Below are 114,689 nucleotides of genomic sequence, written 5' to 3'. Positions count from 1 at the left end.
ACCACGGCCGCCCAGCGAGAAGTCCTTGGTCTCCACGCCGGTCAGGTCGGCCTTGTTGGTCTGGTAGCCAATGAGCGCCTGGCCGCCGAAGGGGCCGCTTTGCCAGTTGATGGAGTCGGCGATGCGCGTGGAGCGCCGGCCGGGCCGGCTGCCGTCGATGGCCTCGAACTCCCCGTCGATGCGGGCATGGCCCCGCGAGGTCTGCAGGTACAGGGTATTGCTGATGCTGGGCAGCAGGAATTCCTTTTGCGTGTGCATCAGCGAGACGCCCGAGCCCGAGCCGCCATTGGCCTGGCCCTTGCCGCCCACGGCCGTCAGCAGCACGCGCAGCTTGCCGCCGGGGTTGGTGTTGATTTCCGACAGGTCGGCGTTGATGCGGTGCGCCTTGACGTTGTTGGGCAGGTTGCCGTCGAACTTGTCGCCGGTGAACACGCCCACACCCAGCTTCATGCCGCCGATCGGCACGTCGGTCACGCCGGCGCCGATGTTGTCGCCGTAGTTGAGCAGGAAGTAGTCGACGATGTGCACGTCCTGGATCCGCAGGCGGCGCTGGCCGGCCCAGAACTTGGCCTCGGGCGAGAACGAGAAGCCGCTCATTTCCACGTAGGCCTGCTCGGTGCTGATGTCGCCGCTGCCCCACTTGGCGGGCATGTAGTTCACCTTCCACTTGATGCCGTTGGTCTCGAAGCCGCGCGCGAAGTTGACTTCGATGCCGTTGTCGCCCTCGTTGCCCAGGCGGAACTTCTGCAGCTCGCCGCCGAGCGACAGGTTGCCCTTGACGCCGTCGGAGTGGTTGAACACGGGGCCACCCCGCGAGTAACCGTTCATCTCGAAGCCGGCAACTTCCAGTGCCATGGCTCCATTCATCGCGCATGCGGCGGCCAAAGCCACCGCCGTGAGGCGGTTTCTTTTCATCATGTTGATTCCCTCAGTGGTGGTGGTTTATTTGGTCTTCGCGGCGGTCGCGATCTTCTTCATGGCGTCGGCGACGCTCACCTTGTCGTCATTCCAGAACTGGCTGACCACGTCCTTGATGGCGCCTTCCGTGGCGGGCGCGATCGCCATGCCATGGGCCACGCTGGGCAGCAGGCTGCCGCTCTTGGCGGTGTCGGCGAAGTCCTTGGCCGAGGCCTTGGCGCAGTCGTCGAACTTGTCCATCTTCTGGCCGGCGCGCACCGGGATGGAACCCTTGTTCAGGTTGAACACCTCCTGGAATTCGGGGCTCATGATGGAACTGGCCAGGTCGCTCTGCGCCTTCTGGGCGGCGGCATCCTTGAGCTTGAACAGGATGAACGAGTCCACGTTGAAGGTGAACGACGTGGTCGTGCCCGGCGCCGCGGCGCACAGGAAGTCCTTGCCCGGCGCCTTGTTGGCCGCCAGGAACTCGCCCTTGGCCCAGTCACCCATGAGCTGGAAGCCCGCCTTGCCCTGGATCAGCATGGCCGTGGCCAGGTTCCAGTCGCGGCCGGGTGCGCCGGGGTCGGTGTACGACTTGATGCGGCGGAAGGTTTCCAGCGACTTCTTCATGGTGTCGCTGTTGATGGCCTTGTCATCAAGCTTCACCAGGGCGTCCTGGTAGAACTTGGGGCCGCCGACGCCCAGCACCACCGATTCGAAGGTGGTGAAATCCTGCCAGTTCTGGCCCCCGTGGGCCACGGGCACCAGGCCCGCGGCCTTGAGCTTGTCGGCGGCGGCGAAGAACTCGTCCCAGGTCTTGGGCATGGCGGCCACGCCGGCCTTCTTCAGGGCCTCGGAGCTGCCCCACATCCAGTTGACGCGGTGCACGTTGACGGGGGCCGCCACGTAGGCGCCCTTGTATTTCATGACATCGGCGACCACCTTGGGCAGCAGCTCGTCCCACTTCTCGGCCTTGGCCAGGGCGTCCATGTTGGCCAGCACGCCTTCGGAGGCCCACTCCTGGATGGCCGGGCCCTTGGTCTGCGCTGCCGAAGGCGGGTTGCCCGAGATCACGCGGCTCTTGAGCACGGTCATGGCGCTGTCGCCGCCGCCGCCGGCCACGGCGAAATCACGCCAGGTGTGGCCCTTGGCCTGCATGATCTTCTTGAGCTCGGCCACCGACTTGGCCTCGCCGCCCGAAGTCCAGTAGTGCAGGACCTCGACCTCCCCCGCGCTGGCGGACATCGCTGCCGCCAGGCCCACCGCCACTGCGGCGATCTTTGTCATCTTCCACATACCCTTGTCTCCTCGATGTTTGAATCCGTTTGGTGCGCAGCAGACCGGTGCCGTTCAGCGCAGTCGGTACTTTAATTACAATAATTAATGAACATATCAGGACTTTCCCGGGGTGTGCTTTCTCCGCCAGGGCTCCACCCTGTTACCGGATTACGTGCGGCGCGCAGGCCCACCCCCGCGCCACCCCGGGCAGGCGGACCGGCGCGGCCGCGCAGGCCGCTTTGTTATGCTCAATCCCATGGCCACGATACTGATAGTCGAAGATGATGCCCTGTTGCTGGACGCGCTGACCGGGCAACTGCAGCAGCTGGAGTTCGGCGTCTGCACGGCGTCGAGCGTGGCCGAGGCCACCGCCCTTTTGCAGGCGCAGGCGGTGGACGGCATCATCCTGGACCTGGGCCTGCCGGGCGCCGACGGCATGGAGCTGCTGACCTGGGCGCGCACCCACATCGCCGGCCTGCCGGTGCTGATTCTCACCGCGCGCGACGGCGTGGAGGACCGCGTGCTGGGCCTCAACGCCGGGGCCGATGACTACATCACAAAACCCTTCAACATGCAGGAGCTGCAGGCCCGCCTGCAGGCCATGCTGCGCCGCGCGCGGCAACCGGCGTTCACCCAGGCGAGCAGCGCCGGGGGCCCCGGCACCACCATCGGCCCCCTGGCGCTGGACCACGCCAGCCACAGCGCGGCCCTCGACGGCGAGCCGCTGGACCTCACCCAGCGCGAATGGGAGCTGCTGGAGCTGCTCGTGAACCGCTGCGGCGAGGTGGTCACGCGCGACGACGTGCTGGCCGCCTGGCGCGCCAGCCCGCCCGAGCCCGGGCAGACCGCCGCGCCGCTGAACTCCAATGCGCTGGAGGTCTACGTGCACCGGCTGCGCAAGAAGCTCGACCCATCGCCGCTGAACATCCGCAACATCCGGGGCCTGGGCTACATGCTGGCGAAACCATGAACAACCCCCTGAGGCGCTGCGCGCCTTCCCCCTTCTCTCGCGCTGCGCGCGGGAAGGGGGACGCCGCCAGCGCGGCGGGGCGGCCCTTGCGCGGCGGCCCTGGCATCGGCCGCGCCAGTTTCATACGGCCTGCACTGGGCCACCACTGACATGCGGCAGGTCCCGGGGGTCTCCCTGCAGCGCAAGCTGCTGCTGTGGCTGCTGCTGCCCCAGCTCGTGCTGTGGCTCTCGGGCGGTTTCCTGGCGTGGCGCATCGCGCTGCAGAACGGCGAAAAGGGCATCGACCAGACGCTGACCCAGTCGGTGCGCGCGCTGGCGCGGCAGATCAAGCCCATTGGCGACGGGCTGCTGGTGGATTTCCCCAAGGCCGCGCAGGACATCCTGGAGCAGGACCCGGCCGACCGCATCACCTACATGGTGTCGTCCCCGCCCGGCCGCTTCCTGCTGGGCAATGCCCAGCTGCCCGCGCCGCCGCCGGTGGAGGTGCGCGTGGGCGATCCGTACCTCTACCACGCGCGGGTGGACGACCGCCCCGTGCGCGTGGCGCTGCTCGACGTGGACTACGGCACGCCCCAGACGCGGCAGACCCTGCGCGTGCAGGTGGCCCAGAGCCTCACGGTGCGCGAACGCATCGCGCAGGAGCTGCTGGAGCAGATGGTGTTCCCGATGGGGCTGATGGGGCTGGCGCTGAGCGCGGTGGTCTACGCGGGCGTGCTGCGCGGCCTGCAGCCGCTCAAGCGCCTGGAGGCCCAGATCGAGCAGGCCGGCGCCCGGCCCCAGGCGGGCACCACGCCCCTGCCGCCCATCGAGCTGACCTCGGCCCCCCAGGAGGTGCATTCGCTGGCCAGCACCATCAACCGGCTGCTGGAGACCGTGGCTCGCGGACAGCAAAAGGAAAAGCGCTTCCTCAACGATGCCGCGCACCAGCTGCGCACGCCGCTGGCGGGGCTCATCGGCCAGACCGAGCTGGCGCTGCACGAGAGCCATGAGCCCGCGGTGCAGGAGCGGCTGCACAAGGTGCTGTCGGCCGCGCAGCGCAGCGCCCACCTGGTGCACCAGCTGCTACAGCTGGCGCGCTCGGAATCGAACGTGGAGATGCAGTCCATCGACCTGGCGGCGCTCGCGCGCGAGGTGGCCCGCGAATGGGCGGCCCGCGCCCTGGCGCAGGGCATGGACCTGGGCTATGAGGGCGACGACCAGCTGGCGGTGCAGGGCCACCCGCTGCTGCTGCGCGAGGCGCTCAACAACCTCATCGACAACGCGCTGCACTACGCGGGCGAAGGCGCCACCGTGACGGTGCGCGTGGGCCGCGAGGAGCCCGGGCGCTGGGCCCTGCTGGTGGTGGAGGACGACGGGCCCGGCGTGCCGGCCGAGCACCTGGGCGATCTGTTCGCGCGGTTCTGGCGGGGGTCGGACAAGGCGGGCGGGTGCGGGCTGGGGCTGTCGATCGTGGAGGAGATCGCGCTGCGGCATGGGGGCCGGACGGTGGCCGAGGGGGTGGTGCCGAGGGGATTGCGGGTGGGGATGCGCTTGCCTGCGGGGTGAATCTTTAGGTGTTTTGGCTCCTGGCGCTTATCTATCAAGCGCTAGCAGCTATTGTTTTTATAGTTCACGCCGTGCCTGAGTGAAGGGCGGAGGCCGGGGCGTGCGCCCGGCGGCGCAGTGACTTTCTTTTGCTTCGCCAAAAAGAAAGTCACCAAAGAGAAGGCGACCCTGCTGTCTGCGACCCCTTCGCTGCGCTGCGGGGCAACCTGGGGTGCTCGGTCACGGGGTGCACCGCAGAACTCGCTGCGCGCCCCAGGCGCATCCAGAAGGAAACCCACGAATCGGACATTCCTTCGGGCCATCGCTGCGCTCGGCCTCGCGGTCGCGGCGCGAAGCGCCCGCGCGTTCCGGGCCGAGCGAAGCAAAGGCCCGTGTGGCTGTTTGGCTGTTCGCTCCCCACCCCCATCTGGCGGCGCCTGCGGGGGGCGGTTGCGGGGTGAGCATGGGCACCGCAGCGCCCATGCCTCGTGCTCTGACTCGCCGTGGTTGTCCGAGCGGCGCGCGCCAGCGCACAGCGAGTTCCACGGCGCACCCCGCAACCGCACCGGCGCAGGTTTGCCCCTTCGCAACGCGAAGGGGTCGCAGACTGTGGGTCGCCTTTCTTTTGGGTACTTTTCTTTGGCGAAGCAAAGCACAAGTACCTCGCCCGCCGGGGCGACATCCCGGCCTCCGCCCTCAAACCAGGCACACAGTCAGACCAACACACAAACCCAGGCGCCTACAAGCGCAGCCCGAACGCGCAAAAGCTACAGAGCCACAAAAACCATAGCGGCCGGCACCTGCCACACAAGCACCGGTCGCCAAAAGCACTCAAAGCCGACTTCAAGCCGCCAGGATCAGCTTCTCCAGCTTCACCGCATCCGCCGCAAACGCCCGGATGCCTTCCGCCAGTTTCTCCGTAGCCATGGCATCTTCATTGAGCGCAAACCGGAACCCCGCCTCGTCATAGTTCACCGCGGGCAGGTCCAGCCCCTTCGCCGCGTCCGCATCGAGCGCGCGCTGCAGCGGCGCATCGCTGGCCGCCAGCTGGGCCAGCAGGTCGGGCGCGATGGTGAGCAGGTCGCAACCCGCCAGCGCCGTGATCTGGCCCACGTTGCGAAAGCTCGCGCCCATCACCTCGGTGGCGATGCCGAAGTGCTTGTAGTGGTTGTAGATCTGCGTGACCGACTGCACGCCCGGGTCGTTGGCCCCCGCACGCGCGGCCTCGTCCCAGCTGGCGCCGGCCTGCTTCTTGTACCAGTCGTAGATGCGGCCCACGAACGGCGAGATCAGCTGCACCTTGGCCTGGCCGCAGGCCACGGCCTGGGCGAACGAGAACAGCAGCGTGAGGTTGGTATGGATGCCCTTGCGCTCGAGCTGCTCGGCGGCCTGGATGCCTTCCCAGGTCGAGGCGATCTTGATGAGCACCCGGTCGATGTGGATGCCTTCGGCCTGGTACAGCTCGATGATGCGCTCGGCGCGCGCGACGGTGGCGCTGGTGTCGAAGCTCAGGCGCGCATCCACCTCGGTGGAGACGCGGCCCGGAATCGTGGCCAGGATCTCGCGGCCGAAGCGCACCAGCAGGCGGTCGATGATTTCATGCATCGGGCGGCCCCGGAACTGCGCCACGGTGTCCTGCAGCAGCGGTGCGTACTCCGGCTTTTGCACGGCCTTCAGGATCAGCGAGGGGTTGGTGGTCGCATCCTGGGGCTGGAACTGCGCCAGTTGCTTGAAGTCGCCGGTGTCGGCAACCACGGTGGTGAACTGTTTGAGGGCGTCGAGTTGGTTCGTCATGGTGTCATTATTCCGCATTGGCCAGGGCGCCATCGGTACTACCAACCACCGATACGCCGTGGGTGCCCAGGCTCAGCAACACGTCCTCGCCCACGGCGAGCACGTCGTCCAGGTCGGACGACACCACGAAGATGCCGCCCAGCGCCGTCTCGAAGGTGTATTCGTGCACTGCCCCCAGGTAGGCCGACTTGGCGAGCCGCGCCGGCAACAGGCCATCGCCCTGGCGGTGGATGCGCCAGGCCTCGGGGCGCACCGCCACCTTCACCGAACCGCCGTGCACCGCCATGCGCGGGCGCAGCGCCAGCGGCCCGAGCAAGACCGAGCCATCGGCTTGCGCAGTAGCCGGGAACAACATCGCCTCGCCCATGAAGCCCGCCACGAATTCGCTGTGCGGCGTTTCGTACAGCGCGCGCGGCGAGCCCTTCTGCGCAATCAGCCCCTGGTTCATCACGATGATCTGGTCGCTCACGGCCATGGCCTCGGCCTGGTCGTGGGTGACATACGCCACCGTGAGCGACAGGCGCTGCTGCAGCGCGCGGATTTCCTCGCGCATCTCGCGGCGCAGACGGGCGTCCAGGTTGGACAGGGGTTCGTCGAACAGCAGCACCTCGGGCTCCAGCACCAGCGCGCGCGCCAGGGCCACGCGCTGCTGCTGGCCACCCGACAGCTCGCTGGGCAGGCGGTCGTCATAGCCCACCAGGCCCACGCCACGCAGGGCCTCCACGGCCTTGGCGCGGGCCACATCCTTGGAGAACCCCGACATGCGCAGGCCGTACATCACGTTCTCGGCCACGTTCATGTGCGGGAATAGCGCATAGCTCTGGAACATCATGCTCACATTGCGCTGCGCGGGGCCGAGCGTGGTCACGTCCTTGCCGCCGATGAGGATCTCGCCCGCGGTGGGCGACTCCAGCCCCGCGATCATGCGCAAGGTGGTGGTCTTGCCGCAGCCCGAGGGCCCCAGGATGGTGGTGAGCGTGCCGCGCGGCACCTCAAAGCTGATGCCTTTGACCGCCAGGCCCGCGGACGGGTCGCTGCCGTAGCGTTTGGTGATGTTGCGGAACACGATGCCCGCATCGCTGTTGTTCATGGCGTATCTTCTTTTTGAAAGGTGTCAGTGCGCGGCGGCGGGTGCCGTGCGTGCAGCGCCCCGGCGGCCCAGCTTGCGCTCGCCGACGAGCAGTTGGATCAGGCCGATGGAGGCGGACATGAGCAGGATGAGCACCGTGCAGTACGCGAGTGCCACGCCATAGTCGCCATTGCCCACGCGGCCGATGATGTAGGTGGTGGCCAGCTCGTTTTCGGCCGTGACCAGGAAGATCACCGCGCTCACCGTGGTGATGGCGCGCACAAAGCTGTACACCAGCGCCGCGACCAGCGCGGGCTTGAGCAGCGGCAGCACCACGTGGCGCAGCGTCTGCACGCTGCCCGCGCGCAGCATGACGGAGGCCTCGTCCAGCGAGCGGTCCAGCTGCTTGAAGGCCGCCGTGCCCGCCCGCACGCCCACCGGCAGGTTGCGGAACATGAAGCACAGCACGATGATGAGCGCCGTGCCCGTGAGCTCGAACGGCGGCACGTTGAACGCCAGGATGTAGCTCACGCCCAGCACCGTGCCCGGGATGGCGAAGGCCAGCAGCGCCGCGAACTCGAACGCGCCCTGCCCCCGGAACTCGGTGCGCGCCAGCAGCCAGGCGATGCCGATGCCCAGCGTGGCCGTGAGCGGCGCCGAGATGGCCGCGAGCTTGACGGTGGTGAAGAAGGAGTTCCACGCCGTGCCCGCCCACACCACGCCGAACTGGCCCCACTCCACGCTGAACGCGGTGCGAAAGTGCGCCAGCGTGATGGTGTAGTCGCGCCCCCAGGTCTGCACGAAGCCGCCGGCCAGCGCGAACAGGTAGACGATGAGCGTGAAGGCCATCCACGGCAGCGCGATGGAATGCACCACGCGGCGCACGCCGGCGGGCAGCGGCATGGCGATGCCCGCGTCGCCCTTGCCCGACACGGTGGTGAAGTTCTGCTTGCCCAGCAGCCCACGCTGGATGGCGAACACGGTGAGCGCAAAGAACGTGAGGATCCAGGCCAGCGACGCCGCACGCCCCTGGTCGTATTGCGCGCCCACGATGGCGAAGAAGATCTCGGTGGAGAGCACCGAGAACTGCCCGCCCACCACGATGGGGTTGCCGAAGTCGGCCATGCTTTCGATGAAGCCCACCAGGAATGCGTTGGCCAGGCCGGGCTTGAGCAGCGGCAGGGTCACGGTCATGAAGGTGCGGTGCGGGCTGGCGCGCAGGGTCTGCGCGGCCTCCTCCAGGCTGGGCGCCACGCCCTGCACCACGCCGCGCATGATCATGAAGGCGATGGGCGTGAAGGCAAAAGTCTGCGCCACCCACACGCCGAGCCAGCCATAGAACCAGCGCGACGGCGTGATGCCGAACGCGTATTCGAGAAACTGGTTGAACACCCCGGCGCGGCCGAACAGCAGGATGAGGCCCAGCCCCACCACGAACGGCGGCGTGATGATGGGCAGCAGCGCCACGATGTTCAGCGGCCGCGCATAGCGGCGCGAGGCGCGCTCGGCCATCAGCGCCATGAAGCTGCCCAGCAGCGTGGTGCTGGTGGCCGTCATCAGCCCCAGGAACAGCGTGTTCCAGGCCACGCCGCAGCGCTGGCCACCGGCCAGGCACGACAGGCCGAAGTTGCGTTCGTGCGCGATGCGCTCCCACACCACGGCCAGCGAGAACGGGCCGTCTTCGAGGAAGAACGCGGCCGACAGCGCCTTGAGCACGGGGAACACGATGAACAGCGCCAGCAGGCTGCCGCAGGTGAGCACGGCCGCCGCCACGAACAGGTCGCCCTTGAAGAACCCACGCCGCGCGACGCCAAATGCCAGCAGCACCAGCAGCGCAGAGAGCACCACGAACCCGCCCCAGCCCATGCCGGGCTGGCGCGCGCCCAGCTCGCCCAGGTAGGTGTTCATCCATTCAAACGCCCAGCCGCGCGCACCGATGGTGAAGCCGCTCGCCAGCAGCGCCAGCAACCCCAGCGCGCCCCCTGCGGCCAGCACCGCACCCTGGGTGCGGCCGGCGGGAAGGCAGGCGCCCAGCCCGGCCACGGCCAAGCCGACCAGGCCCAGCCAGAGCCACGACCGGCCGAACAACGCCGCCTGCATCAGCCCGTTGGCCGCCTGTTCGCTGCTGAAGACCTGTCCCACCGCGAGCAGGCCGTTGGCATCCTGCTGCGCATACCAGGGAAATGCCAGATAGCCCAGCACGCCCACGACCCACCAGACCCACAGGGGCCGGTTGACCGAGGCGCTTCGCGCTGAGGTTCGAAAAGTTGCGTGCGCCGCCGCGGCTGCTGCCGACACCACCATCCCTCAGCGCGCAGCGTTCTGCACGTCTTTTTCCCAGCGCGCGATCAGGCGGCGGCGCTCGGCGCTCGCGCCGTACTTGGCGTAGTCGTAGTTGATGAGCTTCATCTTGGCAGGGTCGGTCATGCGCGGGTCCTTGGGCACCTGCGTGTTGCTGGGCAGCTGGAACTGCTTGGCCGCCAGGCCGAACTGCTGCCCCCCGGGCGTGAGAGCCCATTCGTAGAACTTCTTGGCCGCCTCGGTGTTCGGGCCGTTCTTGACGATGCTCATCGAGCCCACCTCGGCGCCCGTGCCTTCCGAGGGCGTGATGGACCCGACGGGAAAGCCGTTGACCGCCTCGGTGGTCACGTCGTGCACGAAGCTGATGGAGACCGTGGTCTCGCCCCGCGCCGCGGCCTTGACCGGCGCCGTGCCCGAGCGCGTGTAGGTGCTCACGTTGGGGTGCAGGGCCTTGAGGTACTCGAACGCCTTTTCCTCGCCCATGATCTGCACCAGCGTGGCGATCATGGTGTAGGCCGTGCCGCTGGAGGCCGGGTTGGCCATCTGCACCTCGCCCTTGAACTCGGGCTTGAGCAAGTCGGCCCACGACTGCGGCGGGTTGAGCTTGCGCTTGGCCAGCAGCTCCTTGTTGTAGCCGAAACCCAGCGGGCCCAGGTACACCCCCACGGTGCGGTATTTGGAATCGGTGGCCTGCTTCTGCGCCCAGGGGTAGAGCTGAGCGAGCTGCGGCGATTTGTATTCGAGCGTGAGACCCTGCTCGGCCGCCTGCAGGTGCGGGTCGCCCGTGCCGCCGAACCAGATGTCGGTCTTGGGGTTGGCCTTCTCGGCATTGAGCTGGGCCAGCGCCTCGCCCGATCCCTTGGCCGTCATGTTGACCTTGGTGCCGGTGGTCTTGGCGTACACCGTGGACATCAGGTTGCACCACTCGGCCTGCACCGAACAGATGATGTTGACCTGGCCCTGGGCCCAGCTGCCGCAGGCCGCGGTCGCAAGGGCCGCTCCGGCCAGCAGGTTCTTCAGCAGAGGTTTGCGCATGAAAGGCTCCTAGGTATCGGGATTACGTGATGCAAGGATGCTATTGCCGCGGCCCTGGCCGGGTCAGGGGGGAACCCCGCAGGCATGGTGCAAGCAGGATGAAAGGCAGGGCCAGCCCCCTCCCCGTGGCGTTTGGAACCAAGTTACATTAGGCGAACATGCGACACCGCCATCCCCGGCGGCGCCGCCGACCACGAGCCCGCCCATGCCCGCCCTGTCTTGCTCCCCGTCGATGCGCCGCCTTGGCCCGCCCGGCTGCCGGCGCCACTGACACGCCTTCACCGACATGCTCGACCGCATCACCGCCTCCCTGCCCTCGCTGGCCCCCGCCGAACAGCGGGTGGCCAAGCTGGTGCTCACCGACCCCCGCGCGTTCGCACGGCTGCCCGTGCGCGAGCTGGCCGAGCGCGCCCACGTGAGCAAGCCCACGGTGGTGCGCTTTTGCCGCAGCATGGGCTATGACGGGCTGGCCGATTTCAAGCTCAAGCTCGCGGGCAGCGTGAGCGAGGGCGTGCCCTTCATCCACCGCAGCGTGGATGCGGATGACAAGACGGGCGACGTGCTGGTGAAGGTCGTCGACAACGCGGTGGCCGCCTTCCTGCAGTACCGCAACGCGGCCAGCACCGTGGCCATCGAACGCGCGGCCGAGGCGATTGCCGCGACCTGGAAGACGGGCAAGCGCATCGAGTTCTACGGCGTGGGCAATTCGGGCATCGTTGCGCAGGACGCCCAGCACAAGTTCTTTCGCCTGGGCGTCACCTCCATCGCCAGCAGCGACGGCCACATGCAGGTGATGAGCGCCACCTTGCTGGGCCCGGGCGACTGCGCGGTGATCATCTCCAACTCGGGCCGCACGCGCGACCTGATGGACGCGGCGGACATCGCGCGCAGGAACGGCGCGACCACCATCGTCATCACGGCCAGCGGCTCGCCCCTGGCCAGCACCTGCCAGATCCACCTGGCCGCCGACCACCCCGAGGGCTACGACCGCTACAGCCCGATGGTGTCGCGCCTGATGCACCTGCTGATCATCGACGTGTTGGCGACCTGCGTGGCGCTGCGCATCGGCAGCTCGCTGCAGCCCATCCTGCAGCAGATGAAGGAAAACCTCCGCGCCAAGCGCTACGCGTAGGCGCCCTGCCGCCCGCAGGATCCGCCACCCTCGGGACATCGGCCCCTGCGTGCCCAGAACCGCCGACCACCGCCGGCCCGGCGGCGCCGACGGCACACCCTCTGCCGGCCGGTGCCCGGATGGCTGCCCCTACAGCGGCGTGCACATGGCCGAACAGCCCGGAGTGCCATCACAGACCTCCCCGCCGTTGACGACCCCGTCACCACAGTACCCGCCCGTCAGGCTCAACGGCGCCGTGCAGGAGGCGTTGCAGGCCATGCAGGAAGCGCTGCCATAGGGGCAGCTGGTCTCCGTCACGTTGTTGCCGTCGTCGCAGACCTCGGCGCCGTTGCGTATGCCATCGCCGCAGAAGGCGCCCGTGAGGCTCAGCGTCGCCGTGCAGGTGGCGTTGCACCTCATGCAGGTGGCCGTGCCGTCCGGGCAGCTGGTTTCCGTCACGTTGTTGCCGTCGTCGCAGACCTCCGCGCCGTTGCGTATGCCATCGCCGCAGAAGGCGCCCGTGAGGTTCAGCGTCGCCGTGCAGGTGGCGTTGCATGCCTGGCAGGTGGCCGTGCCGTCCGGGCAGCTGGTCTCCGTCACGTTGTTGCCGTCGTCGCAGACCTCGGCGCCGTTGCGAGCGCCGTCGCCACAGAACTGGCCGGTCAGGCTCAGCGTTGCCGTGCAGGTGGCGTTGCAGGTGGTGCAGGACACGGTGCCATAGGGACAGCTGGTCTCGGTGACGGCATTGCCGTCATCGCAGACCTCGGCGCCGGTGCGCACCCCGTCGCCGCAGACGTTGGCAGCCGCCACCTCGACCGTCGCCACGCCCCACCCTCCGGGGGTCAGCCGGTTGTGCGCGCGGTACTCGAAGCGGTAGGTGCCGGGGAGCGTGGGCGGCCCCACGGTGAATCCACCATCCGCCGCCACCGTCAGCGAGTTGCCCGCGAACGCGACCACCCCGCCCGCCGGCGTGTTGGAGACCGCGCCTTGCACGCGGAACTCGCGGACCTGCAACGGCGGGGAACCAGGCGCATCGTTGGACAGCAGGCCCGGTGCGGGCACGGACAGTGGGGCACCCACGGTGGCGGCGAACGGCCCATCGTCCAGCGGCGCGCCGTCCCGCACGCCGAGGTCCAGGTCATAGCGCAGCTGCAGGGTGCTGCCTTCCAGCCGCCCGTAGACGGCCGCGATCTGGTGCGGGCCGGTGGTGGAAGCCGTCGCCACGGGCGGCGTACCGCCCCAGTCCGACGGCGACCCGTCGCGCACGATCGCGGCCCAGGCCAGGCTCACCACGAGCAACAGGCACAAGGTGGCGCCGGTGGCCGCGTAGCGGCGAACGCGGGCAAAGCGGTAAGTGGCAAAGACCAGCGCACAGGCCACCAGCAGCAGGCCGGCCCCGCCCAGTGCGGGCACGGCCACGGCAGCTGCCGCCGCCGCGGCCAGATGGATCGGCGAACCGCCGCTGCCATCAGCCGACAACAGGGCGCTGGGCGGCGCGCTGCCGTCGGTGGTGCTGGCGACGAATCCGAGCCGCACGCCGGACGCCGCCGCACTCACCAGTTGCGCATAACTTTCGACAACGTCCGTGTGCATGCCGGCGGCAGCGACACCCAGAGGCCAGTGCAAGGGCGCGCTGGGCACGAAGCTGGGGTCGGCAACCAGCACTCCGCTCTGGCAGACCTCTCGGGCGACGTCCCCCACCGGCTCGGCCGCCAGCAGGTCGATGCGGGTGATGGCAGCCTGCTCCACGCCCCCGAAGGCCCCGCCCGGAGTGGCGACGGTACAGCCGGTCGCGGGGTTGTTGTCGCTGTCGATCAGCGTGCGGATCTCCGTGGCGGCATGGGCGGGCGCTGCATGCGCCAGGGAGGCAACGGCCAGCACAGCAACCACGGCATGGAGAAGGCCCCGGCCGCCGCGCAACCACGGCGACCGCCAGAGCACGGTCAATTGTTGAAAAACAATGCGGCGCGCAGAGCGCAGGCGCGTCGCAAGCACAAGAGCGAGCATGGATTCAGAAAAGAAAGGGGTGGACGAGGCCGGTTTCCCCAAAGGGACGCTGTAGCGATCCGGCTCTGCAACATCTGGTAATAAGACATCATACGAACCACTTGCCAACCCACCAAGCGCAATTTGGCAAGCGCGGAGCCCACAGCCACCGACGCCTGGTACGCACCGCCGGGGCGACCGCGGGTGCCGCCCACGGGTCGCTGCGGGGCCCAGGCCCCGGCAGCCGGCGTCGGGGGTGTTCCATGGCGCCAAGCCAGGTACTCCCGGCAAGGCGCACACCAGCCAGTTTGACAAACAAATAGGCCCTCAGCGCTTTCCCATCAAGCGCAAGCAGCTATAGATTCAGGAGCAATCTCTCAGATCCGCCCCTCTTCCACCGCATGGCAGGCGATCCGGATGCCGCCAATGCTGAGCAACTGGGGCCGTTCGGCGCGGCAGCGGTCGTTCACGTGCGGGCAGCGCGGATTGAAGGCGCAGCCAGGGGGCGGGTTCAGCGGGTTGGGCACCTCGCCCTGCACCGGCGTGCGCGCCTTGCCGGTGTCGTGCATCTTGGGGATGGCATCGAGCAGCATGCGCGTGTAGGGGTGGCGTGGCGTATCGAACAGCGTGTGCTTGTCGGCCAGTTCCACCAGGCGACCCAGGTACATCACGCCGACCTGGTCGCTCACGTGGCGCACCACGGCCAGGTTGTGGCTGATGAACAGGTACGTGAGCTGCCGCTCGCGCTGCAGGTCCTTCATGATGTTGAGCACCTGCGCCTGCACCGACACGTCGAGCGCCGAGGTGGGCTCGTCGCACACCAGGAACTCGGGCTCGGTGGCCAGGGCGCGCGCGATGGAGATGCGCTGGCGCTGGCCGCCGGAGAACTGGTGCGGGTACTTGACCATGTCCAGCGGCGACAGGCCCACGGACTTGAGCAGCTCGCCCACGCGGGCCTTGAGCTCGACCTTGTCGGTGATGAGGCCGTGCTCGCGCAGCGGCTCGCCGATGATGTCCTCGACCAGCCAGCGCGGGTTCAGGCTGGCATAGGGGTCCTGGAAGATCATCTGGATGCGCCGGCGCATGGCCTGGGCATCGTTGCCCTTGAAGGCGGCGTGCGCGTCCTGGCCGTCGAAGGTGAGGCCGCCGCGTGTCGGCTCGTACAGGCCCACCAGCAAACGGGCCACCGTGCTCTTGCCGCAGCCCGATTCGCCCACCAGGGCGAGTGTCTTGCCCCGTTCGATCTCGAAGCTCACGCCGTCGACCGCATGCAGCAGCGTGCGGGGCTTGCGCTCGATGACGCGGTTGAGCCAGGGGGCGGAGACATCGAAAGTCTTGGCCAGATCGTGCGCCTGCACGAGGGGCCGGCCTTGGGCGGCGACGGGGGCCTTGCCTGCGGCGGCGGTGGTGGTGGTCGTAGTGCTCATGCGGCCACCTCGGCGTTTTTCGTCGTGGCGCCGGCGTGCAGCCAGCAGGCGGCGCGGGTGGAGCCCGCATCCATCAGGTCGGGACGTTCGGTCATGCAGCGGTCAAAGGTCTTGGGGCAGCGCGGGTTGTAGGCACAGCCCTTGGGGATGGCATTCAGGCGGGGCATGGCCCCGTCGATCTGGTTCAGGCGCTCGCGGTCCACCGCCATGTCGGGGATGGAGGCCATCAGGCCGCTGGTGTAGGGGTGCGATGGCTTGTTGATGACGTCGTGCACGGGGCCGATCTCGGCCACGCGGCCGGCATACAGCACGGCCACGCGGTCGCAGGTCTCGGCGATCACGCCCATGTCATGGGTGATCAGCATCACGGCGGCACCGCGCGATTTGCAGATGTTTTTCAGCAGCGTGATGATCTGCGCCTGGATGGACACGTCGAGCGCCGTGGTGGGCTCGTCGGCCACGATGAGCTTGGGCTCGGCAGCCAGGGCCAGGGCGATCACCACGCGCTGGCGCATGCCGCCGGAGAACTGGTGCGGGTAGTGGTCGATGCGCTCCGCCGCCGCCGGAATGCCGGTGTCCTGCAGCAGCGCGATGGCGCGCTGGCGGGCCTCGGCGGGCGTGACCGGCAGGTGGGCCAGGATGGTCTCGGTGAGCTGGCGGCCCACGGTGTACAGCGGGTTCAGCGAGGTCAGCGGGTCCTGGAAGATGGCGCCGATCCGGCGGCCGCGGATGTGGCGCATTTCCTCGTTGCTGAGGTTGTCGATGCGCTGGCCCTCCAGCAGGATCTGGCCGGATGCCACGCGGCCCGGTGGCTCCAGCAGGCCGATGATGGCGGCGCCGGTGAGCGACTTGCCCGCGCCAGATTCACCCACCACACCCAGGATCTCGCCGGGTGCGATGGAGAAGGAAATGTCGTCCAGGGCGCGCAGGGTACCGCGGCGGCCCGGGAATTCGACAACGAGGTTTTTGACTTCTAGAAGGCTCATGGGGATATCGCTTTTCTTGTTCTTGTTCAGCGCAGGCGCGGATTGAGGGCATCACGCAACCAGTCGCCCAATAGATTCACGGAAAGAGCAATCAGCACCAGCATGGCACCGGGGAACACGGTGATCCACCATTCGCCCGAGAACAGGTAGTCGTTGCCGATGCGGATCAGCGTGCCCAGCGACGGCGATGTGGGCGGCGCGCCCACGCCCAGGAAGGACAGCGTGGCCTCGGTGATGATGGCGGTGGCGACCTGGATGGTGGCCAGCACGAGCACCGGGCCCATCACATTGGGCAGCACGTGCTTGCGCATGATGCGCAGCGACGAGACGCCCGTCACGCGCGCGGCCTGCACGTACTCCTTGTTGCGCTCCACCAGCGTGGAGCCGCGCACGGTGCGTGCGTACTGCACCCAGCCCGTCAGCGAGATCGAGATGATGAGCACGCCAAAGGCCAGCGACTCGTGCGCGTTGGGAAACAGCGCGCGGCCCACACCGGCAATCAGCAGGGCGACCAGGATGGCCGGAAACGACAGCATCACGTCGCACAGGCGCATGAGCACCGCGTCGATCCAGCCGCCGCGAAATCCCGCCAGCAGGCCAAACGCCACGCCCACCACCACCGAGAGCAGCACCGACGCGATGCCCACGACGAGGGAGATGCGCGCGCCGTAGATCAGCGCGGAAAGGATGTCGCGGCCCTGGTCATCGGTGCCCAGCGGGTATTTCATGGAGCCTTCGGCGCTCCAGGCCGGGGGCAGCCGCGCATCGCTGAGTTCGAGCGTGGCCAGGTCAAACGGGTTGTGGGGCGCGACCCATCCGGCGAACACCGAACAGAACACGCAGACCAGCGCGATCGCTGCGGCCAGCATGGCCACCGGCGATGTGCGGAAGCTGTAGCCAACATCGCTGTCGAGCCAGCGGGCAAGGGTAGTTTTCATTGTGGGAACCAGTAAACAGGCACCACCGCCAGGCCCGGGTAGCGGCCTCGCGGTGGTGTGGACTTTCAAAAGAACCGGTTGTCGTTTCTCTTGATTCTTTTGCGACGATCTAGGTACGAAATCTTCTGACCGCTTACTTGCCGATGGTCATCCACTTGAAGTACATGAAGTTGTCGGCCATCTGCACGAGCTTCACGTTCTTGTTCACGCCCCAGGCCAGCGCCTGCTGGTGCAGCGGCAGGTGGCCGATGTCGGCGCTGTGCAGGTCGAAGGCTTCCTTGATCATCGCGTCGCGCTTGGCCTTGTCGGTCTCGACCAGCACCTTCTTCGTCAGTTCATCGAGCTTGGGGTTGCAATAGGCGCCCAGGTTGAACTGGCCGGCACCGCCCTTGTCGTCCGGGCAGATCATGAGCGCGTTGAGCGCGTTGTGCGCGTCGTAGGTCGTGGGCGTCCAGCCCAGCATGTAGAAGCTGGTGTCGCGGCGCAGCACCTTGGGGAAGTAGGTACCCTTGGTCTCGGCCTGCAGGTTGATCTTGACGTTGATGCGAGAGAGGTTGGCGGCCACGGTCTGGCAGATGCGGCCGTCGTTCACGTAGCGGTCGTTCGGGCAGTTCATGGACACTTCGAAGCCATTGGGGTAGCCGGCTTCCACCATCAGCTTCTTGGCGGCTTCGACGTCGTACGGCAGGCGCTTGGTCTCGGGCTGGAAGCCGTTGATGCCAGGGCCCACCATCAGCGCGGAAGGGTTGGAGGCGCCGCGCATCACGGTCTTCTTGATGCCGTCGATGTCGATGGCCTGGTAGAAGGCCTGGCGGACGCGCTTGTCCTTGAAGGGGTTCTTGCCCTTCACGTTGGAGTACAGCAGCTCGTCGCGCTTCTGGTCCATGCCCAGGAAGATGGTGCGCAGCTCGGGGCCGGTCACCGCACGCGTGTTGGGGCTGTTGTTGACACGGTCGATGTCCTGCACCGGCACGGGCTCCATCACATCCACTTCGCCCGACAGCAGCGCCGCCACGCGCGTGGCATCGTTGGCGATGGGCGTGAACACCACTTCGGTCACGTTGCCCTCGATCTTGCCCCAGTAGGAGCCGTTGCGCACGAACACCGAGCGCACGTTGGGCTGGCGCTCGCGCAGGCGGAAGGGGCCTGTGCCGTTGGCGCGGAACGAGGCAGCGTTCTCGATGCCCTTGCGGCGGTCGACGGGCATCACGGCCTGGTTGGTCTCGCACCACTTCTTGCTCATGATGTAGGAGGTCGTGATCACGTCGGGCAGGATGGGCTGCGGCGCCATGGTTTCGATCTCGACGGTGTGATCGTCGATCTTGCGCACCTGCTTGATGTCGCTGTTGGTGGCCTTCATGTCCGAGCCCTCGCCCTTCATGCGGCCAAAGCTGAACACCACGTCGTCTGCCGTGAAGGGGGTGCCGTCATGGAATTGCACGCCCTTGCGCAGCTCGAACCGCCACACGGTGGGTGCGGTTTGCTTCCAGGCCGTGGCCAGCGCCGGCGCCAGGCTCAGGTCCTTGTTGCGGCCGACCAGCGGCTCGTACACGTTGCTGGTCACGCTCAGCTGGAGCGATTCGTTGAGCGAGTGCGGATCCATGGAGAGCGCATCGCCCTGGTTGGCAATTCGGATGGTCTGCGCATTGGCGACCATGCTGGTTGCGGCCATCGCGGCAAACAGTGCGGCAAGGGCGGCTTTTTTCTGGAATTTCATGGAAATCTCCTCGTAGTGAAAAGGGGTGCGAAAGGTGGTGGATCCAGGGATTGGATGCTGGCGTTGCGCGAAGGGGACGCAGCCCTCAGGGCACCGCCAGGGGCATGGACTGCTCGATCAGGCTCGCATGCAATGCAGAGCCCAGCGGCAGGATGTCGTCGTTGAAGTCGTAGCGGCTGTTGTGCAGCGCACTGCCGCTGGCGCCGGTACCCTGGCCGATGCGCAGGTAGGCGCCCGGGCGGGTCTGGAGCATGAAGGCGAAGTCCTCCGCGCCCATGCTGGGCTCCAGGTCGCGCACCACGTGGTCCGCGCCCAGCAGGGATTCGGCCACGTCGCCCGCGAAGACGGCCTCGCTCTCGCTGTTGATCGTGGCCGGGTAGATGCGCTCGTAGTGCACCGTGGCATTGGCCCCAAAGCCCAGAGCAATCGCGTTGCACAGTTCCTTGAGGCGCTTTTCCACCATCTCCTGCACCACGGGATCGAACGTGCGCACGGTGCCCACCAGGGTGGCGGAGCCGGGCAGCACGCTGAAGGCGCCCAGATCGCCTGCCTGCGCGGCGCAGATGCTGACCACGGCACTTTCGATGGGGCGCACGTTGCGCGACACGATGCTCTGCGCCGCCGTGATGATGTGCGCGGCCACCACCAGCACGTCCACCGTCTGGTAGGCATGCGCGCCGTGGCCGCCGCGCCCCGTGATTTCGATGGTGAAGCGGTCGGCCGCCGCCATCATGGGGCCCGGGTTGATGCCCACGGTGCCGGGCTTCATGGCCGGCCAGTTGTGCATGGCATAGATGGACTGCACCGGGAACCGGTCGAACAGGCCGTCTTCCATCATCACGCGGGCGCCCGCCAAGCCCTCCTCGCCTGGCTGGAACACGAGCACGGCCGTGCCGTCGAAATTGCGGGTCTCGGCCAGGTAGCGCGCCGCGCCCACCAGCATGGCGGTGTGGCCGTCGTGGCCACAGCCGTGCATGAGGCCGGGCTTGCACGACTTCCAGGAGAAGTCGTTGTGCTCTGCCAAAGGCAGCGCATCCATGTCGGCACGCAGGCCCACCATGGAGCCGCTGGAGGTGCTGCGGCCGCGGATCACCGCAACGATGCCCGTGCGGCCGATGCCGTCGTGGATCTCGTCCACGCCGCACACCTTGAGCGCCTCTTTCACGCGGTTGCCTGTATAGATTTCTTCAAAGCCCAGCTCGGGATGGGCGTGCAGATCGCGGCGCAGGGCGGTCAGCTCCGGATGGAACTGCGCGATGTGCGCAAACGCCCGGCCACCCGCTTTGTATCGGAGCGACTGCATGTCAGACGCCCGGAAAGCTCGTGCAGCGCCAGCAGCCGGCAAAACCGGCGCGGCCCAGGCCAGTGCTGCCGCGCAAGGGCCGCCCCGCCGCGCTGGGAGCATCCCCCCTCCGGGGGGATGGCGCGAAGCGACTCAGGGGGGAGCTCATTCAATGGCCTCCTGCCTTGCCCACGCGCAGACGGGGGTCCACCGCGAAGTACAGCAGATCCACCACCAGGTTGATCACCACGAAGATCAGCGCGATCAGGCAGAGGTACGCCGCCATCACAGGAATGTCCGCAAAGGTCACGGCCTGGATGAACAGCAGGCCCATGCCGGGCCACTGGAACACGGTCTCGGTGATGATCGCAAACGCGATCAGGCCGCCCAGTTGCAGGCCGGTGATGGTCATCACGGGCACCAGCGTGTTCTTGAGCGCGTGCCCAAAATGGATGGCGCGATTGGACAGGCCCCGGGCCCGCGCGAACTTGATGTAGTCCGTGCGCAGCACCTCCAGCATCTCCGCGCGCACCAGCCGCATGATCAGCGTGAGCTGGAAGATGGCCAGCGTGATGGCGGGTAGCGTGATGTGGTGCCAGCCCTTGGCCTTGAGCAGGCCGGTGCTCCACCATCCCAGCTGCACCACTTCCCCGCGGCCAAAGCTCGGGAACCAGCCCAGGGTCACCGCAAACACCAGGATCAGCAGGATGCCGATCAGGAAGGTGGGCAGTGACACGCCGAGCAGCGAAAGCGTCATGAACATCTGGCTGGTGAAGGTGCCGCGCTTGAGCGCCGCATACACGCCCATGGGCACGCCGATCACCAGCGCCAGCACCGCGGCGACCAGCGCCAGCTCCAGCGTGGCGGGGAAACGCTCGGCAATGAGGCGCGAGACCTTGGCACCCTGGCGCAGGCTCAGGCCGAATTCGCCTTGCGCCGCATTCACGAGAAAGTGCCAGAACTGCACGAAGAAGGGTTTGTCCAGGCCGAGGGAGGCACGCAGCTCCCGGATCTGTTCAGGGGTGGCATCCTGTCCCAGCAGAAACACCACGGGATCTCCCACGTACTGGAACAGCATGAAGGAGATGAAGGCCACCGTGACCATGACAATCACAGCCTGTATCAGGCGGCGCAATATAAAGGCAAGCATCGGGAAGTCGAGTGAGTGTTCGATAAAAGCACCGCGGCCACTTTTGATGGCAGGGGCACTGACTGGCAATACGTCGTCGTCAAACTGAATCAAGGAGAGCAAGGGCCTCGAGGCCCTTGCTCTCAGCGTATCGACAATCGATCAGTTCACCTTGACCGTGCGCATGTCCACGCGGTTGTCGGCGCGGTGGACCAGCTCCACGTTCTTCTTCATAGCCCAGGGTATCACCTGGTCATGCAGAGGAAGGTGGGATACGGTGTCATTGGACAGCTGCAGCGCCTCCGTCAGCATGCGCGCGCGCACGGGAGCGTCCGTCTCGGCCTTGATCCGGTCCACCAGGTAGTCCATGCGCTGGTTGCTGTAGCGGCCCACGTTGTAGTTGCCGTCACCCCCCTGGCCCACGGTGCGTACCAGCGACTGCAGGCTGTACAACGCATCGAACGTCGGCACGCCCCAGCCCAGCATGTAGATGCTGGCTTCGTAGCGCTGGATCATGGGGAAATAGTTCACCAGCGGCAGCGTGCGCAGCTTGGCCTTCACGCCCACACGCGACCACATGGCCGTCACGGCCTGGCAGATGGCCTCGTCGTTGATGTAGCGGTTGTTCGGGCAGGCGAAATCCACTTCGAAGCCATCGGGATAACCCGCTTCGGCCAGCAGCTTCTTGGAGGCTTCGACACTGTAGGGGAAACGCTTGCCCACGGCTTCGGTGTATCCGGCCACCTGGGGCGCCACGATGGTGCCCGTAGGCTTGCCGAGGCCGCGCATGATGTTGCGCGAGATCGTGTCGGCATCGATGGCCTGATACAGGGCCTTGCGCACGCGCACGTCCTTGAGCGGGTTCTTGCCCTTGATGTTGGAGCCTGGTAGCTCATCGCGGAACTGGTCCATGCCCAGGAAGATGGTGCGGTTCTCCACACCGTCGATCACCTTCAGGTCGGGGCTGGCGCGCAGGCGACCCAGATCCTGGGGCGTGGGGTCCAGCACCATGTCCACTTCGCCCGACAGCAGCGCAGCGATGCGCGTGGCGGCGGACTTGATCGGGGTATAGACGATTTCCGTGACGTTGCCGTCCATCTTGCCCCACCAGTTGGGGTTGCGCTTGAAGACCATCTTCACATCGGGCTGCCACGACTCCAGCGTGTAGGGGCCGGTGCCCATGGCATTGCGGTGGGCAAAGTTTTCATCGCTGCCCTTGATGTCCTTGGGCTCCACGGACTTGTTCTTTTCCGCCCAGGCCTTGCTCATCATGCGCAGTTCGGTCATCTGGCGCAGCAGCACGGGATTGGGGGCCGTCAGGATGACGTCGATGGTTTGCGCGTCGACCTTGTTGACCTTGCTGATGCCCTGGATGTAGGGCGTGAAGTTCGACGTCTTCGCCATCGCGCGCTGCAGCGAGTACACGGCGTCATCGGCGGTGAACGCCGACCCATCATGGAACTTCACTCCCTGGCGCAGCGTGAAGCGCACCTGTGTGGGGCTGACCTCTTTCCAGGAGGTCGCCAGGACGGGCTCCACGTCAAATGTCTTGCTGTTGTAGTAGACCAGGCTCTCATACACATTGGCATGAATGCCGTTTTGCAGTGCATTGTTTTGGGAATGGATATCCCAGGTCGCAATCTCCCCCTGGCTCGCCCATTTGAAGGGCTTGGCATGCAGCGCTGGTGCTGCAAGCAGTGCAGCCATGGCAGCTACCGACAAAAGACTGTATTTGAGTTTCATGGAACCCTCTTGATTAAAAGTTTTACTATGCAGTAAAGGTTGCTCTATAGCCAACGGGAAATCCCTGAATCTCCAGCGCCGAGAAGGGCCTCTGAGGGTGGATTTACGTTGCTTTTGCGTCGTTCCAGCACGCAAGGATGGTGCCAAGAATCTGCACCGGGGCAAAGAAGGGAAAGAAACCACGGAGACAGGGCCAACAAGGCCCTCCGGAAGGTGCCAGGCATTGCAGCGGCAGAAGGCATGTATCCGGAGTTACATGCCATGTCGCACTGGATTGTTCACTCGGGCAACCCACAATTCAACTCCCGCAATCAACCGCAGACAACCAGTCAGTCAGTCGGTCAAAAAAAAGCCGCCCGAAGGCGGCTTTTTAGCTTTGATATCGTCAACTGGCCAAGGGCCAGTCTTGATATTAGAAGCTGTGACGGATACCGAAGTCGTAGCCGTTGGAGTTTTCGCCAGCAGCAGTCACGGAACCGTTCAGGGACTGAGCGGAGCCGTTCTTGTTGCTCACGTGAGCGTACGTTGCGTACAGAGCCGTGCGCTTGGACAGGTTGTGCACGTAGCCCAGAGCCAGCTTGTTGGCGCGGGGATCAGCACCGGGGGTTTCGATCTTGTAGGTGGAGTAAGACAGACGGATTTCGCCTGCGCCAACTGGCACCAGACCGCCGATCAGGAAGCCCTTGCCTTCGTTGCCGTTCTTGATGTCGTCTTGGTTGTAGTGAGCCATGATCTTGGCCACGCCCAGATCGTATTGACCGCCCACGTTCACAGCCTTGATGTTGCCGCTCAGGAACTTGGTGTCAGAGAAAGCCAGAGCCACGTTGATGGGGCCGTTGGCGTAACCAGCGCGCAGAGCCAGGCCGTTGCCGTCCTTCTTGTTGGCAGCGTTGCTCAGGTTTTCACCCATGTAGTACTGTGCTTGGCCGTAGAAGCCGCCCAGGTTGCCAGGCAGGAAGTAGCCGATGGCGTTCGAAGCGCGGATGGTGGTTGGGCCACCCAGGCTGGAGTTCAGGGTTTGGGTCGTGCCAACACCGTTCGTGCCGAACGGATCGAACACGGTCAGGTTCCAGAATTGGGGCGTGTAGTCACGGCCCAGACGCACTTCACCGAAGCCGCCGTTCAGGCTGACCGTCGAACGACGGTTGAACGTCAGGCCTTGTTGGCCGTTGCCCAGGGCAGCAGCAGCGCCTTGGTTGGTAGCGTTGGTAGCAGCGCCTTGGCCGTTGTCGTTGTTCAGACCAGCTTCCAGCCAGAACGAAGCGGACATGCCGCCACCCAGATCTTCAACGCCGCGGAAACCCAGACGGCTGCTGTTGTAGCCGGAGTTCGTCAGTTGGGACTTGTTAGCGACGCTGCCGGAACCGTAAGCGTAGGTTGCATCAACCACGCCGAACAGGGTCACGGACGATTGAGCCATTGCAGCGCCGGAAGCAGCCAGCACAGCCAGGGCAATCAGGGATTTTTTCATTGCGAGTTACTCCAAGGTTAAACATAGGGCGCCGGTACGGGGGGTCTATGGTGAAAGCACCTGCACAGTCCCGCCGGTTCCCCGGGCCAACCTCCTGGTGGGGAAGTTGCTCTTATTGCACCAGACCCGGCCGGGTTTCGCAAAGGAATTCACCCACAATCGACCCGAAAGGGGAAAATCGTTGCAGTGTTGCAACATTTCACGGAGCGCCAGCAAAATCGGTTTCGGCACCCTTGCGGCCCCCGTCGGCACCTGCCGAATATTTGTATCCAAGTGAAAATTGTGTTTCCTGCCCCTTGCCATCCTGAAAGCTGCCATGGACCCCTTGCTGACCGCCGCTGACAACGCCCTGCGCACGCTTTTCGCGCCCCCCCGGGCCTGCGAGCCCACGCCCGCCCTGGGCATCGCGGAAGCCGACCTCGACCCCGCCCAGAAGAAGCTGGCGGGGGCATTGATGCGGGTCAATCACGTGGGTGAAGTCTGTGCGCAAGCCCTCTACACGGCGCAGGCCGCAGTCACACGCGATGCCGGGCTGCGCGTGCACTTGCTGGAGGCCGCCCGGGAAGAAACAGACCATCTGGCCTGGACACGCGGGCGCCTGGAGGCCCTGGGAGCACGCCCCAGCCTGCTCAATCCGCTGTGGTTCGCGGGCGCCTTCGCGCTGGGCCTGGTAGCGGCCAAGGTGAGCGACCGGGCCAGCCTGGGGTTCGTGGCGGAGACGGAAAACCAGGTGGCGGCGCATTTGCAGGGCCACCTTGCGCGGCTTCCCGAGCAGGACCTGGCCTCCCGGGCCGTGGTGGCCCGGATGAAGGACGACGAGGAGCGCCACGCGGCGCAGGCGCGGGCCTCCGGCGCGCTGCAGCTGCCGGCACCCGCCCGCGCCGCGATGAGGGCCGCCGCCAAGGTGATGACCACCACGGCGCACTACATCTGACCGTTCCCCCGGAGCCCTGCACCGGGAAAGTGCGTGCGGCCCGGGCGCCCGCCGCGGTTCGGGGCGGCCGTCAGGCCTCGATCACCTCGAAGCCGGTGGTGATCTCGGCGGTCTTGCCGAGCATGATGCTGGCCGAGCAGTATTTGTCGTGGCTCATGGCAATGGCGCGCTCCACCGCCGAGGCGGGAATCCCCTTGCCCGTCACGGTGAAATGCATGTGGATCCTGGTGAACACCTTGGGGTCGGTCTGGGCCCGCTCGGTGGTGAGCTTGACGCTGCAGCCGCGCACATCGTGGCGGCCCCGCTTGAGGATCAGGACCACGTCATAGGCGGTGCAGCCACCCGTTCCTGCCAGCACCGTCTCCATGGGCCGGGGCGCCAGGTTCTGCCCGCCATTGGCGGGGTTGGCGGCATCGGGGGCGCCATCCATGGCCAGGACATGGCCGCTGCCGGTTTCGGCCACAAAGCCCATGCCGGAGCGTGTTCCTGCCCCTCCTGTCCAACTGACTGTGCATTCCATTTGTGTTTCTCCTGTGTGACACGTGGTTTTTTTCGCACGGAAAACCGAAACGAAAAGAATTTGATGCGAATTTTGCTGCATCGCAACAAGACTCGCGCTAAACTTCGCCCATGCGCTGCCGGTTTCGAACAAAAAGGAAACGGCAGGCGGCAAGAAGTCCGGAATCCGGTACTTGCCCCGCACCGATTGTCTCCTCCATCTCCTCAAAGGATGGATTAGCCCCAGGCCTCACGGCCCGGGGCTTTTTTTTGGCCGGTCCGGCCGCGCGCCGCCCGTGTGGCGTCCGGGCCAGGCCGGAAACCGACGCCCTATGATGTGGCCCCCGCCGCTGTCCAGCGGCGGCCCCACCAGCTCCCGCCATGACCCAGCACCTCACTCCCGCCGACTACCTGAAGAAAATCCTGACCGCCCGCGTGTACGACGTGGCGGTGGAGTCGGCCCTGGAGCCCGCCAAGAACCTCAGCCGCCGCCTGCACAACAAGGTGCTCTTGAAGCGCGAGGACCAGCAGGCGGTGTTCAGCTTCAAGCTGCGCGGCGCCTACAACAAGATGGCGCACCTCACGCCCGAGCAGCTCGCGCGCGGAGTGATCTGCGCCTCGGCCGGCAACCACGCGCAGGGCGTGGCCATGAGCGCCCACAAGCTGGGCGCCCGCGCGGTCATCGTGATGCCGACCACCACGCCGCAGCTCAAGATCGATGCCGTGAAGACGCTGGGTGGCGAGGTCGTGCTGTTTGGCGAGAGCTATTCCGACGCCTACGGCCACTCGGTGACGCTTGAAAAGGAACAGGGCCTGACCTTCGTGCACCCGTTCGACGACCCGGACGTGATCGCGGGCCAGGGCACCATCGCCATGGAGATCCTGCGCCAGCTGCAAAGCCTGGGCAGCAACCAGCTCGATGCCGTGTTCGTGGCCATCGGCGGCGGCGGGCTCATCTCTGGCGTGGCCAACTACATCAAGGCCGTGCGGCCCGAGATCAAGGTGATCGGGGTACAGATGAACGACTCGGACGCAATGATCCAGTCGGTCAACGCGCACCAGCGCGTCACGCTGCTCGATGTGGGCCTGTTCTCGGACGGCACGGCCGTCAAGCTCGTGGGCGAGGAAACCTTCCGCATCACCCACAGCGGCCTGGTGGACGGCTTCATCACCGTGGACACCGACGCCGTCTGCGCCGCCATCAAGGACATCTTCGTGGACACGCGCAGCATCGTCGAGCCCGCGGGGGCCCTGGCCGTGGCCGCCATCAAACAGTACGTGGCCGAGAACAAGACCCGGGGCGAGACCTACGCCGCCATCCTGTGCGGCGCCAACATGAACTTCGACCGCCTGCGCTTCGTGGCCGAGCGCGCCGAGGTGGGCGAGGAGCGCGAGGCGCTGTTCGCCGTGACCATCCCCGAAGAACGGGGCAGCTTCCGGCGCTTTTGCGAGGTGGTGGGCGACCTGCCCGGCGGCGCGCGCAACGTGACCGAGTTCAACTACCGCATCAGCGACGCCGCCCAGGCCCATGTGTTCGTGGGCCTGACCACCAACGGCAAGGGCGAATCGGACAAGATCGCCCGGAACTTCGGCCGCCACGGCTTCGAGGCGCTGGACCTGACCCACGACGAACTGGCCAAGGAACACCTGCGCCACCTGGTGGGCGGCCATTCGGCGCTGGCGCAGGACGAGCGGCTGATGCGCTTCACCTTCCCCGAGCGGCCGGGCGCGCTGCTCAAGTTCCTGAGCCTGATGCAGCCGACCTGGAACATCAGCCTGTTCCACTACCGCAACCAGGGCGCCGACTACGGCCGCATCCTCGTGGGCATGCAGGTGCCGCCCGAGGACACCGCCACGTTCGACGCCTTCCTGGCCACGCTGGGCTACCCGTACGTGGAAGAGACGCTGAACCCGGCCTACCGGCTGTTCCTGCGTTCCAAGTGACCAGAATATGGGTCGAACCGGCCTCCAGCGCTTATCCAACCAGCGCTGGCAGCTATCAAATCTGACATAGCCTCCTCCGCCCGTCCATGCAAGCCCTGCGCCACTACCTGCTGGCCGTGCAGTTCTTCACGCGCATCCCGGTGACCGGGCGGCTGGCGCAGTGGGTGGGCTACAGCCCCGCCATGCTGCGCGCCAGCGCGGCGCACTTTCCGGGCATTGGCTGGTTGGCGGCGCTGCTCGCGGCGGGCGTCTATGCCGCGCTGCACTGGGCGCTGGCGCCCAATCCGCTGGCACCGGCCGTGGCCGCCGTGTTCTGCACCATCGCCACGGTGCTGATGACCGGCGGCTTCCACGAGGACGGCCTGGCCGATGTGGCCGACGGCCTGGGCGGCAGTGCCGACCGCGAGCGGGCGCTGGACATCATGAAGGACTCGCGCATCGGTGCGTTCGGTGCCATGGCCCTGGTGCTGGCGCTGCTGGCCAAGCTCAGCGTGCTGGCGCTGCTGGGCTCCCACAGCCTGCTGGCCGCCGTGGCCGCGCTGGCGGGGGCGCATGTGGTGTCGCGTTTCTGGCCCCTGCTCATCGTGCGCAGTCTGCCGCATGTGGGGGACACCGCCCGCTCCAAAAGCAAGCCGCTGGCCGACCAGATCTCGGGCACTGCGCTGGCGACGGCATTTTCATGGTGTTTTGTGCCGCTGGCGCTTGTCTGGAAAGCGCAATCAGCTACATATTTAATAGCAGCCATTGTGCTGAGCGCACTCGCCGCCGCCTGGATGGCCCGCTGGTTTGCGCGCCGGCTGCGGGGGTTCACGGGGGATTGCCTGGGCGCCACGCAGCAGGTCAGCGAAATCGGCTTCTACCTGGGCGCGGCGCTGGCCCTGCGCTGGATGTGAAGCCCGTGGCCCGACCGCAGCGCGGCGCCCGCCTCTGGCTGGTGCGCCATGCCCAGCTGCGGGTGGCGCCCGGCATCTGCTACGGCGCGCTGGACGTCCCCGCCGACCCCGCCGCCACCCGCGCCGCCGCGGAACGCCTGGCCGCCACCCTGCCGCCCCGGATCCAGGTGTTTCACTCCACGCTACAAAGATGTGAGCAGCTTGCGATGGAACTGCAGGCGCTGCGGCCTGATTTGATACCCAAACCTGACGCCCGCCTGCGCGAAATGGACTTTGGCAGCTGGGAAGGGCTGGCCTGGGATGCCATCGCCCGCTCCGACATCGACGCCTGGACGGCCGCGTTCGCCAGCTACCGCCCCGGGAATGGTGAAAGCCTGGCGGCCATGCTGGAGCGCGTGGCGGCCGCGCTGCATTCCCTCCCGCCCGCAGAAGAAACCGCACGGGATGTGGCCTGGATCACCCATGCCGGCGTGATCCGCTGCGTGGCCTGGCTGCAGGCACATGGGGGCGAGCTGCCGCGCTCCGAAGAATGGCCCCTTGCCGCGCCGGGCTGGGGCGAGTGGGACATCGCCCACCGGGGCATCTGAGAATGGAGGCCCTGGCGGGCGACTGCGCCCGCCACGCGCCGGGTCAGCGCTTCAGGGGCATGTCCAGCGTGAGCGTGGCGGCGCCTCCCACCTCGGCGCCCAGTTGCGCCTGGCGCGGGCCCAGCGCCTGCAGCACCAGCCCCTCGTCCACCGCCGCGCCCACGCGGAAGGGCCTGGCCGGCTTGCCATCCACCGCGATCAGCGCGGCACCGCCGCCGCTGCTGCGGCCCGAGAGCACCCCGATCAGCGCGAACCGGCTGGCCAGCGTAGGCGCAGCGGGCGCGGGCGCAGCGCCCGCCGGGGAGGCCACCGCCCCGAGGAGGCGGGCCAGCGCCTGCGCGTCGGGCGCCACCGGCGCTGGCAACACCGCGGGCGCGGCGATGCCGCCCGCCGGCGCCGACAGGCGCAGGCCCCAGAAGACCACGCTGGCGCCCGCCGCGGCCCAGAGCGCCAGGGTCCCCAGGCGCACGCCCCATTTGCTGTGTGAATTGGTCACCATGCGGGGATTATGATTCACGCGATCCGACCATCCGAGAGACCGCCAGCAGTGAACACTTCCCTCCCCTTCCTCTTGCGCTCCGCCCGCCGCAGCCTCTCCCGGGGCTTCACCCTCATCGAGCTGATGGTGGTGCTCGTCATCATCGGCGTGCTGGCCGCCCTCATCGTGCCCAATGTGCTCGAGCGTGCCGACGACGCCCGCGTGACGGCAGCCCGCACCGACATCACCAACATCATGCAGGCGCTCAAGCTGTACCGCCTGGACAACCAGCGCTACCCCACGGCCGAGCAGGGCCTGCCGTCGCTGATCGTCAAGCCCACCTCGGGCCCGGTGCCCAACAACTGGAAGCTGTACCTCGAAAAACTGCCCAACGATCCCTGGGGCCGCCCGTACCAGTACCTGAACCCCGGCATCAAGGGCGAGATCGACGTGATGTCGTTCGGCGCCGATGGCCAGTCCGGCGGCGAAGGCAAGGATGCCGATATTGGCAGTTGGCAATGAGGGCCGGCCCTTCGCCGTGCACCCCCGCCCCATGACACTGGCGCGCCCCAGGCCGGGGATGCCGTGGAACCGGGCTGGCCGGGCCACCGGTGGCCCGGCCCCTCTGCGGGGACGCCGCGCAGCGGCCCAGGGGGGCTTCACGCTGCTGGAGCTGCTGGTGGTCATCAGCATCATCGCGCTCGCCACGGCGGGCGTGGGCGTGGCGATGCGCGACAGCGGGCAGACGCTGATCGAGCGCGAGGCGGCCCGGCTGGCGGCATTGCTGGAATCCGCGCGCGCGCAGTCGCGCGCCGGCGGCATGCCCGTGCGCTGGCGCACCGAGGCACGCGGGTTCCGCTTCGAAGGGCTGCCGCCCAGCGCGCAGCAGGCGCTGCCCAGCCAGTGGCTGGATGCGGGCACCACGGCGCGCGCCCCCACCGTGCTGGTGCTGGGACCGGAGCCGCTCATCGGCCCGCAGCAGGTGCTGATCACCCACCACGCCCATCCCGAACGCGCGCTGCGCGTCGCCACCGATGGCGTGCGCCCCTTCACCGTCGAGCCGGTCCAGTGAGCAGCCGTCCGCGCCCGGATCGACGCAGCGCGCCGCAGCGCGGCTTCACGCTGGTGGAAGTGCTGGTGGCGCTGGGCATCGTCGCCATCGCCCTCATGGCGGGCCTGCAGGCCACCACCGCGCTCACCCGCAACGCGCTGCGCCAGTCGGACATCGTGCTGGCCCAGCTGTGCGCCGAGAACGAGCTCGTGTACACCCGCCTGTCGCGCCAGATGCCCAGCGTGGGCGACAGCACGCTCGCCTGCGAACAGGCGGGGCGCACGCTCACCGTCGCCGTGAGCGTGCGCCCCACGCCCAACCCGAGCTTTCGCCGCGTGGACGCGCAGGTGCTGGATGGCGACAACTCCATCCTGCGCATCTCGACCATCATTGGAAGGTATTGACCAGATGCCCCCCCTGAGTCGCTTCGCGCCTTCCCCCCAGGGGGACGCCACCCGTGGCCTGGCAAAGCCAGTTCCACGGTGGCACTGGCGTTGGGGCGCGCCAGGTTCCACGGCCTCCGGCGATGCGCGGCCGCATGTCAGAAGGAACCCGTCATGTCGCACTCACGGTGGCTTCACCTTGGTCGAACTGCTGCTGGCGATTGCGGTGATGAGCCTGCTGGCCATCCTGAGCTGGCGCGGGCTCGATGGCATGGTGCGGGCGCAGGAGATCACGCGCCAGCGGGCGGATGAAATGCTGGTGCTGCAGGCGGCGCTGGGCCAATGGGGCACGGACCTGGATGCGCTCACGCCGATCGCCAACACCACGCCGCTCGACTGGGACGGCCAGGTGCTGCGCCTGACGCGGCGCAGCAGCGCCGTGCCCGACGAAGGCGCCCTGGTGGTGGCCTGGACACGCCGGGGCGCCCAGGGCGAGGGCCAGTGGATGCGCTGGCAGTCTCCCCCGGTGCGCACGCGCGCCCAATGGCAGGAGGCCTGGCAGCTGGCGGCGCAATGGGCGCGCACGCCGGGCGAGGCCGAGCGGCGCCACGAGATGACGCTGCTGCCGCTGGCGGACTGGCAGATCTTCTACTACCGGGGCGGCGCCTGGTCCAACCCGCTCTCCAGCAGCGGCGCCAGCGCGAGCGGCGCGGCGGCCATCCCCGACGGCGTGCGCCTGCAGATCACCCTGCCGCCAGGCCAGGCCCTGGTCGGGCGCCTCACGCGCGACTGGGTGAACCCGGTGCTGGGCGGAGGCAGGTCGTGAGGCGCCGCGCACCACGCACCCATGACGCTGGCACGGCCAACGCCAGTGCCCCCGTGGAACCGGCTTTGCCGGGCCACCGGATGCGTCTCCCTCCCGCGCAGCGAGAGAGAGGGAAGGCGCGCAGCGCCTCACGGGGGGCCGCTTTGCTGCTGGCCATGCTCACCGTCACGCTGGTGGCCACCTTCGCGGCCGCGGCCATGTGGCAGCAGTGGCGCGCGGTGGAGGTCGAGACGGCCGAGCGCGGCCGCGTGCAGTCCACCTGGATCCTGGTCGGCGCGCTCGACTGGTCGCGCCTGATCCTGCGCGAGGATGGCCGCTCGGGCGGCGCCGACCACCTGGCCGAGCCCTGGGCCGTGCCGCTGCAGGAGGCGCGGCTGTCGACCTTTCTCGCGGCGGACAAGAACGTGAGCCAGGTGGACGACGCCAGCACCGACACCACCGAGGCCTTCCTGTCGGGGCAGATCTCGGACATGCAAGGCCGCATGAACCTCATGAACCTGGCGGCCACCGGGCCCGAGCAGGCCGTGGCGATGCGGCAGTTCACGCGGCTGTTCGAACGCCTGGGGCTGCCGCAGCAGGAGCTCGGCCTGCTCGCGCAGGCCCTGCGGCAGGCACAGGCCACAACGGGCAGCGACAGCAGTACGGCGCCACTGATGCCACCCACCGTGTCCCAGCTGGGCTGGCTGGGCCTGGCGCCCGCCACCGTCGTCCACCTGACCCCGCACGTGGCGTTGCTGCCCGTGCGCACCCCGGTCAACATCAACACCGCCGACATCGACGTGCTGCTGGCCGCCATCGACGGCCTGGACATGGCCAGCGCCCAGAAGATCCTGCAGGTCCGCGAGGCACGGCATTTCCGCACCCTGAGCGAAGTGCGCGACCTGCTGGGCGCGAACATCGACATCAATGAAGGCGCCCATGCGGTGGCCTCCTCCTACTTCGAGGTGCGGGGCCGCCTGCGCCTGGGCGATGCGATGGTGGACGAGCGGTCTCTGGTGCGCAAACAGGGTATCGAGGTGACCACGCTGTGGCGCGAACGCGGCGCTTTTGACCGCGAAAACACCGGGGCCGCGCCGCAGCCTCCGCGCTGAGACGCAACACATCCGCAACACATCCGCGGGTTGGGCCCTGCACTGTCAAGCCCTCCCCCTAAAATGGCCCGCAAAACCCGTCCATGAGCACCCTCATCCTTTTCCTGCCGCCCGCCCGCCCGGGCCCCGCCACCGAGTACAGCTACACGCTGACGGCGGACGGACACACCGCCATCCGACATGCCAGCGCCCCGGCGGCGCTGCTGCCCGAGCCCACGCGCCCTGGCGGCGAGGTCGTGGCCGTGGTGCCCGCGCGGGCGCTGTCGTGGCAGAAGGTGCAGCTGCCCCCCGGCCTGCCCCTGGGCGCCGGGCAGCAGACACCGCGCCTGCGGTCCGTTCTGGAGGGGCTGCTCGAAGACCGCGTGCTTGACGATGCCTCCCAGCTGCACTTCGCGATCCAGCCCGCGGCGCACCCCGGCGAACCCGTGTGGGTGGCCGTGTGCGACCGCGCCTGGCTGCGCGAGAACCTGCAGGCGCTGGAGGCCGCGGGCCGCCGCGTGGCGCGCGTGGTGCCCGAGTTCGCCCCCGGCCCGACCGCCAGCGGCCGCCCCGAACTGTGCGTGCTGGGCACGCCCGAGGACGCCTGCGTGGTCCTGACGGGCCAGGGCGCGGACCACGGCGTGGCCGTGCTGCCCCTGTCGAACATGGCCATGGCGCTGGCCCGCGCGGGCATGCCCGCCCAGGCGGCTTCCGGCGAGGACGGCGACGCTCCCGTCGTGCGCGCCGAGCCCGCCGTGGCGGCCCTCGCGGAACGCACCCTGGGCCAGCGCGCGGCGCTGCACACGGCCAGCCAGCGGGCGCTGGAAGCCGCGCGCGGCGACTGGGACCTGGCCCAGTTCGACCTGGCCAGCACGGGACGCACGCGCGCGCTGCGCAAGGCGGGCAGCGTGGCCAGCGCACTGCTGTACGCCCCCCAGTGGCGCGCGGCGCGCTGGGGTGCCGGGCTGCTTGCCGCGGCCCATCTGGTGGGACTCAACGCCTGGGCCTGGCAGGAGCGCCAGGCGCTGGCGGCCAAGCAGGCCGCGGTGCGCGCCACGCTGACCCAGACCTTCCCCAAGGTGCAGGTGGTGGTGGATGCCCCCGTGCAGATGGAGCGCGAGCTGGCGCAGCTGCGGCAGGCCGCCGGCAGCGTCTCGGCGCGCGACCTGGAGCCCCTGCTGGCCGCCGCGGGCACCGCCCTGCCCAGCGGCCGACAGCCCACCGGCATCGAATACACCCCCGGCGAGCTGCGCCTGCGCGGCGTGGCGCTGGCCCCCGATGAGGAACCCGCGCTCAGCGCCCGCCTGGAAGCCGCGGGCTACCGGGTGCGGCTGGAAGACGGCAGCCTGCTGATGAGCGCCGCCGAAGGCGGCCCACGGCCCCATGCGCAAGGCACCCCATGACACGCAACACCACCGCGCTGCGGGACCGCTGGCAGGCGCTGGCACCCCGCGAACAAACACTGGTCCTGGCCGCGGGCGGCCTGATCGCCCTCGCCCTGCTGTGGTGGGTGGCCGTGGCCCCCGCCCTGTCCACGCTGCGGACCGCGCCCGCCCGCCATGCCGCGCTCGACACGCAGCTTCAGCACATGCAGGGCCTGCAGGCCGAGGCCCAGCAGCTGCAATCCGCCCCGCGCACCAGCACCGGCGACGCGGTGGGCGCGCTGCGCACCGCCCTGACCCAGCGCCTGGGCAACACCGCCCAGCTCAATGTGGTGGGCGACCGCGCCACGGTGACGCTCAAGGGCGCGCCCGCCGACGCCCTGGGCCAGTGGCTGGCCCAGGCGCGCAGCAACGCACGGGCCACGCCGGTGGAGGCGCGGCTGGCCCGCAGCGCCCCGGCCGCCCCTCCCCCGGGCACCGCGGCACCCGCCGTCCTGGGCGCCCCGGCCTCGGCCATGCCGCGCTGGGACGGCACGCTGGTCCTCGCCCTGCCAGCCCAGCGCTGACACGGCCCGCCAGACAGACCAGCCGACAGACAGACAGACAGACAGACAGATATTCCCTTACCGTGGCCACCAGCACCCGCACCCGCAAGCCTCCCGTCCGTGCCCCGCGCTCCGCCTGGGGCTGGGCGCTGGCGGGCGCCGTGGCCGGCGTGCTGCCCGCCGTGCTGGCCTTCGCGCCAGCGCACTGGCTGGCCCGGGGCCTGGCCCGCGCCACCAATGGCCAGGTGCAACTGCTGCAGGCGCGCGGCACGGTCTGGACCGGCTCGGCCCAGCTGGTGCTGACCGGCGGCGCGGCGAGCCAGGACCGCGCGGCCCTGCCCGGCCGGGTGGAGTGGCGGTTGCGCCCCGGCCTCGCCGGCCTGCGCGCCCAGCTGCATGCGAGCTGCTGCACGCCCGAGCCCCTGCAGCTGCACGCACAGGCCCGCTGGGCCGGCCCCCGGCTGACCCTGGCCGATGGCCAAAGCCAGTGGCCCGCCGCCATCCTGGCCGGGCTCGGGACTCCCTGGAACACCTTGCAGCCCCAAGGCCAGCTCACGCTGCAGACGCGCGGCCTGGCCTTCAGCTGGACCGCGGGCCGCATGGTGCTGGAGGGCCAGGCCCAGATGGATGCGCGGGCCATGTCCTCGCGCCTGTCCACCCTGCGGCCCATGGGCAGCTACCGGCTGCTGCTGGCGGGCGGCGAGGTGCCCGCGCTCACGCTCAGCACGCTCGACGGCCACCTGCAGCTCAGCGGCACCGGCCAGTGGGTGGGCCAGCGCCTGCGGTTTGCGGGCGAGGCCAGCGCCACCCCCGAGCGCGAGGCCGCCCTGTCCAATCTCCTGAACATCATCGGACGGCGCAGCGGCGCGCGCTCCATCATCACCGTGGGTTGAACCTATGACTTCCTTGTTTTCGCACCGCCCGGGTTTTGCTCTCAAAACAATAGCTTTCAGCGCTTTACTGACCTGCGCTGGCGGCCAGATCATTGCGCAGACCGCCATTGACACCAGCACCGGCAGCGTGCGCTCGGGCGAACCGGTCACGCTGAACTTCGCCAATGCCGAGATCGAGGCGGTGGCGCGCACCATGGCCACCATCACCGGCCGCAACGTGGTGGTCGATCCCCGCGTCAAGGGCCAGCTCAACCTGGTCACCGAACGGGCCGTGACACCCGCCGCCGCCTTCCAGCAGTTCCTGGCCGCGCTGCGCCTGCAGGGCTTCACGGTGGTGGAGGCCGCAGGCCTGTACAAGGTGGTGCCCGAGGCCGACGCCAAGCTGCAGGGCGGCAGCGTGAGCGTGGTGCAGGGCAACGCCGGCAGCGCGCCCGGGGGCGGGCAGATCGTCACGCAGATCTTCAAGCTCAACTTCGAGAACGCGGCCAACCTCGTGCCCGTGCTGCGCCCGCTGATCAGCCCCAACAACACCATCAACGTGAACCCCGGCAACAACTCGCTGGTGATCACCGACTACGCCGACAACCTGCAGCGCCTGGCGCGCATCGTGGCGGCCATGGATGTCTCCAACGCCAGCGACGTGGAAGTGATCCCGCTGCGCAACGCCGTCGCCACCGACCTCGCGCCGCTGGTGGCGCGCCTGATCGACGGCGGCAGCGGCGCCACCCCCGGCGCGCCAGGCGCACAGGGCCAGACCGACACCTCGTTCAAGACCACGCTGATCGCGGAGCCGCGCAGCAACGCGCTGATCCTGCGCGCGGCCAACCCGGCCCGCGTGGCCCAGGTGCGCGCGCTGGTGGCGCAGCTCGACCAGGCGCCCGCGCCCGGCAGCAGCGCGGCCACTGGCAACATCCACGTGGTCTACCTGAAGAATGCCGACGCCACCAAGCTGGCCACCACCCTGCGCGCCGCCATGGCGGCCATGGGCGGCAGCGGCAACACGGGCGGCGGCGGCGTGGGCGCAAGCGCCGCACCGGCGGCGCCCAGCGCAGGCGTGGGCGGTGGCAACAACAGCGGCAGCATGCTGTCCACGGGCAGCAGCCTGTCCGGGGGCGGCGGCAACTCCGGCCTGGGCTCTGGCAGCTCCAGCATGGGCACCAGCAGCACCAACAACAACCAGCCCTCCACCGGCGGCCAGATCCAGGCCGACCCGACGACCAACTCGCTCATCATCACGGCGCCCGAGCCGCTGTACCGCCAGCTGCGCACCGTCATCGACAAGCTCGACGGCCGCCGCGCGCAGGTGCTGGTGGAAAGTCTGATCGTGGAGGTGTCGGCCAACAAAGTGGCGCAGTTCGGCATCCAGTGGCAAGGCATCCTGGGCAAGCAGGGCGATGGAACCGTGGGTGTGATCGGCACCAACTCCGGCGCGGCCGGCGCCAACATCCTGGGGCTGACCGCCGCGCTGGCCTCGGGCAGTGCCAGCAGCATCGCCACCGCCGCGGGCGGCCTGGGCGGGGGCCTGAACCTGGCGCTCGCGCCGCGCATCAACGGCCAGTACTACCTGGGCGCGCTGGCCAACTTCCTGCAGAACAGCGGCGACGCCAACGTGTTGTCCACCCCCAATCTGATGACGCTGGACAACGAGGAGGCGCGCATCCTCATCGGCGACAACGTGCCCTTCGTCACGGGCTCGTATGCGAACACCGGCAACAGCGGCACCGTGAACCCGTTCAACACCGTGGAGCGCAAGGACGTGGGCCTGATGCTCAAGGTGCGCCCGCAGATCGGCGAGAACGGCACCGTGAAAATGGCGATCTACCAGGAGATCTCCAAGATCGACCGCTCCACCCTGTCCAACGCCACCGGCCCCACCACCAGCAAGCGTGCGGTCGAATCGAACGTGGTGGTGGACGACGGCAGCATCATCGTCATCGGCGGCCTGCTGGAGGACACCTACTCGCAGGGCGAAGACAAGGTGCCCGTGATGGGCGACCTGCCCGTGGTGGGCAACCTGTTCAAGAGCGAGAACCGCTCGCGCCGCAAGACCAACCTGATGATCTTCCTGCGCCCCATCGTGGTGCGCGACAACGCGACCAGCGACGCCCTGGTGGTGGACCGCTACGAAGCCATCCGGGCGCTGCAGCACGCCACCCAGCCCGCCCCTAGCCTGATGATGGGTACGGTATCGGGGGCCCCGGTGCTGCCCGCACTGCCCGTGGCACCCGAACGCACCGCCCCCGCCGCCATGCCGGCGCCCCTGCAGCAGCAACAGCAGCAGCAGCTGACCCCGGTGCCCGCGCCCCAGCCAGTCAACCCCGCCACGGCCCCACAAAGCAGCGCCCCGGCCCAGCCCGGCACCGCCGCCACGCCCATGGCCAAGGTGCCGGTGCCCCTGTACTACGTGAACGTCGGCGTGATGGGCCAGGACGCCCAGTCCAGGAGCGCGATGGCCAAGCTGCGCGACTCCGCGCTGCCGCTGTCCCTGCAGGCGGTGGAAACCAACCGGGGCAAAGCCACCCGCGTGCGCGTAGGCCCGTTCGCCACGGAAGACGCCGCCCAGGCGGCTGCGGCCACGGTGCGCAGCCAGACGGCCTTGAACGCCACGGTGGCGGCCCAGGCGCTCTGAGGACCGAGCCCCCATGCGCCACCCCCTACCCTACGCCTTTGCCCGCACGGCCCAGCTGCTGCTGGAGGACGACGGCCACCAGCTGGTGCTGTGGCATGGCCCCAGCCCCGACGCGGGAGCGCTGTCCGAAGTGCTGCGCAAGCACCCTGTGCAGCAGCTGCTGCCGCTGGACGCCCCGGCCCTGGCCCAGCGCATCAGTGCCGTGTATTCGCACAGCGAATCGAGCGCCGCCACGGTGGTGAGCGAGGTCGAGAGCGACGCCGACCTCTCGCGCATGATGCAGGAACTGCCCGCCGTGGAAGACCTGCTGGAATCGGCTGGCGACGCGCCCATCATCCGCATGCTCAACGCCCTGCTCACGCAGGCCGCGCGCGACGGCGCGAGCGACATCCACATCGAGCCCTACGAGCGCCATTCCAGCGTGCGTTTTCGCGTGGACGGCACGCTGCGCGAGGTGGTGCAGCCCAACCGCGCGCTGCACGCCGCCCTGATCTCGCGCCTGAAGATCATGGCCGACCTGGACATCTCTGAGAAACGCCTGCCGCAGGACGGCCGCATCAGCCTGCGCCTGGGCACCCGCGCCATCGACGTGCGCGTGTCCACCCTGCCCAGCGCCCATGGCGAGCGCGCCGTGCTGCGCCTGCTGGACAAGAGCGAGAGCAAGCTGAGCCTGGAAGCCGTGGGCATGCAGGGCGACACCCTGCGCCGCTTTGAGGGCCTCATCAGCCAGCCACACGGCATCATCCTGGTGACGGGCCCCACGGGCTCGGGCAAGACCACCACGCTGTATGCGGCGCTGGGCCGGCTCGATGCCACGCGCAACAACATCATGACGGTGGAAGACCCCATCGAGTACGAGCTGCCCGGCGTGGGCCAGACCCAGGTCAACAGCAAGATCGAGCTGACCTTCGCCAAGGCCCTGCGCGCCATCCTGCGCCAGGACCCGGACATCATCATGATCGGCGAAATCCGCGACTTCGAGACCGCGCAGATCGCCATCCAGGCCTCGCTGACAGGCCATTTGGTGCTGGCCACGCTGCACACCAACGACGCGGCCAGCGCCGTGACGCGCCTGACCGACATGGGCGTGGAGCCGTTCCTGCTGTCGTCCTCGCTGCTGGGCGTGCTGGCCCAGCGCCTGGTGCGCAAATACTGCAGCCATTGCCATGGGGCAGGCTGCGAGCACTGCGGCCAGACGGGCTACACCGGCCGCACCGGCGTGTTCGAGCTGCTGGTGACCACGGACGCGATCCGCGCCCAGATCCACAACCAGGCCTCCGAGGCCGACATCCGCACCGCCGCGCTGGCCGATGGCATGGCGCTGATGCGGGAGGATGGCGAGCGGCTCATCGCGGCGGGCATCACCAGCCGCGAGGAAGTGCTGCGCGTGACGCGGGACTGATCCCACGGGCCGGCGGCCGCGCCACAGGCCCTCTCGGTGGCGGTGCGCCACCGGGATCATTTTGCTACTTTTTTAATAGCAATCCGCGCTTGACAAGCAAGCGCTAGAGGCCCAAAACGCTTGGGGTCAGCGGATCTGCAGCGCGGGGCGCCGGCCCGCCGGTGAAACGGCGGGCGCGGGCGAGGCCAGCGGTGCCGATGAAGGCGAGGAGGGCAGCTCCGAGCCCCCCCCTTGCAGCTTGAACTGCCGGACCGCGCTGGTCAGCTGCACCGCCTGTTCGCGCAGCGATTCCGAGGCCGCGGTGGACTGCTCCACCAGGGCCGCGTTCTGCTGCGTCATCTGGTCGAGCTGCGAGACGGCCTGGCTGATCTGGCCGATGTTGTCGCTCTGCTCGGCCGACGAAGCGGTGATCTCGCCAATGATGTCGGACACGCGGCGCACGCTGCTCACGATCTCGGTCATGGTCTGGCCGGCCTGGCTCACGAGGCGCGAGCCGTCCTCGACCCGCTCCACCGAGGAGCTGATGAGGCCCTTGATCTCCTTGGCCGCCTCCGCGCTGCGCTGCGCGAGGCTGCGCACCTCGCTCGCCACCACGGCAAAGCCGCGGCCCTGTTCGCCCGCGCGCGCGGCCTCGACCGCGGCATTGAGCGCCAGGATGTTCGTCTGGAAGGCGATGGAGTCGATCACACCCGTGATGTCGGCGATCTTGCGCGAGCTGGTGGTGATCTGGTCCATGGTGGTCACCACCTGCGACACCACGGTGCCGCCGCGCGCGGCCACCTCGGCGGCCGTGGAGGCGAAGTCGCTGGCCTGGCGCGAGGACTGCGCGCTTTGCTGCACGGTGCTGGTCAGCATCTCCATGGACGAAGCGGTTTCCTCCAGATTGGCCGCCGTCTGCTCGGTGCGGTGGCTCAGGTCGTGGTTGCCGCTGGCGATCTCGGAGCTGGCGGTGGAGATGTTGCCCGCCGTGTCCTGCACCTGGCGCACCAGGCCGCGCAGCGCATCCTGCATGCGCCCCATGGCGGCCACCAGCTGGCCCACCTCATCCTGGTTCATGGCCTCCACATCGCGCGACAGGTCGCCGCTGGCGATGCGGTCGGCCAGCTCCTGCGCCTGGCGCAGCGATCCGGTGATGGAGCGCACGCTGAAGAACGTGAGCGGGATCAGCACGGCCAGCCCCAGCAGCAGGCCGATGCCGATGAAGGCCGACATGGTGGAGGTGCGCGACTCCACGCCCGCGCGGGCCTCGTCCATCTGCGCGCGGGCCGTGGTGGCCAGGCTGGAGAACAGCTTGTCGGTGGCCTCCATGTGGACCTTGAGCCGGTCGGCATAGGCGCCGCCGCCGGCACCATCGAGCTGCGCGCCCTCGATCTTCTCGAAGATGGGGGAAATGCCGGTTTCGTACTGCTTGATCTCGGCCAGCGACTTGTCGATGGACTCGACGAAGGCCGCATCGCCCGACTGCACCTGGCGCACGTCGGCCAGGCTCTTGCGCAGCGCGGCCAGTGTCTTGGCCCAGGTCTCGCGCAGCGCGGAGACCTCGACCGAGTTGTTGAAGTTGATGATGATGTCTTTTTCGGTACGGCGCAGGTCGCCCAGCGTGGTGCGCAGCTCCGACATGTCGGTGAGGGTCTGTACGCGCTGCGAGAACAGCACCTGCAGCGTGCCGCGCGTGCGGTCCAGCGCCACGTAGCCCATGGCGCCGATGACAACAAGCAGGATCAGGGAAAAGACGGTTCCGAAGTAAAGGCGCGTGCGGATGGAGAAGCGGCCCAGAGCATTCATGGCTCTTCCTTACAATTTTTAACAGACAATCCAGCATAGCAAATTTGGTGCCACGCCCTCCCCCCGGTCTTCTGAACCGAGTGTGGCCGGACTATATGCCGGGCTGCCGCCCCCGCCGCACAGGGTAAGCACCGCCCCGGGGCCCTTTGCAGGGAATCCCCGGGGTCAGTAGGCGGGCTTATGCCACCGGTGTCACGGGAATGTAGAACTGCCCGCCGCGCTGCTGGAATTCCGCCGCCTTGGTCTGCATGCCCTGGGCCAGCGCCTCGGCCTCCGCCACGCCCTTCTGGGCGGCAAATTCGCGCACTTCCTGCGTGATCTTCATGGAGCAAAACTTGGGGCCGCACATGGAGCAGAAGTGCGCCACCTTGGCGCTGTCCTTGGGCAGCGTTTCGTCGTGGTATTCCTTGGCCGTGTCGGGGTCCAGGCCCAGGTTGAACTGGTCCTGCCAGCGGAAGTCGAAACGCGCCTGGGAGAGCGCGTCGTCGCGCGCGCGGGCCCCCGGGTGGCCCTTGGCCACGTCGGCCGCGTGCGCGGCGATCTTGTACGCGATGATGCCCTGCTTGACGTCGTCGCGGTCGGGCAGGCCCAGGTGCTCCTTGGGCGTCACGTAGCACAGCATGGCGGTGCCCATCCAGCCGATCATGGCCGCGCCGATGGCCGATGCGATGTGGTCGTAGCCCGGTGCGATGTCGATGGTCAGCGGGCCCAGGGTGTAGAACGGCGCCTCGTGGCAGGTCTTGAGCTGCTCGGTCATGTTGGCCTGGATCATGTGCATGGGCACATGGCCGGGGCCTTCGATCATGGTCTGCACGTCGTGCTTCCAGGCCACCTGGGTCAGCTCGCCCAGCGTGTGCAGCTCGGCGAACTGCGCCTCGTCGTTGGCATCCGATGCGCAGCCGGGGCGCAGGCCGTCGCCCAGGCTGAACGACACGTCGTACGCCTTCATGATGTCGCAGATGTCCTCGAAGTGCTCGTACAGGAAGCTCTCGCGGTGGTGCGCCATGCACCACTTGGCCATGATGGAGCCGCCGCGCGAGACGATGCCCGTGCGCCGCTGCGCGGTGAGGTGGATGTAGGCCAGGCGCACGCCGGCGTGGATGGTGAAGTAGTCCACGCCCTGCTCGGCCTGCTCGATCAGCGTGTCGCGGAAGATCGCCCAGGTCAGGTCTTCGGCCACGCCGCCCACCTTTTCGAGCGCCTGGTAGATCGGCACCGTGCCGATGGGCACGGGCGAGTTGCGCACGATCCAGTCGCGCGTGGTGTGGATGTTCTTGCCGGTGGACAGGTCCATCACGTTGTCGGCGCCCCAGCGGATCGCCCACACGAGCTTCTCGACCTCTTCCTCGATGCTCGACGTGACCGCCGAGTTGCCGATGTTGGCGTTGATCTTGACCTTGAAGTTGCGCCCGATGGCCATGGGCTCCACCTCGGGGTGGTTGATGTTGGCGGGAATGATGGCGCGGCCCCGGGCCACTTCGTCGCGCACGAATTCGGGGGTGATGATCTTGGGGATGCTCGCGCCCATGGGGTTGCCCATCAGCCGCTGCTCGCGGCCAGCGTCGGCCATGTACTGCTCCATCCACTCGCGCTTGCCGTTCTCGCGGATGGCCACGTATTCCATCTCGGGCGTGACGATGCCCTTCTTCGCATAGTGCATCTGCGTGACGTTGGCACCCGCCTTGGCGCGCAAGGGCTTGCGCTGCAGGGCCGCGGCCTCGGCGCGCAGCTGGGCCAGACGGGTGGCGTCTTCGCTCTTCTGGCCATCGTCCAGCGCCACGGGCGCGCGGCCTTCGTAGTGCTCCACGTCGCCACGGCCGGTGATCCAGCCGCCGCGCACTCCCGCCAGGCCCTTGCGCACATCGATCGCAGTCTCGGGGTCGGTATACGGGCCGGAGGTGTCGTACACGCTGACCAGTTCGCCGTTGGTCAGCGCAATGTCGCGCACGGGCACGCGCAGATCGGTGTGCAGGTGGCCGGGGAGGTAGGCCTTGCGTGAGGCAGGAAAGGGTTCGCGCGTGCGTGCGAGCAACTCGGCGAACTTCTCGGGGGTGGCCAGCTTGGCGTGGGGGTCGGGGGCGTTCATGGGCAGGTCTCCTGGTTCCGGTGGCGGTGGGTGCTGCTCCGGAATGGACCTGTGCGCCCCTCGGGTGCGGCTGCACCTGAGGCATGGCGTGCCAGCAGGGACTGCGGGCACGGAGACAAGGAGGTCGGCTCTTCTTCCGCCGGTATGAACCGGATCAAGTTCGTCGGGTTCGCAAGGCCTGCCGAATTTCTTCAGCCACCTCGCATCTCAGCGCTTACGCACACCCCGGAGCAGGCGCGAGTATAGGCCAGAGAGAGAAAACCGCGCCGCGGAGCCTCTCGGTCAGGCGAGGCGCCCGATGAGGACCACCGCAAAGAAGAAGACGGCCGCGATCACCGTCCACTTGAGGATGACGAGCCCCAGGCGCTTGTAGCGCGCCTGCCCCGTGCCGGCATAGAAGGCAAACGACACGGCCGCCGCCAGGAGCAGCAGCATGGCCAGCCAGCGAAAGATCAGCATGTCAGGGACTCCCGGCGCCGTGAAAACGGGCGCGGCACTGGCAGGAGGCTCCGGGCTGCGGCCCGGGAATGGTGCTTCATGCTCACCAGGCGCGCGCCGGCTGGGCAAACCCGCCGGGCGCCTGGCGCTCGTCCTCGAACGTGACGACCTCCCAGGCATCGCGCTGGGCCAGCAGCTCGCGCAGCAGCAGGTTGTTCATGGCGTGGCCCGAGCGGAAGGCGCTGTAGGCCGCGAGCAGGGGCTTGCCGATCAGGTACAGGTCGCCCATCGCGTCCAGGATCTTGTGCTTGACGAACTCGTCGTCGTAGCGCAGCCCGTCGCTGTTGAGCACCTTGTAGTCGTCCATCACGATGGCGTTGTCGAGGCCGCCGCCCAGCGCCAGGCCGTTGGAGCGCATCATCTCCACATCGCGCGTGAAGCCGAAGGTGCGCGCGCGGGCGATGTCGCGGCTGTAGTTGCCTTGCCCCAAGTCGAACTCCACGCGCTGGCCCGTGGAATCCACGGCGGGGTGGTCGAAGTCGATCTCGAAGCTGAGCTTGTAGCCGTGGTAGGGCGCAAGCCGAGCCCACTTGGCCGCGGCGCCCTCGCCTTCGCGCACTTCCACGGGGCGGGTGACGCGGATGAAGCGCTTGGGGGCATTCTGCAGCTCGATGCCCGCGCTTTGCAGCAGGAACACGAACGATGCCGAAGAGCCATCCAGGATGGGCACCTCTTCGGCGGTGATGTCCACATAGAGGTTGTCGATGCCCAGCCCCGCGCAGGCCGACATGAGGTGCTCCACGGTGTGCACCTTGGCATTGCCCACGGCGATGGTGGACGCCAGGCGGGTGTCGGTCACGGCCTCCGCCCGGATGGGGATGTCCACCGGCTGCGGCAGGTCCACCCTGCGGAACACGATCCCGGTGTCCGGCTGCGCAGGCCGCAGGGTCAGCTCGACCCGCTGGCCACTGTGCAGGCCCACGCCCACGGCGCGGGTGATCGTCTTGAGGGTGCGTTGCTGGAGCATCCGGGGATTTTAGTGGGGGGACCCCGCAAAAACCATCCGCCGCTTCCTATGACCCTGATAGAAAACGGAGAGTCGCAGGGGCGGCTTACAAGCTGCCGGAGACGCGTGGGTAGCGCCCCGCAGCGACTGCATACGCGCCACGCGCAACCAGACGGCGGTGACTGCGCAGCTGAGGAGCATACGAGCCAAATAGGAAGCGCGGTGGTGGAAACCGTCACGGCCCAATGCCAGAGACACCGCGCAAGGGCCGCCGCCCCGCCGCGCATGTCGAGAAACCCCTTGCCAGAGTCAAGGGGCGCTCGGTCTGTCCCAGCCCGCGCAGGCGGGCTGGGAGCCGCAGACCTCGCCCCCTCCCGCGCAGCGAGAGAGGGGGTGAAGCGGCGTAGCCGCTCAGGGGGAGTACCGAATCAATCCGCCTGCTTGCGCAGGAAGGCCGGAATCTCCAGGTCGTCCATGCCGCCCGAGGACAGCGCGTCCACGCGCGCCGCGGCCTGGGTGCGGTTGGTACGCCACACGCTGGGCACCGACATGCTGCCGTAGTCGGCCTGCGCGCTGCCGGCATGGCCGCCCTGCACGCCCATGGCCGAGCCCAGGGCCCCCGTGCCCGCGATGGGCATCTGGTAGGCCACGTTGTCCGTGCCGGTGCGCAGGCCGCCCTGCACCACCGAAATCGGCTGGCGGCGCGCGTTGGGGCGCGACAGGCCGGTGGCCACCACGGTCACGCGGATCTCGTCGCCCAGGCTGTCGTCATAGGCAGCGCCGTAGATCACGTGCGCGTCGGGCGAGGCGTAGGCATTGATGGTGCTCATGGCCAGGCGCGATTCGGACAGCTTCAGGCTGCCCTTGGCGGCCGTCACCAGCACCAGCACGCCCTTGGCGCCCGACAGGTCGATGCCTTCCAGCAGCGGGCAGGCCACGGCCTGTTCGGCGGCGATGCGGGCGCGGTCCGGGCCGCTGGCGGTGGCCGTGCCCATCATGGCCTTGCCGGGCTCGCCCATCACGGTGCGCACGTCTTCGAAGTCGACGTTCACGTGGCCGTATTCATTGATGATTTCGGCAATGCCGCCCACGGCGTTCTTGAGCACGTCGTTGGCATGGGCGAAGGCTTCGTCCTGGGTGATGTCATCGCCCAGCACTTCCAGCAGCTTCTCGTTGAGCACCACGATCAGCGAATCCACGTTGGCTTCGAGCTCGGCCAGGCCATTGTCGGCGTTGGTCATGCGGCGGCCGCCTTCCCAGTCGAAGGGCTTGGTGACCACGCCCACGGTGAGGATGCCCATTTCCTTGGCCACGCGGGCGATCACGGGTGCGGCGCCCGTGCCCGTGCCGCCGCCCATGCCGGCCGTGATGAACAGCATGTGCGCGCCGTCGATGGCCAGGCGGATGTCGTCCACCGCGGCCTCGGCGGCTTCACGGCCCTTGTCGGGCTTGCTGCCGGCGCCCAGGCCGCTGCCGCCCAGCTGGATGTGGCGGTGGGCCGAGCTGCGGGTCAATGCCTGCGCGTCGGTGTTGGCGCAGACAAACTCCACGCCCTGCACGCTGCGGGCAATCATGTGCTCGACGGCGTTGCTGCCGCCGCCGCCCACGCCGATCACCTTGATCTGGGTGCCCTGGTTGAATTCTTCGGCTTCGATCATTTCGATGGTCATGTTGGAGCTCCTGTTTCTTTCACTGAATTCGTTTGCAATCTCGTGTGCAACTGCCAATGGGTTGTTCGGTATGTCATCGTGCGCAGCGGGGATGGCGGTCCGGTACATCGTCGCCATCGCCCACGCGGTATTCGGTGCGGACTGCCTCTCGCCAGCCAAAGAGGAAATTTCATGGTCAGAAATTCCCCACGATGAAGTCCTTGAAACGGCCAAACGCCGTCTTCATGGAACCGCTTTTCTGTGCCACCTTGAAGCCGCGCAGCCGCGCCAGGCGCGCCTCTTCCAGTAGGCCCATGACGGTAGCAGCCCGGGGCTGTGCCACCATGTCAGACAAGGCGCTGGAATACTTCGGAATGCCGCGCCGCACGGGCTTCAGGAAGATGTCTTCGCCCAGCTCGATCATCCCGGGCATCACCGAACTGCCGCCGGTGAGCACGATGCCCGACGACAGCACTTCTTCATACCCCGACTCGCGCACCACCTGCTGCACGAGCGAGAAGATCTCTTCCACGCGCGGCTCGATCACGCCGGCCAGCGCCTGCTTGCTGAGCATGCGGGGGCTGCGGTCGCCCAGGCCGGGCACTTCCACCTGCGCCTCGGGGTCGGCCAGCAACTGCTTGGCGTAGCCGCTTTCGACCTTGATGTCCTCGGCGTCCTTCGTGGGCGTGCGCAGCGCCATGGCGATGTCGCTGGTGATGAGGTCGCCCGCGATCGGGATCACCGCCGTGTGGCGGATCGCGCCGCCGGTGAAGATGGCCACGTCGGTCGTGCCCGCGCCGATGTCGACCACCACCACGCCCAGCTCGCGCTCGTCATCCGTCAGCACCGCCTGGCTGCTGGCCAGGGGGTTGAGCATGAGCTGCTCGACCTCCAGGCCGCAGCGGCGCACGCACTTGATGATGTTCTCGGCCGCGCTCTGCGCACCGGTCACGATGTGGATCTTGGCCTCCAGGCGGATGCCGCTCATGCCGATGGGCTCCTTCACATCCTGCCCGTCGATCACGAACTCCTGCGGCTCCACCAGCAGCAGGCGCTGGTCGCTGCTGATGTTGATGGCCTTGGCCGTTTCCACCACACGCGCCACGTCGGCCGAGGTGACCTCCTTGTCCTTCACGGCCACCATGCCGCTGGAATTGAGGCCCCGGATATGGCTGCCCGTGATGCCGGTGTACACGCGCTGGATCTTGCAGTCGGCCATCAGCTCGGCCTCCTTCAGCGCCTGCTGGATGCTCTGCACGGTGGCGTCGATGTTCACCACCACGCCGCGCTTCAAGCCATTGCTCGGGGCCACGCCCAGGCCTGCGAGCTTGAGCTCGCCATTGGGCAGAACCTCGGCCACCACGGCCATGACCTTGGCCGTGCCGATGTCCAGCCCCACCACGACGTCTTTGTATTCTCTTGCCATATCAGTCTCTGCCCTTCTCTGTTCTGTCCCGCCGCACCCCGGCCTCATTCACGAACCGCCCCGCTCTCCACGCCACGCACCGCTGTTGTTGCTGCTGCTGTTGCATGCCGTCACCTCCTGCGCACGCCACCCGCGGCGCCCATGGCATCGGGGATCACGGTGCTCACGCCGCGCATGCGCAGCGCATACCCCCCGGCGTGCCGCAGGTCCGCGGATTCCAGGGACTCCACGCGCCGGCCGTACTGCGCCGCCACCTGGGTCAAGGTGCGCGTGAAGCGCTGCGTGCGCTGCACCACCTCCTGCGGTGCCCCGCCCCCCAGCTCCACCACCGCGTCGCTGTCGAGCCTGGCGCGCCAGCCGCCCCGGCCGGTCAGTTCCAGGGACTCGACCTCCAGCCCCAGGGGCTTGAACACCGGCTGCAGCAGACCAAACATCTGCAGCACCTCGGGGGAGCTGCCCGCCGGGCCCAGCAGGCGGGGCAGGCCGTCCTGCTCCACATCGCCCACGTTGGCCTCGAACACCTCGCCCTGCCGGTTGACCATGGCCGAGCCGCTCTCCGGTCCCCAGTACGCGACGGCCTCGTGTTCCTGCAGCTCCACCTGCAGGCTGCCGGGGTAGACCCGCCGCACCTCGGCGCGGCGCACCCAGGGCACTTGCTCGAACGCCGCGCGCGCGGCGCGCAGGTCCACCGTGAAGAAGTTGCCCGCGAGGTGCGGCGCCACATTGGCCCGCAGGGTGACGGCGTTGTTGTGCACCAGCTCCCCCTGCACCACGATGCGCGCGATCGCGAAGCCCGGATAGCGCAGCATCCACCAGGCACCCGCCGCCAGCACGAGCAGGGCGCAGCCCACGAACAGGACCGACGCGGTCAGGTTCATGAGCTTGACGTCCAGCGGTGCGGGCAGCGCGGAGTTCATTTGGCGGCGGCTCCTTGCGTGTCGAGCACGGCATCGGCCAGGATGCGCAGGCACAGCTCCTCGTAGCTGATGCCCGCAGCGCGCGCGGCCATGGGCACGAGGGAATGGCCCGTCATGCCCGGCGAGGTGTTCATCTCCAGCAGAAAGGGCTTGCGGTCGCTGGCGCGCAGCATCAGGTCGGCGCGGCTCCAGCCCCGGCAGCCCAGGCTGCGGTAGGCGTCCAGCACGATGCGCTGGATCTCACGCTCTTCCGCTTCGGGCAGGCCGCTCGGGCATTGGTATTTCACGTCGTCGGTGAAATACTTGTTCTGGTAGTCGTAGGCACCGTCGGGCGCCACGATGCGGATCACGGGCAGCGCGCGCGCGCCGGCGCCCTGGCCCAGCACGGCGCAGGTGACTTCCTCGCCGTCGATGAATTCCTCGCAGAGCACATCGGGGTCGTATTTCGCGGAGAGCTGCACGGCCTCCTGCATGTCCGAATAGCCGCGCACCTTGGTCACGCCGATGGACGAGCCTTCGCGCGGCGGCTTGACGATGAGCGGCAGGCCCAGCTCGTCGGGCACGGTGCGCACCACCTCGCGCTGCTGGCGGTCGGGCGCCAGCCACACGTAGCGCGGCGTGGGCAGGCCCTCGGCCAGCCACACCCGCTTGGTCATGACCTTGTCCATCGCGATGGCCGAGGCCATCACGCCCGGGCCCGTGTAGGGGATGCCCAGCAGTTCGAGCGCGCCCTGCACCGTGCCGTCTTCGCCATGGCGGCCGTGCAGCGCGATGAAGCAGCGGGCATAGCCGTCGCGCTTGAGATCGCCCAGCGGGTTCTGCGCGGGGTCGAACGCATGCGCGTCCACGCCGCGCGAGCGCAGGGCCTGCAGCACGCCGCTGCCGGACATCAGCGACACCTCGCGCTCGGCCGAGTCGCCGCCCATCAGCACGGCCACCTTGCCCAGGGACTTCACATCAAAATTCGAATCAAAAAGGGTCATAGCGCGCTCCCCTCCAGCGCCTTAAGCTCATTATTTTGTAGCAAATCAACCACCTTGCCGGGCACGGCGCCGATGGAGCCCGCGCCCATGCACATCACCACGTCGCCGTCCTTCGCGTTGTCGGCGATGGCCTGCGGCAGGTCGGCCACGTTGTCGATGAACACCGGCTCCACGCGGCCGGCCACGCGCAGCGCGCGCGCCAGTGAACGGCCGTCGGCCGCCACCACGGGCGCCTCGCCGGCGGCGTACACCTCGGTCAGCAGCACGGTGTCGGCATGGCCGATGACCTTCACGAAATCCTCGAAACAGTCGCGCGTGCGGCTGTAGCGGTGGGGCTGGAAGGCCAGCACCAGGCGGCGGCCCGGGAAGGCGCCGCGCGCCGCTGCCAACGTGGCGGCCATCTCCACCGGGTGGTGGCCGTAGTCGTCGATCACGGTGAACTGGCCGCCATCCCGGGCGGGAAGGTTGCCGTAGCTCTGGAAGCGCCGCCCCACGCCCTTGAAGCCGGCGAGCGCGCGCTGCACGGCCTCGTCGGGGATGTTCAGCTCCACGGCGATGGCGATGGCCGACAGCGCGTTGAGCACGTTGTGCTCGCCCGCGAGGTTGAGCACGATGTCCAGGTCCGGCAAGGTGACGCCGTTGCGCCGCTGCACGGTGAAGCGCATCTGCCCCGCCTCGGCGCGCACATTGATGGCACGCACCTGGGCATCTTCGGAAAAGCCGTAGCTCGTGATCGGGCAGGTCACGCTTTGCAGGATGTCGCGCACGGCCGGGCTGTCCACGCACAGCACGGCCGTGCCGTAGAACGGCATGCGGTGCAGGAAGTCGACGAACGCGCCCTTGAGCCGGCCGAAGTCGTGCCCGTAGGTGTCCATGTGGTCGGCGTCGATGTTGGTCACCACGGCCATCACGGGCAGCAGGTTCAGGAACGAGGCATCCGACTCGTCGGCCTCGACCACGATGTAGTCGCCGCTGCCCAGCTTGGCGTTGGCCCCCGCGCTGTTCAGCCGCCCGCCGATCACGAAGGTGGGGTCCAGGCCCGCCTCGGCCAGCACGCTGGTCACGAGGCTGGTGGTGGTGGTCTTGCCGTGCGTGCCCGCGATGGCGATGCCCTGCTTCAGGCGCATCAGCTCGGCCAGCATGAGCGCGCGGGGTACGACCGGGATCTTCTTTTCCCGGGCTGCGAGCACCTCGGGGTTGTCGGGCGTGACGGCCGTGGACGTGACCACGGCATCGGCACCTTCGATGTGCGCCGCCGCGTGGCCCAGGCAGGTCTTGATGCCCAGGCCCTCCAGGCGGCGCAGCGTGGCGCTGTCGGCCAGGTCGGAGCCCGAGATGCGGTAGCCCAGGTTGAACAGCACCTCGGCGATGCCGCTCATGCCGGCGCCGCCCAGGCCGACGAAATGGATATGGCGAATGGCGTGCTTCATGGTGTTGCAAGCTCCTCGCAGGCAGTCACCACCTCGCGGGTGGCGTTGGTTTTTTGCATGTCTTTAGCTTTAAGCGCCACACCCACCAGGGTGGAACGCTGCATATTCAATAGCATCCCGGACAGCCCCTCGGGCGTCAGGTCGCGTTGCTGCACCAGCCAGCCGCCGCCGGCGTTCACCAGGAACTGGGCGTTGGTGGTCTGGTGGTCGTCCACGGCGGAAGGGAACGGCACGAACACGGCCGCCGCGCCCACGGCCGCGATTTCGGTCACGGTGCTCGCCCCCGCCCGGCAGACGATGATGTCGGCCTCCGCAAACGCGCTGGCGGTGTCGTCGATGAATGGCGTCAGCTCCGCATCGACCCCTGCGGCCGCATAGTGGGCGCGCAGCGCGTCGATCTGCGTCGCGCCGCTTTGGTGAACCACGGTGGGGCGTTGTTCGGCGGGCATCAGCGCGATGGCCTGCGGCACGATCTCGTTGAGGGCCCGTGCGCCCAGGCTGCCCCCCACCACCAGCAGGCGCAGCGGGCCGGAGCGGCCCGCAAAACGTTCGGCCGGGCCGGGTTGCCGGGTGAAGGCGGTGCGCAGCGGGTTGCCCACCCACTGGCCCTTCTTGAACACATCGGGGAAGGCCGTGAACACGCGGTCCGCGACGCCCGCCAGCACCTTGTTGGCCATGCCGGCCACGGAGTTCTGTTCGTGCAGCACCAGGGGCTTGCCGGCCAGCACGCCCATCATGCCGCCCGGAAAGGTGATGTAGCCGCCCAGGCCCACCACCACATCCGGCTTCACGCGCCGCACCACGGCCAGCGCCTGCCAGAACGCGCGCAGCAGGCGCACCGGCAGCAAAGCCAGCGTGACGAGGCCCTTGCCGCGCACGCCCGAGAAGTCGATGAGCTCCAGCGCGAAGCCGTGCTGCGGCACGATGCGCGACTCCATGCTGCCCGGTGCGCCCAGCCAGTGCACGCGCCAGCCGCGTGCACGCAGCTCCTCGGCGACGGCCAGCCCGGGGAAAATGTGGCCGCCGGTGCCGCCGGCCATGATGAGGGCGGTTTTTTGCGTCATACGCGCCCTCCCCTCATCAACAATTTGTTTTCATAGTCCACACGCAAGACCACGGCCAATGCCACCAGATTCATCAAGATGGCCGACCCGCCGAAGCTCATCAGCGGCAGCGTGAGCCCCTTGGTGGGCAGCGCGCCCAGGTTCACGCCCATGTTGATGAAGGCCTGGAAGCCGATCCAGATCGCCACGCCCTGCGCCACGAGGCCCGCGAACACGCGGTCGAGGGCGATGGCCTGGCGGCCGATGTGCATGATGCGGCGCGTCATCCACAGGAACAGCACGATGAGCGTGACCACGCCCACCAGGCCGAACTCCTCGCCGATCACGGCCAGCAGGAAGTCGGTGTGGGCCTCGGGCAGCCAGTGCAGCTTTTCCACGCTGCCGCCCAGGCCCACGCCAAAGATCTCGCCGCGCCCGATGGCGATCAGCGAGTGCGAGAGCTGGTAGCCCTTGCCCAGGGCGTGCTCCTCGCTGAACGGATCCAGGTAGGCGAACACGCGCTCGCGCCGCCAGGGGGAGCTGGCGATCATGATGCCGAAGGCCGCCACCAGCACGCCCGCGATCAGGAAGAACATGCGGGCGTTCACGCCGCCCAGGAACAGGATGCCCATGGCGATCACCGCCACCACCATGAAGGCCCCCATGTCCGGTTCGGCCAGCAGCAGCACGCCCACGATGGCCACGGCCGCCCCCATGGGCAGCACGGCGCGGAAGAACCGCTCCTTCACGTCCATCTTGCGCACCATGTAGTCCGCCGCGTAGATGAGCACGGCGAACTTGGCCACCTCGGAGGGCTGAAAGCCGATGGGCCCGAGCGACAGCCAGCGCCGCGCGCCATTGACCACCTTGCCCACGCCGGGAATCAGCACGGCCACCAGCAGCAGCAGCGCCACGACGAAGAGCCAGGGCGCCATGCGCTCCCACAGCGCCATGGGCACCTGGAAGGCCAGCAGCGCCGCGACGAACCCGACCACGAGGTACATCACGTGGCGGGTGAGGAAATGGGTGGAGGCGTAGTTGGCAAAACGCGGGTTGTCCGGCATCGCGATGGAGGCCGAATACACCATCACCAGCCCCCAGGCGAGCAGCGCCACCACCACCCACAGCAGCGCTTGGTCGAACCCGAGCACGCTCGCCGGCGTGCTGGTGGTGCGGGGCCGGTAGTCGGTGCCGCCCACGCGCACCGGCAGCACGTCCACGGCCTTGCCGGGCAGGCCGCCGAACCAGCCCGCCACGCGCTGCAGGAAGCTGCTGGCCGGTGCACTCATGCCGCGCCTCCTGTCGCATCGTCCGCCAGGGCATGCACCGTGTCGCAGAAGACCTGGGCGCGGTGCTCGTAGCCCCTGAACATGTCAAAGCTCGCGCAGGCGGGCGACATCAGCACCGCATCGCCCGCATGGGCGCGCTGCGAGGCCAGTTCCACGGCCTGCGGCAGGGTCTCGGCGTCGACCAGTGCCACGCCGCTGTCCTGCAGCGCGGCGCGGATCTGCGGCGCATCGCGCCCGATCAGCACCACCGCGCGCGCATGGCGCGCCACGGGCGCGGCCAGCGGAGAAAAATCCTGGCCCTTGCCATCGCCGCCCAGGATGACCACGATGCGGCGCTCCGCGCCCAGGCCGGTGAGGGCCGCCACCGTGGCGCCCACGTTCGTGCCCTTGCTGTCGTCGAAGTACTCGACGCCGTGGATGACGGCCACGGGCTCCACGCGGTGCGGCTCGCCCCGGTACTCGCGCAGCCCGTACAGCAGGGGCGCCAGCGTGCAGCCTGCCGCCGATGCCAGCGCCAGTGCGGCCAGCGCGTTCACGGCGTTGTGGCGGCCCCGGATGCGCAGCGCGTCAGCGGGCATCAGGCGCTGGACGTGCAGGTCCTCTGCGGCCTCGTTGCGGCCGCGCTTGCGGGTTTCGTCCGCATCCATGGCACGCACCAGCCAGGGCATGCCGCTCACCACCTCGATGCCGAAGTCGCCGGGGCGCTGGGGCATGTCGGCGCCAAACGTCAGGTGCTCGCGCACCTGGGGCTTTTGCAGCTTGACCTTGACCGGCGGCGGCAACATCTGCATCACGGCCGCGTCCTCGCGGTTCAGGATCATGAGCCCGGTCTGGCCGAAGATGCGCGCCTTGGCCGCCGCATAGGCCACCATGTCGCCGTGCCAGTCCAGGTGGTCCTGCGTGATGTTGAGCACGGTGGCCGCCGTGGGCTCGAATCCGGTCACGCCGTCGAGCTGGAAGCTTGAGAGTTCGAGCACCCACACCTCGGGCAGCGTGCCCGCGTCGATGTGGCTGGCGAGCGTGTCGAGCAGCGTGGGGCCGATGTTGCCGGCCACGGCGACGCTCTGGCCCGAGCGCTCCACGAGCTGCCCCGTGAGCGAGGTCACCGTGGTCTTGCCGTTGGTGCCCGTGATCGCCAGCACCGCCGGGGCGTAGCCGTGCGAGGCCTTGAGCGCAGCCAGCGCCATGGAATACAAGCTCAATTCACCACCAGCGCTTATTCCACAAGCGCTGGCAGCTACCAAAACAGGAGCAATTGTCTGAGGACTCAAACCCGGTGAGCGGTAGACCGCATGCAGGTCCTGGCCTTCGACCAGGCTGGCGTCGAAGGCACCGGCCACAAAACGCACCTGGGGCAGCTCCTGCTGCAGCACCGCGAGCTGCGGCGGCGCGGCGCGCGTGTCGGCCACGGTGACCTCGGCGCCACAGCGCACGCACCAGCGCGCCATGGCCAGGCCCGAGGCGCCCAGGCCCAGGATGAGGATCTTCTGGCCCAGCAGCGGACGCAGGCCTTCGCCGGGCCGGCCCAGGGGCTCGGCGGGCCCATCGGCTAGAGCGTCCTGCGTGGCTTCTTCTTCATCAGCCACCTGCGGCAGCGCAGACGCGGCCTCGGGGGCCACCACCTCGGCAAAAATCTGCGCCACGAAATCGGCGGCGGCCTTGGCGGCGGAGACCGCGGGCGGCTTTTCAGGGTCCCAGGCATTGGCCGCCGCGTTGGCTGCGCGTGCGCCTGTGGCGGGCCCGGGAGCCCCGGCCGTGCCATCGGCGCTTGCCGCAGGTTCCGTCGCGCCGGCCGTGGCGTCCACGGGTTCGGCGGCGGACAGCGCGCCGGGCCCGGCCACGTCGGTCACGCCTGGATCGCCCGGCACCACATCCGCCGTGGACCGCTCTGGTGGCAGCTCCACCTCCGGCGTTGCGGCAGGCGCATCCATGCCCGTGGCCGCCACGGGAGGATCGGCTGGTGCCGCCGGGATGAGGGGATCGTCCGGGTTCATCGCAGTTTCAATGTGGACAGGCCGATGAGGCACAGCAGCATGGTGATGATCCAGAAGCGCACGACCACCTGGGTCTCCTTCCAGCCGCTCTTTTCAAAATGGTGGTGCAGCGGCGCCATCTTGAGCAGGCGCCGGCCTTCGCCGTAGCGCTTCTTGGTGAACTTGAACCAGGTCACCTGCAGCATCACGGACAGCGCCTCGACCACGAAGATGCCGCCCATGATGGCCAGCACGATCTCCTGGCGCACGATGATGGCGATGGTGCCCAGCGCCGCGCCCAGCGCCAGCGCGCCCACGTCGCCCATGAACACCTGCGCGGGGTGCGCGTTGAACCACAGGAAGGCCAGGCCCGCGCCCGCCATGGCCGCGCAGAAGATCAGCAGCTCCCCCGAGCCCGGGATGTGCGGAAAGAACAGGTACTTGGAATACACCGAGCTGCCGGTGACGTAGGCGAACACGCCCAGCGCCGAGCCCACCATCACCACGGGCATGATGGCCAGGCCGTCCAGCCCGTCGGTCAGGTTCACGGCATTGCTGGAGCCCACGATCACGAGATAGGTCAGGATCACGAAGCCCAGCACTCCGAGCGGGTAGCTGATTTCCTTGAAGAACGGCAGCTGCAGCCCCGCCTTGGGCGGCAAATCGAGCGAGAAGCCCGATTGCACCCAGCCCACGAACAGCTCCCACACCTTGGCGTTGGAGCTTTCCGAGATGCTGAACACGAGGTACAGCGCGGCGATCAGGCCGATGACCGACTGCCAGAAATACTTCTCGCGCGAGCGCATGCCCTCGGGGTCCTTGTTGACCACCTTGCGCCAGTCGTCCACCCAGCCGATCGCGCCAAAGCCCAGCGTGACGATGAGCACGATCCACACGAAGCGGTTGGACAGGTCGAACCACAACAGGGTCGAGATCGCGATCGACAGCAGGATGAGCACGCCGCCCATGGTGGGCGTGCCGCTCTTGGACAGGTGCGTCTGCATGGCATAGCCCCGGATGGGCTGGCCGATCTTGAGCGAGGTGAGCACGCGGATCACCTTGGGCCCCGCGATGAGGCCGATGAGCAGCGCCGTCATGGCCGCCATCACCGCCCGGAACGTGAGGTACTGGAACACGCGGAAAAAGCCGAACTCGGGCGACAGGCCCTGCAGCCATTGCGACAGCATCAGCAGCATGCGGCACCTCCCACGGGCGGCCGCGCCGCACGGACGCAGGCTCCGACTGCTGCTTCCAGCACGCTCTCAATGCGTTGCGCCATGGTGTCCCTCCCGTGCCTGCGTCGGCGGTTGTCGCTCTTGTTGTTCCTGGTTGTCCTGCGCTTGCGCGGCAGAGGCGATCGCCTCCACCACCTGTTCCATCTTCATGAATCGAGATCCCTTGACCAGCACGCTGCCCACCGTGGGCAGGGCCTGGCGCACCGCATCCAGCAGCGCGCCCCTATCGTTGAAATGCCGGGCCACACCGCCATTGCCCTCGCCAAAGGACGTGGTGGCGTGCACCGATTGGTCTCCCAGCGCAAAGAGGCAGGGGATGCGGGCCGCGCGCGCATGCGCACCGGCCTCCGCATGGAACTGCGGCCCCTGGTCGCCCACCTCGCCCATATCGCCCAGCACCAGCAGCTGCGGGCCGGGCAGTTCGGCCAGCACGTCGATGGCGGCGCGCATGGAGTCGGGGTTTGCGTTGTAGGTGTCGTCCACCACGGTGACCTCGCGGCCCGCGATGCGCACGCTGAAGGCGCGCGAGCGGCCCTTGACCGGTGCGAAATCGTTCAGCCCCTGCGCAATGGCGGCCAGCGGTGCGCCCGCCGCCAGCGTGCAGGCCGCGGCCGCCAGCGCGTTGGCCACGTTGTGGCGCCCGGCAATGTGCAGGTGGGTGGCCACCTCGCCCCGCGGCGTGGCCAGCGTGACGGCCCAGGCACCCTGGCCCCACGCAGCCTGTGGGCAGGCCACATCGCCGCCTTCGCCAAAGGTGACGGTGCGGCGCCCCGGCGCCATCGAGCGCCAGAGGGCGGTGTAGGCATCCCCCGAAGGAAACACCGCCACGCCGTCGGCGGGCAGGCTGGCCAACACGGAGCCGTTCTCGCGCGCCACCGCCTCCACCGTGTGCATGAACTCCAGGTGCTCGCGTTGCGCGTTGTTGACCAGTGCCACCGTGGGCCGCGCCATGGCGGCCAGCGTGGCGATCTCGCCCGGGTGGTTCATGCCCATCTCGATCACGGCCGCCGCATGGCCGGCACGCAGGCGCAGCAGTGTCAAAGGCACGCCGATGTCGTTGTTGAAATTGCCCTGCGTGGCAAACGCGGCCTCGCCTTTCCAGGCGCGCAGGATGGACGCGATCATCTGCGTCACCGTGGTCTTGCCGTTGCTGCCCGTCACGCCGATCAACGGAAGGCCAAACTGCGCGCGCCAGCCCGCGGCCAGCGCGCCCAGCGCGCCCAGCGCGGCCAGGCTGTCCGGCACCTCGATGCCGGGCAGGCCGGCGGCTTGCAGGCCGCCATGGGCGATGGCGGCGGCGGCGCCACCGGCGCGGGCATCGGCCAGGAAGGCGTTGGCGTCAAAGCGTTCGCCCTTGAGCGCCACGAAAAGGTCGCCCGCCTGCAAGCTGCGCGTATCGGTGTGCACGCGGGCCAGCGGCGTGGCCCCATCGCCCACCAGGCGCGCGGCGGGAATGCGCGGCTGCACCAGGGCCAGCGCCTGCTGCAGGGTCATCATCACGGCCGGGGTGGCGCTCATGGGCGTGCTCCGCGGGCCTGCAGCGCGCTCTGCGCATGGGCCATGTCGGAGAACGGCACGCGCACGCCCGCCGTCTCCTGGGTGTCTTCATGGCCCTTGCCGGCGATCAGCACCACATCGGCGGGCGCGGCCTCGGCCACGGCCAAGGCGATGGCGGCGGCACGGTCGGGCTCGGCACGCACCACGTTGCTGGCGATGGTGCCTTGCAGGATCTGGTGCAGGATGGCCGCGGGGTCTTCGCTGCGCGGGTTGTCGCTGGTCACGACCACGAGGTCGGCCTGCTGCTGCGCCACGGCGCCCATCAGGGGGCGCTTGCCCGCATCGCGGTCGCCGCCACAGCCGAACACGCACCAGAGCTTGCCGCCGCGCTCCCGGGCCACCGGGCGCAGCGCCTGCAGGGCCTTGTCCAGCGCGTCGGGCGTGTGGGCGTAGTCCACGGCCACCAGGGGTTGCCCGGGGTGGTGGATCCGCTCCATGCGGCCGGGCACGGGCGAGAGCTGGGCGCAGGCGTAGAGCGCGTGCTCCAGCGGCACGCCCAAGGCGCGCAGCCCGGCCAGCACACCCAGCAGGTTGGAGACGTTGTACTGCCCGATCACGCGCGTCTGCAGCACATGCGTGTGCACGCCCTCGGCCACCGTGAAGGAGAGGCCACCCTCGCCCATGGCGATGTCGCGCGCCGCGAGCCGCGCGGGGCCGGTGATGGAAACACTCCACAGGTCCAGCAGCCGGTCCGCCAGCGAGGCATGCAGCTCGGCACCGCGCGGGTCGTCGATGTTGACCACCGCGGCCTGCAGGCCGGGCCAGTCGAACAGCATGCTCTTGGCCTGCCAGTAGGCGGCCATGCCGGGGTGGTAGTCCAGGTGGTCCTGCGTGAAGTTGGTGAACAGCGCGACGCGGATGCGCGTGCCCGCCATGCGGTGCTCGGCCAGCCCGATGGACGAGGCCTCGATGGCGCAGGCCGTGCGGCCGGCATCGGTGAACTGCTGGAACGCGCGCTGCAGCCGCACCGGGTCGGGCGTGGTCATGCCGGTGCTGGTGAGTGCGGGCGGTGTGCCCATACCCAAAGTGCCTACCAGCGCACATCCACCTTGCGGAATAAGCTCATTTTTTGATAGCACATTAAGTGCCTCGGCCAGCCACCAGCTCGTGCTGGTCTTGCCATTGGTACCCGTCACGGCCAACACATCCAGGCGCTGCGTGGGCTGCCCGAACCAGTCGGCCGCGATGAGGCCGGTGGCCGCCTTCAGGCCATGGAGCGCCGCCACCGGCAAGCCTTCGAGCGCAAATGCCTCCACGCCCTCATGCTCCACCAGGCAGGCCACGGCGCCGCGCGACAGCGCGTCCGCGATGTGTGCGCGGCCGTCGGTGGCGGCGCCGGGCCAGGCGATGAAGCCGTCGCCGGGGCGCACCTGACGGCTGTCGGTCTGCAGCGTGCCGGTGACCCGCTCGCGCAGCCAGGCGACGGCGTCGTGCACCGAGGCGAGCAAAGGCAAGGCCGTTGTCATAGCGATTCCTCCACCTCTTTGGCCACGATCTGCGGCTTGACCGCCATGTCCGGCTGCACGCCCATCATGCGCAGCGTCTGCTGCACGACTTCGCTGAACACGGGCGCGGCCACGGCACCGCCGTAGAACACGCCGTTGCTGGGCTCGTCGATCATCACGGCCACGATGATGCGCGGCTTGTCGATGGGCGCCATGCCGGTAAACCATGCCCGGTACTTGCCCGAGGCGTAGTTCTTGCCCACCTGCTTGCGCGCGGTGCCGGACTTGCCGCCCACCGAGTAGCCCAGGGTCTGCGCCTTCTGGCCGGTGCCGCCGGGGCCCGCGGCCATCTGCAGCATCTTGCGCACCTGGTCGGCGGTGCGTTCGGAGAACACGGGCACGCCCAGGGCGGGCTCGGAGGTCTTGAACATGGTGGCCGGAATCACGCGGCCGCCATTGGCGAACACCGTGTACGAGCGCGCCATCTGGAACAGGCTGGCCGACAGGCCGTAGCCGTAGGACATGGTGGCCTGCTCCACCGGGCGCCAGGTCTTGTAGGGGCGCAGGCGCCCCGTCACCACGCCAGGAAAATGCAGCTGCGGCTTCTGGCCGAAGCCCGCGGCCGAGAAGGTCTCCCACATCTCGCGCGCGGGCATCTGCATGGCGATCTTGGTGGTGCCAACGTTGCTCGACTTCTGGATCACCCCTTCCACCGTGAGCACGCCGTGGTTGCTGGTGTCGGAGATGGTGGAGCCCGTGATGTTGATCCGGCCCGGATTGGTGTCCACGATGGTGTCGGGCCGCACACGCCCCGATTCCAGCGCCAGGCCGATGGTGAACGGCTTCATGGTCGAGCCGGGCTCGAAAACGTCGGTGAGCGCGCGGTTGCGCAGCTGCTCGCCCGTGAGGTTCTGGCGCTTGTCGGGAACGTAGCTCGGGTAGTTGGCCAGCGCCAGCAGCTCGCCCGTGTGGGCATCGAGCACCACCACGCTGCCCGCCTTGGCCTTGTGCAGCGCGACCTGGTCCCGCAGCTTCTGGTAGGCAAAGAACTGCACCTTGCTGTCGATGGACAGCTGCATGTCCTTGCCATCGACCGGAGGCACGGTCTCGCCCACGCCCTCGACCACCCGGCCCAGGCGGTCCTTGATCACGCGACGCGAGCCCGCCTTGCCCGCCAGCTCCTTGTCGAAGGCCAGCTCCATGCCTTCCTGCCCGTGGTCTTCCACGTTGGTGAAACCCACCACGTGGGCCGCGGCTTCCCCTTCGGGGTACTGGCGCTTGTACTCCTTGCGCTGGTAGATGCCCTTGATGTCCAGTGCCGCGATCTCCCGGCCCACATCCCAGTCGAGCTGGCGCTTGATCCAGACGAAGGTCTTGTCTTCATCGGCCAGCTTGCGCTGCAGCTCGGCCAATGGCATGTCGAGCAGCTTGGCCAGTTGCTTGAGCTTGGCGCGGACCTCGGGCCTGTCCTGCTCCACGTCTTCCGGAATGGCCCAGATGCTGGCCGCCGGCACGCTGGACGCCAGGATCAGCCCATTGCGGTCCACGATCTTGCCGCGGTTGGCCGGCAGCTCCAGCGTGCGCGCGAAGCGCACTTCGCCCTGGCGCTGGAAGAAGGCGTTGCCAAACACCTGCACGTAGGCAGCGCGCCCCGCCAGCCCCATGAAACCCAGCGCGATCGCCGCCACGATGAACTTGCTGCGCCAGACGGGCGTCTTGCTCGCCAGCAGCGGGCTGGAGGTGTAGAGCACGCTGCGGCTCATGGCTGCGCTCCTTCGGTCCGGGACGGCGCCGCACTGGCGGCCGCGGAGGCCGTGGCGGCGGCCACTCCTTGGGGGTCGGACACATACTGCGTGATGGCCGGCGTGGCCGTGCGCATGTTGAGCTGCGCGCGCGCGATCTTCTCCACGCGCAGCGGCGTGGCCTGCGCACGCTTTTCCACCTGCAGGCGCTGGTGTTCGGTTTCCAGGCGGCGCGCCTCGGCGGTGGCGCGGTCGAGTTCGGTGAACAGGCGGCGCGACTCGTACTGGGTGTGCACGAGATAGATCGCGCTGGCCAGCACGGCCACCAGCAAGACGACGTTGAGCCTTGTCATGTCAGTTGCCTGCCATGCCGCAGCATGAAACCGCCACGGCCCCACCCAGGGACACCGGGCCAGGGCCGTTGCGCAGCGAGGGCGTCGTCCCCCTGGAGGGAGAAGGCGCGAAGCGGCTCAGGGGGCGCTTCATCACTGCACCTCGGTGCGCTCGGCCACGCGCATGATGGCGCTGCGCGAACGGGGGTTGGCCGCCACTTCGGCGGCACCGGGCTTGATGCGGTCCAGGGCCACGAGCTTCATAGCCTGGGGCGCGGCAAAGGGCGCGCGGCGGTCGTAGACCTCCTTGGAGTGTTTGGCGATGAACTGCTTGACGATGCGGTCTTCGAGCGAATGGAAGCTGATCACCACCAGCCGCCCGCCCGGCTGCAGCACCGAGAGGCTGGCCTCTAGCGCCTGTTGCAGCTCTTCAAGCTCGGCGTTGATGAAAATCCGAAGAGCTTGAAATGTGCGCGTTGCAGGGTTCTGGCCCGCTTCGCGGGTTTTGACCGCGCCAGCCACGAGGTCGGCCAGTTCGGCGGTGGTTGCAAGAGGACCCCGTTCTTCGCGCCGAGCAACAATCGCCTTTGCAATGGGGCCAGCAAACCGTTCTTCACCGTAGTCACGTATCACCTCCGCAATCTGACCGACTTCGGCCGTGGCCAACCAATCGGCCACGCTTTCGCCGCGCGTGGTGTCCATGCGCATGTCCAGCGGGCCGTCAAAACGGAAACTGAAGCCTCGCTCGGGGCTGTCGATCTGGGGCGAGCTCACGCCCAGGTCCATCAGCACGCCCGCCGCACTGGCGGGCGGAAGGTCGGCCAGATGGCGAAAACCCTCGTGCCGAATGGAAAAACGCGCATCGGTGATGCGCGTTGCTTCGGCAATGGCTTCGGGGTCCTTGTCAAAGGCGACAAGGCGCCCCTGCGGCCCCAGGCGAAGCAGGATGAGGCGCGAATGCCCCCCGCGCCCGAAGGTCGCGTCCACCCAGGTGCCCGCGGGCGTGGCGCCGGCGCCGCCCAGCAGGGCATCCACGGCTTCTTCGAGCAGGACGGTGGTGTGTTGCAAGGAGGATGTCACCGCGCGCCTTAGAAGGAGAAGTCCTTGAAGACATCCGGCATCTCGCCCTGCATGGCCTTGGCCTCCTGCTCGTCGTAGGTGGCCTTGTCCCAGAGTTCGAAATGGTTGCCCATGCCCAGCAGCATGGTGTCCTTGGAGATACCGGCCGCCTCGCGCAGCTCGGGCGAAACCAGCACGCGGCCCGTGGCATCCATCTCCACATCCATGGCATTGCCCAGGAAGATGCGTTTCCACCACTGGGCGGACATGGGCAGCTGGGCGATGCGCTCGCGGAACTTCTCCCACTCCGGGCGGGGGAAGACCATGAGACAGCCGTGCGGGTGCTTGGTGATGGTGAGCTGGCCGGATGCCGTGGCCGCGAGGACGTCACGATGCCGGGTCGGCACGGACAGCCGACCCTTCGCATCGAGACTCAGCGACGAAGCACCTTGAAACACGGACGGATTTCCCAACTCGGTTTTTGCGCCTCGCCGGTCCGTGCAATGGACCTGGAGGGCACTTTTCACCACTTAATTGCACTTTTTTGCACTGTAGCAGGAAAAGCACACCGAACAAGGGGGTGTCCAACAAACTTTTGCAATGAAATCAACGACTTAGGCGCGACTTTGTAGGCACAGGAAAGCCAAAAGTCGTTGAAAAAGAAGCACTTAGAGAGGCCTATGAAAGTGACCTCTCAAGGCTTGACCGAGTGGTCACAGGATGTAGCGCGACAGGTCCTCGTCCTGGCTCAGCGTCTGCAGGCGGGCGTCCACGTAGGCGGCGTCCACGGTGACCGTCTGGCCCGACAGGCGCGTGGCATCAAAACTCACCTCGTCCAGCAGGCGCTCCATGACGGTGGACAGGCGGCGCGCGCCGATGTTTTCGGTGCGTTCGTTCACCTCGAACGCGATGTGCGCCAGGCGCGTGATCCCCTCGGGCGCGAACTCGAGCGTGACGCCCTCGGTCGCCAGCAGGGCCTGGTACTGCTTGACCAGGGAGGCATGGGTCTGCGTGAGGATGGCCTCGAAGTCCTTCACCGACAGGGATTCCAGTTCGACCCGGATCGGGAAACGCCCCTGCAGCTCGGGAATGAGGTCGCTGGGCCTGGACAGGTGAAAGGCACCGGAGGCGATGAACAGGATGTGGTCCGTCTTGATCATCCCGTACTTGGTGGACACGGTCGTGCCCTCCACCAGCGGCAGCAGGTCGCGCTGCACGCCCTGGCGCGACACGTCGGCGCCGCTGGTCTCCTGGCGGGCGGCCACCTTGTCGATCTCGTCGATGAAGACGATGCCGTTCTGCTCGGCATTGGCGACGGCCCGGGCCTTGATCTCGTCCTCGTTGACGAGTTTGCCAGCCTCTTCGTCGGTGAGCAGCTTCAGGGCCTCGGCGATCCTGAGCTTGCGCGTCTTGCGCTTGTCCTGCCCCATCTGGCTGAACATGCCGCGCAGCTGCTCGGTCATTTCCTCCATGCCCTGGGGCCCCATGATCTCCAGCTGGGGGCGGCCCTCGGCCACGTCGATCTCGATCTCCTTGTCGTCCAGGGCGCCTTCGCGCAGCTTCTTGCGAAACACCTGCCGCGCCGTGTTGTCCGCCGCGGGCTCGCTGCCTGCCGCGGCCCGGGCCGGCGGGATCAGCACGTCGAGGATGCGCTCCTCTGCCGCATCTTCGGCGCGGGTGCGCACCTTCTTCATCTCGGACTCGCGGGTCTGCTTCACCGCCATTTCGGCGAGATCGCGGATGATGGAATCCACGTCCTTGCCCACATAGCCCACCTCGGTGAACTTGGTGGCCTCGACCTTGATGAAGGGCGCGTCGGCCAGCCGGGCCAGGCGGCGCGCGATCTCGGTCTTGCCCACGCCGGTGGGACCGATCATGAGGATGTTCTTGGGCGTGATCTCCTGGCGCAGGCTGCCCTCGACCTGCTGGCGGCGCCAGCGGTTGCGCAGCGCGATGGCGACCGCGCGCTTGGCGCTGGCCTGGCCCACGATGTGGTGGTCGAGTTCGGAGACGATTTCCTGGGGGGTCATGGACGACATACAGGTCTTCCTGGTATCAAATGAGGCTCCAGCGCATGCTCAACAAGCGCCAACAGCTATAAAAAACAGAGCAAACCGCTCCGGGGCATCCCCGGGGGCAGGACCATCCCGCGCGCTCAGAGCGTCTCGATGGTGTGGTTCATGTTGGTGTAGATGCACAGTTCGCCGGCGATTTCGAGCGATTTCTTGACGATGTCCTGCGCGGACAAATCGGTGTTCACCAGCAGCGCCTTGGCGGCCGAGTGCGCATAGGCGCCGCCCGAGCCAATGGCCACGATGCCCTGCTCTGGTTCGAGCACATCGCCGTTGCCCGTGATGATGAGCGACGCGCTCGCATCGGCCACCGCCAGCATGGCTTCCAGGCGGCGCAGCACGCGGTCGGTGCGCCAGTCCTTGGTGAGCTCGATGGCCGCGCGCGTGAGGTGGCCCTGGTGCTTTTCGAGCTTGGCCTCGAAACGCTCGAACAGCGTGAAGGCATCGGCCGTGGCCCCCGCGAAGCCCGCGAGCACCTTGCCATGGTAGAGCTTGCGCACCTTGCGGGCCGTGCCCTTGACCACGATGTTGCCCAGGGTGACCTGGCCGTCGCCGCCAATGGCCACTTGGATGCCTGCCGGGGTCTCGCGGCGCACGCTCAGGATGGTGGTGCCGTGGAACACCGGGGATTGGTTTGGTGATGAGTCCATAGCAGCCGCAGATGGGGACAGGCCCCCATTTTGCAAGCACACCGCCACCACGGGCGCTGCGCGCGGCAGAAGGGGCGGAGGCCGCGGTTCCAGGCATGCCTGCCCGGGCAGGGCGGTTCCGAAGAGCCGCCGTCTCTGGCGGCCGCACCGAGCGGAGCAGCCGCCCAGGGCGTGGCCCTAGTTCTTGCGGGGCACCACCCAGGCGTGCTCGTTGATGCCGATCACATTGAAGAAGATGGCCACCAGCCGCTGCAGGTTGTGAAACTGGATCACATGGCCCTGGCCCTGCTGCTCGGCCGCCCAGTTGAGCACCGAGCCCGCGGCGGCAAAGTCCACGCGGATGAGCTTGTCGCACGCAATGGTGAGCGGCACGCCGGGCCGCAGGAGGGCCTGGAAGGGCTCCAGCAGCGGCGTGGCATCGCCGTCGATGTGGCCGCTGAGCTGGGCCACGGGCCCCGTCTCCGCGGGCGCGGGCACCGACTCGCCCAGGTCGGACGCCATGAAGTCGCTGTCCACCGACAGCGGCGCGGCCCCGGAAGACACGCCCTCGTTGTCTGAATATCCGCAGCGCGGCGATACCCAGGAGGGCGGCGACACCTCGTAGGTCACGCAGTAGTCGAGCGCGACCAGTTCGAACTCGTCGGGCTTGCCCATGAGCCGCAGCGCCGCCATGCGCAGGCGCCACCACTCAGGGCTGGTGGCACGGTCTCCGGACTGGGTCTTGGCGTCGAGCAGCGCATTGAGCTTCTCGACCCCCGAAAACACCAGTTGCCCGTCACGCTCGGCCCACTGGGTGAACTGGTCGGCCAGCAAAGGCACCGCGGCTTCGTCGATGGCGGCCAGGCGCGTCCAGGACAGCGTCCAGGGGGATGCGGCGCGGGCCAGGGAGGCCTGCAGCGCGGCGACGGACGACACCGCCAGGGAGGCCGGGGCATTCCAGCTGAAATCGCGGCGCACCGCGCCGGCCGGCGCGGCGCCCGTGGCACCGGGCGCCGCCGCGGCGGGAGCCGGCGCCATGCCCAGCTGCTGCGGCATGGAGAACCACAGCGGCGCCGAACGGCTGTACTGTGCGGCGAAGTCGATGGCCAGGGTGTCGAACCGGTCGTGCTGACCGGTTGCGCGGTACAGGTCGAAGAGCGTCATCCAGATTTCGAGTTGCTCTTCGGGATCATCCTGCTGGTGCTGGGCCAGCACGTCGAGCAGGCCGGACTCTGCCCCCGCGTGGTCGCCATTGGCGAACCGGATGGCGGCTTCTTCTAGATCGGGTTCGTGCACGAATTCCTCCGGTTCGGATGCCGGCGCTGGCGTTGCCGCTGTAGCCGCCGCAGGGCTGAAGGACGCTTCGCCCGGGCCTGGGCCCGCGAGCATTTGCGCATCGGTGCCGCCAAACCGGCCAATCGCCATGCTGTCATCGGCAAACAGCGGCTGGACACCGGCGGCCTGGTTGTTGTTGTCGCCCAGCGGCGCAGGCAGGCTGCCGGGCGCGGTGGGCGCGTAGGCCCTGGCGTGCGCGGAATCCGTCGTTGCCGCGCTGGGGGGCTCGGGCATGACGCCCGGCTGGGTGGGCGCCTCGGCCCCTTGCTTGCTCTTCCACCACTGCTGCGACATCTGCGCCTCGATCTCGTCGATCTTCTTGAGCGTCACGGCGCGTTCGTCGGGCGACGCCATGCTGCTCTGGAAGAACGACGGCCTGGCGGTGGGGTCCTCGGTGCGCTGCCCCTGCAGCACCTCGCGCTGGCGCAGCTTGCGCAGCTGATCGAACTCGCGGCGCCGCACGAAATCGTTGCGGCGCTTGCGCTCGATCATCTCCTTGAGCATCTGCTTGCTGTACTGGCTCTCCCGGTCATTCTGCGCGGAGTCCAGCTCCGTCCAGTTGACCGTGGGATTGCGCACAAACCGCACCACCTTCGAAAGCAGTCCGCCAGGGGTGGTTTCTTCCTTGCTCATGGCTCAGGGCGCGCGTGGGGATCAGGCCGGGCGGCCAGGTCAATCACCAAACATCTTCTGCTTGAGTTCGCGGCGCTGCTGCGCCTCCAGCGACAGCGTGGCCGTCGGGCGGGCGATCAGGCGGCCCACGCCGATGGGTTCGCCGGTCTCATCGCAGTACCCATAGTCGCCCGCGTCGATGCGGGCAATGGACTGCTCGATCTTCTTGAGCAGCTTGCGCTCGCGGTCGCGGGTGCGCAGCTCCAGGGCATGCTCTTCCTCGATCGTGGCGCGGTCGGCGGGATCGGGCACGACGACGGTGTCTTCGCGCAGGTGCTCGGTGGTTTCGCCGGCGCTGTTGTGGATGTCCTGCTTGAGCTGCACGAGCTTCAGGCGGAAGAACGCCATCTGCTTGTCGTTCATGTACTCGCTGTCAGGCATGGCCATGACTTCGGCGTCGGTCAGCTCGGCGGCGGACTTGGTCTTCCAGTTGTTCGCCAGCTTGGGGTCTTTTTTGGCAGCCGTATAGGTGGGCTGCGCTTGCACGGTCGTGGGCATGGTATGTAGATAACTGGCTTTGGCAGCGGTCGAAGCCACTGTCTGTGCCATGGATGGTACGGTCAATTGGGCCAATCGGGAAGAAGGCCGGGTTGTGCGCACGGGTACCTGCGAACCGGCCTGCAGCACGGGTGCTGGAGCGGGAGTCGCCACGGCCGCCGGGCTGGCGGCGACCTTGGGTGCTGCAGCCGGCTTGGCGGCGGCCTTCGCGCCAGCCTTGGTTGCCGCAGGGGCGGCGGCGGTTTTCGCCGCGGCAGGGGTTGCCTTGGTGGCCCCCTTGGATTTGCTGGTGTCGGCTTTCACTTCCTGGTCTCCTCGCAATACGGGCGGGCCCCAGCCGCATTCGCAGCCAAGGGCGGGTGGCAAGCCTTCCGGGGTTTTACCGGGGCGCGATTGTATCGACCTGGGCTGACGCAAACGGAAACGTTGCAGATACAACACAAACCAGCCGCCAACCCCCTGCCCTCGGGCCGCCCCGCCGGGGTCAGACCAGGCTCTGCTCCAGCCCCTGCAGAAAGATGTCCTTGGGCAGGTCGATGCCAATGAAGACCATCTTACTGGTGCGCGGCTCGCCTTCGGCCCACTGGGGGCCCAGGTCGCTGCCCATGAGCTGGTGCACGCCCTGGAAGATCACCTTGCGCTCGGTGCCCTTCATGTTCAGGACGCCCTTGTAGCGCAGCATGCGCGGGCCATAAATGTTGACAATCGCCCCGAGAAAATCCTCCAGCTTGGCCGGATCGAACGGCCGCTCGGAGCGGAAGACGAAGCTTTTCACGTCGTCATCGTGGTGATGGTGATGGCCCTGCCCGTGGTCGTGCTGGTGCGAGGGGTGGCTGCAGTGCTCGCCATGCTCGTGGTCATGGTCGTGGTGGTCATGGCCGTCGCCCTCTTCCTTGAGGAACTCGGGGTCGATGTCCAGCTTGGCATTGAGGTTGAAGCCCCGCAGGTCCAGCACTTCCGACAGCGGCACCTCGCCGAAATGCACGGCCTTGATGGGCGCGCGCGGGTTCATGTGCTTGAGGCGATGGATCAGCGCGTCGGTTTCCTCGGCGCTGACCAGATCGGTCTTGGACAAAAAGATCTGGTCGGCAAAGCCCACCTGGCGGCGCGCTTCCTGGCGGTCGTTGAGTTGCTGGGGCGCGTGCTTGGCGTCCACCAGCGTGATGATGGAATCGATGAGGTAGGTCTCGGCGATCTCCTCGTCCATGAAGAAGGTCTGCGCGACGGGGCCGGGGTCGGCCACGCCGGTGGTCTCGATGACGATGCGGTCGAACTCCAGCAGGTTCTTGCGCTTCTTGGCGGCCAGCAGCTGCAGCGTCTCGCGCAGGTCTTCGCGGATGGTGCAGCAGATGCAGCCGTTGCTCATCTGCACGATCTGCTCCTTGGACTCGGTCACGAGGATGTCGTTGTCGATGTTCTCTTCGCCGAATTCGTTCTCGATCACGGCGATCTTCTGGCCGTGGGCTTCGGAGAGCAGGCGCTTGAGCAAGGTGGTCTTGCCCGAGCCCAGGAAGCCGGTGAGGATGGTGACGGGGATCAATGCCATGTTTCTTGTCCTTCAAGGGATGAACCCATGCGCTGCACCCGGCACTGCGGGCCGGGTGTGCGTGGCGCAAGGGGTTGTTTTCAGTGTACCGACGCTGTCAAGCCCTTGCCGCGCTCAGCCCTTGCGCATCACCACCAGCCCCTTGAGGTACTCGCCTTCGGGGAATTCCAGGGTCATCGGGTGGTCGGGCGCGCCGCCCAGGCGCTCCAGGATGAAGCCGTCCACGCCGGCATCCGCGCCGGCCGACGCCACAATCTTGTGGAACAAGTCGGCGCTGATGCCGCCCGAGCACGAGAAGGTGAACAGCACGCCGCCCGGCGTGAGCAGCTGCAGCGCCAGGCGGTTGATGTCCTTGTACGCGCGTGCAGCGCGCTCGGCGTGGGCCGCCGTGGGCGCGAACTTCGGCGGGTCGAGCACGATGGCGTCGAAGCGCCGGCCTTCCTTGAGGAACTGGCGCAGCGAGGCGTTCACGTCCGCGTCCAGGAAGCTCGCGTGGTTCAAGTCGAACCCGTTGAGCGCCACATGGGCGCGGGCGCGCTCCAGGGCGGGGCCGGAGGAGTCGATGGACGTCACATGCCCGTCCGCCGATGCGCCGCTGGCGCGCATGCCGGCCAGCGCGGCCACGCTGAAGCCGCCGGTGTAGCAAAAGCAGTTGAGCACGTCCTTGAAGCCCAGGCGCTGCGCGTAGTCGGCAAAACGCTTGCGGCTGTCGCGCTGGTCCAGGTAGAAGCCGGTCTTGTGGCCTTCGGCGATGTTCAGCGTCAGGTTCCACTGGTGTTCGTGGATGGTGAGCTCGAGCGGCGGGCCTTCGCCGGCGCCCGGCGCGCCCGTGGGGCCGCCGCGCAGCCAGCCGGTGGCGGGCTCGAGGCCTTCGAGCGCGCGCACGCTGGCGTCCGAGCGTTCATAGAGCTTGACCAGACCCGTCTCGCGCAGCAGGGCATCGGCGATCACGTCCTTCCAGCGCTCGGTCCCGGCGCTGGTGAACTGCGCGACCAGGGTGTCGCCGTAGCGGTCCACGATGAGGCCCGGCAGGCCGTCGGACTCGCCGTGCACCAGGCGCACACCGTCGCTTTGTACATCAAAACGGGCTCTGGCGATGATGGATCGTGCGCAAGCAGCTATGAAAAAAGGAGCATCGATGCGCTGCGCCTCATCAAAGCTCCACACCCGCGCGCGGATGCGCGAGCTGGGGCTGAACGCCGCCCAGGCCAGGAACTGGCCCTCGTGCGATTCCACGCGCACGGTCTCGCCGCTGTCGCCGCCGCCCTTGGCGATGGCCGATTCAAAGATCCAGGGGTGGCGGCGCAAGAGCGAGCGCTCTTTGCCAGGGCGAAGGCGAAGGGTTTTCATGATGGGGCGATTGTCGCGTGAATGCGCCCCGCCGCCGGCCAGTGCTGCAGGGCGCTGGCCGTGCCGCCCCGCACTTGCTGACGGCCTGCCCGCGTCAGAGCGGGTGGCCGATGCGCCCGATGCGCGGCGCCCAGTTCTCCAGGATGTCGGCCGACACCAGCACGCGCCGCGCCTGGCCGATGAGCAGGTGACGCGGGACGAAGCCGATGTAGCGGGAGTCCGCGCTGTTGTCGCGGTTGTCGCCCAGCACCAGGTACTGGCCCTCGGGCACCGTCACCGGGCCGAAGCTGCGGTGTGCCGTCACGCCCTGCAGCAATTGCACCCGGCGCTCGTGGCCCTGCAGGTGCTCCGTCCAGCGGGTGGCGGGCACCTGCGCGCCCAGCTCGGCCAGGTGTTCGGTCACCGCCTCGGGCGCGTCGTAGCGCGCGGCCTCGCCGTTGAGGTACAGCACCTCGTCGCGCATCTCCACCGTGTCGCCCGGCAGCGCCGCGATGCGCTTGATCAGCCGCGTGCCATCGCGCGGCGACGAGAACGTGACCACATCGCCCCGCGCGGGCTCGCCCAGGCGCGCCAGCACCACATCGGTGAGCGGCAGCTTCAGGTCATAGGCCAGCCGGTTGACGAACACCACGTCCCCTTCGAGCAGCGTGGGCCGCATGGACCCCGAAGGAATCGGATTCCAGTCCGCCACCGCCGTGCGAAAGATGCCGAAGCACAGCAGCAGCACGAGGAACCCACGGTTCGATTTGATCCATTTCAGCAGCATGGCGAGACACTCCAAGGCGCCCTACAGCAAGCACCCCTTGCTCGGATGCACGGCGTCACATCTTGGTTCCGTGGCACCGGCCCACGGCCGCAGCCCACCGGCATGCCCGATCAGCGCCAGAAGCCGTCCACACGCCACCAACGCCCGCAGCGCGCACCGCCCCCACCAGTGCACCCGTGGAACCGGCTTTGCCGGGCCACCGGGTGCGTCCCCCTCCGGGGGAAGGCGCGCAGCGCCTCAGGGGGGCTTCTTTCTAGCCCGAGGATGCGCCGCGTCATACACCTTGGCCAGGTGCTGGAAATCCAGCCGCGTGTAGACCTGCGTGGTGGTGATGTTGGCGTGGCCCAGTAGCTCCTGCACCGCGCGCAGGTCGCCGCTGCTTTGCAGCAGGTGGCTGGCGAACGAGTGGCGCAGCATGTGCGGGTGCACCGGCGTGGTCAGGCCCGCCTGCTGGCTGCGCTGGCGCAGGCGCAGCCAGATCGACTGCGCCGTGAGCCGCTTGCCGCGCTGGCCGACGAACAGTGCGGTGTCAAGCCGCGCTGATCCTTCACCGCCGAAGGGCGTGGCCCGCAGTAGCAACCAAGCCTGCAGCGCTGCAGTGGCCGCGCGCCCCACGGGCACGCTGCGGCGCTTGCTGCCCTTGCCGAACACATGGGCCTCGCCGGCCTGCAGGTCCACCCAGCCCCGGCCCAGGCGCTGGGTGTCGGCGTTGGGGATGGCGTCGAGCCCCGCGAGTTCGCCCACGCGCAGGCCGCAGCCATACAGCAGCTCCACCATGGCCGCATCGCGCGCCTCCAGCCAGGGGTCGGCGCCGGTGTTGTCGAATTCGGCCAGCCGCACGGCGTCGTCCACACCCAGCGCCTTGGGCAGGGGCTTGGGCGCCTTGGGGGCGCGCACGTCCTGCACCGGGTTGTGCGGGATCAGCCCCTGCCGCCCCGCCCAGATGAAGAACCCGCGCCAGCCCGAGAGGATGAGCGCAATCCCCCGCCCGCTGCGCCCGCCGCTGTGCATCTGCGCCACAAAACGGCGGATGTGCGCGGTCTGCAGCTGCAGCAGGGGCACGCCGACCCCCGCCGCAAACTGCGCGAGCTTTTCAAGGTCCAGGGTGTAGAGCGTGAGCGTGCGCGCCGCCAGCCGCTTTTCGACGCGCACATGCTCCAGGTAACGCAGGACGTGCGGGTCCGGGGGAATCTGTGTGGCCAGCATGTCGGACACGGGGCATTACCCAGGCAACTGGCGCGCCCCAAGGCCAGCGCCACCGTGGAACCGGCTTTGCCGGGCCGGGGGTGGCGTCCCCCCGCAGGGGGGAAGCGGCGCAGCCGCACAGGGGGGCATCACTTCAGCCGCAGCAGGGCGGCACTGGCGAGTTCTGCCATGCGCGACAGAAATTCCGTGCCCATCGTGGCATCAAACCGCTGGGGGTCTTGCGAGCCCAGCACCAGCAGGCCGAACGCGGGCGTGGCGCTGTCGATGGCGCCTTCGCGCAGCGGCAGCAGGGCCAGCGACTGGGCGGGTTCGCCCGCCTCGGCCGCGAGCCAGCCTGCGGGCTCGAACCCCAGGTTGGGGCCGCAGAACGGCATGGTCAGCGACGAGGCGAACGCGCGGGCGTCTTCGCTGGCGCCCTGGGTGAAGTCGGCATCGATGTACGGCGCGGCCACCTCCCACACGCGCACCGCGGCCTGGGGCACGTCGAACAGGGTGCGCACGCCATCGACCACCGCCTGCGGCAGGTCGAACGGGTCGCGCACCTGCAGCAGCGCGCTCGTCCACTGGTGCACCTTGTGGGCGATGGCGGCGTTTTCGGTGCTGTTGCGCACCATTTCCATGATGCGCTGCTCCAGGCCCTTGATCTTCTCGCGCAGCATCTCGGCCTGGCGCTCCTGCAGGCTCACGGCGCGCGCGCCGTGGGGGCTGGTGATCTGCACGCTGGCCAGCACCTCGGCATGGCGTTCGAAGAAGCCCGGCGTGTTGGTGAGGAACTGGGCGATGTCGTCTTCGGTGATCGGGGGGATGTGGGACGTCATAGGAGGGTGTCAGGAATGTCGATCCGGCCTTCGAACACCGTGGTGGCGGGGCCGGTCATGAAAACGGAATCGGCCTCCTGGCCGCTCCAGGCGATGGTGAGGCGGCCGCCGCGCGTGTCCACATGCACCTCGTTGTCGAGCAGGCCCAGGCGGATGCCGGCCGCCACGGCCGCGCAGGCCCCCGAGCCGCAGGCCAGGGTTTCGCCCACGCCGCGCTCGAACACGCGCAGCCGCACATGGGCGCGGTCCACGATCTGCAAAAAGCCTGCATTCACGCGCTGCGGAAAACGCGCATGGCGCTCGACCAGGGGGCCCGCTTCCAGCACCGGGGCGGTGTCCACGTTGTCCACCAGCTGCACGGCGTGCGGGTTGCCCATGGAGACAACCGCTACCAAAACAGTAGCTGTCAGCGCTTTACCATCCAGCGCCAGCGGCCATTTTTGTCCTGAACCTTGTGCCACGGCGGTCAAACCACTGGCATCAAACGGCACCCGGGCGGGCTCGAACTGCGGTCGGCCCATGTCCACGGTGACGCGGCCATCGGGGGTGAGGCGGGGGGCGATCACGCCGCTTTTGGTCTGCACCCGCAGGGTGTCCTTGCCCGACAGGCCCTTGTCGTGCACAAAGCGCGCGAAGCAGCGGGCGCCGTTGCCACACTGCTCCACCTCGCCGCCATCGGCGTTGTGAATCACGTATTCGAAGTCGATACCGTCCGCTGGCGAAGGCCGCACCGTGAGGATCTGGTCGGCCCCCACACCGAAGTGGCGGTCGGCGAGGAAACGGTATTGGGCGGCGCCGAGCCCCAGGCGGCCCCGGGTTTCGTCGAGCACCACGAAATCGTTGCCCGCGCCCTGCATTTTGGTAAAGGGAATCTGCATGGCCGGATTATCGTCGGTGGGCCGGCGTGCGCGGCACCCCGCCCGGGGCAACTTGTGACAGAACCCCCACCCCGCCAATGAACCCCGGCCTGCACCGGTTTTTCCGCCGGTTTAGGCTGTGCCGTGTGGCGGCCCGCCCGCGCGCCGGCCGCCGCCTCCCCAACCCCCCCATTCGCCAACGAGGACCCGCATGCCCGATCTCGCCAGTTTTCCCATTACCCGCAAATGGCCCGCCCGGCACCCGGAGCGCATCCAGCTGTACTCGCTGCCCACGCCCAACGGCGTGAAGGTGTCGATCGCGCTGGAAGAGCTGGGCCTGCCCTACGAACCGCACCTGGTGAGCTTCGAGACCAGCGACCAGACCTCGCCCGAGTTCCTGTCGCTCAATCCCAACAACAAGATCCCGGCCATCCTGGACCCGAACGGGCCCGACGGAAAGCCCCTGGCGCTGTTCGAATCCGGCGCCATCCTGGTGTACCTGGCGAGCAAGACCGGCCAGCTGATCCCGCAGGACACGGCCGGGCGTTACGAGGCCCTGCAGTGGGTGATGTGGCAGATGGGCGGCGTGGGCCCGATGTTCGGCCAGCTCGGTTTCTTCCACAAGTTCGCGGGCAAGGACTACGAGGACAAGCGCCCGCGCGACCGCTATGTGGCGGAGTCCAGGCGCCTGCTCAAGGTGCTGGACGAGCGCCTGAAGGGCCGCCAGTGGGTGATGGGCGAGCAGTACACCATCGCCGACATCGCCATCCTGCCCTGGGTGCGCAACCTCGTGGGCTTCTACGGCGCGGGCGATCTGGTGGAGTTCGGTCAGTTCAAGGAAATAAAGCGCGTGCTGGAAGCCTTCGTGGCGCGCCCGGCCGTGGCCAGGGGGCTGAACATCCCGGCGCGCGGCTGAGCAGGCCCTGGCTGCAGGGGCCGTGGCACCGGTCAGCCCATGCGCTCCTGCAGAAAATCCAGGAAACACGCGATGCGCGCGGCCAGCTGCGTGTTGCGGTAGTACACGGCGCTCACGGGCTGGCGCACGTCCGCCGTGTCCCTGGCCAGCACCTGCACCAGATCGCCGCGCGCGCGGTCGGCGGCGGTCATGAAATCCGACAGGCACACGATGCCCGCGCCCTGCAGCGCGAGCTGGCGCAGCGTCTCGCCGCTGGACGCGGCGATCTCCGGCACGGTGGGCCACTCGTCGCCATGCGCGCCGCGCAGGGGCCAGCGGTTGAGCGATTCCGGCTGCGTGAAGCCCAGCAGGGTGTGCCGCGCCAGGTCTTCCACCGCCCGCGGCCGCCCCCGGGCGGCCAGGTAGGCCGGGCTGGCCAGCACGCGGATGCGGCTGGTGCACAGCGGGCGCGCGTGCAGGGTCGAGTCGCGCAGGTGGCCTATGCGGATGGCCACGTCGGTGCGGCGCTCGAGCAGGTCGATGTTCAGCTCGTCCGTGTCCAGCTCCAGCGTGATCTGCGGGTAGGCCGCGCGGAACGCCGGCACCAGCGGCACCACGGCGTGCAGCATGAAGGGCGTGGCCGCGTTCACGCGCAGGCGGCCCGCGGGCTGCTGGCGGCGCGCGGCCATGTGCTCCTCGGCATCGTCGATGGACGCCAGGATGGCGCGCGTGCGCAGCAGGAAGGCCTGCCCCTCCTCGGTCAGCGCGGCGCGGCGCGTGGTGCGGCGCAGCAGCGTGGTATCGAGCTTCTTCTCCAGCCGCGCCAGCGCCCGGCTGATGCCCGAGACGGTCTGCCCCAGCTGGTCGGCCGCCGCCGTGATGGAGCCGCCGTCCACCACGGCCACAAAGGCCTGCAGTTCTTCGAGCGTGGTTTTCATGGGCCTCCATTGTTGACTTCGGATCAAGTATCTATGGAGCGTAACGGTATTTTTCTGCAAGACTGAAGCGCCCACACTCCTTCCCATGTCCACAGGAGTGTTTCCATGCCCATTGCCTTGCTCGCGCTGACGCTCAGCGCTTTCGCCATCGGCACGACCGAGTTCGTGATCGTTGGCCTGCTGCCCACCGTGGCGGCCGACCTGTCCATCAGCATCCCCTCGGCGGGCCTGCTGGTCAGCCTGTACGCCCTGGGCGTCGCCGTGGGCGCGCCCGTGCTCACCGCCCTCACCGGCCGCGTGCCGCGCAAGGCGCTGCTGCTGTCGCTGATGGCGCTGTTCACCGCCGGCAACCTGCTGGCCTGGCAGGCGCCCAGCTACGAAACGCTGGTGGCCGCGCGCATCCTCACCGGGCTGGCGCACGGCGTGTTCTTCTCGATCGGCTCGACCATCGCCACCGGCCTGGTGCCGCGCGAGAAAGCCGCCAGCGCGATCGCCATCATGTTCACCGGCCTCACCGTGGCGCTGGTCACGGGCGTGCCGCTGGGCACTTTCATCGGCCAGCATTTCGGCTGGCGCGAGACCTTCCTGGCCGTGTCGGCACTGGGCGTGGTGGCCTTCATCGGCAGCGCGATCTTCGTGCCGCGCAACATCGCCCACACCCCGCCCGCCTCGCTGGTGCAGCAGGCCAGGGTGCTGGCCGAGCCGCGCCTGCTGCTGGTGTACGCCAAGACGGCCATCGGCTACGGCGGCACGTTCATCCCGTTCACCTTCCTCGCCCCCATCCTCACCGACATCGCGGGCTTCAGCGCCGGCGCCGTGGGCTGGGTGATGCTGGTGTACGGCGTCTCGGTGGCGGTGGGCAACATCTGGGGGGGCCGCCTGGCCGACCGGCTGGGGCCCATCCCCGCGCTGCGCATCATCTTCGCGCTGCTGGCCGCCGTGCTGCTGCTGCTGCAGTTCACCGCGCCCCACCCCTGGCTGGCCCTGGCCACCGTGCTGCTGTGGGGCGCCGTGGCGTTCGGCAACGTGCCCGGGCTGCAGGTGTATGTGGTCAAGCAGGCCGAGCGTTTCACGCCCCAGGCGGTGGACGTGGCCTCGGGCCTGAACATCGCGGCGTTCAACCTGGGCATCGCCGGCGCCGCCTGGGCCGGGGGCCTGATCGTGACGCACCTGGGCCTGATGCACACGCCCTGGATCGGCGCCCTGGTGGTGCTGGTGTCCCTGGCGCTCACGCACTACAGCGGCGTGCTGGACCGGCGCAGCGGCATCCCGGTGCGCGGCAGCGGGCCGGTGCCCGTGGGGCACTGAGCAGCCCACGCCCCCTCAACTCTTTCTGTCCCACCCCTTTTCTTGCTTCGTTTCAGGAATCGCCATGACTTCTTCCCCTTCCCTTCCCGCCTTCGGCCTGGGCACCTTCCGCCTCCAGGGCCAGGTCGTCATCGACTCGGTGCGCAACGCGCTCGACCTGGGCTACCGCGCCATCGACACGGCGCAGATCTACGGCAACGAGGCCGAGGTCGGCCAGGCCATCGCGGACAGCGGCGTGCAGCGCGGCGAGCTCTTCATCACCACGAAGGTCTGGACCGAACACCTGGCGGGCGACCGGCTCGTCCAGAGCCTGAAGGACAGCCTGGCTAGGCTGCGCACCGACCAGGTGGACCTCACGCTGATCCACTGGCCCTCGCCCGGCGGCGCCGTGCCCGTGGCCGAGTTCATGGGCGCGCTGGCCGAGGCCCAGGCCCGGGGCCTCACGCGCCTGATCGGCGTGTCGAACTTCAATACCGCCCTGCTGCGCGAAGCCATCGCGGCCGTCGGCGCCGACCGCATCGCCACGCACCAGATCGAGCTGCACCCCTATCTGCAGAACCGCGCCGTGGCGGACTTCGCGCGCAGCCAGGGCATCCACACCACCTCGTACATGACCCTGGCCTACGGCAAGGTGCTGGGCGACCCGGTGCTGGCGGACATCGCGCGGGCCCACGGCGCCACCACCGCGCAGGTGGCGCTGGCCTGGGCCATGCAGCTGGGGTATGCCGTGATTCCCTCGTCCACCCGGCGCGACAACCTGGCGAGCAACCTGAAAGCCCGGCCGCTGCGGCTGACCGGCGAGGACATGGCACGCATCGCCGCGCTGGACCGCGGCGAACGGCTGGTGAACCCCGAAGGCCTGGCGCCCGCCTGGGACTGAACCGCCCCGCCCGTGCGGGGCGCGCCGCGCGCCTCGATAATGGCCCGATGCCCCGCACCACCCAACAACTGCACCCCCACCGCGAACCTGTTGCCACCCGCCCGGCAGCCACCGTGCTGCTGCTGCGCGATGCGCAGGGCGAACCGGGCGGACTGGAAGTCCTCATGACCCGGCGCTCGGCCACGGCCAGCTTCGCGCCCGGGGCCTACGTGTTCCCGGGCGGGGGCATCGACGCGCTGGACGCGCAGGTGCACGCCGCCGCCGACCGCCGCCCCACGCAGAGCGACCAGCACCTCACGCAGGCCATCGCCGCGATCCGCGAAAGCTTCGAGGAGCTGGGCATCCTGCTGGCCCGCCATGCCGATGGGCGCATGGCCGACGCACGGGACATCGCCGCCATCGACCGCCAACAGCCGCTGGCCGCCCAGTGCGGCGCGCGCGGCCTGCGCCTGGCGGCCGACAGCGTGTACCTGCTGGCCCACTGGACGGCCGACCGCGACCTACCGCGCCGTTTCGACGTGCCGTTCCTCGTGGCCCGCATGCCCGAGGGCCAGGAGCCCGTGGCCGACGAAACCGAGCAGTTCGAGCCCGTGTGGGTGCGCCCGGCCGATGCGCTGGCGCGGCACGCGGCGGGGCAGTTCTTCATGATCTTTCCCACCATCCGCACGCTGCAGCGGCTCGCCCTGTTCGCCAGCGCGCAGGCGGTTCTTGACGCCCTGGCCGATGAAAAGCCGCTGTGGGTGAGCTGCCCGCGCGCCGGCACGCTGGCGGGCCAAGAGGCGCGCTACATGGAAGGCGACGCCCCCTTTGGCGAGCTGGCCCTGGTGTGCCCCGACGGCCAGATCGTGCACGCGCTCGACTGGCAGACCGACCGGCCCGTGCCGCTGCTGCGCAACGTGCAGCGCCTGACCGCGCCCAACCCCGGCGTGATGACCGGGCCCGGCACCAACAGCTACCTGGTGGGCGACCCGGCCACCGGCTACATCGCCATCGACCCGGGCCCGGCCGACGCGGAGCACCTGGACAGGCTCTGGCGCGCCGCCGGCGGCGACATCCGCACGATCGTGTGCACCCACTCGCACCCCGACCACTCGCCCGGCGCCGCGCCGCTGCAGGCGATGTGCACCCGGGCCGGGCGCAGCGCCCCCCCCATCCTGGGCCTGCCATCGGCCCCCACGGCGCGCGCTGCCAGCGCATTCACGCCCGACCGCTTGCTACAAAACAATGAGCTGCTCACGCTGGAAGGACAAGCGCCAGAGGGCAAAATCACCCACACCCTGCAGGTGATCCACACCCCGGGCCACGCGGCCAACCACCTGTGCCTGCTGCTCGTGGAAGACGCCCTGCTGTTCAGCGGCGACCACATCCTCAACGGCAGCACCACCGTGGTGGACCCACCCGACGGCAACATGGCCGACTACCTCGACTCTCTGGACAAGCTCGATGCGGTCTGCGCCGCACATGGCGTGGAGTTCATCCTGCCCGCGCACGGCTATGTGCTGGGCGACGCGCGCGGCGCGATCGCCAGGCTCAAGGCCCACCGCCTGGCGCGCGAGGCCAAGGTGCTGGCCGCCATGCAGGCGCTGCCCCAGGGCAGCGTGGACGACTGGGTGCAGCATGCGTATGACGACGTGCCCCCGCGCATGTGGCCCGTGGCCCAGCGCTCGCTGCTGGCGCATGTAGAGCGAATAAGAATGCTCGCCCCCTGAGTCGCCTGCGGCGCCTTCCCCCATCCGGGGGACGACGCCCTCGCTGCGGGGCGGCCTTGCTTGGCGTCCCTGGCGGAGAGAGCGCCCGCTGCACGCGCCACGAACAACAAGAGGCGTGCCCACACAATCCATCCAACAAAGAAAGCCGCCCCCACCCATGAATGACAAAAACCCTGACCCCACCCACATCCGCCTGGCCAAACGCGTGGCCGAGCAACTGAACTGCTCGCGCAGCACGGCCGAGCAATTCATCGAAGGCGGCTTTGTGAGCGTGGACGGCCAGGTGGTGGAAGCCCCGGGCGCGCGCGTGCGCCCCGACCAGGCCGTGGCGGTGGCCAAGGACGCCAGCCTGCTGGAGCTGACCCCGGTGACCTTGCTGCTGCACAAGCCGGTGGGGTTTGAAGCGGGCCTGGGCCTGCCCGCCGGGCCAGCGGCGCACGCCAGCCGCAGCCAGGGCGCCACGGCCGCCAGCACGCTGCTGGGCGCTGCATCCCACCTGGCCGAGGACGCCTCGGGCATCCGCGTGCTGCTGCGCCATTTCAGGCAGCTCGAATGCTTCACCCCGCTGCCCACCGAGGCCAGCGGCCTGGTGGTCTACACCCAGGACAAGCGCATCGCGCGCAAGCTGGCGGAAGACATCGAGTCGCTGGAGCAGGAATGCATCGTCGAGGTGAAGGGCGATATCGCACCGAACGGGCTGCAGCGCCTGTGCCACGGCCTGTCGTTCAACGGCCGCCCGCTGCCGCCCATCAAGGTGAGCTGGCAAAGCGAGACGAAACTGCGCTTTGCGCTCAAGGGCATCCGCCCCGGCCAGATCCCGGCCATGTGCGACGCCGTGGGCCTGGCCGTGGTCGCCTTGAAGCGCATCCGCATCGGCCGCGTGCCGCTGGCCAAGGTGCCCGAGGGGCAGTGGCGCTATCTGCAGCCCTGGGAGAAGTTCTGACTCCCCCTGAGTCGCCTTTGGCGCCATCCCCCTGAGGGGGACGCACCCGGTGGCCTGGCAAAGCCAGTTCCACGGGTGCGCTGGCAGAGGTGCGCCAGTTGCCGGCGGCGGGGCGGGGCGGGCCGAACCACCGCCAGAACGATTGCTACCAAAAACATAGCTATCAGCGCTTGATGGAAAGGCGCCAGAGGCCCATCTGGCTCGATATTTTTTCCACAGACCGCTGCTACACTGCGCCACAAACAGGAGGGAGTCCATGAGCCAAGTTCCATCAGACAGAGACGGCGCCGCCGGGCCGATGTCCACGTTCATGCCGCAGAACATCGACGCGCATCCGCTCGAATTCACCGGCAGCGGCGGCGAGTATTTCCGGGTGTGGATCGTCAACGTGCTGCTGTCCATCGTCACGCTGGGCATCTACACCCCCTGGGCCAGGCGCCGCACCGCGCAGTACTTCTACAGCCACACGCTGGTGGCGGGCAGCCCCCTCGAATTCACCGCGCAGCAGCGCAAGATGGTGATGGGCTTCGTGCTGCTGGTGCTGCTCACGCTGGCCTACAACATCGCCGCCAATACCGGACAGGACGCGGCCGTGGGCGTGTTCCTGCTGACCGGCGCCGTGCTCTCGCCCCTGATCTGGGGCAGCGCCATGCGCTTTCGGCTCGGAGCCACGCGCTGGCGCGGGCTGCGCCTGCAGTTCACCGCCAGCTGGAAAGAGGTCTACATCGCCAGCTGGCCCATGTTCGCGCTGGCGCTGGTGTGGTTCGGCGTGTTCTTCGGCATGCAGGTGCTGTCACCCGGACTGGCCGAGGCGCTCCAGGCCGCCGAGGAAGAAACCACCAAGCGGTCCCTGCCCGCCTTCACCCCCGCCATGGGCGGCCTGCTGCTGCTGGGCCTGGTGCTGACGGTGCTGTGCTTCATCCGCCTCGAATACAACTACAAGAGCCTGCTGGTGCTCAAGGCCCAGGTGGGCGCAGAAAAAGGCCGCTGGAAGCCGGTGTACATGGATTTCGTGAAGGTGTGGCTGGCCACGGTGGCCGTGTTCATCCTGTGCGTGGTCGGCATCTCGGCGCTGATCGGCATCCTGGCGGGCAGCTCCATCGCGCTGGTGGCCAGCCAGAGCGACCGCATGGGCCTGTGGCTGTTCGTGGTGATCATCGTGTCGATCGTGGCGGGCATCTTCATGCTGATCCTGGCCTCGGCCCCCGCCCGCGCGTACCGCGAGGCACGCATGTTCCAGCTGATGTGGAACAACACCGGCGTGAGCCACGTGGCACGGTTCAAGTGTCACCTGAAGAGCGGGCGCTACGTGTGGCTGCGCATCAAGAACATGCTGCTCACCCTGCTCACGCTGGGGCTGTACCGTCCGTTTGCGCGGGTGAGCGAATACCGCATGAAATGCGAATCCGTCACCCTGCATGTCAAGGGCGGCGTGGAACAGGTGGCGGGCGCCATGGTGCGCCAGCAGCAAGGCGGCCTGGGCGATGCGCTGGCCGATGCGGCGGGCCTGGACCTGATTGGATAGCGGGTAGAGGGCATCCCCCTGAGGCGCTTCGCGCCCCGGTGCGTCCGGCCAGGGCGGCCGCTCGCCCGTGCCGCCGCCAGTTTCACCGGCCCCGGGGCCACCTACAACGTGATGGATGACTGACATGAACGACCCCCTTCACGCTGCATCCCTCGTGCCTGGCCGCTGGTTCGACGGCCAGAGCAGCAGAGCCCGCCCCGTGATGGTGGGCCTGCGCCCCACGCCGCGGGGCCCGTCGCTGGTGCTGCACCCGCTCTCGCAGCCAGGCGCCGCGCCGGCCGTGTTCGCCTGCAAGGATGTGGGCTGGCCGGAGGCCTGGAACGAGCGCAAGCCCCAGCCCCGCGTGGTCGTGGACCTGCGGGACCACGGCAGCCTGGAGATCGATGCCGTGAACGACTGGCGCGCCGCCCTGGCCGCCGCTGGCGAACGCCCGGGCCTGGCCCAGCGCATGCAGACCCGCTGGCCCGTGCTGCTGGGCGTGGTGGCGGTGGCGGCCATCGGCCTCACGCTGTTCTACCGCTACGGCACCCCCTGGGCCGCCACGCAGCTCACGCGCTTTGTACCCCTGTCCTGGGAAACCAGCGTGGCCGAGAACGTGCTGCGCCAGATGGACGGCGGCACGCTCAAGCCCAGCAAGCTCCCCAGGGAGCGGCAGGAGCAGCTCAAGGCGCGCTTTGACGCCCTGGTGCAGCACACACCCCCCGGCCTGCGGCGCTACCCCGGCTACCAGCCTCCCCTGAGCCTGGAATTCCGCTCGGGCATGGGCGCCAACGCCTTTGCGCTGCCGGGCGGCAAGGTGGTGATGACCGACGGCATCGTGAAGGCCGCCGCCGACAAGGGACTGGACGACAACGCGCTGGTGGGCGTGCTGGCGCACGAAATCGGCCATGTGGTGCAGCGGCACACCACGCGCATGGTGGTGCAGCAGGGCGTGCTCAGCATGGGCCTGGGGCTGGCGCTGGGCGATGTGTCCGGCATTGTCTCCACCGGTGCCTCGGTGCTCACGGGGCTGGCCTACAGCCGCAGCCACGAGCGCGAAGCCGACTGCTACGCCATCGCGGTGATGGGCCAGGCAGCCCTGCCCACGGCGCCCATGGGCCAGCTGCTGCTGGCCATCGCGAAGGATGAAGAAGAAGCAGAAGAGGAAGAAGACAACAAGAAAAAGGAGAAAGCAGGCCAGGACCAGGCGGCCACAGCGGCCGAACCCGGCGCCAGCAGCCCGGAGCGCTCGCGCAAGCGCAAGATGGCGGAAGACATGGCGTCGCACCCGGTCTGGTCGCTGCTCAGCAGCCACCCCGACACCGTGGAGCGGGCCACGGAGCTGGAGAAGGGGCATGCGCCCCACTGCGCGAAAGGCTGAGCGCGCCGTGGCGTGCTCCGCGCCGGGCACGACCGGCACATCAGCGCCTACATCAGGCTGAGGCTGGGGGAAATAAAGTGTGAAGCGCGCCGATAAGCCGGATTCTGTGCACCACGGTTGCCCGCAGTGTGACCGCCATTAATCTGGGCCGGGTGTCGCCACCACGGCTCGGTGCTACCTACCCGCCAGCTCTGCGGAACCACATCAACGCTGGCCTACTTGGTATTGCTGCGCGTAGAGATTGCCCGTTTCACCCCGAGCGGGCTTGCCCGCTCGGGGTGGCTGTTCGGACCCGGCTTGCGCCGGGTTCGGACAGCTCTCGCTGTCCTCTCGCCAGCTTGCGCTGGCGCCTCACAGAACACTCCGTGGCAGGTAGTTTCCACCCGGACTCGTCTCTGTTGCTCTGATCCTCACCTCACGGTGGGCAGCCGTTAGCTGCTACGCTGTCCTGTGCAGTCCGGACGTTCCTCCAGTGCCTGGTTTCCCAGATTGCACCAGCGGCGGTCTGGCGCGCTTCACGGGGTGGATTATCCTAGAAACGGCAGTTGAATGCGCCCGTCAGTGCCGTGATCGGTGCGTCAGGCAAGGCGAGACGACGCTGCAGGCTCTTGCCTGCAAGGAGGAGCAACGCCGCATGGCACGCCGAGCGCGGTGCTGGCGGGTGTATAGCGTGCCCATCCAACCAGTGAACGCCATCGAAGCAGCACATACCTGACTTCAGATGGCAAGTTGAAGGAAACCAAGCGGTCAACTGCCGTTTCTAGGATTACTGCCCAGAGGCACTCGCGCGATCCCAGTCGAGGCCAAAACGCGCCAGGTACTTGCGCAGCCGGTCCGCATCGTTGACCACCGTGCGCTGCGTGCGCGAGGCCTGGAACAGCTGGCGCCCCGCGTCCGACAGGGTGCGGGCCTGGCGGCACACCTGCAGCACGGCCGCCAGTTGCAGCTGGTCGAACAGGTCCAGGGCGTGCACCGCTTCCTCGCCCAGCAGGTCCGCCAGATCGCCGCGGCCCACCGCGCCGGGCATGGACGCCAGACCGCTGCGCGCATCGCTGGCGGGCTGCCACAGCCAGCGCAGGCGCGCGATCTCGGCCTCGACCAGGGGCAGGCCGATGCGGCCGCTGTCGGCCAGCGTGGCCAGGCGCGTGACGCTGGCCGAGAGGTCGCGGAAGTTGCCCGTCCACAGCGCCTCGGGCGACTGGGCATAGCGCAGGTAGGCCGCGCGCGCCTCGTTGGAAAAGCGCACGCCGCGGCCCAGCTCGGCGCCTGCGCGGGCCAGCTGGTGGTCCACGTTGGGCTCGATGTCCTCGGGCCGCCGCGCCAGGCCCGGCAGCACATAGCTCCAGAGGTTGATGCGCGCATACAGGTCTTCGCGAAAACGCCCTGCCGTCACCTCGGTGCGCAGGTCGCGGTTGGTACCCGCGATGAGCTCGAAGTCGCTGGCCACCTCGCGGTCGCTGCCCAGGGGGTAGAAGCGCTTTTCCTCCACCGCCTTGAGCAGCATGGCCTGCTCATCGAGGCCCAGTTCGCCGATCTCGTCGAGGAACAGCACGCCCTTGTGCGCCGTGCGCAGCAGGCCCGCGCGGTCGGCCGCCGCACCGGTGAAGGCGCCTTTCTTGTGGCCGAACAGCGTGGACGCCGCGCCGTCGCCATGCAGCGTGGCGCAGTTCACTTCCACGAACTCGCCCTCCACCTGGTGGCGCGACTTCTTCAGCTCGAACATGCGCCGCGCCAGGTGCGACTTGCCCGCGCCCGTGGGCCCGGTGAACAGGATGGGCGCACGCGAGCGCACCGCCACGCGCTCCACCTCGTCGATCAGCGCGTTGAAGCGCGCGTTGCGCGTGGCGATGCCGCTCTTGAGGAACTGCACCGCGTCCTGCTGCTCGGCGCCGAAGCGCTGGGCGATCCCGTCGTAGCGCGACAGGTCCAGGTCGATCAGCGTGTAGCTGCCCGGATCGCCCATCTGCTGGCGTTTGGGCGGCGAGGTCTGCGCCAGCACGCCTGGAATGCGGCGCGATTCCACCAGCAGGAACAGGCAGATCTGCGCCACGTGGGTGCCGGTGGTGATGTGCGTCCAGTACTCCTCGCGCCCGGTGTCGAAGCGGTAGGCCTGCGCCCAGTCAAACAGCCTGGCATACACCTCGCCAAAGTCCCACGGGTCGGCAATGGGCAGGGGCGCCAGATTCACCGTGGTCTCGGGCGAGGCGATGGCCATGTCGGCGCGCACCTGCTGCGCCAGGTCCTGATGGGGCGGCGTGTAGAGCAGCTCCAGCCGCTCGATCACCACGTCCTCATGCTGCACCAGCGACACCGTGGGGCGCCACTTTTCCCACCGCCCCGCGCCCCTGCCGGCGTCGAGCTGGGTGCCCAGGAAACCGATGACGACTTTGTTTTTGCGCATTCCATTTATCTATTCAACTAGCTTTCATTCTAGTTACTTCATGCACCTCGAATAGACCAAAAAACAATCGAAGAAATTTCCCCTTACAAATCAACGACTTGAAAGAAATCGAACCACAAGCCACAGGCTGGCACGCATCTGGCAATAAAGAAGACATCCAGCGCAAGCGGTGACCGCTCACAGGCCGGGGTTAGGACACACGTTCGCCCCGCCGGTGCAGGGAATCCGGAGCCTCAGGGCTCTTGTCGATTCCCCGCATGCCGCACGCCGCAAACGCTGGGTAACGGCACGGCCGTGGTAGCCATCCCGCAAGGGATGCCTGGTTCGACTCCAGGCGTGCCTCCATTGGTAGCTCATTGGTAGAGCAACCCCGCAAGGGGTCTGTTGCAGGTTCGATTCCTGCCCAAGGCCGCAAGGCCAGCACTTGGAAGTAACGGTCGAAAGACCACCCGCCGAACGCGGGGAGTTGCCCCAGGGTGGCGTTTTTTGGGAACGCCACCGCAAGGCAAGGCCCCGTCAGCCGGTGGCGGTTTGTGCCAGCACCCGGCACGGCCCGCGCCCGCAGCCAGCCACGCTGCCGCCCTGCTTGCAGGGCAGCAGCCACGGCGCACTGCAAGGCCCGAGGTTGTGCCCCCTGGCACCCCGCCATCGCTGTAACGGCACCCTGATTGCAATGACAGCGAAGTAACGACAACGACAGAACAAGGAGAAGAAAAATGACGAAGTTGATCCAACGCACCACCGTGAAGAAGAACGAACGCGCCCTGCTGCTGCGCAACGGCAGCTTTGACCGCGTGCTCCACAGCGGCACGCACTGGCTGTTTGCCGGCATGGACCAGCTGCGCGTGGAGACCTTCGCCCTGGAGCAACCCGCCTTCACCCACGGCCTGGCCGACTACCTGATGGCGCAGGAACCCGCCGTGGTGGCGGCAGAGTTTGTGCAAGTGAACCTGTCGGAACAGCAAGTAGGCCTGCGCAGCGAGAACGGCGTGCTGGTCGAGGTGCTGCCGCCCGGCACGCGCCGCCTCTATTGGAAAGGCCTGGTGGAGGTGAGCGTGCAGGTGATCGACCTGCAGGCAGGCCCCGAGCTGCCCGCCGCCCTGGTGGCGCGCCTGACGCAAACGCAACTGCGCCAGCGCAGCGTGGCCGGATTGACCGGCGTGCTGCAGGTGCAGGTGCCCGAGGGCCAGTGCGCGCTGCTCTCCATCGACGGCAAAGTGGATCGGCTGCTGCCTGCAGGCGCCTACGCGTTCTGGAAGTACGGCCGCACCATCGCCGTGGAGCTGGTGGACCTGCGCCTGCAGGCCGTGGAGGTCTCGGGCCAGGACATCATGACCCGCGACAAGGTGAGCCTGCGGCTGAACCTGTCTGCCACCTTTCGCACCACCGATGTGCTGCGCGCCTTCGCCCAGCTGCAAAAGCCCGCCGACTACCTGTACCGCGAGCTGCAGTTCGCGCTGCGCGCCGCCGTGGGCACCCGCACGCTCGATGAGCTGCTGGAGAGCAAGACGGTGATCGACGACGTGGTGACCGCGCACATGGCCGCCAAATTGCAGCCCTTCGGCATGCAGCTGGAGAGCGTGGGCGTGAAGGACATCGTGCTGCCCGGCGAGATGAAGGCCATCCTGACCCAGGTGGTGCAGGCCCAGAAGCAGGCCGAGGCCAACGTGATACGCCGCCGCGAGGAAACGGCTGCCACGCGCTCGCTGCTCAACACGGCGAAGGTGATGGAGGACAACCCCGTCGCCCTGCGCATGAAAGAACTGGAGACGCTGGAGCGCGTGGCCGAGCGCATCGACAAGATCTCGGTGTTCGGAGGCCTGGACCAGGTGCTGAACGGCCTCGTGAAGATGCGCTGAGAAAAATGGAAAAAATGGAAAAGCAGGAACTGCCATGAAAAACAAGAAACTGACAGCGAGAGCAAAGCGCCTGCAGCGGGACACCGCATCCGCCACCTGCGCATCCGTCGGCCTGGACCCGGCGGTGTACAGCGCGGCCTTGCGCTACCTCTTCGACCGCCCCGTGCCCGACAAGAGCGGGCAGGAGTGGTATTGGCTGATCGACGAGCCGGAGTTCGACGCCACGCCACTGCAATGGACACACATCCAGACCGTGCTGTTCGCCAACGCGGGCACCGACCTGGCGCCCTACAGCGACGAGCAGGTGGGCATGGGCCTGAACCATGTGATGAGCAACAACGCGGGCGACATCCCGCACATGGCGAACGACCCCTCGGTGCCCTTGTCCGACGCGATGCGCATGATGCGGGCCCTGCCCACCTTGTGGCGCGACTGCCTCGGCCCGCGCCTGGACACCGGGCCGAGCCCCATCGGGAGCCGAAGCGACCGCCTCTACTTCGTGAGCTACATGTGGTTTGACGTGTGGCCCACGTTCTGGAACGCCAAGGACATCCCTGAATGGCGCGACGCGATGTGGCAGGTGTTCTGCGAGATGCTGGCGATGCCGTTCAGGGCCGCACAGGAGTCCGCATTGCACGGGATCGGCCACGAGGGCGTGCGCCTGAAGCGGCCCAAGGAACTGCAGGCGCACATGGACGCCTTCATCCGCCAGGTGAAGAACGACGACGAACTGAAGAACTACGCCCAGGCCGCAGCGCGCGGAATGGTGCAATGAACAACAAAATGCGAAAGAACAATATGACCAACAACAACTACGAACAATACGAAGTGCCGAACGGCGTGCCCGTGAAGATGTGGACGAACGGTGTGCCCGTGGAAGAAGAAGCCCGGAACCAGCTGCGCAACATCGCGCGCCTGCCCATCGTGTTCAAGCACGTGGCGGTGATGCCCGACGTGCACCTGGGAATCGGTGCCACCATCGGCTCGGTGGTGCCCACGCTCAAGGCCATCATTCCCGCCGCGGTGGGGGTGGACCTGGGGTGCGGAATGATGGCATGCAAGACCACGCTGACCGCCAGCGACCTGCCCGACAACCTGGCCGGTGTGCGCGCCGCCATCGAGCGCGCCGTGCCGGTGGGGATGACGCCCAAGCGCTTTGGCCGCGACAAAGGCAGCTGGGATACCCCGCCCGCCGAGACAGATCGCGCCTGGGCTGCGCTGGTGGACGAGTTCGAGGAAATCTGCGAGGCGCACCCGCGCATCAAGAACACCAACAACTACAAGCACCTGGGAACGCTGGGAACGGGCAACCACTTCATCGAGATCTGCCTGGACGAACACCAATCCGTGTGGGTGATGCTGCACTCGGGCTCGCGCGGGGTGGGGAACGCCATCGGCACCCACTTCATCGAGCTGGCCAAGAAGGACGCCGAGATGAACCAGCGCAACCTGCCCGACAAGGACCTGGCGTACTTCGAGGAAGGCGCGCGGTACTTCGGCGACTACGTGAAGGCCGTGGGGTGGGCGCAGAAGTTCGCCGCCGCCAACCGCGAAGTGATGATGGGCCGGGTGATTGCCGCGCTGCGCAAGGTGATCACCAAGCCGTTCGAGACGCACGTGGAAGCCGTGAACTGCCACCACAACTACGTGCAGCGCGAAACGCACTTCGGGCAGGACGTGTTCGTGACCCGCAAGGGCGCGGTGAGTGCCGAGCAGGGCAAGCTGGGGATCATCCCGGGGAGCATGGGGGCCAAGAGCTTCATCGTGCGCGGAAAAGGCCACCCCGAGAGCTTCAACAGCTGCAGCCACGGCGCGGGCCGCACCATGAGCCGCACCAAGGCCAAGAAGATGTACACCGTGGCCGACCAGATCGCCGCGACCCAGGGCGTGGAATGCCGCAAGGACGCCGACGTGATCGACGAGATCCCGATGGCCTACAAGGATATCGACGCGGTGATGGCGGCGCAGCAGGACCTGGTGGAGGTGGTGTACACGCTCAAGCAGGTGGTGTGTGTGAAGGGGTGAAAAGCATGAACGTCTACAAAGAGCAGGTGGAAACACTCCAGAACCTGATGATTTCACGAGCAACCGGCAACGACGAAAACGACGCCGACTATGTGAGGCTCAGACAGGTCGTGTTGTCCGAGACGCGATTTGACTCACTGGTTCCAAGCTTCGTGAGAACCTGCCGAAGCCTGCCCCAGTTTTGGCAATTTGTAAAAGGCAAATACGCCAAATATGCCGAGCGAAGAGACTACATATGGGGCGAGTTTCGCCCCCTTTTGGAGAGGATTGAATCAGATCAGGACTATCCCGCCGATTCATTGGTCTCTGGAGCCGTCGAAAAAATGAACTCAGCGTACGCCCAAGCGATATGGTCGAAGGCACTTGATCGGAGGGCGGCCGATCCAGAGGGTGCTATCACACTGGCTCGAACACTTCTTGAGTCGGTATGTAAGCAAATTCTTGACGAGTGCAACGTTGCGCATGACGACAACCCAGACATGAACAAGCTGTATCGGCTCACAGCAGAGGAGCTGCGAATAGCGCCATCCCAACACACCGAACAAGTTTTCAAACAAATCTTGGGGGGGTGCACGGCAGTCGTTGAGGGCCTAGCAGCGCTTCGGAATCGCTTGGGCGATGCCCACGGAAAGGGGAAAGTAGGCATTCGACCTGCAGCGAGGCATGCAGAACTGGCAGTCAATCTCTCAGGCGCGCTAGCTATCTATTTACTTGCTACGTATGAAGCCCGCAAGGATGTGCCGACTTAACGTGATCGGCTTCAAACGATCCTTGATGGAAAAACAAAAAACTATCTCACGAAGATGCACTCACTCACCCTCGACGGCTCCACCGGCGAAGGCGGCGGCCAGATCCTGCGCACCGGCCTGGCCCTTTCCATGGCCACCGGCCGGCCGCTGCACATCACGCGCATCCGCGCCGGGCGGCCCAAGCCGGGACTGATGCGCCAGCACCTGGCCTGCGTGCAGGCGGCCACCGCCGTGTGCGGCGGGCAGGCCGAGGGGGCGGAGCTGGGCTCCCAGACGCTGCGGTTCACGCCGGGCGCGGTGCGTTCTGGCGACTACCGCTTTCAGATCGCCACGGCGGGCAGCTGCCTGCTGGTGCTGCAAACGGTCTTGCCCGCGCTGATGCTGGCCGACGGCGAGAGCCGTGTGCAGCTGTCGGGCGGCACGCACAACCCGATGGCGCCGCCGTTTGACTTTCTGGAACGGGCGTTTGCGCCGCTGGTGCGGCGGCTGGGGGTGGGGCTGGATCTGCAGTTGCAGCGGCGGGGCTTCTACCCCGCCGGGGGCGGCGAGGTGCTGGCGCACATCACGCCCCCAGCCCAGACCCTGGCCCCGGTGGACGTGCTGGAGCGCGGCACGCTGAAGACCGGGTGGGCCGATGCGCTGGCGCCCGGCCTGGCCCGCAACATTCCCTACCGGGAGCTGGAGACCCTGGGCCAGCGGATGGGCTGGACCTTTGAAGCAGGCCAGTTGCGCCAGCCGCCCACGCGCCAGAACGAGGGGCCGGGCAATGCGCTGATCGCCACGCTGGAGTACGAGCACGTCACCGAAGTGTTCTGCCAGCTGGGCGCGCGCAGCTTGTCGGCCGAGCAGGTCGCCAAGCGGCTGGTGGACGAGGTGCGCGCCTACCAGCGCAGCACGGGCGCCCTGGGCCCGCACCTGGCGGACCAGTGGATGCTGCCGCTGGCCCTGGCGGTGTGGCGCAGCGGGCAAGCCGCGCGCTACACCTGCACCGAGGTGACGCAGCACACGGCCACCAATGCGCAGACCATCGCGCTGGGCCTGCCGGTGCGGGTGCAGACCACGCCGGTGGACGAGGCCATGCGGGTCGAGATCACACCGGCGTAGCCCGCCCCCCGGGCCCGCCGCGCGGCCGGGGCCGGGGACAACCCCTGCCGGCCGCCCGCAACCCACAGGCCCCGGCATATCCATATCACCCAGACAGCAGAACAAGTGGTTCAGAATGCGCGTCACACCCCTCTTTGCACCTCACAGGAGACGCCATGAAAGTTGACAACATTCTGCAAACCATCGGCCACACGCCCCACGTGCGCATCAACCGCCTGTTTGGCCCGGCGGCCAACGTGTGGGTGAAGTCCGAGCGCAGCAACCCCGGCGGCTCCATCAAGGACCGCATCGCGCTGTCGATGGTGGAAGACGCCGAGAAGTCCGGCGCCCTGCAGCCCGGCGGCACCATCATCGAGCCCACCTCGGGCAACACCGGCATCGGCCTGGCGCTGGTGGCGGCCGTCAAGGGCTACAAGCTCATCCTGGTGATGCCCGACAGCATGAGCATCGAGCGCCGCCGCCTGATGCTGGCCTACGGCGCGCAGTTCGACCTGACCCCGCGCGAAAAGGGCATGAAGGGCGCGATCGCCCGCGCACAGGAGCTGCAGGCGCAGACGCCGGGCTCGTGGATTCCCCAGCAGTTCGAGAACCCCGCCAACATCGACGTGCATGTGCGCACCACGGCGCAGGAGATCCTGGCGGACTTCCCCGACGGCATCGACGTGCTGATCACGGGCGTGGGCACGGGCGGCCACATCACGGGCGTGGCGCGGGTGCTCAAGGCCAGGTTTGCGAACCTCAAGGTGTTCGCGGTGGAGCCCACGGCATCGCCGGTGATCTCGGGCGGCGCGCCGGCGCCCCACCCCATCCAAGGCATTGGCGCGGGGTTCATCCCCAAGAACCTCGACACCAGCCTGCTCGACGGCGTGATCCAGGTCGATGCCGAACCCGCCCGCGAATACGCACGCCGCTGCGCGCGTGAAGAAGGCATCCTGGTGGGCATTTCGTCGGGCGCCACGCTCGCCGCCATTGCGCAGAAGCTGCCCGAGCTGCCTGCGGGCGCCAAGGTGCTGGGCTTCAACTACGACACGGGCGAGCGTTATCTGTCGGTGGAGGGGTTCCTGCCTGCATAAGTTGCCCCCCGAGGCGCAACCGCTTGGTGCCACCGCCAGAGGCGGTGTCTCTTCGATGCCGTCCAAGCCTGCGCAGGCAGGCTTGGAGCCGCGGCGTCTCAGCCCCCAGGGGGACGCACCCGGTGGCCTGGCAGAGCCAGTTCCACGGGTGCACTGGCCTGGGGCGCGCCAGTTTCCAAGGTGCTGCGGGGCGGCCGGCCCCTGGTGCCAGCCCTGAACCCAGCACGTAGCCAAGGCACGGGTTCAGGGCCGAAAGCCTTTTTCGGCCAGCGCAGCACACACCCACGGCCAGCCGTCCTACAGCGGCGGCGCACTGCGGCCCCAACAATCGTTTCACCCTTCGGCCCGCCCCTGGCGGCGCCCCGCGCCGGAGGGCCCCACAACGATTGTTTGCCCATGGACACCCTCCCCTCACAACCCATCGCGTTCAAGGTGCTCACCGTGAACGTGCACAAGGGCTTCACCACCTTCAACCGGCGCTTCATGCTGCACGAGCTGCGCGAGGCGGTGCGCAGCGTGGCGGCGGACCTGGTCTTTCTGCAGGAGGTGCAGGGCACGCACCACCGCCATGCCAGCCGGCTCGCCAACTTTCCGCAGGTGCCGCACTACGAGTTCCTGGCCGACACCATCTGGTCGCAGTACGCCTATGGGCGCAATGCCGTGTATGACAACGGCGACCACGGCAACGCCCTGCTGTCCAAGTTCCCCATCACGCACTATGAGAACCATGACATCTCGATCAGCGGGCCCGAGCGGCGCGGCATGCTGCACTGTGTGCTGCAGCCGCCCGGCCACCACCTGCCCGTGCATGCCGTGTGCGTGCACCTGGGGCTGCAGGAGGCCCACCGCCAGCGCCAGCTGCAGCGGGTGTGCGAGCTGCTCAAGACCTTCCCGCCCGGCGAGCCCGTGGTGCTGGCCGGCGACTTCAATGACTGGCGCCACCGCGCGCACGCCATCCTGCAGCGGGGGGCGGGCCTGCAGGAGGTGTTCGTGCAGGCCTTCGGCCGGGCGGTGCGCACCTTCCCCGCGTCCATGCCGCTGCTCGCGCTGGACCGCATCTACGTGCGCAACGCGGCCGTGCATGCGCCCCTGTCGCTGCCGCGCAAGCCCTGGGACAAGCTTTCGGACCACGCACCCCTGGCGGCGGAGATCCTGCTATGAGCCTATCTTCCCGCTCGTTTCGCGCACCACGCTCATCCCGCTGGGTGCCGGGCAACCACTTCGATCTGCTGGAAAACGGCGAGGAGTTTTTCCCCCGGGTGTTCGGCGCGATTGAAAAGGCACGGCGCGAAGTGCTGCTGGAGACCTTCATCCTGTTCGAGGACAAGATCGGCCAGGAACTGCACGCCGCCCTGCTCGCGGCCGCCCGGCGCGGCGTGGAAGTGCATGTGCTGGTGGACGGGTTCGGCTCGCCCGACCTGTCCGACGGCTTCGTGGGCAGCCTGGTCGAGGCGGGCGTGCGCTTTCGCATCTTCGACCCGGGCCGCCGCTTCATGGGCCAGCGCCTGAACATGCTGCGCCGCATGCACCGCAAGATGGTGGTGGTGGACGGCGAGCTGGGGTTCATCGGCGGCATCAACTACTCGGCCGACCACGTGGCGGATTTCGGCCCTGAGGCCAAGCAGGACTACGCCGTGCAGGTGCGTGGCCCCATCGTGGCGCAGATGCACCATTTCCTTCGCGAGGCCGTGCAGGAGGGCGCGCAGCGCCGGCGCCCGGGCGGCGCGGCCGCCACGGGGCGGCCCCACGCGGGCACCGCCCATGCCATTTTCGTGACCCGCGACAACCACGACCACCGCAGCGACATCGAACGCCACTACCGCGTGGCCCTGCGGTCGGCACGCCACCGCGTGGTGATCGCCAATGCGTATTTCTTCCCGGGCTACCGCTTCATCCGCGAGATGCGGCGCGCCGCCAAACGCGGGGTCGACGTGCGGCTCATCCTGCAGGGCCAGCCCGACATGGCCATCGTGCGCACGGCGGCCAGCATGCTCTACGACCACCTGCTGCGCGCGGGCGTGCAGGTGTATGAATACTGCGAGCGGCCCCTGCACGGCAAGGTGGCGCTGGTGGACGACGAATGGTCCACCGTCGGCTCCAGCAACCTCGACCCGCTGAGCCTGTCGCTCAACCTCGAGGCCAACGTGATCATCCAGGACCGCGGCTTCAACGCCCAGCTCCATCGCCGCCTGGCGCGGCTGATGGAGAACAACTGCCGGCAGATCGAGGCCCCGCCGCCGGGGCGGCTGGACGGCCTGCGCCTGCTGCGCAGCTACGTGGTCTTCCACCTGATGCGGTGGTTTCCCACCTGGGCCGGCTGGCTGCCCCGCCACGAGCCCACCATCACCATGGTCCGCAAGGCGCCGGCCCCCGCGCAGCCCGCGGGCGATGCCGCCGGCAACGGCAACGGCACCAACAACAACAGCAGCGCGGGCGTGGCCGCCTAGGCGGCCCCGGCATCCCATGGCAGCCACCACCACGACCCCGCGCCACCCGGCCCTGCCGCCCCTGGCCGCGGGCAGGCAGGCCCCCGGCGCCCCTTCCGGCTGGCGCGGCCTCACCCAGCGCCCCTGGTGGCCGTGGCTCACGCGCGGCCTCGCGGCGGCGTTCTTCGGGGGGGTGGCCTGGCTCATCTTCCGGCAGGCGCGCCTGGTGGACTGGCCCGCCGTGTTGCGCGCCCTGCAGGCGTTGCCCGCCAGCGCGCTCGCCGTGGCGGGAGCGCTGGCCCTGGCCAGCCATTTCACCTACGGCAGCTTCGACTGGGTGGGCCGCCACTGCAGCGGCCACCGGCTCACGCGCCGCGCGACGCTGGGCATCGCGATGACCAGCTATCCCTTCACGCTCAACCTGGGCTCGCTGATCGGCGGCGTGGGCGTGCGCTACCGGCTGTACGCGCGGCGCGGGGTGGACGCGGGCACCATCGGGCAGGTGGTGGGCACCAGCGTGCTGACCAACTGGGTGGGCTACCTGCTGCTCGCGGCGGTCCTCCCCTGGCTGTGGCAGCCCCCGCTGCTGGCCGGCTGGGCCGCCACGCCATGGCAATGGCGGCTGGGCGGCGCGGTGCTGGGCTGCCTGCCCGTGGCGTACGTGGCGCTGTGCGCCGCGCGCGGCGGACGGGCCCTCACGCTGCGCGGCCACGCCTTTCCGCTGCCCCGGTGGCCCGTGGCCTTGTGGCAGGTGGCGGCGTCGGCCACGAACTGGATGCTCATGGGCGCGGCGCTGTGGACCGTGCTGCAGGGCGCGGTGAGCTACCCCGCCGCGCTCGCCACCGTGCAGCTGGGAGCGGTGGCCGGGCTGGTCCTGCGGGTGCCCGCGGGCCTGGGCGTGCTGGAGGCCGTGGGCGTCGCGCTGCTGGCCCACGGCGCGCTGGGCCAGGACAAGGTGCTGGCGGCCCTGCTGGCGTACCGGGCGCTGTACTACTTCCTGCCCCTGCTGCTGGCCGCGCTGGGCTTTGGCGTGGCCGAGCTGCGCTGGCGCAGGGGCGAGGCCACCGGCGACGGAAGATCCGCATAAAAACCGGTTGCAGCGCTTATCCATCAAGCGGTAGCAGCTATCATTTTTGAAAATCGCCTACCCCAGGCCAAGGGCGCCCACGGCAGGCACGGGGCCGCGCGCCAGCGGCCCGGTAAAATCACGGCCCCACGACTTTGCACCCCGCCCGATCGACACGGGCCCGCAAGACCATGATCCGCCTCTCCGAAATCCGGCTGCCCTTCACGGCGGCCGAAGACCCCGACGCGCTGCTGCGCGCCGCCGCCGCCAGGCTGCTGGGCCTGGCCCCGGCCGACATCACCCACCTGCACGTCTTCAAGCGCAGCTTCGACGCGCGCAAGGTGGAACTGCTGGCGGTGTACATCATCGACATCACCCTCGCCCAGCCAGAGCGCGAGGCCGCGCTGCTCGCGCAGTTCGCGGGCAACCCGCACATCCAGCCCACGCCCGACATGGCCTGGCAGCCCGTGGGCCAGGCCCCGGCCGAGCTGCCCCTGCGCCCCGTGGTGGTGGGCTTTGGCCCCTGCGGGATCTTCGCGGCGCTGGTGCTGGCGCAGATGGGCTTCCGGCCCATCGTGCTCGAGCGCGGCAAGCCCGTGCGCGAGCGCACCAAGGACACCTGGGGCCTGTGGCGCAAGCGCGAGCTGCATGCCGAGAGCAACGTGCAGTTCGGCGAGGGCGGCGCGGGCACCTTCAGCGACGGCAAGCTCTACAGCCAGATCAAGGACCCGCGCCACCTGGGCCGCAAGGTGATGAACGAGTTCGTGAAGGCCGGCGCCCCCGAGGAAATCCTGTACGTGGCCCACCCGCACATCGGCACCTTCAAGCTGGTGAAGGTGGTGGAGAACCTGCGCGAACAGATCATCGCGCTGGGCGGCGAGATCCGCTTCGAGCAGCGCGTGACGGACGTGGTCGTCGAAGGCACCGGGGAGGGCCGCCACCTGCGTGGCCTGAAGGTGCTGAACCAGGCCACGGGCGAGACCACCGACCTGCGCGCCGACCATGTGGTGATGGCCCTGGGCCACAGCTCGCGCGACACCTTTGCCATGCTGTACGACCGCGGCGTCGCCATGGAGGCCAAGCCGTTTTCCATCGGCTTTCGCATCGAGCACCCGCAGGGCATCATCGACCGCGCCCGCTGGGGCCGCCACGCCGGCCACCCGCTCCTGGGCGCGGCCGACTACAAGCTGGTGCACCATGCGCAGAACGGCCGGGCGGTGTACAGCTTCTGCATGTGCCCCGGCGGCACCGTGGTGGCCGCCACCAGCGAGCCGAACCGCGTGGTCACCAACGGCATGAGCCAGTACTCCCGCAACGAGCGCAACGCCAACGCGGGCATGGTGGTGGGGATCGATCCGAGCGACTACCCCACCGATGCCGCCGCCTTCGACACCCATCTGGGCCACACCCACGGCATCGAAGCGCTGCCGCAGGGCCCGTTCCACCCGCTGGCGGGCATCGTGCTGCAACGCCAGCTCGAATCCAACGCCTTCGTGCTCGGCGGGCGCGACTACAGCGCGCCGGGGCAGCTGGTGGGCGACTTCATCCAGGGCACTCCATCGAAGCACCTGGGCGATGTGGAGCCCTCGTACAAGCCCGGCGTGGCCCTGGGCGACCTGCACGCCGCCCTGCCCGGCTACGCCATCGCGGCGCTGCGCGAGGCGCTGCCCGTGTTCGGCCGCAAGATCAAGGGCTTCGACATGCACGACGCGGTGCTGACCGGCGTGGAGACACGCACCTCGTCGCCGCTCAAGATCGGGCGCAATGAAAACCTGCAGAGCCTGAACACCGCCGGCCTGTACCCGGCGGGCGAAGGCGCCAGCTATGCGGGCGGCATCCTGTCGGCGGGGGTGGACGGGATCAAGGTGGGCGAGGCGGTTGCGCGCGCTCTGCTGGGCCGTGCCTGACGTGGTGGTGGCATGCCTGCTGCGCTGACACTGCCCACCCGCGCGCAGTTCGCTGCCGCTACCCTGGCCATGGCCGCCGTGGTGCTGGCTTCCAACATCCTGGTGCAGTTCCCGATCAACGACTGGCTCACCTGGGGCGCGATCACCTACCCGGTCGCCTTCCTGGTGAGTGAGCTGGTCAACCGCGCCCACGGCCCGCAGCAGGCTCGCCGCGTGGCCTGGGTGGGCTTTGCCGTGGCGGTGGCCGCGTCGCTGGTGCTGGCACCTGCGCGCATTGCCATCGCGTCCGGCACGGCGTTTTTGCTGTCGCAATGGCTGGACATCGCCGTGTTCGACCGGCTGCGCCACGGCACCTGGTGGCGCGCGCCGCTGGTGGCCACGCTGATGGCTGCGGTGCTGGACACGGCGGTGTTCTGGAGCATCGCCTTTGCTGGCAGCAACGATCCGTGGGTGACGTGGGCGCTGGGGGACCTGGGGGTGAAGCTGGTGCTGGGCGTGGCGCTGCTGCTGCCGTTTCGGCTGCTGGTGGGCCGGGGCGCCGCGCTCCACACCCGGTCGGGTTGAGCTTGTCGGAACCTGGGTGCGCTCGCAGGCTCGCTGATGGGCAGCATGCCTGGTTGAAGGGCGGAGGCCGGGAGTCGCCCGGCGTGCGAGTAACTTTCTTTCGCGTCGCCGAAAGAAAGTCACCAAAGAAAGGGCGACCCTACAGCCTGCGTCCCCACTCGCCCGCTGGGCGAGCGGGGCAACCTGCGGTGCTCGTGCGGGGGGCGCGCAGTGAGTTCTGCGGCGCACCCCGCAACCGCCCCGACGCAGGTTTGCCCCTTCGCAACGCGAAGGGGTCGCAGACTGGGGGTCGCCTTCTCTTTGGTGACTTTCTCTTGGCGAACCAAGAGAAAGTTACCGCGCCGCCGGGCGCGCACCCCGGCTCCCGCCCTCAATACAGGCATGTCGCATCCATCAGCCAAAGAGCCAACCCAGGCTTCGACAAGCTCAGCCCGCGCAACCTGAAGAGCCCCAACCCCATGCGGCCCCGTCGGCACCACACCCAGCGCCAAGGCCCACGCCTTACTTGCGCTGCAAGAAATCCACCGCCAGCGCCGCCAGCGTGCGCGCACCCACCGGCAGCTGGTCTTCATCGATGTCGAACAACGGCGAGTGGTTGGATGGAGCCTTGTTGAAGTCCGCGCCCTTGGGCGGCGCGCCCAGGAAGTAGAAGAAGCCGGGCGCGACCTTCTGGAACTCCGAGAAGTCTTCCGAACCGCTCACCTTGGGGATGATCATCGCCTTGCCCCCCGTGGCCAGCTTGAGCGCGGGCAGCGAGGCGGCCGTCAGCTCGGCCGGGTTGGTGGTCACCGGGTAGGCCACGGGTCCGAAGCGCACCTTGGCCTTGGCGCCGCTCGACGCCGCGATCTGCTCGGCGGTGGTGGTGATGCGCTTCAAGGCCTCCTGGCGCATGCCCTCGTCGAAGGTGCGCAGGGTGCCCAGCAGCTCCACGTTGTCCGGAATGATGTTGTAGCGCGTGCCGCCGTGGATGGAGCCGATGGTGACCACCGCGGGCTCCTGGCTGATGTTGAGCTGGCGGCTCACCACGGTCTGCAGGCCCAGCACCACCTGGCTGGCCGCCACCACCGGGTCCACCGCGTTCCAGGGCGACGAGCCATGGCCGCCGCGCCCTTCCACCTGGATGCTGATGTTGTCCGATCCGGCCATGAGCGGGCCGCTGCGGTAGCCCACCACGCCGGACGGCAGGTTGGCCGTGATGTGCAGGCCGTAGATGGCCTGCACATCCTTCAAGGCGCCCTCTTCCACCATGGCCTTGGCCCCGAAGCTGGGCACCTTGCCGTTGGCGTCGGCCTCCACGGGCGCGCCTTCCTCGGCGGGCTGGAAGATGAACTTGATGGTGCCGGGCAGCTGGGCCTTCATGCCGGCCAGCGCCTCGGCCGCGCCCATGAGCATGGCCACGTGGGCATCGTGGCCACAGGCGTGCATCACCGGCACTTCCTTGCCCAGATAGCTGGCCTTGACCTTGGAGGCAAAGGGCAGGCCGGTGTTCTCGGGCACGGGCAATGCGTCCATGTCGGCGCGCAGGGCCACCACCTTGCCCGGCAGGCCGCCGCGCAGGGTGCCCACCACGCCGGTGCCGCCCACGTTGGTCTGCACCTCCATGCCCAGTTTCTTCAGGTGCTCGGCCACGAGCTTGGCGGTGCGCACCTCCTGGCCCGAGAGCTCGGGGTGGGCATGGATGTCGCGGCGCCAATTGACCATCTTGGGCGCCACCTTGTTCACGGCGGTGTCGATGGCCTGCAGGCCGGCGGCATCGAGCGCCTGGGCGTGGGCCGAAGAGACGGCGATCAGCCCGCTGGCGGCGAGGCCGGCGGCAAGCGCGATGGCGGAAAGGGGTTTGTGCATGGGCAGATCCATAGGGTGGGTGACAGCTTGCAAGGCTGGAGCAGGGAGCAAAAAGCACGTTCATGCTAAAAGCCGGCACCCTCTTCATGACAAGCGAAAATGGCCATCCAACGAGCCAATACCGCCATGCCGCAGTCACCTTCGTCCTTGCCCCCGAGTCCCGCCAGGCCGCCGGTCTTTCGCGTGGACATTCCGCTGCTGCCAGAGTCCGCCGTGGGCAATGCGCTGCAGTTCATCGACCTGCTGCGCGGCGCCAACCTGCTGGCGGGCCTGCGCATGGGCGCGCAGGCGCCGCGCATGGCCTGGCGGCTGCTCGATGCCGGGGGGCTGCCCCTCGCTCCCCTGCCAGGGCCGCTGGCGGCCTACACGCCAGCCGGGGACACGGCGGCGCCCTCCGCCCCGGCCCACGCGTTGTTCATCCCCTCGTTCCATGCCGCGGACATTCCGGCCATCCGCGCGGTGGCGGCCCGCCACCGCGCGCTGTCGCGGCAGCTGGGCGTCGCGCTCGATGCCGGGCAGAAACTGCTCACGGTGGGCAACGGCGCCTGGCTGGCGGCGCAAAGCGGCCGCCTGAACGGGCGCCAGGCCAGCCTGCCCTGGTTCTACATCGCGGGCTTCGAACGGGACTTCCCGGGCATCGGCCACAGCCTGGGCCGGGACCTGTCGGACGACGGCCCCTGGCTCAGCTGCGCGCTGCCGCACAGCGTGAACCTGCTGGCGATCGCCCTGGTGCGCCACGCGCTGGGTGAGGAACTGGCCGCCGCCTGCGAGACCGTGATGGCGCCGGACCACCAGCGTGCGCGCGCGGCCCTGCAGGCCAACGCGCAGCAGCACATCCCGGCCACGCGCGACAGCACCCTGGCGCGCGCCATCGCCTGGATGGAAGCCCACCTGGACCAGCCGTACTCCCTGGCCCGGCTGGCCGAGGCCGCGTCGGTGAGCACGCGCACGCTGCTGCGGCACTTCCAGCAGGAGCTGTCGCAGTCGCCGCTCGACTACCTGCACGGCCTGCGCTGCCGCCGCGCCAAGGTCATGCTGGAAGTGACGCTGGAGAGCGTGCCCAGCGTCGCCGTGGCCTGCGGCTACGCCGACCCGGCGGCTTTCAGGCGCATCTTCGCGCGCTACACCGGCATGGCGCCGGCGGAGTACCGCAAGCGCCATGCGCTGCGCGCGCCGCGCAGGCGCTGGCGGGTGGAAATATCGTGACCGCCCTGTGGCGCCGGCTTGGCCGCGCCAGCCTTGGACGCCGCGCTTCACTCCAGGGAAGACGCCCTTGTCTAGCGCGGCAGCGCGTTGCCAGCCGGCAGGCGGAACGCCTCCACCAGTTCGGCCAACTGCTGCGCCTGCGCGCGCAGACCCTGCGCGGCGGCGGAGGACTCTTCCACCAGCGCGGCGTTCTGCTGCGTCATCTGGTCGAGCTGCGAGACCGCCTCGCCCACCTGGCTCAGGCCCGTGGTCTGCTCGCGCGCGGCGGTGCTGATCTCGCCAATGATGGTGGCCACCTGCTGCACGGAGCTCACGATCTCGCCCATGGTGCTGCCCGCCGCGTGCACGAGCTTGGCGCCCTCGTCCACCTGGCGCACGCTGTCGCTGATCAGGCCGCCGATCTCCTTGGCCGCCGTGGCCGACCGCTGGGCCAGGCTGCGCACCTCGCCGGCCACCACCGCGAAGCCCCGGCCCTGCTCTCCGGCCCGGGCCGCTTCCACGGCGGCGTTGAGCGCGAGGATGTTGGTCTGGAACGCGATGCCGTCGATCACGCTGGTGATGTCGGCGATGCGGCGGGACGACAGCGCGATGCCATCCATGGTGCCCACCACGCGGTCCACGGCCTCGCGCCCGCGCTGCGCCACGCCGCTGGCGCCCGTGGCCAGGCTGCTGGCCTGCGCGGCGGCGTCGGCGCTGTGGCGCACGGTGGCCAGCAGTTCCTCCATGCTCGCGGCGATTTCTTCGAGGTTGGAGGCCGTGTGCTCGGTGCGGGCCGACAGGTCGCTGTTGCCCGCCGCGATCTCGCTGCTGGCCCCGGCCACGGAAGTGCTGGCCTGGCGCATGCCCACCACCAGAGCGGCCAGGCGTGCCTGCATGCCGCCCAGGCGCGCGAGCAGCGCCTGCAGCTCGTCGCGGTTGCCCGCGCCCGGGGCCGGCACGGCCGAGGTCAGGTCACCTTCGGCGATGCGGTCGGTGACTTCGGACGCACGGGCCAGCGGCCGCAGGATGGAGCGCGACAGCAGCCAGGCACAGGCCAGGCTCAGCAGCAGCCCCACCACGGAACCCGCCGCCAGCAGGGTGATGCCCTGCCGTTCGCTGCGGGCGGCGGCATCGCGGGCCTCGGCCACGCGCTGGCGCTGGAAATCGGCCAGCTGGTTCACGGCCGCCGCATAGGCATCAGCCGCCGGGCGCAGGCGCGTGGCGATGGCGTCGGGCGGCAGGGCCTCGCCGTCCTTGCGGCGCTTGACGAGGTCGTCGCGCACGGTGCGAAAACCATTGCCGGCCTTGTCGATGGCATCGAACAGGGCCTGGGAGTCCGGGTCCGCCGCCAGTTCGTCCAGCCGCTTGCGCACGTCGGCGGACCGGGCCGAGGTGACCTTGCGGTCGGCATCGATGCGGGCCGCGTAGGCGGGGTTGTCGATTTCCAGCAGGGTTTCGGCCCGCACGGAGCTGAGCACCACGATGGCGTGCAGCTCGCGCGCCAGCAGTGCGCGCTCGGAGGAGGCGCCGCCCAGGTCGTCGGCGATGTCCTGCAGCCCCGCCAGCCGCCAGATGCCGACGGCGGCCGACAGCGACATGACCAGGCAGACAACGCCAAAGGCCAGGGCCAGGCGGACCGCAACACGCGCGTGGGAAATGGACATGGAGTGCTCTCGTGGGAATGAAGGTCAATGATGCAACCGCGCGCCGCACGGCATGCGGGCCTGGGTCGCCACCACCTTATCGACACAAGGTGACAAGCCCTTGAGCCTTGCCACGAGGCGGCCTGCCCACCCCACCAACAAAAAGGCCGCCGCGGGGGCTCCCGTGGCGGCCTGCAGGGGCCGAGGCCCGAGCCGGATCAGCCCTGCTACTGCTGCTGCGCGTTCTGCAGCGCGGCAATGCGCTCTTCAATGGGCGGGTGCGTGCTGAACAGCTTGCCGATGCCGCCGGCGATGCCCATGGCGGCCATGCTCTTGGGCAGCTCGGCCGGGTGCATGCCACCCAGGCGGGCCAGGGCGTTGATCATGGGCTGGCGGCGGCCCATGAGCTGGGCGGCACCCGCGTCGGCGCGGAATTCGCGCTGGCGGCTGAACCAGGCCACGATCATGGCGGCCACAAAGCCCAGCAGGATGTCGAGCACGATGGTGGTCACGTAGTAGCCGATGCCGGGGCCCGAGCTGCTCTCGTCGTTCTTGCGCAGGAAGCTGTCCACGGCGTAGCCGATGACACGCGACAGGAACACCACGAAGGTGTTCATCACGCCCTGGATCAGCGTCATGGTGACCATGTCGCCGTTGGCGATGTGGGCCACCTCGTGGCCGATCACGGCCTCGACCTCTTCACGCGTCATGCCCTGCAGCAGGCCGGTGGACACCGCCACCAGCGCCGAGTTCTTGAACGCGCCCGTGGCGAACGCATTGGGGTCGCCCTCGAAGATGCCGACTTCGGGCATGCCGATCTTGGCTTCGGTGGCGAACTTGCGCACGGTCTCGACGATCCAGCGCTCGTCGGGCGAGCCGGAGCCGTCGATCACGCGCACGCCCGAGGTCCACTTGGCCATGGGCTTGCTGATGAGCAGCGAGATGATCGCGCCGCCAAAGCCCATGACGAGCGCGAAGCCCAGCAGCGCGCCCAGGTTCAGCCCGTTGGCCGTGAGGTAGCGGTTCACGCCCAGCAGGCTGGCCACCACCCCCAGCACGACAACGACGGCCAGGTTGGTCATCACAAATAACAGGATCCGCTTCATGGAATGAATTCTCCGTGGGGTCAACAACAACAGTGTCCGCTGGTCCAGATGGGGGCCGGGGACCGCGCTTCAAGCGGTACGCCCTCGGGCGTGGCGGGCCGCTGCAGCCCCCGCGCCCGCCGCCCATGGCCGCGATTTCATCGCGCTATGGTAGGTGCAAACCTGTGGCGCGGCCTTATCACACAAGCCTTGACGGGAATTAGGGAGCGGGTGCAGCGCGCGGCGGACGGAACACCTGGGCGTCGGCATAGAAGCCCGGCACCTCATTCGCCCGCCACCAGCCGGGCACGCCCAGCACCGGCAGGGGGGTGAAAGGCTTGGCGTCCCAGGTGGGGGATTGCACCCGCCGCGCCAGCCAGGCATCCAGACCCGCTATGGATTCAATAGCTGCAGGCGCTCGATAGACGTGCGCCACCATGGGTTTTCGGGGTGCCACCAGCTTCTCCAGCAGCGCATGGCCGAACAGCACCAGCCGGGCTTCGCGCCACAGCGGGCGCAGGTCGACGAACAGGCGCTGCCAGTCGCGCGCCCGGAGCGCATCCCAGAGCGCGTCGGGCGCCTGCAGCAGCGCGCCGTTTTCATCGAACACCGTGAGTGCATCGCGCAGCGGCCCGCGCACCGCCTGCACGCCGTCGGCGGCGATGGCCTGGGCCTGCAGTTCGTTCAGGCGGCGCTTGGTGAGCGGGAAATGCAGCCACACCAGGCCGTTGAAGAAGTCGTGCAGGTTGTCGCGCGTGGGCACGCGGCGGGTGTCCCAGATGTACTGCTCGTAGGCCACGCCGTCGGGCAGCGCGGCCTGCGGCGCGAACAGCATGGGCACCGCGCCGGGCGCCGCGGACTGCAATGCCTCGTGCACCGCGCCGCCGCCCTGCACCTGCCGCGCGATGGGCTGGCCCAGGCCGCGCCACGGCGCCAGCCAGGGAGCGCTCCAGTCGATGGCGTCGAAGGAGGGGCTTACACCAGCCGCCACGGCAGCGCTTCACCGGAGCGCAGGGGCTTGAGGTTGGCCTCGCCGAAGACGAAGCTCTCGGGCGGCGTCCAGGATTCGCGGCGCAGGGTGATGGTGCCGGTGTTGCGCGGCAGGCTGTAGAAGTCGGGGCCGTGGAAGCTGGCAAAGCCTTCGAGCTTGTCGAGCGCCCCGGCGTTGTCGAACGCCTCGGCGTACATCTCCATGGCGGCATGCGCGGTGTAGCAGCCTGCGCAGCCGGTGGCGTGCTCCTTGAGGTGCGCGGGGTGTGGCGCGCTGTCGGTGCCCAGGAAGAACTTGGCCGAGCCGCTGGTGGCCGCCTGCACCAGGGCCACGCGGTGCGTCTCGCGCTTGAGCACGGGCAGGCAGTAGTAGTGCGGGCGCACACCGCCGACGAAGATCGCGTTGCGGTTGTACAGAAGGTGGTGCGCCGTGATGGTCGCCGCGGTGAAGCGGTCGGACGCCTGCACGTAGTCGGCCGCGTCCTTGGTGGTGATGTGCTCGAAGACGATCTTGAGCTCGGGGAAGTCGCGGCGCAGCGGGATGAGCTGCTGCTCGATGAACACGGCCTCGCGGTCGAACAGGTCGATGTCGCTGCTCGTGACTTCGCCATGCACCAGCAGCAGCATGCCAGCCTTCTGCATGGCCTCGAGCGTCTTGTAGGTCTTGCGGATGTCGGTCACGCCCGCGTCGCTGTTGGTGGTGGCGCCCGCGGGATAGAGCTTGCATGCCACCACGCCCGCGTCCTTGGCGCGCGCGATCTCGTCGGCGGGCAGGTTGTCGGTGAGGTACAGCGTCATCAGCGGCTCGAACTGCACGCCGGCGGGCACGGCGGCCAGGATGCGCTGCTTGTAGGCCAGGGCCTGCTCGGCCGTGGTCACGGGCGGGCGCAGGTTGGGCATGATGATCGCGCGGCCGAACTGCGCGGCCGTGTGCGGCACCACGGTGGAAAGCGGCTCGCCGTCGCGCACATGCAGGTGCCAGTCGTCGGGCCGGGTGATGGTGAGGGAGTCGATGGGGGGGTGGAGGGCGGCGGTCATGGGCAGCATTGTCCCATCGGCTTTGGAACTATCAATTTGATAGCTGCCGGCGCTTGACAAACAAGGACCAGCAGCCAAAAGCAATCACGAACAGCAGGCCAGCACGACCTCATTCCGCCGTGATGCCCGCCTTGCGCACCACCTCGCCGAATTTCACGAGGCGCTCGGACATCATCTTCTCGAAGGCGGCGGGCGCCATCTCCTCGGGGGCGATCACGCCGCGCTCCTTGAGGTTGGCCAGCATCGCGGGCGAGGTGGCGACCTGGCGCACGGCCTTGTACAGCGTCTGCACGATGGCATCGGGCGTGCCGCCGGGGGCCGCCAGGCCTGTCCACGAGGTGAGGTTGAGCTCCGGGTAGCCCACCTCGGCCATGGTGGGCACATCGGGCAGCTGGGCCAGCCGCTGGTCGGCCGCCACGGCCAGGGCACGGACCTTGCCGGCCTGCACGTGCGGCAGCATGATCACCAGGTTGTCGAGGATGAACTGCACCTCGTTGGCCAGCACGGCCGTGATCAGCGGCGTGCCGCCACGGTAGGGAATGTGGGTGGTGAAGGCGCCGGTGGCGGCCTTGAACATCTCGACGTTGAGCTGGCCCATGCTGCCCACGCCGCCGCTGCCGTAGTTGAGCTTGCCGGGGTTCTTCTTGGCGTAGGCCACGAACTCGGCGAACGTCTTGAACGGCAGACTGCTGTGCACCACCAGCGCGTTGGGCTGGCGGCCCAGGATGGCGATGTTCTCGAAATCCTTGACCGGGTCGTAGCCCACCTTGGGCTGGGTGAGCGGGTTGGCCAGGTGGCTGCTTTGCGACGACACGACCAGCGTGTAGCCGTCGGGCTTGGCGCGCGCCACGTACAACGCGCCCACCGAGCCGCCCGCGCCCGCGCGGTTTTCCACGATGATGGGCACGCCCAGCACGCGCGAGAGCGGCTCGGAATACTGGCGGGCCATGATGTCCACCGACCCGCCGGGCGGGAACGGCACCACCAGGGTGATGGGGCGCGAGGGGAATTTCTCGTCCGCCTGGGCTGCTACCGGCGCCAGGCCCGCAAGGCCCAGCCCCAGGCCGGCGGAAAGAACATGGCGGCGGTTGGGTTGTGTGGAATGCATGGGGTCTTCTCTCGAAAAGGAATGGGGAGGGATCAGGGATGGTCCAGGATGGCCAGCGCCACGGCCTGGGCGCGCGGCACGAAGGTGGACAGCTCGCAGTACTCGCGCTCGGTGTGCGGGTGGCCGCCCACGGGGCCGGTGCCGCACAGCGTGGGCGCGCCCACGGAGGCGGTGAGGCCGCTGTCGGCCGCGCCCCCGGTGAATTCGCCCTGCACCTCGAAGCCCAACGACTGGGCGCCGCGCTGGTACAGCGCCAGCAGCGCGTCGGGCGTGGGCTTCATGGGCAGCGTGCGGCGCGATTCGGTGATGCGGCCTTTGGTGCGTGGCACGGATTCCTCCTCCACGATGGCGCGCACCCTGGCGAGCAGTTCCTCGGGGTCGGTGTCCGAGGTGAAGCGCAGGTCCACCGCGGCCTTGGCGTGCGGCGCCACCATGTTGGGCACGATGCCGCCCTGCACCACGCCCACGTTGGCGGTGGTGCCCGTGGAGGGGTCGGTGAGTGCGTGCAGCGCCAGCGTCTTGCGGGCCAGGGCCTCGATGGCGCTCGCGCCCGCCGCGTGGTTGATGCCGGCGTGGGCGGCGACGCCCTCCACCTCGAACTCCACCACCATCGAGCCCTTGCGGCTCGTCACCAGGTTGCCGCTGACGCGTCCCGGCTCGGCATTGAGCACCGCCTTGACGCCGCGCGCCTGGGCCATGATGCGCTCGCGCGTGGCGGGCGAGCCGATCTCCTCGTCGCACGAGAAGAACAGCTGCAGCGGCCCCTGGAGCCCGCCGCAGCGCGCGAAGGCCTCGGCCACGAACACGTTCATCACCAGGCCGGATTTCATGTCGGCCACGCCCGGGCCGTAGGCACGGCCGTCCTCCACGCGGAAAGGGCGCCGCGCCACGGTGCCCGAGGGGAACACGGTGTCCATGTGGCCCATGAGCACGATGGGCGGGCCGTCGGCGGCGCCGGGAACGTGGGCATGCAGCAGCACGCCGTAACCCGGTACGGGCTCGAACCGCACGGCCACACCGGCGGCCTCGAGCCGCTCGCGCAGGACGGTGGCCACGGCCGTCACCCCCGCCTCGTCGCGGCTGCCGCTGTCGATGTTCACGACTTTCTGCAACAGGTCTTGCATGGCCTGCGACTGGCCAGCGAGCCAGTCCAGGATGCGACGGCGCACCTGGGAGCCGCTTGCTTCAAGGGTATCCTGCATCTGTGTCCTTGGGTCCTGCCCCTGAACGCGGGGCGAAAATTGGGCCGAAGTGTTGCACGCGCTGCCTCTGTTTGCAATACATTTTTCATAAAAGAGACATTCATGAAATCATCCTTGCAAGAATCCGCCGGCTTGCTGACCGAGCGCCTGGCCCGCCAGGGCGCCAAACTCACGACCAGCGAGCGCGCGCTGGCCGAGGCGCTGGGGCGCGACTACCCGCACGCGCTGCTGGAGTCCGCCACGGCGCTGGCGGCGCGCAACGGCACGAGCGCATCGACGGTGGTGAGGCTGTTCGCCAAGCTGGGCTATGAAAGCTATGCCCAGGCGCAGCGCGAGGCGCGCGGCGAAGTCACGGCGCTGCTGCAAACGGCCGGCCAGCGCGCACCGGTGACCATCGGCACGGAGCGCAGCCTGCAGCAGTGCCTGGACGATGCGCTGCTGCACGACCAGCACAACATCGCCGCCACGCGCGACGGCCTGGACATGGCGGCCTTTGAGGCCATCGCCCGGCGCATCGCCCAGGCCCGGGGCCGCCTGTTCGTGCTGGCCCAGATCAACAGCGCACCCGTGGCCGCGTGGCTGGCACTGCACCTGAACATGTGCCGCCCCGGGGTACATGAGCTGGGCGTGGGCGCCGTGGCGACCACCGACCAACTGCTGTGGGTGCAGCCCGAGGACACGCTGCTGGTCTTCAGCATCCGCCGCTATGCGAGCGGCCCGGTGAAGGTGGCCCAGCGCTTTCGCGATGCGGGCGCACAGGTGCTGGCCATCACCGACAGCGCGGCCGCGCCGCTGGCGCGGCTGGCCCAGCACCGGCTTCAGGTGCGCACCTCCAACGCATCACCGTTCGACTCCTACACCGCGGCCTTCTTCCTGTGCAACGCCCTGGTGTCGGCCGTGGCCCAGCTGCGCCACAAGGCCGTGTCCGAGGCCCTGAAGCATCGCGACGACCTGTGGACGGATTTTGAGTCGCAGCTCATCGTGGAGGGCAGCCCGCCGGCCGGCCGGCGGGGCAAGCGTTAGCCTGGGCTCCTTGGCATTGCATGCGCCCATAAAAAAAGCGCTCCGAAGAGCGCTTTTTGCTTTTAATCCTGAACACCTGCACGCCACTCGCCGCATGAAACTGGCGCGGCCCAAGCCAGCGCCACCGGGGAACTGGCTTTGCCAGGCCACCGGTGGCGTCCCCCTGGGGGAAGGCGCCGCAGGCGACTCAGGGGGAGCCATCAGTGCTGCAGGATCTTGTTGAGGAAGTCCTTGGTGCGCGGCTGGCGGGCGTCGGGGTTGTTGAAGAAGTCGTCCTTGGAGCAGTCTTCCAGGATCTTGCCGCCCACGTCCATGAAGATCACGCGGTTGCTGACCTTGCGTGCGAAGCCCATTTCGTGGGTCACGCACATCATGGTCATGCCTTCGTTGGCCAGGCCCACCATCACGTCCAGCACCTCACCGACCATTTCGGGGTCGAGCGCGGACGTGGGTTCGTCGAACAGCATCACGATGGGGTCCATCGACAGCGCACGGGCAATCGCCACGCGCTGCTGCTGGCCGCCCGAGAGCTGGCCCGGAAACTTGTCCTTGTGCGCCATCAGGCCCACGCGTTCGAGCATCTTCAGGCCACGCTTCTTGGCGTCGTCCGCGCTGCGGCCCAGCACCTTGATCTGCGCGATCGTCAGGTTCTCCGTCACCGACAGGTGGGGGAACAGCTCGAAATGCTGGAACACCATGCCCACGCGGCTGCGCAGCTTGGGCAGGTCGGTCTTGGGATCGTGCAGGCGGATGCCGTCCACGGTGATCTCGCCCTTCTGGAAGGGCTCCAGCGCGTTGATGGTCTTGATCAGCGTGGATTTGCCCGAGCCCGAGGGCCCGCACACCACCACCACTTCACCCTTGTTGATGGTGGCCGAGCATTCGTTGAGCACCTGCACGGGGCCATACCACTTGGATACGTTCTTGAGTTCGATCATTTCTTTCTCCAATCTCTTCTCTCGTCACTTGTTCAGGGCGCTGCGCATGAGACCGATCCGGCCCCATGCGAGGACGCCGTGGAACTGGCTTTGCCAGGCCACTGGCGCCGTCCCTCTCGGGGGAAGGCGCCGAAGGCGACTCAGGGGGGCTACCGAATAATTGCGATCTTCTGGTGCAGGCGCTTGACCATCCAGGACAGCGCGTAGCACATCACAAAGTACAGGACGGCGGCCGCCAGGTAGGCCTCGATGGGCCGGCCGAAGTTCTTGCCTGCCACTTCGAAGCCCTTGAGCATGTCGTAGGCGCCGATGGCGTAGACCAGCGACGTGTCCTGGAACAGGATGATGGTCTGCGTGAGCAGCACCGGCAGCATGTTGCGGAACGCCTGCGGCAGCACCACGAGCTTCATGTTCTGGCCATACGTCATGCCCAGCGCCTGGCCGGCATGCACCTGTCCGCGCGGAATGGACTGGATGCCGGCGCGCATGATCTCGCTGAAATAGGCGGCCTCGAACGCGATGAAGGTCACCACGGCCGACACTTCCGCGCCGATGGGCCGCCCGATGATGGCGGGCACCAGCAGGAAGAACCACAGGATCACCATCACCAGCGGAATGCTGCGCATGCCGTTGACGTAGATGGTGGCGGGCACGTCGAGCCATTTCTTGCCCGACAGGCGCATGAGCGCGAGCACGGTGCCGAAGATCACCCCGCCAATGGTGGCCACGAAGGTGAGCAGCAGGCTGAAGTACAGCCCCTTGAGCACGAAATTGGAGATGAGATCCCAGTTGTAGAAGGAGAAGTCGAGATTCATATCAATGACCTCCGCCTGCGCTGCTGGCCACGACCATGCCCGGGATGCGCACGCGCTTCTCGATGAACGCCATGATCCGGTTGATGGCAAAGGCCGAGATGATGTAGAGCGCCGTCACGGCCAGGTACACCTCGATGCCGCGCGAGGTTTCTTCCTGCGCCTGCATGGCGAACATGGTGAGTTCGGCCACCGACACGGCAAACGCCACCGACGAGTTCTTGAAGATGTTCATCGTCTCGCTGGTCAGCGGCGGGATGATGATGCGAAACGCCATGGGGAGCAGCACATAGCGGTAGGTCTGGAACGTGGTGAACCCCACCGCCAGGCCGGCATAGCGCTGGCCGCGTGGCAGCGTCTGGATGCCCGAACGCACCTGCTCGGCGATACGCGCCGAGGTGAAGAAGCCCAGGGCCAGCACGACCAGTGCAAACCCCGGAACGCCCTTGAGCACCGGGAACAGGCTCGGCAGGACGTGGTACCAGAGGAAGATCTGGACCAGCAGCGGAATATTGCGGAATAGCTCGACCCAGGCATTGCCCAGCCGAACGATCACCGGCCGGTCCTGCAGAGTGCGCAGCGTGCCGATGAAAGAGCCCAAAACAAGTGCCAGCACAAGTGCCAGCAGAGAAACAGACACCGTCCAGCCCCAGGCAGACAGCATCCAGTCCAGGTACGTGATGTCGCCGCCCTTGCCAAAGCAGCTTTGCACGACTTCCCGGTCCATGGTGTCCTGGCAGAACACCTGCCAATCCCAACTCATAGGAGCACCCCTTTAATTCTTGGTGTTGCGTTGGCCGCTACCGCTCGCGAGCCCAACAAAAAAGCCCCTTCAAACCGGCTGGCCGAAGGGGCACAAGCGCTCAGAAGATCACTTCTTTGCGTAGTCTTCCATGGGCTTGTCGTTAGGCGATGCCCAGGCGGCCTTGGTGGCATCGGAGATCGGCAGGCCGATCTTGGTGTTGGTCGGCGGCACGGGCTGCATGAACCACTTGTCGTACAGCTTGGCCAGCGAACCGTCCGCGATCTGGCGCTTGATGGAGTCGTCCACGGCCTTCTTGAAGGCTGCATCGTCCTTGCGCAGCATGCAGGCGATGGGCTCCACGCTCAGGACTTCACCGACGATCTTGTAGTCGGCGGGGTTCTTGGACTTGGAGATGTTGGCCGCCAGGATGGAGGCGTCCATCACGAAAGCGTCAGCGCGGCCCGTTTCCAGCATCAGGAAGCTGTCAGCGTGGTCCTTGCCGAAGACTTCCTTGAAGTCGATGCCGCCAGCGCGCTCGTGCTTGCGCAGGGTCTGCACCGACGTGGTGCCCGTGGTGGTGGCGATGGTCTTGCCGTTCAAGTCCTTGATCGACGTGATGCCCGAGCTGGACTTCACGGCGGTGCGCACTTCTTCCACATAGGTGGTCACGGCAAACGCCACGTCCTTCTGGCGCGCAGCGTTGTTGGTGGTGGAGCCGCACTCCAGGTCCACGGTGCCGTTGGTCACCAGGGGGATGCGGTTTTGCGAGGTGACGGGCTGGTACTTGACGTCCAGCTTGGGCAGGCCCAACTGCTTCTGGATGTCGGCCAGGACGACTTCGCCCATTTCGGTGTGGAAGCCCACGAACTTGCCGTTGCCCAGGGTGTAGGAAAGACCCGAAGACTCGCGCACACCCAGCGTCACGCTGCCCGAGGCCTTGATCTTGGCCAGGGTGTCGGTGGCCTGAGCGAAAGCGCTACCTGCAGCCAGGGCGGTCACGGCAACCGCGAGCAAATGCTTCTTCAT

The 114,689-nt window shown here is 68.2% G+C and carries 96 protein-coding genes, 1 tRNA gene, 1 other RNA gene and 1 riboswitch (1 of these 99 running past the window's edge); of the genes, 38 read left to right on the top strand and 60 right to left on the bottom strand.

Going from position 1 to position 114,689, the window contains the following annotated elements; translation table 11 throughout:
• Both AC3RCE_RS04855 and AC3RCE_RS04850 read right to left on the bottom strand, forming a co-directional pair.
• A protein-coding gene (locus AC3RCE_RS04855; RefSeq protein ID WP_255591227.1) for a carbohydrate porin crosses the window boundary here: on the bottom strand, positions 1-918 show its 5' portion. Its footprint begins 270 nt before the window's first position; only the first 918 of its 1,188 coding nucleotides appear in the window; the start codon lies at positions 916-918; the stop codon falls past the left edge of the window.
• A 24-nt stretch (positions 919-942) separates the two neighbouring features.
• Positions 943-2,193, bottom strand: coding sequence for an ABC transporter substrate-binding protein (locus AC3RCE_RS04850; protein ID WP_218293335.1), 1,251 nt, complete (start codon positions 2,191-2,193; stop codon positions 943-945).
• 238 nt (positions 2,194-2,431) lie between these two features.
• Here AC3RCE_RS04850 and AC3RCE_RS04845 point away from each other — a divergent pair, with 238 nt between their 5' ends.
• Both AC3RCE_RS04845 and AC3RCE_RS04840 read left to right on the top strand, forming a co-directional pair.
• Positions 2,432-3,145, top strand: coding sequence for a response regulator transcription factor (locus AC3RCE_RS04845; RefSeq protein ID WP_218293334.1), 714 nt, complete (start codon positions 2,432-2,434; stop codon positions 3,143-3,145).
• 150 nt (positions 3,146-3,295) lie between these two features.
• A complete protein-coding gene (locus AC3RCE_RS04840) occupies positions 3,296-4,690 on the top strand; it encodes a sensor histidine kinase (RefSeq protein ID WP_218293333.1) in 1,395 nt (464 codons plus the stop codon).
• Positions 4,691-5,512: 822 nt separating this feature from the next.
• On the opposite strand, the gene tal is transcribed toward AC3RCE_RS04840, so the two are convergent.
• From tal to AC3RCE_RS04820, 4 genes are read right to left on the bottom strand one after another with little or no spacing between them, the layout of a single operon-like run.
• Entirely contained in the window at positions 5,513-6,463 is a 951-nt protein-coding gene (gene tal / locus AC3RCE_RS04835; protein WP_369641445.1) for a transaldolase, read from the bottom strand.
• 7 nt (positions 6,464-6,470) lie between these two features.
• Entirely contained in the window at positions 6,471-7,553 is a 1,083-nt protein-coding gene (locus AC3RCE_RS04830; RefSeq protein ID WP_218293331.1) for an ABC transporter ATP-binding protein, read from the bottom strand.
• Positions 7,554-7,577: 24 nt separating this feature from the next.
• On the bottom strand, positions 7,578-9,836 hold the full coding sequence (locus AC3RCE_RS04825) for an ABC transporter permease (protein WP_492254641.1): 2,259 nt from the start codon (positions 9,834-9,836) through the stop codon (positions 7,578-7,580).
• A 3-nt stretch (positions 9,837-9,839) separates the two neighbouring features.
• A complete protein-coding gene (locus AC3RCE_RS04820; RefSeq protein WP_218340423.1) occupies positions 9,840-10,868 on the bottom strand; it encodes an ABC transporter substrate-binding protein in 1,029 nt (342 codons plus the stop codon).
• 286 nt (positions 10,869-11,154) lie between these two features.
• Here AC3RCE_RS04820 and AC3RCE_RS04815 point away from each other — a divergent pair, with 286 nt between their 5' ends.
• Positions 11,155-12,000 (top strand): MurR/RpiR family transcriptional regulator, encoded by an 846-nt coding sequence (locus tag AC3RCE_RS04815; RefSeq protein WP_218293328.1) that lies wholly within the window; start codon positions 11,155-11,157, stop codon positions 11,998-12,000.
• A gap of 129 nt (positions 12,001-12,129) precedes the next feature.
• On the opposite strand, the gene AC3RCE_RS04810 is transcribed toward AC3RCE_RS04815, so the two are convergent.
• From AC3RCE_RS04810 to AC3RCE_RS04770, 9 genes are all read right to left on the bottom strand, one after another.
• On the bottom strand, positions 12,130-13,986 hold the full coding sequence (locus tag AC3RCE_RS04810) for a hypothetical protein (protein WP_492254640.1): 1,857 nt from the start codon (positions 13,984-13,986) through the stop codon (positions 12,130-12,132).
• Between the two features lie 356 nt (positions 13,987-14,342).
• Entirely contained in the window at positions 14,343-15,392 is a 1,050-nt protein-coding gene (locus AC3RCE_RS04805) for an ABC transporter ATP-binding protein (protein WP_492254639.1), read from the bottom strand.
• Positions 15,389-16,378: an ABC transporter ATP-binding protein gene (locus tag AC3RCE_RS04800; protein WP_218340424.1), complete on the bottom strand. Its 990-nt coding sequence runs from the start codon at positions 16,376-16,378 to the stop codon at positions 15,389-15,391. Before AC3RCE_RS04800 ends, AC3RCE_RS04805 begins: the two co-directional genes overlap by 4 nt.
• A gap of 26 nt (positions 16,379-16,404) precedes the next feature.
• Positions 16,405-17,316, bottom strand: coding sequence for an ABC transporter permease (locus AC3RCE_RS04795; RefSeq protein ID WP_218293324.1), 912 nt, complete (start codon positions 17,314-17,316; stop codon positions 16,405-16,407).
• Between the two features lie 133 nt (positions 17,317-17,449).
• Entirely contained in the window at positions 17,450-19,033 is a 1,584-nt protein-coding gene (locus AC3RCE_RS04790; RefSeq protein WP_218293323.1) for an ABC transporter substrate-binding protein, read from the bottom strand.
• An 85-nt stretch (positions 19,034-19,118) separates the two neighbouring features.
• Positions 19,119-20,336: a M20 aminoacylase family protein gene (locus AC3RCE_RS04785; RefSeq protein WP_218293322.1), complete on the bottom strand. Its 1,218-nt coding sequence runs from the start codon at positions 20,334-20,336 to the stop codon at positions 19,119-19,121.
• 148 nt (positions 20,337-20,484) lie between these two features.
• Positions 20,485-21,465, bottom strand: coding sequence for an ABC transporter permease (locus AC3RCE_RS04780; protein ID WP_218293321.1), 981 nt, complete (start codon positions 21,463-21,465; stop codon positions 20,485-20,487).
• A 141-nt stretch (positions 21,466-21,606) separates the two neighbouring features.
• Positions 21,607-23,187 (bottom strand): ABC transporter substrate-binding protein, encoded by a 1,581-nt coding sequence (locus AC3RCE_RS04775; protein WP_218293320.1) that lies wholly within the window; start codon positions 23,185-23,187, stop codon positions 21,607-21,609.
• A gap of 412 nt (positions 23,188-23,599) precedes the next feature.
• Complete coding sequence (locus tag AC3RCE_RS04770; protein ID WP_218293319.1) at positions 23,600-24,658, bottom strand: porin; 1,059 nt, start codon at positions 24,656-24,658, stop codon at positions 23,600-23,602.
• Positions 24,659-24,974: 316 nt separating this feature from the next.
• Here AC3RCE_RS04770 and coq7 point away from each other — a divergent pair, with 316 nt between their 5' ends.
• Positions 24,975-25,592: a 2-polyprenyl-3-methyl-6-methoxy-1,4-benzoquinone monooxygenase gene (coq7, locus tag AC3RCE_RS04765; RefSeq protein ID WP_369641441.1), complete on the top strand. Its 618-nt coding sequence runs from the start codon at positions 24,975-24,977 to the stop codon at positions 25,590-25,592.
• A gap of 70 nt (positions 25,593-25,662) precedes the next feature.
• Here the strand turns inward: coq7 and AC3RCE_RS04760 are convergent, their stop codons facing one another.
• Positions 25,663-26,112, bottom strand: a complete 450-nt coding sequence (locus AC3RCE_RS04760) for an OsmC family protein (protein ID WP_492244366.1) — start codon at positions 26,110-26,112, stop codon at positions 25,663-25,665.
• A 359-nt stretch (positions 26,113-26,471) separates the two neighbouring features.
• On the opposite strand from AC3RCE_RS04760, the gene ilvA reads away from it, so the two are divergent.
• From ilvA to AC3RCE_RS04745, 3 genes are all read left to right on the top strand, one after another.
• A complete protein-coding gene (gene ilvA / locus AC3RCE_RS04755) occupies positions 26,472-28,034 on the top strand; it encodes a threonine ammonia-lyase, biosynthetic (RefSeq protein ID WP_492254638.1) in 1,563 nt (520 codons plus the stop codon).
• An 86-nt stretch (positions 28,035-28,120) separates the two neighbouring features.
• Positions 28,121-28,927 (top strand): adenosylcobinamide-GDP ribazoletransferase, encoded by an 807-nt coding sequence (gene cobS / locus AC3RCE_RS04750; protein WP_218340428.1) that lies wholly within the window; start codon positions 28,121-28,123, stop codon positions 28,925-28,927.
• Entirely contained in the window at positions 28,924-29,514 is a 591-nt protein-coding gene (locus tag AC3RCE_RS04745; RefSeq protein ID WP_492254637.1) for a histidine phosphatase family protein, read from the top strand. Before cobS ends, AC3RCE_RS04745 begins: the two co-directional genes overlap by 4 nt.
• A gap of 43 nt (positions 29,515-29,557) precedes the next feature.
• Here the strand turns inward: AC3RCE_RS04745 and AC3RCE_RS04740 are convergent, their stop codons facing one another.
• Positions 29,558-30,013: a type II secretion system protein N gene (locus tag AC3RCE_RS04740; protein WP_218293313.1), complete on the bottom strand. Its 456-nt coding sequence runs from the start codon at positions 30,011-30,013 to the stop codon at positions 29,558-29,560.
• Between the two features lie 123 nt (positions 30,014-30,136).
• Here AC3RCE_RS04740 and gspG point away from each other — a divergent pair, with 123 nt between their 5' ends.
• From gspG to AC3RCE_RS04690, 10 genes are all read left to right on the top strand, one after another.
• Entirely contained in the window at positions 30,137-30,514 is a 378-nt protein-coding gene (gspG, locus tag AC3RCE_RS04735) for a type II secretion system major pseudopilin GspG (RefSeq protein ID WP_369643845.1), read from the top strand.
• 31 nt (positions 30,515-30,545) lie between these two features.
• On the top strand, positions 30,546-31,064 hold the full coding sequence (locus AC3RCE_RS04730; RefSeq protein WP_492254636.1) for a prepilin-type N-terminal cleavage/methylation domain-containing protein: 519 nt from the start codon (positions 30,546-30,548) through the stop codon (positions 31,062-31,064).
• A complete protein-coding gene (gene gspI / locus AC3RCE_RS04725) occupies positions 31,061-31,447 on the top strand; it encodes a type II secretion system minor pseudopilin GspI (RefSeq protein WP_218293312.1) in 387 nt (128 codons plus the stop codon). Before AC3RCE_RS04730 ends, gspI begins: the two co-directional genes overlap by 4 nt.
• Before the next feature lie 178 nt (positions 31,448-31,625).
• On the top strand, positions 31,626-32,252 hold the full coding sequence (locus tag AC3RCE_RS04720) for a PulJ/GspJ family protein (protein WP_218293311.1): 627 nt from the start codon (positions 31,626-31,628) through the stop codon (positions 32,250-32,252).
• 155 nt (positions 32,253-32,407) lie between these two features.
• The gene (gspK, locus tag AC3RCE_RS04715; protein ID WP_492254635.1) at positions 32,408-33,343 is read left to right on the top strand and encodes a type II secretion system minor pseudopilin GspK; all 936 of its coding nucleotides are present in this window, start codon (positions 32,408-32,410) and stop codon (positions 33,341-33,343) included.
• Between the two features lie 83 nt (positions 33,344-33,426).
• Positions 33,427-34,725 carry a type II secretion system protein GspL gene (gspL, locus tag AC3RCE_RS04710; protein ID WP_218293309.1) on the top strand — a complete coding sequence of 433 codons (1,299 nt, stop codon included), beginning with the start codon at positions 33,427-33,429 and terminating at the stop codon, positions 34,723-34,725.
• The gene (locus tag AC3RCE_RS04705) at positions 34,722-35,270 is read left to right on the top strand and encodes a type II secretion system protein M (RefSeq protein ID WP_218293308.1); all 549 of its coding nucleotides are present in this window, start codon (positions 34,722-34,724) and stop codon (positions 35,268-35,270) included. The genes gspL and AC3RCE_RS04705 overlap by 4 nt, the downstream gene beginning before the upstream one ends.
• A 62-nt stretch (positions 35,271-35,332) precedes the next feature.
• A complete protein-coding gene (gspN, locus tag AC3RCE_RS04700; protein ID WP_492254634.1) occupies positions 35,333-36,142 on the top strand; it encodes a type II secretion system protein N in 810 nt (269 codons plus the stop codon).
• Positions 36,143-36,146: 4 nt separating this feature from the next.
• On the top strand, positions 36,147-38,771 hold the full coding sequence (gspD, locus tag AC3RCE_RS04695; RefSeq protein ID WP_492254633.1) for a type II secretion system secretin GspD: 2,625 nt from the start codon (positions 36,147-36,149) through the stop codon (positions 38,769-38,771).
• A gap of 13 nt (positions 38,772-38,784) precedes the next feature.
• On the top strand, positions 38,785-40,173 hold the full coding sequence (locus AC3RCE_RS04690; protein WP_218340433.1) for a GspE/PulE family protein: 1,389 nt from the start codon (positions 38,785-38,787) through the stop codon (positions 40,171-40,173).
• Positions 40,174-40,299: 126 nt separating this feature from the next.
• On the opposite strand, the gene AC3RCE_RS04685 is transcribed toward AC3RCE_RS04690, so the two are convergent.
• From AC3RCE_RS04685 to dapF, 29 genes are all read right to left on the bottom strand, one after another.
• Positions 40,300-41,958 (bottom strand): methyl-accepting chemotaxis protein, encoded by a 1,659-nt coding sequence (locus tag AC3RCE_RS04685; RefSeq protein WP_218293305.1) that lies wholly within the window; start codon positions 41,956-41,958, stop codon positions 40,300-40,302.
• Positions 41,959-42,136: 178 nt separating this feature from the next.
• Positions 42,137-44,017 carry a phosphomethylpyrimidine synthase ThiC gene (gene thiC, locus AC3RCE_RS04680; RefSeq protein WP_492255356.1) on the bottom strand — a complete coding sequence of 627 codons (1,881 nt, stop codon included), beginning with the start codon at positions 44,015-44,017 and terminating at the stop codon, positions 42,137-42,139.
• Between the two features lie 141 nt (positions 44,018-44,158).
• Positions 44,159-44,282: riboswitch (TPP riboswitch) on the bottom strand.
• A 44-nt stretch (positions 44,283-44,326) separates the two neighbouring features.
• Positions 44,327-44,503: a hypothetical protein gene (locus AC3RCE_RS04675; protein ID WP_218293304.1), complete on the bottom strand. Its 177-nt coding sequence runs from the start codon at positions 44,501-44,503 to the stop codon at positions 44,327-44,329.
• Positions 44,504-44,585: 82 nt separating this feature from the next.
• Complete coding sequence (gene lpxC, locus AC3RCE_RS04670) at positions 44,586-45,509, bottom strand: UDP-3-O-acyl-N-acetylglucosamine deacetylase (protein WP_218293303.1); 924 nt, start codon at positions 45,507-45,509, stop codon at positions 44,586-44,588.
• Positions 45,510-45,916: 407 nt separating this feature from the next.
• Positions 45,917-47,158 carry a cell division protein FtsZ gene (gene ftsZ / locus AC3RCE_RS04665; RefSeq protein ID WP_218293302.1) on the bottom strand — a complete coding sequence of 414 codons (1,242 nt, stop codon included), beginning with the start codon at positions 47,156-47,158 and terminating at the stop codon, positions 45,917-45,919.
• 175 nt (positions 47,159-47,333) lie between these two features.
• A complete protein-coding gene (ftsA, locus tag AC3RCE_RS04660; protein ID WP_008903721.1) occupies positions 47,334-48,563 on the bottom strand; it encodes a cell division protein FtsA in 1,230 nt (409 codons plus the stop codon).
• Positions 48,564-48,673: 110 nt separating this feature from the next.
• On the bottom strand, positions 48,674-49,480 hold the full coding sequence (locus tag AC3RCE_RS04655) for a cell division protein FtsQ/DivIB (RefSeq protein ID WP_218293301.1): 807 nt from the start codon (positions 49,478-49,480) through the stop codon (positions 48,674-48,676).
• Positions 49,477-50,463: a D-alanine--D-alanine ligase gene (locus AC3RCE_RS04650; protein ID WP_218293300.1), complete on the bottom strand. Its 987-nt coding sequence runs from the start codon at positions 50,461-50,463 to the stop codon at positions 49,477-49,479. The genes AC3RCE_RS04655 and AC3RCE_RS04650 overlap by 4 nt, the downstream gene beginning before the upstream one ends.
• Positions 50,460-51,893 (bottom strand): UDP-N-acetylmuramate--L-alanine ligase, encoded by a 1,434-nt coding sequence (gene murC / locus AC3RCE_RS04645; protein WP_218340435.1) that lies wholly within the window; start codon positions 51,891-51,893, stop codon positions 50,460-50,462. Before murC ends, AC3RCE_RS04650 begins: the two co-directional genes overlap by 4 nt.
• Entirely contained in the window at positions 51,890-52,957 is a 1,068-nt protein-coding gene (gene murG / locus AC3RCE_RS04640) for an undecaprenyldiphospho-muramoylpentapeptide beta-N-acetylglucosaminyltransferase (RefSeq protein ID WP_492254632.1), read from the bottom strand. Before murG ends, murC begins: the two co-directional genes overlap by 4 nt.
• A complete protein-coding gene (gene ftsW, locus AC3RCE_RS04635; RefSeq protein ID WP_218340437.1) occupies positions 52,954-54,225 on the bottom strand; it encodes a putative lipid II flippase FtsW in 1,272 nt (423 codons plus the stop codon). The genes murG and ftsW overlap by 4 nt, the downstream gene beginning before the upstream one ends.
• Complete coding sequence (gene murD, locus AC3RCE_RS04630) at positions 54,222-56,219, bottom strand: UDP-N-acetylmuramoyl-L-alanine--D-glutamate ligase (RefSeq protein WP_492254631.1); 1,998 nt, start codon at positions 56,217-56,219, stop codon at positions 54,222-54,224. Before murD ends, ftsW begins: the two co-directional genes overlap by 4 nt.
• Positions 56,216-57,394, bottom strand: a complete 1,179-nt coding sequence (gene mraY / locus AC3RCE_RS04625) for a phospho-N-acetylmuramoyl-pentapeptide-transferase (protein ID WP_218293295.1) — start codon at positions 57,392-57,394, stop codon at positions 56,216-56,218. Before mraY ends, murD begins: the two co-directional genes overlap by 4 nt.
• A gap of 66 nt (positions 57,395-57,460) precedes the next feature.
• Entirely contained in the window at positions 57,461-58,951 is a 1,491-nt protein-coding gene (locus AC3RCE_RS04620) for a UDP-N-acetylmuramoyl-tripeptide--D-alanyl-D-alanine ligase (RefSeq protein WP_492254630.1), read from the bottom strand.
• A complete protein-coding gene (locus tag AC3RCE_RS04615) occupies positions 58,948-60,456 on the bottom strand; it encodes a UDP-N-acetylmuramoyl-L-alanyl-D-glutamate--2,6-diaminopimelate ligase (protein ID WP_369641427.1) in 1,509 nt (502 codons plus the stop codon). The genes AC3RCE_RS04620 and AC3RCE_RS04615 overlap by 4 nt, the downstream gene beginning before the upstream one ends.
• Positions 60,453-62,198 (bottom strand): peptidoglycan D,D-transpeptidase FtsI family protein, encoded by a 1,746-nt coding sequence (locus AC3RCE_RS04610; RefSeq protein ID WP_218293292.1) that lies wholly within the window; start codon positions 62,196-62,198, stop codon positions 60,453-60,455. Before AC3RCE_RS04610 ends, AC3RCE_RS04615 begins: the two co-directional genes overlap by 4 nt.
• Positions 62,195-62,530, bottom strand: coding sequence for a cell division protein FtsL (gene ftsL, locus AC3RCE_RS04605; protein ID WP_492244354.1), 336 nt, complete (start codon positions 62,528-62,530; stop codon positions 62,195-62,197). Before ftsL ends, AC3RCE_RS04610 begins: the two co-directional genes overlap by 4 nt.
• 132 nt (positions 62,531-62,662) lie before the next feature.
• Positions 62,663-63,589 carry a 16S rRNA (cytosine(1402)-N(4))-methyltransferase RsmH gene (rsmH, locus tag AC3RCE_RS04600; RefSeq protein ID WP_218293290.1) on the bottom strand — a complete coding sequence of 309 codons (927 nt, stop codon included), beginning with the start codon at positions 63,587-63,589 and terminating at the stop codon, positions 62,663-62,665.
• Positions 63,590-63,597: 8 nt separating this feature from the next.
• Positions 63,598-64,026 carry a division/cell wall cluster transcriptional repressor MraZ gene (mraZ, locus tag AC3RCE_RS04595; protein WP_218293289.1) on the bottom strand — a complete coding sequence of 143 codons (429 nt, stop codon included), beginning with the start codon at positions 64,024-64,026 and terminating at the stop codon, positions 63,598-63,600.
• A gap of 255 nt (positions 64,027-64,281) precedes the next feature.
• Positions 64,282-65,607, bottom strand: a complete 1,326-nt coding sequence (gene hslU, locus AC3RCE_RS04590) for an ATP-dependent protease ATPase subunit HslU (protein ID WP_218340442.1) — start codon at positions 65,605-65,607, stop codon at positions 64,282-64,284.
• 116 nt (positions 65,608-65,723) lie between these two features.
• The gene (gene hslV / locus AC3RCE_RS04585; protein WP_218293287.1) at positions 65,724-66,290 is read right to left on the bottom strand and encodes an ATP-dependent protease subunit HslV; all 567 of its coding nucleotides are present in this window, start codon (positions 66,288-66,290) and stop codon (positions 65,724-65,726) included.
• Positions 66,291-66,467: 177 nt separating this feature from the next.
• Complete coding sequence (locus tag AC3RCE_RS04580) at positions 66,468-68,237, bottom strand: STAS domain-containing protein (RefSeq protein WP_492254629.1); 1,770 nt, start codon at positions 68,235-68,237, stop codon at positions 66,468-66,470.
• 39 nt (positions 68,238-68,276) lie between these two features.
• Positions 68,277-69,077, bottom strand: a complete 801-nt coding sequence (gene dksA, locus AC3RCE_RS04575; protein ID WP_218293285.1) for an RNA polymerase-binding protein DksA — start codon at positions 69,075-69,077, stop codon at positions 68,277-68,279.
• A 181-nt stretch (positions 69,078-69,258) separates the two neighbouring features.
• Positions 69,259-70,320: a CobW family GTP-binding protein gene (locus tag AC3RCE_RS04570; RefSeq protein WP_492254628.1), complete on the bottom strand. Its 1,062-nt coding sequence runs from the start codon at positions 70,318-70,320 to the stop codon at positions 69,259-69,261.
• Between the two features lie 114 nt (positions 70,321-70,434).
• Positions 70,435-71,670, bottom strand: a complete 1,236-nt coding sequence (locus AC3RCE_RS04565; RefSeq protein WP_218340445.1) for a class I SAM-dependent rRNA methyltransferase — start codon at positions 71,668-71,670, stop codon at positions 70,435-70,437.
• A gap of 94 nt (positions 71,671-71,764) precedes the next feature.
• The gene (lepB, locus tag AC3RCE_RS04560) at positions 71,765-72,436 is read right to left on the bottom strand and encodes a signal peptidase I (protein ID WP_218340446.1); all 672 of its coding nucleotides are present in this window, start codon (positions 72,434-72,436) and stop codon (positions 71,765-71,767) included.
• Between the two features lie 237 nt (positions 72,437-72,673).
• A complete protein-coding gene (locus AC3RCE_RS04555) occupies positions 72,674-73,642 on the bottom strand; it encodes a tyrosine recombinase XerC (protein WP_218294386.1) in 969 nt (322 codons plus the stop codon).
• 128 nt (positions 73,643-73,770) lie between these two features.
• Positions 73,771-74,460 carry a DUF484 family protein gene (locus tag AC3RCE_RS04550; protein ID WP_218293281.1) on the bottom strand — a complete coding sequence of 230 codons (690 nt, stop codon included), beginning with the start codon at positions 74,458-74,460 and terminating at the stop codon, positions 73,771-73,773.
• Entirely contained in the window at positions 74,457-75,338 is an 882-nt protein-coding gene (gene dapF / locus AC3RCE_RS04545) for a diaminopimelate epimerase (RefSeq protein ID WP_492244348.1), read from the bottom strand. Before dapF ends, AC3RCE_RS04550 begins: the two co-directional genes overlap by 4 nt.
• 190 nt (positions 75,339-75,528) lie before the next feature.
• Between dapF and AC3RCE_RS04540 the strand changes: the two genes are divergently transcribed.
• Positions 75,529-76,233, top strand: a complete 705-nt coding sequence (locus AC3RCE_RS04540) for a glutathione S-transferase N-terminal domain-containing protein (RefSeq protein ID WP_369641418.1) — start codon at positions 75,529-75,531, stop codon at positions 76,231-76,233.
• A 32-nt stretch (positions 76,234-76,265) separates the two neighbouring features.
• Here the strand turns inward: AC3RCE_RS04540 and AC3RCE_RS04535 are convergent, their stop codons facing one another.
• Complete coding sequence (locus AC3RCE_RS04535) at positions 76,266-77,150, bottom strand: LysR family transcriptional regulator (protein ID WP_218293278.1); 885 nt, start codon at positions 77,148-77,150, stop codon at positions 76,266-76,268.
• Between the two features lie 105 nt (positions 77,151-77,255).
• Here AC3RCE_RS04535 and AC3RCE_RS04530 point away from each other — a divergent pair, with 105 nt between their 5' ends.
• The 6 genes from AC3RCE_RS04530 to AC3RCE_RS04505 all read left to right on the top strand — a co-directional run bounded on the left by AC3RCE_RS04530 (position 77,256) and on the right by AC3RCE_RS04505 (position 84,875).
• A complete protein-coding gene (locus tag AC3RCE_RS04530; RefSeq protein ID WP_218293277.1) occupies positions 77,256-78,458 on the top strand; it encodes an MFS transporter in 1,203 nt (400 codons plus the stop codon).
• Between the two features lie 64 nt (positions 78,459-78,522).
• On the top strand, positions 78,523-79,338 hold the full coding sequence (dkgB, locus tag AC3RCE_RS04525) for a 2,5-didehydrogluconate reductase DkgB (protein ID WP_492254627.1): 816 nt from the start codon (positions 78,523-78,525) through the stop codon (positions 79,336-79,338).
• Between the two features lie 47 nt (positions 79,339-79,385).
• A complete protein-coding gene (locus AC3RCE_RS04520) occupies positions 79,386-81,047 on the top strand; it encodes an MBL fold metallo-hydrolase (RefSeq protein WP_492244345.1) in 1,662 nt (553 codons plus the stop codon).
• Positions 81,048-81,204: 157 nt separating this feature from the next.
• Positions 81,205-81,990, top strand: a complete 786-nt coding sequence (locus AC3RCE_RS04515) for an rRNA pseudouridine synthase (RefSeq protein WP_218293274.1) — start codon at positions 81,205-81,207, stop codon at positions 81,988-81,990.
• A gap of 256 nt (positions 81,991-82,246) precedes the next feature.
• Entirely contained in the window at positions 82,247-83,515 is a 1,269-nt protein-coding gene (locus AC3RCE_RS04510; protein ID WP_370628418.1) for a YjgN family protein, read from the top strand.
• A 124-nt stretch (positions 83,516-83,639) separates the two neighbouring features.
• Positions 83,640-84,875 carry a M48 family metallopeptidase gene (locus AC3RCE_RS04505; protein WP_492254626.1) on the top strand — a complete coding sequence of 412 codons (1,236 nt, stop codon included), beginning with the start codon at positions 83,640-83,642 and terminating at the stop codon, positions 84,873-84,875.
• 77 nt (positions 84,876-84,952) lie between these two features.
• Here the strand turns inward: AC3RCE_RS04505 and rnpB are convergent.
• Together rnpB and rtcR are read right to left on the bottom strand one after the other, a co-directional pair.
• An RNA gene (gene rnpB / locus AC3RCE_RS04500) (RNase P RNA component class A) lies at positions 84,953-85,392 on the bottom strand.
• Between the two features lie 249 nt (positions 85,393-85,641).
• Positions 85,642-87,276, bottom strand: a complete 1,635-nt coding sequence (rtcR, locus tag AC3RCE_RS04495) for an RNA repair transcriptional activator RtcR (RefSeq protein WP_492254625.1) — start codon at positions 87,274-87,276, stop codon at positions 85,642-85,644.
• A gap of 338 nt (positions 87,277-87,614) precedes the next feature.
• On the opposite strand from rtcR, the gene AC3RCE_RS04490 reads away from it, so the two are divergent.
• From AC3RCE_RS04490 to AC3RCE_RS04435, 12 genes are all read left to right on the top strand, one after another.
• A tRNA-OTHER gene (locus AC3RCE_RS04490) sits at positions 87,615-87,687 on the top strand.
• Between the two features lie 305 nt (positions 87,688-87,992).
• Complete coding sequence (locus AC3RCE_RS04485) at positions 87,993-89,135, top strand: slipin family protein (RefSeq protein WP_492254624.1); 1,143 nt, start codon at positions 87,993-87,995, stop codon at positions 89,133-89,135.
• 34 nt (positions 89,136-89,169) lie between these two features.
• A complete protein-coding gene (locus AC3RCE_RS04480) occupies positions 89,170-89,910 on the top strand; it encodes a hypothetical protein (protein ID WP_492254623.1) in 741 nt (246 codons plus the stop codon).
• 8 nt (positions 89,911-89,918) lie between these two features.
• On the top strand, positions 89,919-91,160 hold the full coding sequence (locus AC3RCE_RS04475; RefSeq protein ID WP_492254622.1) for an RtcB family protein: 1,242 nt from the start codon (positions 89,919-89,921) through the stop codon (positions 91,158-91,160).
• A 5-nt stretch (positions 91,161-91,165) separates the two neighbouring features.
• Complete coding sequence (locus tag AC3RCE_RS04470; RefSeq protein WP_492254621.1) at positions 91,166-91,909, top strand: abortive infection family protein; 744 nt, start codon at positions 91,166-91,168, stop codon at positions 91,907-91,909.
• Positions 91,910-91,963: 54 nt separating this feature from the next.
• Complete coding sequence (gene rtcA, locus AC3RCE_RS04465; protein WP_492254620.1) at positions 91,964-93,013, top strand: RNA 3'-terminal phosphate cyclase; 1,050 nt, start codon at positions 91,964-91,966, stop codon at positions 93,011-93,013.
• A gap of 155 nt (positions 93,014-93,168) precedes the next feature.
• Complete coding sequence (gene cysK, locus AC3RCE_RS04460) at positions 93,169-94,086, top strand: cysteine synthase A (protein ID WP_369641408.1); 918 nt, start codon at positions 93,169-93,171, stop codon at positions 94,084-94,086.
• Between the two features lie 396 nt (positions 94,087-94,482).
• Positions 94,483-95,247, top strand: coding sequence for an endonuclease/exonuclease/phosphatase family protein (locus AC3RCE_RS04455; RefSeq protein ID WP_218293267.1), 765 nt, complete (start codon positions 94,483-94,485; stop codon positions 95,245-95,247).
• Complete coding sequence (gene clsB, locus AC3RCE_RS04450) at positions 95,244-96,533, top strand: cardiolipin synthase ClsB (protein WP_492254619.1); 1,290 nt, start codon at positions 95,244-95,246, stop codon at positions 96,531-96,533. The genes AC3RCE_RS04455 and clsB overlap by 4 nt, the downstream gene beginning before the upstream one ends.
• A 16-nt stretch (positions 96,534-96,549) precedes the next feature.
• Positions 96,550-97,599, top strand: coding sequence for a lysylphosphatidylglycerol synthase domain-containing protein (locus AC3RCE_RS04445; RefSeq protein WP_492254618.1), 1,050 nt, complete (start codon positions 96,550-96,552; stop codon positions 97,597-97,599).
• A gap of 170 nt (positions 97,600-97,769) precedes the next feature.
• Entirely contained in the window at positions 97,770-99,485 is a 1,716-nt protein-coding gene (locus tag AC3RCE_RS04440) for an NAD(P)/FAD-dependent oxidoreductase (RefSeq protein WP_492254617.1), read from the top strand.
• 12 nt (positions 99,486-99,497) lie between these two features.
• Positions 99,498-100,049, top strand: coding sequence for a VUT family protein (locus AC3RCE_RS04435; RefSeq protein ID WP_492254616.1), 552 nt, complete (start codon positions 99,498-99,500; stop codon positions 100,047-100,049).
• Positions 100,050-100,550: 501 nt separating this feature from the next.
• Here the strand turns inward: AC3RCE_RS04435 and AC3RCE_RS04430 are convergent.
• Positions 100,551-101,894 (bottom strand): amidohydrolase, encoded by a 1,344-nt coding sequence (locus AC3RCE_RS04430; RefSeq protein WP_492254615.1) that lies wholly within the window; start codon positions 101,892-101,894, stop codon positions 100,551-100,553.
• A 126-nt stretch (positions 101,895-102,020) separates the two neighbouring features.
• On the opposite strand from AC3RCE_RS04430, the gene AC3RCE_RS04425 reads away from it, so the two are divergent.
• Complete coding sequence (locus AC3RCE_RS04425; RefSeq protein ID WP_492255355.1) at positions 102,021-103,100, top strand: GlxA family transcriptional regulator; 1,080 nt, start codon at positions 102,021-102,023, stop codon at positions 103,098-103,100.
• A 71-nt stretch (positions 103,101-103,171) separates the two neighbouring features.
• On the opposite strand, the gene AC3RCE_RS04420 is transcribed toward AC3RCE_RS04425, so the two are convergent.
• The 6 genes from AC3RCE_RS04420 to AC3RCE_RS04395 form a co-directional block, all read right to left on the bottom strand.
• Entirely contained in the window at positions 103,172-104,743 is a 1,572-nt protein-coding gene (locus tag AC3RCE_RS04420; protein ID WP_492254614.1) for a methyl-accepting chemotaxis protein, read from the bottom strand.
• Positions 104,744-104,949: 206 nt separating this feature from the next.
• On the bottom strand, positions 104,950-105,828 hold the full coding sequence (gene htpX / locus AC3RCE_RS04415) for a protease HtpX (protein ID WP_218293259.1): 879 nt from the start codon (positions 105,826-105,828) through the stop codon (positions 104,950-104,952).
• Between the two features lie 199 nt (positions 105,829-106,027).
• Positions 106,028-106,798 (bottom strand): DUF3025 domain-containing protein, encoded by a 771-nt coding sequence (locus tag AC3RCE_RS04410; RefSeq protein WP_492254613.1) that lies wholly within the window; start codon positions 106,796-106,798, stop codon positions 106,028-106,030.
• Complete coding sequence (gene pyrC, locus AC3RCE_RS04405; RefSeq protein ID WP_492254612.1) at positions 106,783-107,835, bottom strand: dihydroorotase; 1,053 nt, start codon at positions 107,833-107,835, stop codon at positions 106,783-106,785. The genes AC3RCE_RS04410 and pyrC overlap by 16 nt, the downstream gene beginning before the upstream one ends.
• A gap of 109 nt (positions 107,836-107,944) precedes the next feature.
• On the bottom strand, positions 107,945-108,943 hold the full coding sequence (locus AC3RCE_RS04400; protein ID WP_218340465.1) for a Bug family tripartite tricarboxylate transporter substrate binding protein: 999 nt from the start codon (positions 108,941-108,943) through the stop codon (positions 107,945-107,947).
• Positions 108,944-108,975: 32 nt separating this feature from the next.
• Positions 108,976-110,145 (bottom strand): M20 family metallopeptidase, encoded by a 1,170-nt coding sequence (locus tag AC3RCE_RS04395; RefSeq protein WP_492254611.1) that lies wholly within the window; start codon positions 110,143-110,145, stop codon positions 108,976-108,978.
• A gap of 102 nt (positions 110,146-110,247) precedes the next feature.
• Here AC3RCE_RS04395 and AC3RCE_RS04390 point away from each other — a divergent pair, with 102 nt between their 5' ends.
• Entirely contained in the window at positions 110,248-111,168 is a 921-nt protein-coding gene (locus AC3RCE_RS04390; protein WP_492254610.1) for a MurR/RpiR family transcriptional regulator, read from the top strand.
• Between the two features lie 200 nt (positions 111,169-111,368).
• Here AC3RCE_RS04390 and AC3RCE_RS04385 read toward each other — a convergent pair whose 3' ends face one another.
• The 4 genes from AC3RCE_RS04385 to AC3RCE_RS04370 all read right to left on the bottom strand — a co-directional run bounded on the left by AC3RCE_RS04385 (position 111,369) and on the right by AC3RCE_RS04370 (position 114,689).
• Entirely contained in the window at positions 111,369-112,106 is a 738-nt protein-coding gene (locus tag AC3RCE_RS04385) for an amino acid ABC transporter ATP-binding protein (RefSeq protein WP_218293253.1), read from the bottom strand.
• Positions 112,107-112,255: 149 nt separating this feature from the next.
• On the bottom strand, positions 112,256-112,921 hold the full coding sequence (locus tag AC3RCE_RS04380) for an amino acid ABC transporter permease (RefSeq protein ID WP_218293252.1): 666 nt from the start codon (positions 112,919-112,921) through the stop codon (positions 112,256-112,258).
• Between the two features lies 1 nt (position 112,922).
• Positions 112,923-113,681, bottom strand: a complete 759-nt coding sequence (locus AC3RCE_RS04375) for an amino acid ABC transporter permease (protein WP_218293251.1) — start codon at positions 113,679-113,681, stop codon at positions 112,923-112,925.
• Between the two features lie 108 nt (positions 113,682-113,789).
• Positions 113,790-114,689, bottom strand: a complete 900-nt coding sequence (locus AC3RCE_RS04370) for an amino acid ABC transporter substrate-binding protein (protein ID WP_218293250.1) — start codon at positions 114,687-114,689, stop codon at positions 113,790-113,792.

It is taken from the genome of Acidovorax sp. GW823-FHT05D11 (assembly GCF_058795695.1).
This window is presented reverse-complemented; position numbering and strand designations above follow the sequence as displayed.

Bases quoted from the DNA above. Each gene is read 5' to 3' on its own strand.
- AC3RCE_RS04850 (WP_218293335.1), bottom strand. From the start codon at position 2,193: ATGTGGAAGATGACAAAGATCGCCGCAGTGGCGGTGGGCCTGGCGGCA.
- AC3RCE_RS04845 (WP_218293334.1), top strand. From the start codon at position 2,432: ATGGCCACGATACTGATAGTCGAAGATGATGCCCTGTTGCTGGACGCG.
- AC3RCE_RS04840 (WP_218293333.1), top strand. From the start codon at position 3,296: ATGCGGCAGGTCCCGGGGGTCTCCCTGCAGCGCAAGCTGCTGCTGTGG.
- tal (WP_369641445.1), bottom strand. From the start codon at position 6,463: ATGACGAACCAACTCGACGCCCTCAAACAGTTCACCACCGTGGTTGCC.
- AC3RCE_RS04830 (WP_218293331.1), bottom strand. From the start codon at position 7,553: ATGAACAACAGCGATGCGGGCATCGTGTTCCGCAACATCACCAAACGC.
- AC3RCE_RS04825 (WP_492254641.1), bottom strand. From the start codon at position 9,836: ATGGTGGTGTCGGCAGCAGCCGCGGCGGCGCACGCAACTTTTCGAACC.
- AC3RCE_RS04820 (WP_218340423.1), bottom strand. From the start codon at position 10,868: ATGCGCAAACCTCTGCTGAAGAACCTGCTGGCCGGAGCGGCCCTTGCG.
- AC3RCE_RS04815 (WP_218293328.1), top strand. From the start codon at position 11,155: ATGCTCGACCGCATCACCGCCTCCCTGCCCTCGCTGGCCCCCGCCGAA.
- AC3RCE_RS04810 (WP_492254640.1), bottom strand. From the start codon at position 13,986: ATGCTCGCTCTTGTGCTTGCGACGCGCCTGCGCTCTGCGCGCCGCATT.
- AC3RCE_RS04805 (WP_492254639.1), bottom strand. From the start codon at position 15,392: ATGAGCACTACGACCACCACCACCGCCGCCGCAGGCAAGGCCCCCGTC.
- AC3RCE_RS04800 (WP_218340424.1), bottom strand. From the start codon at position 16,378: ATGAGCCTTCTAGAAGTCAAAAACCTCGTTGTCGAATTCCCGGGCCGC.
- AC3RCE_RS04795 (WP_218293324.1), bottom strand. From the start codon at position 17,316: ATGAAAACTACCCTTGCCCGCTGGCTCGACAGCGATGTTGGCTACAGC.
- AC3RCE_RS04790 (WP_218293323.1), bottom strand. From the start codon at position 19,033: ATGAAATTCCAGAAAAAAGCCGCCCTTGCCGCACTGTTTGCCGCGATG.
- AC3RCE_RS04785 (WP_218293322.1), bottom strand. From the start codon at position 20,336: ATGCAGTCGCTCCGATACAAAGCGGGTGGCCGGGCGTTTGCGCACATC.
- AC3RCE_RS04780 (WP_218293321.1), bottom strand. From the start codon at position 21,465: ATGCTTGCCTTTATATTGCGCCGCCTGATACAGGCTGTGATTGTCATG.
- AC3RCE_RS04775 (WP_218293320.1), bottom strand. From the start codon at position 23,187: ATGAAACTCAAATACAGTCTTTTGTCGGTAGCTGCCATGGCTGCACTG.
- AC3RCE_RS04770 (WP_218293319.1), bottom strand. From the start codon at position 24,658: ATGAAAAAATCCCTGATTGCCCTGGCTGTGCTGGCTGCTTCCGGCGCT.
- coq7 (WP_369641441.1), top strand. From the start codon at position 24,975: ATGGACCCCTTGCTGACCGCCGCTGACAACGCCCTGCGCACGCTTTTC.
- AC3RCE_RS04760 (WP_492244366.1), bottom strand. From the start codon at position 26,112: ATGGAATGCACAGTCAGTTGGACAGGAGGGGCAGGAACACGCTCCGGC.
- ilvA (WP_492254638.1), top strand. From the start codon at position 26,472: ATGACCCAGCACCTCACTCCCGCCGACTACCTGAAGAAAATCCTGACC.
- cobS (WP_218340428.1), top strand. From the start codon at position 28,121: ATGCAAGCCCTGCGCCACTACCTGCTGGCCGTGCAGTTCTTCACGCGC.
- AC3RCE_RS04740 (WP_218293313.1), bottom strand. From the start codon at position 30,013: ATGGTGACCAATTCACACAGCAAATGGGGCGTGCGCCTGGGGACCCTG.
- gspG (WP_369643845.1), top strand. From the start codon at position 30,137: ATGGTGGTGCTCGTCATCATCGGCGTGCTGGCCGCCCTCATCGTGCCC.
- AC3RCE_RS04730 (WP_492254636.1), top strand. From the start codon at position 30,546: ATGACACTGGCGCGCCCCAGGCCGGGGATGCCGTGGAACCGGGCTGGC.
- gspK (WP_492254635.1), top strand. From the start codon at position 32,408: ATGCTCACCGTCACGCTGGTGGCCACCTTCGCGGCCGCGGCCATGTGG.
- gspL (WP_218293309.1), top strand. From the start codon at position 33,427: ATGAGCACCCTCATCCTTTTCCTGCCGCCCGCCCGCCCGGGCCCCGCC.
- AC3RCE_RS04705 (WP_218293308.1), top strand. From the start codon at position 34,722: ATGACACGCAACACCACCGCGCTGCGGGACCGCTGGCAGGCGCTGGCA.
- gspD (WP_492254633.1), top strand. From the start codon at position 36,147: ATGACTTCCTTGTTTTCGCACCGCCCGGGTTTTGCTCTCAAAACAATA.
- AC3RCE_RS04690 (WP_218340433.1), top strand. From the start codon at position 38,785: ATGCGCCACCCCCTACCCTACGCCTTTGCCCGCACGGCCCAGCTGCTG.
- AC3RCE_RS04685 (WP_218293305.1), bottom strand. From the start codon at position 41,958: ATGAATGCTCTGGGCCGCTTCTCCATCCGCACGCGCCTTTACTTCGGA.
- AC3RCE_RS04675 (WP_218293304.1), bottom strand. From the start codon at position 44,503: ATGCTGATCTTTCGCTGGCTGGCCATGCTGCTGCTCCTGGCGGCGGCC.
- lpxC (WP_218293303.1), bottom strand. From the start codon at position 45,509: ATGCTCCAGCAACGCACCCTCAAGACGATCACCCGCGCCGTGGGCGTG.
- ftsZ (WP_218293302.1), bottom strand. From the start codon at position 47,158: ATGACCATCGAAATGATCGAAGCCGAAGAATTCAACCAGGGCACCCAG.
- ftsA (WP_008903721.1), bottom strand. From the start codon at position 48,563: ATGGCAAGAGAATACAAAGACGTCGTGGTGGGGCTGGACATCGGCACG.
- AC3RCE_RS04655 (WP_218293301.1), bottom strand. From the start codon at position 49,480: ATGAACTCCGCGCTGCCCGCACCGCTGGACGTCAAGCTCATGAACCTG.
- AC3RCE_RS04650 (WP_218293300.1), bottom strand. From the start codon at position 50,463: ATGACCCTTTTTGATTCGAATTTTGATGTGAAGTCCCTGGGCAAGGTG.
- murC (WP_218340435.1), bottom strand. From the start codon at position 51,893: ATGAAGCACGCCATTCGCCATATCCATTTCGTCGGCCTGGGCGGCGCC.
- murG (WP_492254632.1), bottom strand. From the start codon at position 52,957: ATGACGCAAAAAACCGCCCTCATCATGGCCGGCGGCACCGGCGGCCAC.
- ftsW (WP_218340437.1), bottom strand. From the start codon at position 54,225: ATGAGTGCACCGGCCAGCAGCTTCCTGCAGCGCGTGGCGGGCTGGTTC.
- murD (WP_492254631.1), bottom strand. From the start codon at position 56,219: ATGAACCCGGACGATCCCCTCATCCCGGCGGCACCAGCCGATCCTCCC.
- mraY (WP_218293295.1), bottom strand. From the start codon at position 57,394: ATGCTGCTGATGCTGTCGCAATGGCTGCAGGGCCTGTCGCCCGAGTTC.
- AC3RCE_RS04620 (WP_492254630.1), bottom strand. From the start codon at position 58,951: ATGAGCGCCACCCCGGCCGTGATGATGACCCTGCAGCAGGCGCTGGCC.
- AC3RCE_RS04615 (WP_369641427.1), bottom strand. From the start codon at position 60,456: ATGACAACGGCCTTGCCTTTGCTCGCCTCGGTGCACGACGCCGTCGCC.
- AC3RCE_RS04610 (WP_218293292.1), bottom strand. From the start codon at position 62,198: ATGAGCCGCAGCGTGCTCTACACCTCCAGCCCGCTGCTGGCGAGCAAG.
- ftsL (WP_492244354.1), bottom strand. From the start codon at position 62,530: ATGACAAGGCTCAACGTCGTCTTGCTGGTGGCCGTGCTGGCCAGCGCG.
- hslU (WP_218340442.1), bottom strand. From the start codon at position 65,607: ATGTCGTCCATGACCCCCCAGGAAATCGTCTCCGAACTCGACCACCAC.
- hslV (WP_218293287.1), bottom strand. From the start codon at position 66,290: ATGGACTCATCACCAAACCAATCCCCGGTGTTCCACGGCACCACCATC.
- AC3RCE_RS04580 (WP_492254629.1), bottom strand. From the start codon at position 68,237: ATGAGCAAGGAAGAAACCACCCCTGGCGGACTGCTTTCGAAGGTGGTG.
- AC3RCE_RS04570 (WP_492254628.1), bottom strand. From the start codon at position 70,320: ATGGCATTGATCCCCGTCACCATCCTCACCGGCTTCCTGGGCTCGGGC.
- AC3RCE_RS04565 (WP_218340445.1), bottom strand. From the start codon at position 71,670: ATGAAAACCCTTCGCCTTCGCCCTGGCAAAGAGCGCTCGCTCTTGCGC.
- lepB (WP_218340446.1), bottom strand. From the start codon at position 72,436: ATGCTGCTGAAATGGATCAAATCGAACCGTGGGTTCCTCGTGCTGCTG.
- AC3RCE_RS04555 (WP_218294386.1), bottom strand. From the start codon at position 73,642: ATGCTGGCCACACAGATTCCCCCGGACCCGCACGTCCTGCGTTACCTG.
- AC3RCE_RS04550 (WP_218293281.1), bottom strand. From the start codon at position 74,460: ATGACGTCCCACATCCCCCCGATCACCGAAGACGACATCGCCCAGTTC.
- dapF (WP_492244348.1), bottom strand. From the start codon at position 75,338: ATGCAGATTCCCTTTACCAAAATGCAGGGCGCGGGCAACGATTTCGTG.
- AC3RCE_RS04540 (WP_369641418.1), top strand. From the start codon at position 75,529: ATGCCCGATCTCGCCAGTTTTCCCATTACCCGCAAATGGCCCGCCCGG.
- AC3RCE_RS04535 (WP_218293278.1), bottom strand. From the start codon at position 77,150: ATGAAAACCACGCTCGAAGAACTGCAGGCCTTTGTGGCCGTGGTGGAC.
- AC3RCE_RS04530 (WP_218293277.1), top strand. From the start codon at position 77,256: ATGCCCATTGCCTTGCTCGCGCTGACGCTCAGCGCTTTCGCCATCGGC.
- dkgB (WP_492254627.1), top strand. From the start codon at position 78,523: ATGACTTCTTCCCCTTCCCTTCCCGCCTTCGGCCTGGGCACCTTCCGC.
- AC3RCE_RS04520 (WP_492244345.1), top strand. From the start codon at position 79,386: ATGCCCCGCACCACCCAACAACTGCACCCCCACCGCGAACCTGTTGCC.
- AC3RCE_RS04515 (WP_218293274.1), top strand. From the start codon at position 81,205: ATGAATGACAAAAACCCTGACCCCACCCACATCCGCCTGGCCAAACGC.
- AC3RCE_RS04510 (WP_370628418.1), top strand. From the start codon at position 82,247: ATGAGCCAAGTTCCATCAGACAGAGACGGCGCCGCCGGGCCGATGTCC.
- AC3RCE_RS04505 (WP_492254626.1), top strand. From the start codon at position 83,640: ATGAACGACCCCCTTCACGCTGCATCCCTCGTGCCTGGCCGCTGGTTC.
- rtcR (WP_492254625.1), bottom strand. From the start codon at position 87,276: ATGCGCAAAAACAAAGTCGTCATCGGTTTCCTGGGCACCCAGCTCGAC.
- AC3RCE_RS04485 (WP_492254624.1), top strand. From the start codon at position 87,993: ATGACGAAGTTGATCCAACGCACCACCGTGAAGAAGAACGAACGCGCC.
- AC3RCE_RS04480 (WP_492254623.1), top strand. From the start codon at position 89,170: ATGAAAAACAAGAAACTGACAGCGAGAGCAAAGCGCCTGCAGCGGGAC.
- AC3RCE_RS04475 (WP_492254622.1), top strand. From the start codon at position 89,919: ATGCGAAAGAACAATATGACCAACAACAACTACGAACAATACGAAGTG.
- AC3RCE_RS04470 (WP_492254621.1), top strand. From the start codon at position 91,166: ATGAACGTCTACAAAGAGCAGGTGGAAACACTCCAGAACCTGATGATT.
- rtcA (WP_492254620.1), top strand. From the start codon at position 91,964: ATGCACTCACTCACCCTCGACGGCTCCACCGGCGAAGGCGGCGGCCAG.
- cysK (WP_369641408.1), top strand. From the start codon at position 93,169: ATGAAAGTTGACAACATTCTGCAAACCATCGGCCACACGCCCCACGTG.
- AC3RCE_RS04455 (WP_218293267.1), top strand. From the start codon at position 94,483: ATGGACACCCTCCCCTCACAACCCATCGCGTTCAAGGTGCTCACCGTG.
- clsB (WP_492254619.1), top strand. From the start codon at position 95,244: ATGAGCCTATCTTCCCGCTCGTTTCGCGCACCACGCTCATCCCGCTGG.
- AC3RCE_RS04445 (WP_492254618.1), top strand. From the start codon at position 96,550: ATGGCAGCCACCACCACGACCCCGCGCCACCCGGCCCTGCCGCCCCTG.
- AC3RCE_RS04440 (WP_492254617.1), top strand. From the start codon at position 97,770: ATGATCCGCCTCTCCGAAATCCGGCTGCCCTTCACGGCGGCCGAAGAC.
- AC3RCE_RS04435 (WP_492254616.1), top strand. From the start codon at position 99,498: ATGCCTGCTGCGCTGACACTGCCCACCCGCGCGCAGTTCGCTGCCGCT.
- AC3RCE_RS04430 (WP_492254615.1), bottom strand. From the start codon at position 101,894: ATGCACAAACCCCTTTCCGCCATCGCGCTTGCCGCCGGCCTCGCCGCC.
- AC3RCE_RS04425 (WP_492255355.1), top strand. From the start codon at position 102,021: ATGCCGCAGTCACCTTCGTCCTTGCCCCCGAGTCCCGCCAGGCCGCCG.
- AC3RCE_RS04420 (WP_492254614.1), bottom strand. From the start codon at position 104,743: ATGTCCATTTCCCACGCGCGTGTTGCGGTCCGCCTGGCCCTGGCCTTT.
- htpX (WP_218293259.1), bottom strand. From the start codon at position 105,828: ATGAAGCGGATCCTGTTATTTGTGATGACCAACCTGGCCGTCGTTGTC.
- pyrC (WP_492254612.1), bottom strand. From the start codon at position 107,835: ATGACCGCCGCCCTCCACCCCCCCATCGACTCCCTCACCATCACCCGG.
- AC3RCE_RS04400 (WP_218340465.1), bottom strand. From the start codon at position 108,943: ATGCATTCCACACAACCCAACCGCCGCCATGTTCTTTCCGCCGGCCTG.
- AC3RCE_RS04395 (WP_492254611.1), bottom strand. From the start codon at position 110,145: ATGCAGGATACCCTTGAAGCAAGCGGCTCCCAGGTGCGCCGTCGCATC.
- AC3RCE_RS04390 (WP_492254610.1), top strand. From the start codon at position 110,248: ATGAAATCATCCTTGCAAGAATCCGCCGGCTTGCTGACCGAGCGCCTG.
- AC3RCE_RS04385 (WP_218293253.1), bottom strand. From the start codon at position 112,106: ATGATCGAACTCAAGAACGTATCCAAGTGGTATGGCCCCGTGCAGGTG.
- AC3RCE_RS04380 (WP_218293252.1), bottom strand. From the start codon at position 112,921: ATGAATCTCGACTTCTCCTTCTACAACTGGGATCTCATCTCCAATTTC.
- AC3RCE_RS04375 (WP_218293251.1), bottom strand. From the start codon at position 113,681: ATGAGTTGGGATTGGCAGGTGTTCTGCCAGGACACCATGGACCGGGAA.
- AC3RCE_RS04370 (WP_218293250.1), bottom strand. From the start codon at position 114,689: ATGAAGAAGCATTTGCTCGCGGTTGCCGTGACCGCCCTGGCTGCAGGT.